The organism is Sphingomonas rosea, from assembly GCF_039538065.1.
GTDB classification, from domain to species: domain Bacteria; phylum Pseudomonadota; class Alphaproteobacteria; order Sphingomonadales; family Sphingomonadaceae; genus Sphingomicrobium; species Sphingomicrobium rosea.
Genome location: NZ_BAABBR010000001.1, coordinates 1,498,852 through 1,613,034, shown reverse-complemented (window position 1 = coordinate 1,613,034; position 114,183 = coordinate 1,498,852). Strand labels below are relative to the sequence as shown.

The 114,183-nt window shown below is 65.6% G+C and carries 105 protein-coding genes, 1 tRNA gene and 1 pseudogene (2 of these 107 cut by a window edge); 29 read left to right on the top strand and 78 right to left on the bottom strand.

The annotated features are described in order from the left end of the window. Positions 1–263, top strand: the 3' portion of a protein-coding gene (gene pufC / locus ABD693_RS08075; protein ID WP_344696517.1) for a photosynthetic reaction center cytochrome PufC. The gene continues 877 nt to the left of window position 1, outside the view; only the last 263 of its 1,140 coding nucleotides appear in the window; its start codon lies beyond the left edge, outside the window; it ends in the stop codon at positions 261–263. Between the two features lie 12 nt (positions 264–275). Here pufC and ABD693_RS08070 read toward each other — a convergent pair whose 3' ends face one another. From ABD693_RS08070 to bchF, 15 genes are all read right to left on the bottom strand, one after another. Further along, on the bottom strand, positions 276–479 hold the full coding sequence (locus tag ABD693_RS08070) for a hypothetical protein (protein ID WP_344696516.1): 204 nt from the start codon (positions 477–479) through the stop codon (positions 276–278). 108 nt (positions 480–587) lie between these two features. After that, a complete protein-coding gene (gene hemA / locus ABD693_RS08065; RefSeq protein WP_344696515.1) occupies positions 588–1,808 on the bottom strand; it encodes a 5-aminolevulinate synthase in 1,221 nt (406 codons plus the stop codon). 11 nt (positions 1,809–1,819) lie between these two features. Next, positions 1,820–2,605 (bottom strand): putative photosynthetic complex assembly protein PuhE, encoded by a 786-nt coding sequence (gene puhE / locus ABD693_RS08060; protein WP_344696514.1) that lies wholly within the window; start codon positions 2,603–2,605, stop codon positions 1,820–1,822. Next, entirely contained in the window at positions 2,602–3,642 is a 1,041-nt protein-coding gene (acsF, locus tag ABD693_RS08055; RefSeq protein WP_344696513.1) for a magnesium-protoporphyrin IX monomethyl ester (oxidative) cyclase, read from the bottom strand. Before acsF ends, puhE begins: the two co-directional genes overlap by 4 nt. Next, positions 3,639–3,935 (bottom strand): hypothetical protein, encoded by a 297-nt coding sequence (locus tag ABD693_RS08050; RefSeq protein WP_344696512.1) that lies wholly within the window; start codon positions 3,933–3,935, stop codon positions 3,639–3,641. The genes acsF and ABD693_RS08050 overlap by 4 nt, the downstream gene beginning before the upstream one ends. After that, positions 3,932–4,417 (bottom strand): photosynthetic complex assembly protein PuhC, encoded by a 486-nt coding sequence (gene puhC, locus ABD693_RS08045; protein ID WP_344696511.1) that lies wholly within the window; start codon positions 4,415–4,417, stop codon positions 3,932–3,934. The genes ABD693_RS08050 and puhC overlap by 4 nt, the downstream gene beginning before the upstream one ends. Beyond that, positions 4,414–5,037, bottom strand: coding sequence for a photosynthetic complex putative assembly protein PuhB (puhB, locus tag ABD693_RS08040; protein ID WP_344696510.1), 624 nt, complete (start codon positions 5,035–5,037; stop codon positions 4,414–4,416). The genes puhC and puhB overlap by 4 nt, the downstream gene beginning before the upstream one ends. Next, entirely contained in the window at positions 5,034–5,810 is a 777-nt protein-coding gene (gene puhA, locus ABD693_RS08035) for a photosynthetic reaction center subunit H (protein WP_344696509.1), read from the bottom strand. The genes puhB and puhA overlap by 4 nt, the downstream gene beginning before the upstream one ends. A gap of 20 nt (positions 5,811–5,830) precedes the next feature. Then, positions 5,831–7,252: a BCD family MFS transporter gene (locus ABD693_RS08030; RefSeq protein ID WP_344696508.1), complete on the bottom strand. Its 1,422-nt coding sequence runs from the start codon at positions 7,250–7,252 to the stop codon at positions 5,831–5,833. Then, positions 7,249–7,962: a magnesium protoporphyrin IX methyltransferase gene (bchM, locus tag ABD693_RS08025; RefSeq protein WP_344697598.1), complete on the bottom strand. Its 714-nt coding sequence runs from the start codon at positions 7,960–7,962 to the stop codon at positions 7,249–7,251. The genes ABD693_RS08030 and bchM overlap by 4 nt, the downstream gene beginning before the upstream one ends. Continuing rightward, on the bottom strand, positions 7,962–8,873 hold the full coding sequence (bchL, locus tag ABD693_RS08020; RefSeq protein WP_344696507.1) for a ferredoxin:protochlorophyllide reductase (ATP-dependent) iron-sulfur ATP-binding protein: 912 nt from the start codon (positions 8,871–8,873) through the stop codon (positions 7,962–7,964). The genes bchM and bchL overlap by 1 nt, the downstream gene beginning before the upstream one ends. Further along, a complete protein-coding gene (locus tag ABD693_RS08015) occupies positions 8,870–12,403 on the bottom strand; it encodes a magnesium chelatase subunit H (RefSeq protein WP_344696506.1) in 3,534 nt (1,177 codons plus the stop codon). The genes bchL and ABD693_RS08015 overlap by 4 nt, the downstream gene beginning before the upstream one ends. Then, on the bottom strand, positions 12,393–13,934 hold the full coding sequence (gene bchB, locus ABD693_RS08010; protein ID WP_344696505.1) for a ferredoxin:protochlorophyllide reductase (ATP-dependent) subunit B: 1,542 nt from the start codon (positions 13,932–13,934) through the stop codon (positions 12,393–12,395). Before bchB ends, ABD693_RS08015 begins: the two co-directional genes overlap by 11 nt. Before the next feature lie 5 nt (positions 13,935–13,939). Continuing rightward, positions 13,940–15,217: a ferredoxin:protochlorophyllide reductase (ATP-dependent) subunit N gene (locus ABD693_RS08005; protein ID WP_344696504.1), complete on the bottom strand. Its 1,278-nt coding sequence runs from the start codon at positions 15,215–15,217 to the stop codon at positions 13,940–13,942. Further along, positions 15,214–15,717, bottom strand: coding sequence for a 2-vinyl bacteriochlorophyllide hydratase (gene bchF, locus ABD693_RS08000; RefSeq protein ID WP_344696503.1), 504 nt, complete (start codon positions 15,715–15,717; stop codon positions 15,214–15,216). The genes ABD693_RS08005 and bchF overlap by 4 nt, the downstream gene beginning before the upstream one ends. A gap of 212 nt (positions 15,718–15,929) precedes the next feature. On the opposite strand from bchF, the gene ABD693_RS07995 reads away from it, so the two are divergent. The 6 genes from ABD693_RS07995 to ABD693_RS07970 are packed head-to-tail and all read left to right on the top strand — an operon-like array spanning position 15,930 to position 22,143. After that, positions 15,930–16,787: a cobalamin B12-binding domain-containing protein gene (locus tag ABD693_RS07995; protein WP_344696502.1), complete on the top strand. Its 858-nt coding sequence runs from the start codon at positions 15,930–15,932 to the stop codon at positions 16,785–16,787. A gap of 27 nt (positions 16,788–16,814) precedes the next feature. Next, complete coding sequence (gene ppsR / locus ABD693_RS07990) at positions 16,815–18,233, top strand: transcriptional regulator PpsR (protein WP_344696501.1); 1,419 nt, start codon at positions 16,815–16,817, stop codon at positions 18,231–18,233. Positions 18,234–18,282: 49 nt separating this feature from the next. Next, positions 18,283–19,185, top strand: a complete 903-nt coding sequence (gene chlG / locus ABD693_RS07985) for a chlorophyll synthase ChlG (protein WP_344696500.1) — start codon at positions 18,283–18,285, stop codon at positions 19,183–19,185. Beyond that, on the top strand, positions 19,182–20,486 hold the full coding sequence (locus ABD693_RS07980; RefSeq protein ID WP_344696499.1) for a BCD family MFS transporter: 1,305 nt from the start codon (positions 19,182–19,184) through the stop codon (positions 20,484–20,486). The genes chlG and ABD693_RS07980 overlap by 4 nt, the downstream gene beginning before the upstream one ends. Next, positions 20,459–21,646, top strand: a complete 1,188-nt coding sequence (locus ABD693_RS07975) for a geranylgeranyl diphosphate reductase (RefSeq protein ID WP_344696498.1) — start codon at positions 20,459–20,461, stop codon at positions 21,644–21,646. Before ABD693_RS07980 ends, ABD693_RS07975 begins: the two co-directional genes overlap by 28 nt. After that, positions 21,643–22,143: a TspO/MBR family protein gene (locus ABD693_RS07970; RefSeq protein ID WP_344696497.1), complete on the top strand. Its 501-nt coding sequence runs from the start codon at positions 21,643–21,645 to the stop codon at positions 22,141–22,143. The genes ABD693_RS07975 and ABD693_RS07970 overlap by 4 nt, the downstream gene beginning before the upstream one ends. 3 nt (positions 22,144–22,146) lie before the next feature. On the opposite strand, the gene ABD693_RS07965 is transcribed toward ABD693_RS07970, so the two are convergent. After that, positions 22,147–22,686, bottom strand: coding sequence for a c-type cytochrome (locus ABD693_RS07965; protein WP_344696496.1), 540 nt, complete (start codon positions 22,684–22,686; stop codon positions 22,147–22,149). A 127-nt stretch (positions 22,687–22,813) separates the two neighbouring features. On the opposite strand from ABD693_RS07965, the gene ABD693_RS07960 reads away from it, so the two are divergent. Further along, entirely contained in the window at positions 22,814–24,070 is a 1,257-nt protein-coding gene (locus ABD693_RS07960) for a DUF3422 family protein (protein ID WP_344696495.1), read from the top strand. Here ABD693_RS07960 and ABD693_RS07955 read toward each other — a convergent pair. The 7 genes from ABD693_RS07955 to cyoA are packed head-to-tail and all read right to left on the bottom strand — an operon-like array spanning position 24,067 to position 30,759. Continuing rightward, on the bottom strand, positions 24,067–24,600 hold the full coding sequence (locus tag ABD693_RS07955) for a response regulator transcription factor (RefSeq protein WP_344697597.1): 534 nt from the start codon (positions 24,598–24,600) through the stop codon (positions 24,067–24,069). The two genes, ABD693_RS07960 and ABD693_RS07955, sit on opposite strands and share 4 nt — an antisense overlap. Beyond that, a complete protein-coding gene (locus ABD693_RS07950; protein WP_344696494.1) occupies positions 24,594–25,895 on the bottom strand; it encodes an ATP-binding protein in 1,302 nt (433 codons plus the stop codon). The genes ABD693_RS07955 and ABD693_RS07950 overlap by 7 nt, the downstream gene beginning before the upstream one ends. Further along, on the bottom strand, positions 25,895–26,593 hold the full coding sequence (locus ABD693_RS07945) for an SURF1 family protein (RefSeq protein ID WP_344696493.1): 699 nt from the start codon (positions 26,591–26,593) through the stop codon (positions 25,895–25,897). The genes ABD693_RS07950 and ABD693_RS07945 overlap by 1 nt, the downstream gene beginning before the upstream one ends. Then, positions 26,590–26,973 (bottom strand): cytochrome o ubiquinol oxidase subunit IV, encoded by a 384-nt coding sequence (gene cyoD / locus ABD693_RS07940; RefSeq protein WP_344696492.1) that lies wholly within the window; start codon positions 26,971–26,973, stop codon positions 26,590–26,592. The genes ABD693_RS07945 and cyoD overlap by 4 nt, the downstream gene beginning before the upstream one ends. Next, positions 26,970–27,602: a cytochrome o ubiquinol oxidase subunit III gene (gene cyoC / locus ABD693_RS07935; RefSeq protein WP_344696491.1), complete on the bottom strand. Its 633-nt coding sequence runs from the start codon at positions 27,600–27,602 to the stop codon at positions 26,970–26,972. The genes cyoD and cyoC overlap by 4 nt, the downstream gene beginning before the upstream one ends. Next, complete coding sequence (gene cyoB / locus ABD693_RS07930; RefSeq protein ID WP_344696490.1) at positions 27,602–29,650, bottom strand: cytochrome o ubiquinol oxidase subunit I; 2,049 nt, start codon at positions 29,648–29,650, stop codon at positions 27,602–27,604. The genes cyoC and cyoB overlap by 1 nt, the downstream gene beginning before the upstream one ends. Before the next feature lie 8 nt (positions 29,651–29,658). After that, positions 29,659–30,759 (bottom strand): ubiquinol oxidase subunit II, encoded by a 1,101-nt coding sequence (cyoA, locus tag ABD693_RS07925; protein ID WP_344696489.1) that lies wholly within the window; start codon positions 30,757–30,759, stop codon positions 29,659–29,661. Between the two features lie 158 nt (positions 30,760–30,917). Here cyoA and ABD693_RS07920 point away from each other — a divergent pair, with 158 nt between their 5' ends. Continuing rightward, entirely contained in the window at positions 30,918–32,279 is a 1,362-nt protein-coding gene (locus tag ABD693_RS07920; RefSeq protein WP_344696488.1) for an MFS transporter, read from the top strand. Here the strand turns inward: ABD693_RS07920 and ABD693_RS07915 are convergent. Both ABD693_RS07915 and ABD693_RS07910 read right to left on the bottom strand, forming a co-directional pair. Next, a complete protein-coding gene (locus ABD693_RS07915) occupies positions 32,276–35,443 on the bottom strand; it encodes a helicase-related protein (protein WP_344696487.1) in 3,168 nt (1,055 codons plus the stop codon). The two genes, ABD693_RS07920 and ABD693_RS07915, sit on opposite strands and share 4 nt — an antisense overlap. 12 nt (positions 35,444–35,455) lie before the next feature. Then, on the bottom strand, positions 35,456–36,865 hold the full coding sequence (locus ABD693_RS07910) for an FAD-binding oxidoreductase (RefSeq protein WP_344696486.1): 1,410 nt from the start codon (positions 36,863–36,865) through the stop codon (positions 35,456–35,458). An 84-nt stretch (positions 36,866–36,949) separates the two neighbouring features. On the opposite strand from ABD693_RS07910, the gene ABD693_RS07905 reads away from it, so the two are divergent. Beyond that, a complete protein-coding gene (locus ABD693_RS07905; RefSeq protein ID WP_344696484.1) occupies positions 36,950–37,816 on the top strand; it encodes a class I SAM-dependent methyltransferase in 867 nt (288 codons plus the stop codon). After that, a complete protein-coding gene (locus ABD693_RS07900) occupies positions 37,813–38,295 on the top strand; it encodes a dihydrofolate reductase (protein WP_344696483.1) in 483 nt (160 codons plus the stop codon). The genes ABD693_RS07905 and ABD693_RS07900 overlap by 4 nt, the downstream gene beginning before the upstream one ends. 3 nt (positions 38,296–38,298) lie before the next feature. Here ABD693_RS07900 and ABD693_RS07895 read toward each other — a convergent pair whose 3' ends face one another. From ABD693_RS07895 to ABD693_RS07755, 29 genes are all read right to left on the bottom strand, one after another. After that, positions 38,299–38,943 carry an adenylate kinase gene (locus ABD693_RS07895; protein ID WP_344696482.1) on the bottom strand — a complete coding sequence of 215 codons (645 nt, stop codon included), beginning with the start codon at positions 38,941–38,943 and terminating at the stop codon, positions 38,299–38,301. Positions 38,944–39,000: 57 nt separating this feature from the next. Then, the gene (secY, locus tag ABD693_RS07890) at positions 39,001–40,371 is read right to left on the bottom strand and encodes a preprotein translocase subunit SecY (protein WP_344696481.1); all 1,371 of its coding nucleotides are present in this window, start codon (positions 40,369–40,371) and stop codon (positions 39,001–39,003) included. Positions 40,372–40,522: 151 nt separating this feature from the next. Beyond that, positions 40,523–41,068 carry a 50S ribosomal protein L15 gene (gene rplO / locus ABD693_RS07885; RefSeq protein WP_344697596.1) on the bottom strand — a complete coding sequence of 182 codons (546 nt, stop codon included), beginning with the start codon at positions 41,066–41,068 and terminating at the stop codon, positions 40,523–40,525. 121 nt (positions 41,069–41,189) lie between these two features. Further along, positions 41,190–41,366 carry a 50S ribosomal protein L30 gene (gene rpmD / locus ABD693_RS07880; RefSeq protein WP_344696480.1) on the bottom strand — a complete coding sequence of 59 codons (177 nt, stop codon included), beginning with the start codon at positions 41,364–41,366 and terminating at the stop codon, positions 41,190–41,192. Positions 41,367–41,371: 5 nt separating this feature from the next. Further along, entirely contained in the window at positions 41,372–42,124 is a 753-nt protein-coding gene (gene rpsE / locus ABD693_RS07875) for a 30S ribosomal protein S5 (RefSeq protein WP_344696479.1), read from the bottom strand. 2 nt (positions 42,125–42,126) lie between these two features. Next, positions 42,127–42,480 carry a 50S ribosomal protein L18 gene (gene rplR / locus ABD693_RS07870; RefSeq protein WP_344696478.1) on the bottom strand — a complete coding sequence of 118 codons (354 nt, stop codon included), beginning with the start codon at positions 42,478–42,480 and terminating at the stop codon, positions 42,127–42,129. Beyond that, a complete protein-coding gene (gene rplF, locus ABD693_RS07865; RefSeq protein WP_344696477.1) occupies positions 42,480–43,016 on the bottom strand; it encodes a 50S ribosomal protein L6 in 537 nt (178 codons plus the stop codon). The genes rplR and rplF overlap by 1 nt, the downstream gene beginning before the upstream one ends. 1 nt (position 43,017) lies before the next feature. Next, positions 43,018–43,413 (bottom strand): 30S ribosomal protein S8, encoded by a 396-nt coding sequence (rpsH, locus tag ABD693_RS07860; RefSeq protein WP_029941092.1) that lies wholly within the window; start codon positions 43,411–43,413, stop codon positions 43,018–43,020. A gap of 10 nt (positions 43,414–43,423) precedes the next feature. Further along, positions 43,424–43,729 (bottom strand): 30S ribosomal protein S14, encoded by a 306-nt coding sequence (gene rpsN, locus ABD693_RS07855; protein ID WP_344696475.1) that lies wholly within the window; start codon positions 43,727–43,729, stop codon positions 43,424–43,426. A gap of 21 nt (positions 43,730–43,750) precedes the next feature. Further along, positions 43,751–44,338, bottom strand: a complete 588-nt coding sequence (rplE, locus tag ABD693_RS07850; protein ID WP_344696474.1) for a 50S ribosomal protein L5 — start codon at positions 44,336–44,338, stop codon at positions 43,751–43,753. After that, positions 44,331–44,651 carry a 50S ribosomal protein L24 gene (gene rplX / locus ABD693_RS07845; protein WP_344696473.1) on the bottom strand — a complete coding sequence of 107 codons (321 nt, stop codon included), beginning with the start codon at positions 44,649–44,651 and terminating at the stop codon, positions 44,331–44,333. The genes rplE and rplX overlap by 8 nt, the downstream gene beginning before the upstream one ends. Next, positions 44,651–45,019 carry a 50S ribosomal protein L14 gene (rplN, locus tag ABD693_RS07840; RefSeq protein WP_344696472.1) on the bottom strand — a complete coding sequence of 123 codons (369 nt, stop codon included), beginning with the start codon at positions 45,017–45,019 and terminating at the stop codon, positions 44,651–44,653. Before rplN ends, rplX begins: the two co-directional genes overlap by 1 nt. 29 nt (positions 45,020–45,048) lie before the next feature. Next, positions 45,049–45,324, bottom strand: coding sequence for a 30S ribosomal protein S17 (gene rpsQ, locus ABD693_RS07835; protein ID WP_029941097.1), 276 nt, complete (start codon positions 45,322–45,324; stop codon positions 45,049–45,051). Positions 45,325–45,336: 12 nt separating this feature from the next. Then, complete coding sequence (rpmC, locus tag ABD693_RS07830; RefSeq protein ID WP_344696470.1) at positions 45,337–45,546, bottom strand: 50S ribosomal protein L29; 210 nt, start codon at positions 45,544–45,546, stop codon at positions 45,337–45,339. Positions 45,547–45,549: 3 nt separating this feature from the next. Further along, entirely contained in the window at positions 45,550–45,981 is a 432-nt protein-coding gene (rplP, locus tag ABD693_RS07825) for a 50S ribosomal protein L16 (RefSeq protein ID WP_344696469.1), read from the bottom strand. Between the two features lie 12 nt (positions 45,982–45,993). After that, positions 45,994–46,707, bottom strand: coding sequence for a 30S ribosomal protein S3 (gene rpsC / locus ABD693_RS07820; protein WP_344696468.1), 714 nt, complete (start codon positions 46,705–46,707; stop codon positions 45,994–45,996). After that, a complete protein-coding gene (gene rplV, locus ABD693_RS07815; protein WP_344696467.1) occupies positions 46,707–47,090 on the bottom strand; it encodes a 50S ribosomal protein L22 in 384 nt (127 codons plus the stop codon). Before rplV ends, rpsC begins: the two co-directional genes overlap by 1 nt. Next, a complete protein-coding gene (rpsS, locus tag ABD693_RS07810) occupies positions 47,090–47,365 on the bottom strand; it encodes a 30S ribosomal protein S19 (protein WP_168068184.1) in 276 nt (91 codons plus the stop codon). Before rpsS ends, rplV begins: the two co-directional genes overlap by 1 nt. Positions 47,366–47,368: 3 nt before the next feature. Further along, a complete protein-coding gene (gene rplB, locus ABD693_RS07805; RefSeq protein WP_344696466.1) occupies positions 47,369–48,211 on the bottom strand; it encodes a 50S ribosomal protein L2 in 843 nt (280 codons plus the stop codon). A 6-nt stretch (positions 48,212–48,217) separates the two neighbouring features. Beyond that, the gene (locus tag ABD693_RS07800) at positions 48,218–48,538 is read right to left on the bottom strand and encodes a 50S ribosomal protein L23 (protein WP_344696465.1); all 321 of its coding nucleotides are present in this window, start codon (positions 48,536–48,538) and stop codon (positions 48,218–48,220) included. Next, complete coding sequence (gene rplD, locus ABD693_RS07795) at positions 48,531–49,157, bottom strand: 50S ribosomal protein L4 (protein ID WP_344696464.1); 627 nt, start codon at positions 49,155–49,157, stop codon at positions 48,531–48,533. Before rplD ends, ABD693_RS07800 begins: the two co-directional genes overlap by 8 nt. A 3-nt stretch (positions 49,158–49,160) precedes the next feature. Further along, positions 49,161–49,910, bottom strand: a complete 750-nt coding sequence (gene rplC / locus ABD693_RS07790) for a 50S ribosomal protein L3 (protein ID WP_344696463.1) — start codon at positions 49,908–49,910, stop codon at positions 49,161–49,163. A 209-nt stretch (positions 49,911–50,119) separates the two neighbouring features. Continuing rightward, positions 50,120–50,431, bottom strand: a complete 312-nt coding sequence (rpsJ, locus tag ABD693_RS07785) for a 30S ribosomal protein S10 (RefSeq protein ID WP_028969184.1) — start codon at positions 50,429–50,431, stop codon at positions 50,120–50,122. A 250-nt stretch (positions 50,432–50,681) separates the two neighbouring features. Continuing rightward, a complete protein-coding gene (locus ABD693_RS07780) occupies positions 50,682–51,779 on the bottom strand; it encodes an AI-2E family transporter (RefSeq protein WP_344696462.1) in 1,098 nt (365 codons plus the stop codon). A 157-nt stretch (positions 51,780–51,936) separates the two neighbouring features. Continuing rightward, entirely contained in the window at positions 51,937–53,127 is a 1,191-nt protein-coding gene (tuf, locus tag ABD693_RS07775; RefSeq protein WP_344696461.1) for an elongation factor Tu, read from the bottom strand. 77 nt (positions 53,128–53,204) lie between these two features. Further along, the gene (fusA, locus tag ABD693_RS07770) at positions 53,205–55,298 is read right to left on the bottom strand and encodes an elongation factor G (protein WP_344696460.1); all 2,094 of its coding nucleotides are present in this window, start codon (positions 55,296–55,298) and stop codon (positions 53,205–53,207) included. 67 nt (positions 55,299–55,365) lie between these two features. Beyond that, a complete protein-coding gene (gene rpsG / locus ABD693_RS07765; protein ID WP_344696459.1) occupies positions 55,366–55,836 on the bottom strand; it encodes a 30S ribosomal protein S7 in 471 nt (156 codons plus the stop codon). Between the two features lie 62 nt (positions 55,837–55,898). Continuing rightward, positions 55,899–56,270: a 30S ribosomal protein S12 gene (gene rpsL, locus ABD693_RS07760; protein ID WP_028969180.1), complete on the bottom strand. Its 372-nt coding sequence runs from the start codon at positions 56,268–56,270 to the stop codon at positions 55,899–55,901. A 213-nt stretch (positions 56,271–56,483) separates the two neighbouring features. Continuing rightward, positions 56,484–57,194 carry a hypothetical protein gene (locus ABD693_RS07755; protein ID WP_344696455.1) on the bottom strand — a complete coding sequence of 237 codons (711 nt, stop codon included), beginning with the start codon at positions 57,192–57,194 and terminating at the stop codon, positions 56,484–56,486. A gap of 171 nt (positions 57,195–57,365) precedes the next feature. Between ABD693_RS07755 and ABD693_RS07750 the strand changes: the two genes are divergently transcribed. Next, positions 57,366–58,418: an acyltransferase family protein gene (locus ABD693_RS07750; RefSeq protein WP_344696454.1), complete on the top strand. Its 1,053-nt coding sequence runs from the start codon at positions 57,366–57,368 to the stop codon at positions 58,416–58,418. Positions 58,419–58,425: 7 nt separating this feature from the next. Here the strand turns inward: ABD693_RS07750 and ABD693_RS07745 are convergent, their stop codons facing one another. The 5 genes from ABD693_RS07745 to ABD693_RS07725 form a co-directional block, all read right to left on the bottom strand. After that, positions 58,426–58,848: a cupin domain-containing protein gene (locus ABD693_RS07745; RefSeq protein ID WP_344696453.1), complete on the bottom strand. Its 423-nt coding sequence runs from the start codon at positions 58,846–58,848 to the stop codon at positions 58,426–58,428. After that, positions 58,845–59,399, bottom strand: coding sequence for a DUF4142 domain-containing protein (locus tag ABD693_RS07740; RefSeq protein ID WP_344696452.1), 555 nt, complete (start codon positions 59,397–59,399; stop codon positions 58,845–58,847). The genes ABD693_RS07745 and ABD693_RS07740 overlap by 4 nt, the downstream gene beginning before the upstream one ends. A 66-nt stretch (positions 59,400–59,465) precedes the next feature. Then, positions 59,466–60,884, bottom strand: a complete 1,419-nt coding sequence (gene lpdA, locus ABD693_RS07735; protein WP_344696451.1) for a dihydrolipoyl dehydrogenase — start codon at positions 60,882–60,884, stop codon at positions 59,466–59,468. Further along, the gene (locus tag ABD693_RS07730) at positions 60,877–61,263 is read right to left on the bottom strand and encodes an acyl-CoA thioesterase (RefSeq protein ID WP_344696450.1); all 387 of its coding nucleotides are present in this window, start codon (positions 61,261–61,263) and stop codon (positions 60,877–60,879) included. The genes lpdA and ABD693_RS07730 overlap by 8 nt, the downstream gene beginning before the upstream one ends. A gap of 294 nt (positions 61,264–61,557) precedes the next feature. Beyond that, entirely contained in the window at positions 61,558–62,862 is a 1,305-nt protein-coding gene (locus ABD693_RS07725; protein WP_344696449.1) for a pyruvate dehydrogenase complex dihydrolipoamide acetyltransferase, read from the bottom strand. Between the two features lie 81 nt (positions 62,863–62,943). On the opposite strand from ABD693_RS07725, the gene ABD693_RS07720 reads away from it, so the two are divergent. Together ABD693_RS07720 and ABD693_RS07715 are read left to right on the top strand one after the other, a co-directional pair. Then, on the top strand, positions 62,944–63,423 hold the full coding sequence (locus ABD693_RS07720) for a universal stress protein (RefSeq protein WP_344696448.1): 480 nt from the start codon (positions 62,944–62,946) through the stop codon (positions 63,421–63,423). A 94-nt stretch (positions 63,424–63,517) separates the two neighbouring features. Next, the gene (locus ABD693_RS07715; protein WP_344696447.1) at positions 63,518–64,111 is read left to right on the top strand and encodes a hypothetical protein; all 594 of its coding nucleotides are present in this window, start codon (positions 63,518–63,520) and stop codon (positions 64,109–64,111) included. A 4-nt stretch (positions 64,112–64,115) separates the two neighbouring features. Here ABD693_RS07715 and ABD693_RS07710 read toward each other — a convergent pair whose 3' ends face one another. The 3 genes from ABD693_RS07710 to ABD693_RS07700 are packed head-to-tail and all read right to left on the bottom strand — an operon-like array spanning position 64,116 to position 66,581. Next, positions 64,116–64,595 (bottom strand): GAF domain-containing protein, encoded by a 480-nt coding sequence (locus ABD693_RS07710; protein WP_344696446.1) that lies wholly within the window; start codon positions 64,593–64,595, stop codon positions 64,116–64,118. A gap of 11 nt (positions 64,596–64,606) precedes the next feature. Continuing rightward, positions 64,607–65,041, bottom strand: coding sequence for a DUF4112 domain-containing protein (locus ABD693_RS07705; RefSeq protein WP_344696445.1), 435 nt, complete (start codon positions 65,039–65,041; stop codon positions 64,607–64,609). 4 nt (positions 65,042–65,045) lie between these two features. Then, entirely contained in the window at positions 65,046–66,581 is a 1,536-nt protein-coding gene (locus ABD693_RS07700; protein ID WP_344696444.1) for an ABC transporter substrate-binding protein, read from the bottom strand. A 112-nt stretch (positions 66,582–66,693) separates the two neighbouring features. Here ABD693_RS07700 and ABD693_RS07695 point away from each other — a divergent pair, with 112 nt between their 5' ends. The 6 genes from ABD693_RS07695 (at position 66,694) to ABD693_RS07670 (ending at position 71,323) form a co-directional block, all read left to right on the top strand. Further along, entirely contained in the window at positions 66,694–68,790 is a 2,097-nt protein-coding gene (locus ABD693_RS07695; protein ID WP_344696443.1) for a transglycosylase domain-containing protein, read from the top strand. 147 nt (positions 68,791–68,937) lie between these two features. Next, entirely contained in the window at positions 68,938–69,099 is a 162-nt protein-coding gene (locus ABD693_RS07690; protein ID WP_344696442.1) for a Flp family type IVb pilin, read from the top strand. 202 nt (positions 69,100–69,301) lie between these two features. Then, positions 69,302–69,463, top strand: coding sequence for a Flp family type IVb pilin (locus ABD693_RS07685; protein WP_344696441.1), 162 nt, complete (start codon positions 69,302–69,304; stop codon positions 69,461–69,463). Between the two features lie 137 nt (positions 69,464–69,600). Further along, a tRNA-Ala gene (locus ABD693_RS07680) sits at positions 69,601–69,676 on the top strand. A 93-nt stretch (positions 69,677–69,769) separates the two neighbouring features. Continuing rightward, complete coding sequence (locus ABD693_RS07675) at positions 69,770–70,414, top strand: DUF6538 domain-containing protein (RefSeq protein ID WP_344696440.1); 645 nt, start codon at positions 69,770–69,772, stop codon at positions 70,412–70,414. Positions 70,415–70,468: 54 nt separating this feature from the next. Beyond that, the gene (locus ABD693_RS07670) at positions 70,469–71,323 is read left to right on the top strand and encodes a site-specific integrase (protein ID WP_344696438.1); all 855 of its coding nucleotides are present in this window, start codon (positions 70,469–70,471) and stop codon (positions 71,321–71,323) included. A gap of 431 nt (positions 71,324–71,754) precedes the next feature. Here ABD693_RS07670 and ABD693_RS07665 read toward each other — a convergent pair whose 3' ends face one another. Next, positions 71,755–72,231: a hypothetical protein gene (locus tag ABD693_RS07665; protein WP_344696437.1), complete on the bottom strand. Its 477-nt coding sequence runs from the start codon at positions 72,229–72,231 to the stop codon at positions 71,755–71,757. 762 nt (positions 72,232–72,993) lie between these two features. Beyond that, positions 72,994–73,662 carry a recombinase family protein gene (locus ABD693_RS07660; RefSeq protein WP_344696436.1) on the bottom strand — a complete coding sequence of 223 codons (669 nt, stop codon included), beginning with the start codon at positions 73,660–73,662 and terminating at the stop codon, positions 72,994–72,996. Positions 73,663–73,908: 246 nt separating this feature from the next. Here ABD693_RS07660 and ABD693_RS07655 point away from each other — a divergent pair, with 246 nt between their 5' ends. The 4 genes from ABD693_RS07655 to ABD693_RS07640 all read left to right on the top strand — a co-directional run bounded on the left by ABD693_RS07655 (position 73,909) and on the right by ABD693_RS07640 (position 76,132). Continuing rightward, positions 73,909–74,172 (top strand): DUF1883 domain-containing protein, encoded by a 264-nt coding sequence (locus tag ABD693_RS07655; protein WP_344696435.1) that lies wholly within the window; start codon positions 73,909–73,911, stop codon positions 74,170–74,172. Between the two features lie 73 nt (positions 74,173–74,245). Continuing rightward, positions 74,246–74,725, top strand: a complete 480-nt coding sequence (locus tag ABD693_RS07650) for a toll/interleukin-1 receptor domain-containing protein (protein ID WP_344697595.1) — start codon at positions 74,246–74,248, stop codon at positions 74,723–74,725. A 65-nt stretch (positions 74,726–74,790) separates the two neighbouring features. Next, entirely contained in the window at positions 74,791–75,576 is a 786-nt protein-coding gene (locus ABD693_RS07645; protein ID WP_344696434.1) for a macro domain-containing protein, read from the top strand. Between the two features lies 1 nt (position 75,577). Further along, positions 75,578–76,132 (top strand): TIR domain-containing protein, encoded by a 555-nt coding sequence (locus tag ABD693_RS07640; RefSeq protein ID WP_344696433.1) that lies wholly within the window; start codon positions 75,578–75,580, stop codon positions 76,130–76,132. A gap of 514 nt (positions 76,133–76,646) precedes the next feature. Here the strand turns inward: ABD693_RS07640 and ABD693_RS07635 are convergent. The 4 genes from ABD693_RS07635 to ABD693_RS07620 form a co-directional block, all read right to left on the bottom strand. Further along, on the bottom strand, positions 76,647–77,063 hold the full coding sequence (locus ABD693_RS07635) for a very short patch repair endonuclease (protein ID WP_344696432.1): 417 nt from the start codon (positions 77,061–77,063) through the stop codon (positions 76,647–76,649). Beyond that, on the bottom strand, positions 77,064–78,143 hold the full coding sequence (locus ABD693_RS07630) for a DNA cytosine methyltransferase (RefSeq protein ID WP_344696431.1): 1,080 nt from the start codon (positions 78,141–78,143) through the stop codon (positions 77,064–77,066). It lies immediately after the preceding gene. A gap of 76 nt (positions 78,144–78,219) precedes the next feature. Next, positions 78,220–79,164 (bottom strand): O-methyltransferase, encoded by a 945-nt coding sequence (locus ABD693_RS07625; RefSeq protein ID WP_344696430.1) that lies wholly within the window; start codon positions 79,162–79,164, stop codon positions 78,220–78,222. After that, positions 79,164–80,468, bottom strand: coding sequence for an ATP-binding protein (locus tag ABD693_RS07620; protein WP_344696429.1), 1,305 nt, complete (start codon positions 80,466–80,468; stop codon positions 79,164–79,166). Before ABD693_RS07620 ends, ABD693_RS07625 begins: the two co-directional genes overlap by 1 nt. A gap of 525 nt (positions 80,469–80,993) precedes the next feature. Between ABD693_RS07620 and ABD693_RS07615 the strand changes: the two genes are divergently transcribed. The 3 genes from ABD693_RS07615 to ABD693_RS07605 are packed head-to-tail and all read left to right on the top strand — an operon-like array spanning position 80,994 to position 83,090. Further along, entirely contained in the window at positions 80,994–81,770 is a 777-nt protein-coding gene (locus ABD693_RS07615) for a dCTP deaminase domain-containing protein (protein WP_344696428.1), read from the top strand. Beyond that, positions 81,770–82,123: a hypothetical protein gene (locus ABD693_RS07610; protein ID WP_344696427.1), complete on the top strand. Its 354-nt coding sequence runs from the start codon at positions 81,770–81,772 to the stop codon at positions 82,121–82,123. The genes ABD693_RS07615 and ABD693_RS07610 overlap by 1 nt, the downstream gene beginning before the upstream one ends. After that, positions 82,095–83,090 (top strand): beta/alpha barrel domain-containing protein, encoded by a 996-nt coding sequence (locus tag ABD693_RS07605; RefSeq protein ID WP_344696426.1) that lies wholly within the window; start codon positions 82,095–82,097, stop codon positions 83,088–83,090. Before ABD693_RS07610 ends, ABD693_RS07605 begins: the two co-directional genes overlap by 29 nt. 169 nt (positions 83,091–83,259) lie before the next feature. On the opposite strand, the gene ABD693_RS07600 is transcribed toward ABD693_RS07605, so the two are convergent. Further along, entirely contained in the window at positions 83,260–83,544 is a 285-nt protein-coding gene (locus tag ABD693_RS07600) for a type II toxin-antitoxin system TacA family antitoxin (protein ID WP_344696425.1), read from the bottom strand. A gap of 221 nt (positions 83,545–83,765) precedes the next feature. Here ABD693_RS07600 and ABD693_RS07595 point away from each other — a divergent pair, with 221 nt between their 5' ends. Then, a complete protein-coding gene (locus ABD693_RS07595) occupies positions 83,766–84,398 on the top strand; it encodes a tyrosine-type recombinase/integrase (RefSeq protein WP_344696424.1) in 633 nt (210 codons plus the stop codon). A 165-nt stretch (positions 84,399–84,563) separates the two neighbouring features. Here the strand turns inward: ABD693_RS07595 and ABD693_RS07590 are convergent, their stop codons facing one another. Further along, entirely contained in the window at positions 84,564–98,567 is a 14,004-nt protein-coding gene (locus tag ABD693_RS07590; RefSeq protein WP_344696422.1) for an autotransporter outer membrane beta-barrel domain-containing protein, read from the bottom strand. A 482-nt stretch (positions 98,568–99,049) separates the two neighbouring features. On the opposite strand from ABD693_RS07590, the gene ABD693_RS07585 reads away from it, so the two are divergent. Further along, positions 99,050–100,012, top strand: coding sequence for an AraC family transcriptional regulator (locus ABD693_RS07585; protein WP_344696421.1), 963 nt, complete (start codon positions 99,050–99,052; stop codon positions 100,010–100,012). Positions 100,013–100,311: 299 nt separating this feature from the next. Here ABD693_RS07585 and ABD693_RS07580 read toward each other — a convergent pair whose 3' ends face one another. From ABD693_RS07580 to traA, 8 genes and pseudogenes are all read right to left on the bottom strand, one after another. Further along, positions 100,312–100,950: an NrsF family protein gene (locus ABD693_RS07580; protein WP_344697594.1), complete on the bottom strand. Its 639-nt coding sequence runs from the start codon at positions 100,948–100,950 to the stop codon at positions 100,312–100,314. Positions 100,951–100,952: 2 nt separating this feature from the next. After that, positions 100,953–101,468 carry a sigma-70 family RNA polymerase sigma factor gene (locus tag ABD693_RS07575; RefSeq protein WP_344696420.1) on the bottom strand — a complete coding sequence of 172 codons (516 nt, stop codon included), beginning with the start codon at positions 101,466–101,468 and terminating at the stop codon, positions 100,953–100,955. A 2-nt stretch (positions 101,469–101,470) separates the two neighbouring features. Continuing rightward, positions 101,471–101,944 (bottom strand): DoxX family protein, encoded by a 474-nt coding sequence (locus ABD693_RS07570; RefSeq protein ID WP_344696419.1) that lies wholly within the window; start codon positions 101,942–101,944, stop codon positions 101,471–101,473. Continuing rightward, positions 101,941–102,573 carry an HvfC/BufC family peptide modification chaperone gene (locus ABD693_RS07565; RefSeq protein ID WP_344696418.1) on the bottom strand — a complete coding sequence of 211 codons (633 nt, stop codon included), beginning with the start codon at positions 102,571–102,573 and terminating at the stop codon, positions 101,941–101,943. Before ABD693_RS07565 ends, ABD693_RS07570 begins: the two co-directional genes overlap by 4 nt. 13 nt (positions 102,574–102,586) lie before the next feature. Beyond that, positions 102,587–103,456, bottom strand: coding sequence for an MNIO family bufferin maturase (bufB, locus tag ABD693_RS07560; protein WP_344696417.1), 870 nt, complete (start codon positions 103,454–103,456; stop codon positions 102,587–102,589). A gap of 4 nt (positions 103,457–103,460) precedes the next feature. Continuing rightward, on the bottom strand, positions 103,461–103,760 hold the full coding sequence (locus ABD693_RS07555; protein WP_344696416.1) for a BufA1 family periplasmic bufferin-type metallophore: 300 nt from the start codon (positions 103,758–103,760) through the stop codon (positions 103,461–103,463). A gap of 477 nt (positions 103,761–104,237) precedes the next feature. Then, on the bottom strand, positions 104,238–110,918 hold the full coding sequence (locus ABD693_RS07550; RefSeq protein WP_344696415.1) for a calcium-binding protein: 6,681 nt from the start codon (positions 110,916–110,918) through the stop codon (positions 104,238–104,240). Between the two features lie 924 nt (positions 110,919–111,842). Then, positions 111,843–114,183, bottom strand: a pseudogene (gene traA / locus ABD693_RS07545) (Ti-type conjugative transfer relaxase TraA); it runs 506 nt beyond the window's last position.

Below are 114,183 nucleotides of genomic sequence, written 5' to 3'. Positions count from 1 at the left end.
CCAACCGGCTCGGGCCGACGGGACAGCCGCTGCAGGTCAATTGCCTGACCTGCCATCAGGGGCTGAACAAGCCGCTCGGCGGCAAGTCGATGATCCCGGATCATCCCTACCTGCGGCCGGCCGGCTACGTGCCCAATCCCCGTCCCGCGGCCGAGCAGGGCGTGGTCGCGGCACTTCGGCAGCCGCAGGCGATGGCGCCGCGGATCAGTCCGCCCAACGCCCCCAAGGACCAGCCGGCGCAGACCGCCGCGCCGGTGCGCTAGGGGCGCGGCCCGCTAGCGGCGGGTCGGCGGAACGTCGGTGGTGTCCTGCGCATTGCCGCGCGCCCGCTCCTCGTCGAGCTGGCGACCGCGCTCGCCTTCCATCGGGTGCCGGTTGCCGGGTTTGCGCAGGAACCACAGGAACGCGACCAGCACGACCAGGAAGCCGGCGATCAGGATGAACATGTTGTTGGCGGCGAGATAGTCGGACAGGTTCATGGCGAAGCGCCTTCGTTGAAGTGTCCCCGCCCCTTTTTTTCGTAATCCCCCAACGACTTGGGCGGCCGGAAGGTCCGACCGCCCACTAATGCTTCAGGCCATGGTCGCTCAGGCCGCGGCGGAAACCCGGCTCAGGGCACAACGCGACCAGATCTCGCTCAGCGCGTCGACCAGCCGGTCGATGTCCTCGGCCGAGTGGACCGGCGAGGGCGTGATGCGCAGCCGCTCGGTTCCGCGCGGCACGGTCGGGTAATTGATCGGCTGGACGTAGATCCGATATTCCTCGAGCAGCCAGTCACTGATCTGTTTGCAGTGGACCGGGTTGCCGACCATCACCGGGATGATGTGGCTGTCGTTGTCCATCATCGGGATGCCGACCGCCATCAGCCGCGCCCGGACTGTGGCGACGCGATCGCGCTGCCCCTGGCGCTCGGCCTCGCTCTCCTTGAGGTGGCGAATGCTGGCCGCCGCCCCGGCGGCGAGCGCCGGCGGAAGCGCGGTGGTGAAGATGAAGCCGCTGGCGAAGCTGCGGACGAAGTCGCACAGCGCGGTCGATGCGGCGATGTAGCCGCCGAGGACGCCATAGGCCTTGCCCAGCGTGCCTTCGATCACGGTGATCCGGTCCATCAGGCCTTCACGCTCGGCGACGCCGCCGCCGCGCGGGCCATAGAGGCCGACCGCATGGACCTCGTCGATGTAGCTCATCGCGCCATGCGCTTCGCAGACGTCGAGGATCTCGGCGATCGGCGCGATGTCGCCGTCCATCGAATAGACGCTCTCGAACGCAACCAGCTTGGGCCGGTCCTTGTCGAGCGCGGCGAGGCGGCGATCGAGGTCGCGCCAGTCGTTGTGCGCGAAGACCTGCCGCTCGGCGCGGCTATGGCGGATACCCTCGATCATCGAGGCATGGTTGCCGGCGTCCGAAAGGATGACGACATTCGGGATCTTCGCGCCGAGCGTGCCGAGCGCCGCCCAGTTCGAGACATAGCCCGAGGTGAAGAGCAGCGCCGATTCCTTGCCGTGAAGATCGGCGAGTTCGCGCTCGAGCTGCACATGCTGATGCGTCGTGCCGGCGATGTTGCGCGTGCCCCCGGCCCCCGCGCCGCAGCTGTCGAGCGTTTCGTGAATGGCATCGAGCACGACCGGATGCTGGCCCATCCCGAGATAGTCGTTCGAGCACCAGACAGTGACTTCGTCGGCACCGTCGTCCTTGTGCCACTTGGCCTTGGGATAATTGCCCGCGCGCCGCTCGAGCTCGGCGAAGATGCGATAGCGCCCCTCCCCGCGAAGATCGTCCAGCGACTGGTTGAAAAAGGCCTCATAATCCATGGCCGGTCCCCCTAGGCTTGTCCCGCAATGCGTGTGGCGCCCGGCCGCATCGCCCAGTGCCACAAGACACCGTCACGAACCGGAAGGGCAAGAAAGAAAAGTTCGAGCGCGCCGAGCCCGGCGAGCGCGAAGACGAGGCTCGGCGCGATCGCGGCGCTGCCCGCGCCGGCCGACAGCGCACGGTCGGCGAGAAGGGTCGCGAGCAGCAGGCTCGATCCGAGCGCGATCACGAGGGTGGCGCTAAGCCGACGCGGCCCGAAATAGCTGTGCAGGTAGCGAAGATGCGCCGGAATCAGCTCGTCGCTGAAATTGGGCACGCCGCTGAAGATGCTGAGCTTGGCGCCGAGGCGGAGGACGAACAGCAGCCCGAAGATCGACGCGGCGACCTGATTGGCGGCGCCCCATCCGATCATCACCAACAGGGCCAGCAGGCCGGCCAGTGCCAGTTCGTGCCACAGCAGTGCCTCGGTGGCCTGGCGGAAGCGAAGGAAGCCTGCCGCTCCGACCGACTTGGGAAGCCGGCGGGGACCCGCCGCGGCGCCGGTCAGGAAGGCGAGCTCCTGCCACGCCCAGATGACGAGCGCCCCGGCCGCCGAGGCATAGGTCGCAGCGATGCCGTCGTCGTGCCGCGTCGCGACGATCACCGCCATGCCCGCGATCGCCGCCACCGACGTTGCCATCATGGCCGAGCGATAGGTCGCGCGGGGCCGGTGGACGAGCCAGACCACCAGCGCCGTGCTGGCGAACCAGCTGAGCAGCACCGCCAGCGCGGGAACGAGATGGCCCGACAGGCTCACCAGGCCGGCTGCATGCGGACGGTGGCGGGCAGCGGGCTCTTTTCCGGCCGAAGGAAATACATGCGGGCGAAGGCGAAGGCCGCGCCGGCGAGATGCGGCAGCTTGGCGATGCCACGGTTGCGCGCAATGCCATCGCCGGCGACGCGCAGCCTTTCCATCGCCGCACGGAAGCGGGGGTCGTCGGTCGGAAGCACCACCGGGAACACCTGCCGGCTGATCGCCGAGCAGATGTCGAACACCTTGTAGCCATAGTCGGCGGGGCTGATGCCGAGCGCCTTGAAGAATTCCGGCCGGCCGGCGTCGCGCACGTACATCGTCGCGTAGACCGACAGCAGGAAGAAGCGGATCCAGAGCTTGTTGAGGCCGGTGAGCAGCTTCGGCTCCGACCGCATCAGCATGGCGAAGGCCTCGCCGTGCCGGAACTCGTCCTGGCACCACCGCTCGAACCAGGCGAAGATCGGATGGAAGCGGAGCTCGGGATGCTTTTCGAGTTGCCGGTAGATGGTGATGTAGCGGGCGTAGCCAATCTTCTCCGACAGATAGACCGCGTAAAAGATGAACTTGGGTTTGAAATAGGTGTATTTCTTGGTCTTGGTCAGGAAGCCGAGATCGACGCCGAGGCCAGCGTCCTTGAGCGTTTCGTTGATGAAGCCGGCATGGCGGCTTTCGTCGCGGGCGAGGACCTTGAACAGCTTCTTCACGTCGGGATTGGTGACGCGCTTGGCGATTTCGGCGTAGAGGATGCAGCCCGAGAATTCGCTGGTCATCGAGCTGACGAGGAAGTCGATGAACTCGGCCCGGAGCGCCGGCGTCATTCGGTCAAGGATGCCGTCGAAGCTTTCCTCGCTGCGGAAATGGCGCTTGTTCTCGTCGCGGTCGAAGTCGGCGATCAGCGCGTCCCATTCGGCGCGGACCGGAGTGACGTCGATCTTGTCGAGCGCCTTGAAGTCGGTCGTGTAGAAGCGCGGCGACAGGATCGTTTCCTGCCGTGCGATCGCGAGCGTGTCCGCCGGGGTCACCGGCGTATGGGCGTTCATGCGAGCCTCCCGGGGGTGAAGCTGACTTCGTAGAGTTCGCTCATGTCGAAATAAGCGGTGAAGCGCGTCCAGGCGCGGCGCAGCGGTCCAGCGATCTCGACCGTCGCCGTGCGATCGAGGACGAGGCTGGTCCCGAACGGCACGACGACCGGCGCGCCATGCACCTGCACCCGGTCGCCCGGTCCGATCGCAATGTCGTCGGGAAGTTCGACATGCGCGTGGAGGGAATCTGGGCTGTGCTCGACGCTGATGCGGCACGAGGTTTCGAAGCGGGCGGCGCAGAGCAGGCTCACGAGCGGGTCTCCGGAGCGAGGAAGGCGGCGAAGGAGGCACGATTGGTCGGGCCGAAGCTGCCGAGTTCGATCACGCGACCGGTGGCGGTGTCGGTGAGCGTCAGCGCGCCGTCGGGCCAGCTGGCCAGCGCGAAGGGCGCGGCCGGGCCTTGGCGATTGAGGTGCCGTTCGCGCGCCAGGCCGCGCATCACCCCACGGATGAAACCGCTCCCCTCGGTGCCGATCGCAGCGACCTGACGACCGTTGCCGGCATCGCTCACCAGCACCTTGCCGCCGGCACCATCGTCGAAGCGGAGAAGGCGTTGGGCCACCGGCTGTTCGTGGGCGGCGAGGCGCGCTTCGGCCGGGCTCGGTCCGACGTCGACCAAGCCGAAGCGGACCGCCGAGACGAGGACCAGCACGCAGATGATCAGGGCGCAGGCGGCCTTGAGCGCACCGGGCGGGATCATGTTCTCGTGGCTGTGATGCTCGAGCTCGTTCATGCCATGGCCTCGACGGGTTCGGGGGCGGGCCGTGCGGGACGGGGCGCGGGTTTGGCGGCAGGCTCGACGTGCGCGACGTCGATCACCTCGGCGCAGCAATGATAGAGCTTGATCGCGAGGTCTTCAGCACCGGGCACCGAGCGCAGCATCGGCTGCGGCTGGCGGAGGTGACGCGGCCGGACATGCGGCCAGAGTAGCGCCCAACCGATCCGCTCGCGGCCCTTGAGCTTGAGCGCGATGTCGCCGCAGCCGTTGCCGAGCATCCGAAGGTCCGCGGAATCGATCTGCCGCAGCGGAAGATTGAAGCTCATCGGCAGCGCGATTCCGATCTTGAGCACGATGCGCCGGTCGGTGAGGGTATAGACGGTGCTGGTGGCATAGGCCTTGGCGAGGACCGCCATGACGCCGAGCCCGAGCAATCCCGCTCCCAGCGTGATCGCGGCGCCCGTCGGGCTCCCCGCGAGCAAACCCGCCACCGCGAGGATCGCGAAGTAGACGGCGACGGCGCGGGCGTGAAACAGCGAGCGCAGCAGTTGGCGCCAGTCGGGCGCACCCTGCCAGACGATGGTCTCGCCCGGCGGGAGCTTGCCCGGAAGGCCGTTCAGGCGGTCAGCGCTCACAGCAAGGGCTCCGCACGGCCGGGCATGCCGTAGAGATAGCCGCCGCCGAAATAGCCCATCAGCCGGTCTTCCTCGCGGCGGGTGATCTGGCCGGCGGTCGCGACCTTGGGGGCATTGGCGAACTGCGACGCGGCGATGGCGTCGACATGGTAGACGCGCTTGCGGCCGTGGACGGTGCCCATGAGGAACGGGACTATGACGCTGCCGCTCGCCGTGGCGACATCGACGTAGCGGACGAGATGATCGGAACGGTCGATCCAGACGTCGCTGATCTCGCCGACCACGACTCCATCGGCCGCCACGACCTTCATCCCCATGAGGTTGGCATCCTCGCGCGCGATCGACCATTCATGCTCGCTCGACATGGGGACGATCCGCGGGCGCCCTTCCATGTCCTGGTCGGGCCAGTCGGCGCGATTGACCCAGCTGGCCGGGCCGACGCCATCGACGAGTGGATCGCCGGTCGGTACCAGCGGCGCGCCGGGGAAGCGGTCGTAAGGCCGGGTGCCGGGAATCTCGACGGGTTCGCGGCCCTGCGCCGGCGTGGTCGCATAGCCGCGATCGAACGGCAGCTTGAAGCGCTTATAGGACGACGCGGTGAGCGGACCCCAGGCGCTGTCGACGCGGCCGGTCACCGCATCCTCGAGCGGATAGCCTTCTCGCCGATCTTCGCGCCGGAGGTAGAAGACGAGGGCGACGAAGAAGAGCACGAACGCGTAAAAGACGAGCTCCGCCACATCGAGCCGTCCAACGATGATTTCGTGATGCGACATGTTCCCGTTTTCCTCTTCGTTCAGCTCGGGAATTGCGCCAGGCCGAAGCGTGGCGGATTGGCGGAGGGTGCAAGCTGCGCCCGCACCAGGGGGCCCATGACCAGGATGGTCACGAGAAGCAGGACGATTTCGGCGGCGTAGACCACGCCGTAGCCGGTTGCGCGCACCGCGAGGGTCTCGCCGAGCCGGCCGCCCGTCGCGAGGATCGAGATGCCGTCGCGAACGAGGCCGCCAAGAAGAATGGCGGCTCCGGCAGCGGATGCCTGGACCGCACCCCAGGCGCCGAGCGCGAGGCCCGCTTCCGAGGTGCGGGCAAGGGTCATTGCGGCCACCAGCGTGCCCACCATGAACAGACCACCACCGAAGCCGATCATCGCTGCGCCGACCATCAGCAGGAGGGGAGTGGCGGTCGGCGCAGCGAAGATGACGAGGAGCAGGGCGAACATGCCGACCACACAGCCGAAGCCGGCGAGGCGGTTGGGTTCGCTCCCGCGGGCAAGGCGGCTGCCGGCGAGCGCGAAGCCGAGCAGTGCGCCGAGCGCCCAGAGCGAGGTCAGCGTCGTGGTCGCCCCAACCGACATGCCGAGGATCTCGCCGCCATAGGGCTCGAGGAGGACGTCCTGCATGCCGAAGGCGAGCGCACCGAAGCCGACGCCCAAGAGGAGGCGGCGGCTGTGGGGCTCGGCCACGAGCCGGGTCCAGACTTCGGCAAAGCCGAGCTTCTCGGATGCTTCGGTGCGCAGCGGCGCACGGCGCGGCTCCTGCTTCCAGCTGGCGACGATGTTGAGGACGAGGGTGAGAAGCGCGGCCGCCTGGATCACCTGGACGAGGCGGGTGGGCGTGAAGTCGATCAGCAGCTCGCCGATCACGAGCGCGCTGATCATCGTGCCGGTGAGCAGCATGACGTAGAGCAAGGCGACCGCGCGGGGGCGGGCGTGCTCGGGCGCGAGGTCGGTGGCGAGAGCAAGCCCGGCGGTCTGCGCGATGTGCAGCCCCGCGCCCGTGAGGAGGAAGGCGACCGCGCAGCCGAACAGGCCGACACCCTGCCCGTCGGGGACCGAGATGATCAGCAGCGCGAAGGGCATGATCGCCAGCCCGCCGAACTGCAGCAATGTCCCCATCCACAGATAGGGCACGCGCCGCCAGCCGAGCACCGAGCGATGCGCGTCCGACTTGTGTCCGATCAATGCGCGAAACGGCGCGGCGAGGAGCGGGATGGCGATCAGGGCGGCAACCAGGCCGGCCGGAATGCCCAATTCGACGATCATCACCCGGTTGAGCGTGCCGTTGTACAGCGCCCAGACGAGCCCGGCGGAAACCTGGAACAGCGACAGCCGCAGCAGGCGGCCAAGGGGGAGCTCGGTCGTCGCGGCATCGGCAAACGGCAGCCACGCGGTTGCGACGCGGGTCCAGATGCCGGGGCCGAGCGACCGGGCGCTCATGCGAGGCGCACCAGTTCGAGCGCGTGGCTCTTGTAGAAGCCGCTCGCGATGCGCTGGCTGCGGCCGATGGTCCAGCCGTCGATGGCCGCCAGCCGACGGCGAAGCTCGGACTCGCGGACGGGCACGATGGCGGGCGAGCGGTTGGCGCGCGGGAACAGCCGGCCGATCATCAACATGGCGGCGAGCGCCGGGCTGTAGGGCGCGAAGGTGAAGACGATCGAGTGCCGCGTCCGGGCCGACAAGGCGGCCAGCGCGCTGACGAGATCGTCGGCCGAATAGTGGATCAGGCTGTCCATCGCCGCGACATGGTCGAAGTCGCCAAGCGCAGGATCGAGCATGTCGCCGGTCCGCCAGTCGATCCGCGCGTCCTCGCTTGCGCCTCGAGCCCGGGCGACATCGACCAGGCCGCCGGCGACATCGATGGCGGTGACGTGCGCGCCGCGCGCTGCCGCGTCGAAACTGAGTGCCCCGGTCCCGCAGCCAGCGTCGAGCAGGCACCGACCGTCAAGCTCTTGCGGGAGCCACGACAGCAGGGTTGCGCGCATCGCGTCGCGTCCGGCGCGCACCGTCTGCCGGATGCGGCTGACCGAGGTGTCGGAGGTGAGGTCGATCCACGCCCGTCGCGCGGTCGAATCGAAATAGGTCCGCAGCCGCTCGCGCTGGCGGCCGTAACCTTGGCCAAGTTCGGTCGAGGGCGCGGCGCTGGCCATCATTCGAAGCCCAGGAAGTCGAAGATGTCGCGGTCCTTCATCGCCTTGGCCGCATTGGGCTCGACGCCGTCCCACAGCATCTTCGCAAGCCGCAGATATTCCTCGCGCGCGACCTGCACCTCGGGGCTGTCGTCCATCTCGAACAGGGTGCACTTCTTGAGCCGCGAGCGGCGGATCGCGTCGACGTCGCGGAAGTGGGCAAGGCGATTAAGGCCGGTCGCGGCGGCGAAGCGATCGATCTCGTCGGTCTCGGCCGAACGGTTGGCGATGACTCCCGCCAGCCGGACGTCGTAATTCTTGGCCTTGGCGGCGATGGCGGCGATGATCCGGTTCATCGCGAAAATGCTGTCGAAGTCGTTGGCGGCGACCACCACCGCGCGCTCGGCATGCTGGAGCGGTGCCGCGAAGCCGCCGCACACGACGTCGCCGAGCACGTCGAAGATGACGACGTCCGTATCCTCGAGGAGGTGGTGCTGCTTGAGGAGCTTGACGGTCTGGCCAACGACATAGCCGCCGCAGCCGGTGCCGGCCGGGGGGCCGCCCGCCTCGACGCACATCACGCCGTTGAAGCCCTCGAACATATAGTCTTCGGGGCGCAGTTCCTCGTGGTGGAAGTCGACGCTTTCGAGCACGTCGATGACGGTCGGCATCAGCTTCTTGGTCAGCGTGAAGGTGCTGTCGTGCTTGGGGTCGCAGCCGATCTGGAGCACGCGATGGCCGAGCAGCGAGAAGGCGGCCGACAGGTTGGACGAGGTCGTCGACTTGCCGATCCCGCCCTTCCCGTAGACTGCGAACACCTTGGCGCCCTTGATCCGGACATTGGGGTCGAGCTCGACCTGGACCGAGCCTTCGCCGTCACCCGGCGAAAGGGTGGATGCGCCACTGAGCGAGAAGGGGGAATCGAGCGTCATTCGGCGGCCATCAGGCCTTCCAGCCTGTCCTCTATCTCGTCACTGGCGGCGTGGAGGGCAGCGAGGGTCGCTGCATCCGGCTGCCAGTATTGACGGTCGTGGGCTTCAAGGAGGCGATCGGCCATGCGGGCCGATGCCTTCGGATTGAGTGTGGCGAGGCGTTCGCGCATCGCGGGATCGAGCACGAAGGTCTCGCTGATCTGCTGATAGATCCAAGGAGAAACCGCGCCGGTCGTCGCCGACCAGCCGAGCGTGGTCGCGACATGCGCCTCGATGTTGCGGACGCCCTCGCCGCCGTGGCGGAGCATGCCCTCGTACCAGATCGGATTGAGAGTGCGGGTGCGGCTTTCGAGCTCGACCTGTTCGGCGAGCGTCCGGACCTTGGGGGCACCGCGGGTCGCGTCGACGATGTAGATGGGCGGCGCCTTGCCCCGCGCGCGGGCCACCGAACGGGTAATGCCGCCGAGGCTGTCCATATACTGGTCGACGTCGGTGACCCCGAGCTCGACCGATTCGAGATTCTGGTAGGTCAGCTCGACCGTGCCGAGCGCGCTCTTGAGGATCGCCCGCTGCGCGACCGGCGCACCCTTGCGGCCGTAGGCGAAGCCCTTGCGCCGCTCGAACACCTCGGCGAGCTCGTCGGGATCGGTCCACGCACCGGCATCGACCAGCTGGTTGACGTTGGCGCCGTAAGCACCCTCGGCGTTGGAGAAGACCCGCAGCGCCGCGGTTTCCATGTCGCAGTCGTGCGCTGCCATGTGCGCGAGGCTGTGCTTGCGGACGAAATTCATCTCCTCGGGCTCATCGGCGACCGAGGCGAGCCAGGCGGCTTCGGCGAGCATCCGGGTCTGCAGCGGCAGAAGATCGCGGAAGATGCCTGACAGCGTGACCACCACGTCGATCCGCGGTCGGCCGAGGTCGGCGAGCGGGATGAGTTCGGCGCCGGCCAGGCGACCATAGCCGTCAAGCCGCGGACGCGCGCCGAGCAGTGCCAGCGCCTGCGCGATCTGCGCGCCTTCGCTCTTGAGGTTGTCGGTGCCCCACAGGACCATGGCGAGGCTTTCGGGCAGCCCCTCCCCGCTGGCCTTGTGCCGCTCGATGAGCTGACGTGCGGCAAGCTCGCCTTCGGTGACCGCAAGCATGCTCGGCAGGCGGAAGGGATCGATCCCGTGCACATTGCGACCGGTGGGAAGCACGGCGGGATTGCGAATGACGTCGCCGCCGGGCGCCGGGCGGACGTAACCGCCGTCGAGCGCATGAACGAGCGCGGCGAGTTCGTCGGTGGCGTCGAGCCCGGTCGCGACGGCCGCGCGATCCTCCTGGGGTAGCGACGCGAGGAAGCGGTCGCGGGTCTCGCCTTCCGGCATGGCGCCGAGGACGTGGAGACCGTCGGGAATCAGCGTCGTCTCATATTCGTAAAGGCGCTGCGCAATTCCCGAAGGGCCACCGGCGGGATCGAGATCGATCTCTTCGCACTTGTCGGCGATCAGGCTTTGGAGATCGGCGGCTTCGGGCGCGCCGACGTCGGTCAGGCGCCAGCGCTCGACCAGCGCCTTCAGTTCGGCGAGTCCCTTGTAGAGCCCCGCATTTGCGAGCGGCGGGGTCAGGTAGCTGACGAGCGTCGCTCCGCTGCGGCGCTTGGCGAGTAGTCCTTCCGAGGGATTGTTGGCGGCATAAAGATAGAAGTTCGGAAGATCGCCGATCAGCCGCTCGGGCCAGCAGTCGCCCGACATGCCGGCCTGCTTGCCCGGCATGAATTCGAGCGCGCCATGCGTGCCGAAGTGCAGCACCGCATGCGCACCGAAGTCCTCGCGCAAATAACGGTAGAAGGCGCTGAAGGCGTGGGTCGGCGCGAAACTCTTCTCGAACAACAGCCGCATCGGATCGCCCTCGAACCCGAAGGCGGGCTGGATGCCGACAAGGACGTTGCCGAAGCGCGCGCCGAGCACATGGATCGACGCGCCATCGGCCTGCTGGCGGCCGGGCGCCGGACCCCATTGCTGCTCGATCGCGGCAAGGTGCGGCTCGCGTCGGACATGTTCGTCGGCGCCGATGCGATGGACGACATTGGCATCGCTTCCGAATCGTTCGCGGTTGCCGTCGAGCACCGCAGTACGGAGCGCGTCGACACTTTCCGGCACGTCGACGTCATAGCCCTCGGCGGCGAGCCGCTGGAGTGTCGCGTGGAGTGATTCCCAGACCGCGAGGAAGGCGGCGGTTCCGGTCGCGCCGGCGTTGGGCGGGAAGTTGAACAGAACGATCGCGAGCTTGCGCGCAGCCCGTTCGCTCCGGCGCAAGGCAACGATCCGCGCGACCTTGGCGGCGAGCGCGCCGGCACGCTCGGGGTCGCCGGTCATGGCCTTGAGCGGCGATCCGGCGACGCCGCTGCGACCGCCGAACACGCTCGTGCAGGTCGCGCCGTCGAGCTCGGGAATGGCGACCATCATCATCGCCTCGAGCGGGAGTAGCCCTTGCGCGCCCTCGCGCCATTGCTCGAGCGACTGGAATTCGAGCGCCTGCGCCGCGACGTAGGGCAGGTCGAGGCCCGCAAGCGTCGCGACCGCACCGTCGGCATCGTTGTAGGCCGGGCCACCAACCAGGCTAAAGCCGGTCAGGCTGACGATCGCGTCGACCGTCGGCTTGCCGTCCGCGACAAAATAGCGCTCGATCGCGGGACGGCTGTCGAGGCCGCTGGCGAAGGCCGGCACGACCTTGAGGCCCTTCGCCTCCATCGCCGCGATGACACCGTCATAATGGCCCGCATCGCGGCCCAAGAGGTAGGAGCGAAGCAGGAGCAGGCCGACCGTTCCGGCCTCGCCACTGGCCGCCGGCAATTTCTCGACCTTGTCGACGATCCGCTGGCGCAGCTTCGGGTGGTAGAGCCCGACCTCGGGATAATCGCGCGGGGCGGCGGCCTTGAGCGTGCCACGAAGGTGCCGCCGCTCGCCATCGGCGTAGCGGTCGACGAGCGCGCGAACCATCGCCACGACGTTGTCGTCCGATCCGGCGAGCCAATATTGCAGCGTCAAGAAGTAAGCACGGACGTCCTGCGCCGTACCCGGCATGAAGCGCAGCAGCTTGGGCAGGCGACGAAGCATCTTCATCTGCCCGGCGCCCGAGCTTGCCCCGGGCTTCTTCGATCCGCGCAGGCGCTTAAGCAGTGCCATGGGCCCGCGCGCCGGAACGTCCATGCGATAGCCGCCAAGGCGGGTCAGCTGGACGACCTCGGAGCCGCTCATCAGGCCCAGCATCGCGTCACATTCCTCGCGCCGGGCCTCGAGCGCGGGAAGCACCGCGCGGATGTGATCGTCGAGGAAGAGCATGGTCGCGACGACGATGTCGGCCCGAGCGATGTCGGCCTTGGTGTCCTCGAGCGCGGCGGGATCGCGATCCCATTCGGATGCGGCGTGGAAGGCGATGCTGATGCCGTCGGCGGCGAGCTGCAGGTTGGCGCGGTCGACGGCACCGGCGAGGTGCTTGTCGAGGGTGACGATCGTCACCCGCACCGGTGCTGGCACCCTATCGGCCATAATGCGCCTTGGCGTCGTAGAGCGTGGCGAGTTCGATGGTCGCAAGGCCGCGCTCGGCGGCGAAGGCCTCGGTGTTGCGACGCGCCTTGCCGCGAACGAAGAAGGGGATCTTGCGCAATTCGGCTTCGGCGTCGGCCGACCAGCGCCCGTTGGCCTCGGCATCGATTGGCGTGGGATGGCTTACCGTATCGTTCGCCGGAACGGTGCCGTGCCCGCCAAGATGACTCGCCCCTGCCCCGTCGTGGAATTCGGGATCGTCGCGGAACATGGTGAGGAGATGCTCCTCGAGCCCCATGACGAGCGGATGGACCCAGCTGTCGAACAGCACGTTCGCACCCTCGATCCCCATTTGCGGGCTGTGGCGCGCGGGGAAATCCTGGACGTGCACTGGTGCCGAAATGACGGCGCAGGGAATGCCGAGCCGCTTGGCGATGTGGCGTTCCATCTGGCTTCCGAGGACCAGTTCGGGCTGCGCTGCGACGATCGCGTCCTCGACCGCAAGATGGTCGTCGGTGATCAGCGGCTCGAGCCCGAGTTCGGCGGCGACAGTGCGGACCTCGCGGGCGAATTCGCGATTGTAGCAACCGATGCCGCAGACGCTGAAGCCGAGTTCGTCGCGGGCAACGCGGGCGGCGGCGGCGGCGTGGGTCGCGTCACCGAAGATGAAGACGCGTTTTCCGGTCAGGTAGGTGCTGTCGACCGACCGGCTCCACCACGGCATCCGCATGTCGGGATCGTCGAGCGCCAGGGCGGGATCGACCCCGGCCAGCGCGGCGACTTCCTCGATGAAGCGGCGGGTCGCCGCGGCCCCGATCGGGATGGTCTTCGTGAAGGGCTGGCCGTGCGTGCGTTCGAGCCAGCGCGTCGTCTCGTCGCCGATTTCGGGATAAAGGCAGATGTTGAAGCGGGCGTCCGGGATCCGCGCGACATCGGCGGGCGCGGCGCCCAGCGGGGCGACCACGTTGACCTCGATGCCGAGCATTTCGAGCAGCCGCGTAATTTCGCGGACGTCGTCGCGATGACGGAAACCGAGCGCGCAAGGGCCCAGGATATTCGCGCTGATCCGGCTCCGATCAGGCGTCCCCACGCCTGCCGGGCAGAGCGCACGGACGATCTGATAGAAGGTCTCCGACGCGCCCCAATGCTCCTTGCGGCTGTAGCTCGGCAGTTCGAGCGGGACGACCGGGCATGGCAGGCCGAGCGTCGAGGCGAGGCCGCCGGGATCGTCCTGGATGAGCTCGGCCGTGCAGGAGGCGCCGACGATCATCAGCTCGGGCTTGAAGCGATCATAGGCGTCGCGCGCGGCGGTCTTGAACAGCTCCGCCGTGTCCTTGCCGAGGTCGCGCGCCTGGAAGGTGGTGTAGGTGACCGGCGGGCGCTTCCCGCGCCGCTCGATCATCGTGAACAGGAGGTCGGCGTAGGTGTCGCCCTGCGGCGCGTGGAGGACGTAGTGAACGCCGCGCATCGCCGTCGCCACCCGCATCGCTCCGACGTGGGGCGGTCCTTCGTAGGTCCAGACGGCGAGCTTCATGGCGCCTAGACCTTCAACACGTCGCGGCGCCGAAGCGGCCGCGCAAAGAGTTCGGCGAGGTCTCCGGCCTGCTCGAACCCGTGGATGGGCGAGAAGACCAGTTCGATCGCCCACTTGGTTGTCAGCCCCTCGGCCTCGAGCGGGTTGGCGAGGCCGAGGCCGCAGACCGTGAGGTCCGGCCGGCTCGCGCGGACCCGATCGAGCTGGCGGTCGACGTCCTGCCCTTCGCTGATCGCGGTGTCGGCCGGGAGCAGCGCCAGTTCGGGCGCGAGGTGGCGTGCATGGAGATAGGGCGTACCGACCTCGATCAAGTCCATGCCAAGCTCGGTCGACAGGAAGCGCGCCAGCGGAATCTCGAGCTGCGAATCGGGCATGAAAAAGATGCTTTTCCCTGCCAGGCGCTCGCGATGACGTTCGAGCGCGCGTTTTGCCCGCTCCCGCGCCGGGGCGATCGTCCGGCGGAAGGCGAGCGGATCGACCCCGAAGGCATTGGCGGCCGCCTCGAGCCAGGCGGCAGTGCCATCCGCGCCGAACGGGAATGGCGCCGGCAGGCGGATCGCCCCACGGCCGTCGAGGACCGAGGCGGTCTCGCCAAGAAAGGGCTGGGCGAGGAGGTAGCGTGTGTGCGCTCCGATCGGCGGAAGATCGACCGACGAGCGACCGGGGAAGAATCGGGCGGAGATCCCAAGCTCGGCGAAGAGGCGGGCGAACTGGTCCTCGACAATGTCGGGGAGGGCGCCGACCACCAGCAGTTCCTGCTCCAGCGCACCCGGTGCCCCCTCTGGGGTTGGGGGCAGCGAGCGGGCGAGCGCTGCAAGGCAGGCGTCCTCCCCTTCCGTGAAGGTGGTTTCGATGCCGCTCCCCGAATAGCTGAGGATTCGGACTCCCGGTCGACGTTCGGCGAGGCGCTGCGCGGCGCGCGGCAGGTCGAGCTTGATGACTTCGCTTGGGCAGCTGCCGACGAGGAACAGGGTCTTGATGTCGGGCCGCCGCTCGAGCAGCCGTCCGACTTCGCGATCGAGCTCCTCGTTCATGTCGGCGAGGCCGGCGAGATCCTTTTCCTCCATGATCGCGGTGGCGAAGCGCGGTTCGGCGAAGATCATCACGCCGGCGGCCGACTGGAGCAGGTGGGCGCAGGTGCGCGAGCCGACGACGAGGAAGAAGGCGTCGGGCATCTTGCGGTGAAGCCAGACGATCCCGGTCAGCCCGCAAAACACTTCCCGCTGTCCACGCTCGCGAAGGATGACGCGGTCCGTCGTCGGGAGTGGCGCGGCGAGGCTCATGCGGCGGAGGCCTGAAGCCGCGGTTCCGATCCCAGCCGCGCAAGACGCAGCTTCCACAGGAACTGACCCGCATTGACGAGGTAAGTCGCATAGGCCGCGAGTGCGACGAGCATCCGCTCCGACGTGGACCCGAGGCCCGCGAAGAGCATCACGACATAGGCCGTGTGCAACGCGATCACGAGCATGCTGAACACGTCCTCCCAGAAGAAGGCGGGCGCGAACAGCCACTGGCCGAAGACGACCTTCTCCCAGAAGGCGCCGGTGACCATGATCGTGAAGAGGGTCGCGGTCTTGACGAGGATCGAGGCGTCCGCCGCCGCCGCGCCCTGGCCCGTCGCAAGGTAGCGCAGGACCAGCGCCAGGCTGACGAGGAACACCAGAAATTGCAGCGGGGCGAGGATGCCCTGGACGAGGGTCCAGCGGGTCGAGTCGCGGCGCCGGCGCTGCTCAATCGTGTAGAGCGGCTCCCGTCCGTGAACTCCTGCGCCTGGCTCCTGCATGATGAGCAACCCTTCCCGGACGGAGGTTACGCCCACGCGTGTCAAAGTGTCAATCTTGCTAGACGTAAACTCTTTTTGACAGTCTTTCGGACGGGTGATTGCGGACGGGACATGATTTCGATACGTTTCGAGTCGAAGCGATCGGGGGCTTGGGAAAACCTTCGCCGTTTTGGCCGACGCAATCGCGCCGACTACACTGAAGGAGACCGCTTGTGGCCTCAGTGATCGGTGTCGGCCCCTGGGGTCCGGGGGAAGACAGGAAGAGGACGGGACATCGCGGCTCGAAACGTCGAGGCGCCCGCAGCGACTCGACCGCCGACCACCTTCTCCAGGTAGACATCATCCCCAGCCTGTTGGTCGCGCATCGCGGACCGCCGGCGGCGACGCCGGTCAGCGGCATCATCTCGGCGGACGACCTAGCGGCCTTCGCCCCACTCGCGGTGACGCTGGAGGCGCACGACCTGCTGCGCGAGGTCGAGGCATTCATGGATCGCGGCCTGAGCGTCGAGGGCGTCTTCGTCGAACTGCTCGCCCCGACCGCCCGCTTGCTGGGCGAAGACTGGACGGCGGACAGGCTCGATTTCCTCGACGTGACCATGGCCCTCTGGCGCCTGCAAGAAGTGCTGCGGGAGATTGCCGCCGCCAATCCCGCCCCCTTGCGCTTCGGGCCTTCGCGATCAGCGTTGTTCTCGACCGTTCCCGGCGACCAGCATGGTTTCGGCGCGGCGATGATCGAGGAAACCTTCGCCCGGGCAGGTTGGGACACGGCGCTGCTGATCGGAGTCGATCGTTCGGAGTTATTGTCCAGCGTTGCTGACAAATCTTATGATATCATCGGATTGACGCTCAGTTGTGACTGCCATATCGGGCCACTCTCTTCGCTCATCACGGCGGTCCGGAACGTGTCCAAGAACCCCAATCTTCGCGTCATGCTGGGTGGCCGTGTCCTGATCGAGGATCCGACGATCGTCACCCGCGTCGGTGCCGATGCCACCGCCGCCTGCGCCCTCGAGGCACTTGAACTCGCCGATCGCCTGGTGGCGGACGGCATCGCTGCCCTGACCGCCTGATTGCGCCGCCGAGGCGCTGGAGCAAGGATGAAACAAGCGTCACCCAGTGGCGACGAGATGCGACGCTTCGAGCAAGCGGGCGAGTGGCTTGGCTCGCTCGACCTCGAAGCCGCGTCGGCGCTCGCCTCGGCTGGCGGTGACCTCGCGTTGCTCCTCGATCAGGAAGGCGTGGTGCGCGACCTTGCCGGTGACACGCGTGACTTTCCCGACGTCGAGCAGTGGCTGGGCCGGCGCTGGATCGACACCGTCACCCAGGAAAGCCGCATCAAGATCGAGGAGATGCTGGCGCACCCTCCGGCCGCGGTCCCCAACTGGCGTCAGGTCAATCATTCCGGGACGAGCGAACTCCCGCTGCGCTACCGCGCGATCCGCCTCGCCAATGGCGCGACCGTGGCCATCGCCCGCGACGAGCGCGCGACGGCGCGGCTCCAGCAGCGCCTGCTCCAGGTCCAGCAATCTCTCGAGCGTGACTATCTTCGGCTGCGGCAGGCGGAATCGCGTTATCGCCTACTGTTCGAAATGACCGCCGAGCCGATGCTGATCATCGACTCCGCGACGCTGCGGGTTCGCGAGATCAACCCCGCCGCAAGCCAGCTGATCGGCGCTCACAACAGCCTGGCCGGCCAGCCACTCGTCGCGCAGGTCTCGGCCGACTATCGCGACCGACTGATCGCATTTCTCGGCGCGGCCGCGACCGGTGCCAACGTCGCCCCGGTCCACCTCGTGCTGGCCCGGTCCGATCGCGGCATCAGCCTTTCGGCTCGCCTCTTCCGGCAACAGGGCGACGGCTATTTCCTCGTCCAGCTCGCCCCGACCGAACATCGCCAGATCGATGCAAAGGAGCATCTGATCCTCGATTTGGTCGAGCGGCTGCCCGATGCCTTCGTCCTGACCGACAATGCGCTGACCATCGTCACCGCCAATTCAGCCTTCGTCGAGCTGATCCAGGAAGCGACCGTCGAGCCGCTGGCCGGCCGCCCGCTCGGTGACTTCCTCGGGCGACCGGGCATCGATCTCGACCTCATCCGCGCGCAGGTCGGCGAGCACGGGGTGGCGCGCAACGTCGCGACCGTGCTTCGCGGAAGTCTCGGCGGGATCGAGGAAGTCGAGGTTTCGGCCGTGCGCACCGGCGAAGCGCAGGCACATTATGCCTTCACCATGCGAATGGTCGCCCGCCGGCTCCGCGACCTGCCGCCGGTCACCCGTGACCTGCCGCGCTCGGTCGAGCAGCTGACCGACCTCGTCGGGCGCATGCCCCTCAAGGACATCGTGCGCGAGAGCACCGACCTGATCGAACGGCTCTGCATCGAGGCGGCACTCAACTACACCTCAAACAATCGCGCGTCGGCGGCCGAGATCCTCGGGCTCAGCCGCCAGAGCCTTTATTCCAAGCTCCACCGTCACGGCATGGCCAAGGCCGACGACACCGAGGCCGCTGCCGAATAAGCTGTCCAATTTGTTTGACGGTTGAGGGTGTCTAGCATAGCCTCCTGATATGACTCGGCTCGCCCGTCAGCCCGCGCTTGCGGCGCTTCCTGCCGCAGCCGACGTGCTCGAGCTTTCAAAACCGATCACCTGGTTTCCGCCGATGTGGGCGTTCGGTTGTGGCGTCCTTGCCTCGGGCCAGCCGGTCGCCGGGAAGGTGCTGCTACTGGTCGCGGGGGTCGCGCTGACCGGGCCGCTCGTCTGCGGGACGAGCCAGATGGTCAACGACTGGTTCGACCGCCATGTCGATGCGATCAATGAGCCCGCACGTCCCATCCCTTCAGGCCGGATTGCCGGGCAATGGGGGCTGGCGCTGGCCTGTCTCGGCACCCTGTTCTCGCTTGCGCTGGCCGCGACCATGGGAAGCATCGTGCTGGTCGCGACCGCCGCGGCACTGCTCAGCGCCTGGGCCTATAGCGCGCCGCCCATGCGGCTGAAGCGAAGCGGGCTGTGGGGGCCTCTGGCGGTGGGCCTCAGTTACGAGTCGCTGAGCTGGCTGACCGGCTCTGCCGTGCTGCTCGGCCACCTCCCCTCGCTGCCAAACCTGCAGGTGCTGCTCTTCTATGGCCTCGGCGCCTGGGGCATCATGACCCTGAACGATTTCAAGGCGGTCGAGGGCGACCGTGCGACCGGCATCCGCTCGCTTCCCGCCGAGGTGGGCGTGCGGCCAGCGGTACTTCTGGCCTGCAGCGCCATGGCGGCCGCGCAGGTCGCGGTCATCCTCGTCCTTCTCGGCCAGGGCCTGACCAAGACCGCGCTGGTGATCGGCGGGTCGCTCCTCCTGCAGCTCGCCTGCATGAACCGGCTGAGTCGCGATCCCAAGGCGCTGGCGCCCTGGTACAACGGGACCGGCGTCACGCTTTACGTTCTCGGCATGGTCGCGGCGGCGATCGGGCTCGGATCGCTGTCATGAGCGGGTGGGTCGTCATCCTCCGGCTCGGCGCGGTGCAGGCGGCGATCGGGGCGATGGTGATGCTCGCGACCTCGCTGCTCAATCGCGTGATGGTGGTGGAACTCGGGCTGTCGGCCTCGATCCCGGCCGCGCTGGTCGCCTGGCATTATGCGGTCCAGTTCACCCGGCCGCTCACTGGCCATGCCTCCGACCGGAGCGGCCGGCGAACCCCGTGGATCCTGAACGGCATGGCACTGCTTTCGCTCGGCTCGCTTGCCGCCGTCGATGCCGTGGCGTCGCTCGCGCCCGGAAGCGCCGCGGCCTTGGCGACGCTGGTGGCTGCCTTTGCCATGATCGGCCTTGGCGTCGGCATGGCAGGGACCGCCCTTCTTGCGCTCCTCGCCGCCAGCGTGCCCCCCGAGCGCCGCGCCGCGGCCGCCGCGACGACCTGGATCCTGATGGTCGCGGGCATCGCGATCTCGGCGGGCGTCGCGGGCGCGATGCTCCAGCCCTTCTCGCTTCCGCGCCTCGCGAGCGTTTCCGGCGGGCTGGTCCTGATCGCCTTCACCCTGTCGCTGGTCGCGGTGCTCGGCGTCGAGCACGGCGTTCCGCGACCGGTCGACGCGCGCGAGCAGATCCCGTTCGGCGCCGCCCTTCGCGCGGTGAAGCGCGACCCCGAGGCGGTTCGCTTCACGCTGTTCGTCTTCCTCTCGATGCTCGCCTACAGCATGCAGGACCTGATCCTCGAGCCCTTCGCCGGGCTGATCTTCGGCGCCGCTCCCGGCCAGTCCACGCAATATGCCGGGGTGCAGCACGGCGGCGTGCTGGTTGGCATGGTCATCGCCGGCGCGGGCGCGGGCTGGCTGCGGAAGCGCGGCGGGCCCTCGTTGCAATGGTGGACCGCGCTCGGCTGTCTCGGATCGGCCGCGGCGCTCTCAGGGCTGACCGGCGCCGCGATGGTCGGCCCGCCGTGGCCGCTGGTGCCCAATATCTTCCTTCTCGGCCTCGCCAACGGCGTGTTCGCCGCCGCCGCGATCGGGGCGATGATGGAGCTCGCCGGCAAGGACGGGTCGCATCGTGCCGGGGTCCGGATGGGCGTCTGGGGCGCGGCGCAGGCCTTCGCTTTCGGGCTTGGCGGGTTGACCGGCGCGATCGCGACCGACGCTGCCCGCTCGCTACTCGGGCGCGATGGCCCCGCCTTTGCCCTCACCTTCGCGGTCGAGGCCACGCTGTTCCTCGTCGCCGCCGTCTTTGCTGTCCGCCTGCCCGCGACCGGGCCCAAGGGAGATTATCAATGGAGCGCTTCGACGCCGTCGTCATAGGCGGAGGACCGTGCGGCGCGACCGCGGCCGACGATCTCGCCATGGCCGGTCGCAAGGTCCTGCTGCTCGACCGTGCGGGCCGGATCAAGCCATGCGGCGGCGCCGTCCCGCCGCGCCTGCTCGAGGATTTCGCGATTCCGCTGTCCCTCCTCGTCGCCCGCGCGACGGAGGCCCGGATGATCGCGCCGTCGAACAAGGCGGTGCGGATGCCGGTGGGCGACGGTTTCGTCGGCATGGTCGACCGCGACCAGTTCGACGAATGGCTGCGCGACCGCGCCATGGGTCATGGCGCGCACCGGCGCACCGGCACATTCGAGCGGATCGAGCGAAGCGCCGAGGGCATGGCGATCGTCTGTTTTCGTGAAAGCCGCGGCGGCGAATTGCAGCGGATCGAGACGCGTTCGGTGATCGGGGCCGATGGCGCCCGCTCGGGAGTCGCGCGCGAGGAATTGCCCGGCGCTGAGCGCGTCCCCTGCGTCTTCGCCTATCACGAGGTGATACGCGCGCCCCGACACGACAGCGACGTCTACCAGAAGCAGCGCTGCGACGTATTTTACCAGGGCGACCTGTCCCCCGACTTCTATGGCTGGATCTTTCCCCACGGCGACACCGCGAGCATCGGGGTCGGAAGCGCCAACAAGGGCTTTGCGCTTCGTGATGCGGTGAAGGTCATGCGCGACCGCAACGGCCTCGAGGGGTGCGAGACCATCCGCTGCGAAGGCGCGCCGATTCCGCTCAAACCCCTCGCGCGCTGGGACAATGGCCGCGACGTGGTCGTCGCCGGCGATGCGGCCGGCGTGGTGGCGCCGGCCTCGGGCGAGGGCATCTATTATGCCATGACCTGCGGGCGGATGGCCGCCGGCGCGGTCGGCGAGTTTCTCGACACCGGCGATCCGCGCCGCCTTCGCCTTGCCCGCAAGCGCTTCATGAAGGAGCATGGCCGCGTCTTCTGGGTCCTGCGGATGATGCAATATTTCTGGTATTCGTCCGACAAGCGCCGCGAGCGCTTCGTCACCATGTGCGAGGACCCCGACGTCCAGCGGCTGACGTGGCAGGCCTATATGAACAAGAAGCTGGTCCGCGCCGATCCGCTCGCCCACCTCAGGATCTTCCTCAAGGACACGGCCCACCTGCTCGGGCTTGCCCCGGTGCGCGCATGACCCGCGACGAGGATCTGGGCCAGACCTGGCACCTGCCCGCCGCGCTGGCCGCCGCGGCCGCGCTCGCGGTCGCGATCGTCGGCATGACGCTGACCGACCTCGGCCCCTGGTACCAGTCGCTGCGCCAGCCCGACTGGGCGCCGCCGGCGGTGTTCTACGGGATCGCCTGGACGACGATCTACGCCTTGGCGGCGCTTGCAGCGGTCAGTGCATGGCTCGGCACCCGCAATCGCCGCGAGTCGGACACCGTTATCGCCGCCTTCGCGCTCAACGGCTTCCTCAACATGTTGTGGAGCCTGCTCTTCTTCAACGCGCGCCGTCCCGACTGGGCGTTCACCGAAGGGCTGCTGTTGTGGCTGTCGGTCGCATCGCTGATCGTCATCAGCCTGCGCCATTCGAGAACGGCCGCGCTCCTCCTCATGCCCTATCTGGCGTGGGTGAGCGCGGCCGGTCTGCTGAACTACGAAGTGGTCCGCCTGAACGGACCCTTCGGCTAGAGCTTACTTCTGGGTCCCGAGCCAGGCGATCAGGTCGGCCCGCTTCTGCGGATCCTGGATGCCGGCGAAGGCCATCTTGGTGCCCGGGACGACCCGCTGCGGATTCTCGAGGTACTGGAACAGCTTCTCGGCCGTCCAGGTGATCCCGCTATTCTTGTTGGCGGCCGAATAGGCGTAACCGGCGATCTCACCCGAGTGACGGCCTACGATGCCGTGGAGGCTCGGCCCGATGCGGTTCACGCCGGCGTCGGTGACGTGGCAGGTCTTGCACTGAATGAAGACCGCCTCGCCCTTCGCGGCATCGCCGGTGAAGTCGGCAAGCTTGGCGCCGCTGACGGTCGCGGTGTCATCCGGCGCGGGCGCTGCAGCGGCGGTCGCGGCGGGCGCGGCGGTGTTGGCCGGAGCCGCCGGAGAAGCGGCGGGCGTGTTGGCGGTGCTGGCTGTGGTCGAGCTGTCCTCGGACTTGGACCCACCTCCCCCGCAGGCCGAGGCCGTGGCAACGACGAACAGGGCGGAAGCAACGAGACGCGTCTTACGAACCATAAGTGAGTCCTCCTCGTAACGGCAGCGAAGTAAGCAGAATTGTTGTCGCCCGGCAATGAATACAAAGGCCAGTTGCGAACGCACGAATTCTGCGCTTTTCTCCATCAAACGGCAGAAGGGTCAGCCTGTGGAGTTCCACCCGTCGCGCGACTCGCTGCTGGCCGAGGTTCACGCCCGGCCATCCACGCCGATCGAAGCCCCGATGCTGGTCACGCGAATCGCCGCGCTGTCAGGCCAGGAGGGGGTGGCGGCCGACCGCCGGCACATTGCCGACCTCTGCACCCGCATGGGCAAGACCCGCCCCGCCGACGACAGCGTCTGGTGCGCGATCGACGGGGGCGACTGGCAATTGCGCTGGGAACGGCACGGCGAATTCTCCAGCTGGACCTTCTTTGCCAAGCCGAGCTGGACCGCCGGCGAGAGCGCGATCGACCGCGTTCCCAAGGCTTGGCTCGACTCCCTCCCCGGTCCGGTGCTGGTGCTCACCACCCTGATCATCGACCGGATGGACGAAGCGCAGTCGCTCGACCCGGCGCGATCCGAAGCGATTGGGTCGCGGGTCATGGGCGGCGCGGCGACGGTGCTCACCGACCTTCGCGCCGACGCCGACGGAATGACCCGGTTCCTCCTCACGATGCACCGCGACGATCCGGTGCTGACCGGCCGCATCGCGCTGATCCTGCTCGAGATCGAAAGCTACCGGCTGATGGCGCTGCTCGCCTTTCCGGTCGCCCAGCAGACCGCCGCCAAGCTGTTCGACATCGAAGCCGAGGCGCGCGAATTGACCGAGAAGATCGCGACCCACATGGGGGTCGACGACGACCGCGACCTCCTCGCCAAGCTGGTCGCGCTGTCGGGCCGGATGGAAGCGATGGGCGCGAGCACGAGCTTCCGCTTCGGCGCCGCACGCGCCTATTTCGACATCGTGCAGACCCGCATCGGCTGGCTCGGCGAAGAGCCCCTCCCCGGCCGCCAGACGATGCGCGAATTCATGGACCGCCGGCTGGTCCCGGCGATCCGGACCTGTGTCAGCGTCGCCGACCGCGAAGCCGGGATGATCGCCCGGATCGCCCGCGCCGGGCAGATGCTCAGCACCCGGGTCGAGCTCGTCACGCAAAAGATCAACGCCGATCTCCTGCGCTCGATGAACCGCCGCGCCTCGATGCAGCTTCGACTCCAGCGCACCGTCGAAGGGCTGTCGGTCGCCGCCGTCTCCTACTACGTCGTGTCGCTGCTGCTGATCCCGGTGAAGGCGCTTGGCGAACATGGCGTTCGAGGCCTTCGCACCGACCTCATCACTTTCGCCCTCGTCCCGCTCGTGGTGCTCGGCGTGTGGCTCGGGCTTCGGCGGGCCGGTCGCCACATCGGCGACGACGAGCACTAGCGGACGGGCCGCTTCTCCAGCTTCCGGGCGAGCGTCCGGCGATGCATGCCGAGGCGCCGCGCAGTCTCCGAAATGTTGAACCCTGTCTCGATCAGCGTCTCGTTGATCCGCTCCCATTCGAGCGTCTTGAGCGAGGTTGCCTGCCCCTTGAGCGGCACGTCCGCATCCCCCACCGTCCGGCCGAACGCCGCCTCGATGTCGTCGGTGTTGCTCGGCTTTGGGAGATAGTGCGACGCGCCGAGCTTGATCGCCTCGACCGCGGTGGCGATGCTCGCGAAGCCTGTCAGCACCACGATCCGCGTGTCGGGATTGGCGGATGCGATGGCGGCGACGCAGGGAAGGCCCGATTGCGTGCCGAGCTTGAGATCGACCACGGCGAAGTCGAACATCGCGTTCTTTAGCAACGCTTCGACTTCGTTCGGTCCGATTGCCGTCGTGACGGCGTAGCCTCGGCGTTCGAACGACCGGGCAAGGGTCCGTGCGAAATCCTCGTCATCCTCGACGATCAGCAGCCGCCGGTCGCTCACGATGCTGCCCCCACCAGTGGCAAGGCAAGTCGGACCTGCGCGCCGCCATTGGCCCGGTTGCGGGCGCTGAGCTCGCCGCCGAGCCGGCGCGCGACGCTCGCCGCGAGGAACAGGCCGAGCCCGTGGCCCGGCCCCTTGGGCGACTGGCCGGCCTGACCGAGCCGCGCGATCTGCTCGGACGTGAAGCCGGGACCGAAGTCGAGGATATCGACCAGCAGCCGCTCCCCCGCCACCTCGGTGCGCATCACCACTCCATGCGGCGAAGCTTCACCTGCATTCTCGAGCAGGCTCCACAGGGCTTGGCGGAGCGCCGGTTCGGCCGGGATCCGGGCGCTTCGGGCGGCCTCGATCTCGGCGCCGAGCGGCACGTCCTCATGCAAGAGGGTCCAGTCGGCGATGAGCCCTTCGAGGAGCTCGCTCGCCTTGACCAGCCCCATGGCCTCGCCGCGCGTGTGTCCGCTGCTGTCGAGGATATCGCTGACGATTTCACGGCACCGTTCGACCGCGCGCCGGGCGTCGCTCAATTCTTCCTGCAACCTGGGGTCGGCGGCGAAGGTCGGGTCGTGCTCCCAATCCCCGACCAGCACCGAGAGCGACGACAACGGCGTGCCGAGTTCGTGCGCCGCGCCACTCGCGAACAGCCCCATGCGGACGATCGAATCCTCTTCGGCGGCACGCTGCCGAAGCTCGGCGACCGAGCGGTCGGCGCGGCGCAGATTGTCGATGATGCGGACCATGAAGAGGACCAGCAGCACCGCCACCATGACGAAGGCGATCTCCTCGCCGAGCAGCCGCAGGTCGACGCCGCCCGGGCCAGGCACGGTGAGGTCGAGCGGCAGGTGACGGAAGGTCAGGAAGATGAACGCGCCGATCGAGACGAGCAGCAGGAAGGAAGCGAAGGCGGGCGGGAGCAGGATCGCACCAAGCACGATCTGCAGCAGGTAGAGCGCCACGAACGGATTGTTGGTCCCGCCCGAAAGATAGAGCTGCGCGGTCAGCGCCGCCATGTCGAGCAGCAGCGCGAGCAGCAATTCGCCCGGCACGATCCAGGTCTGGCGCTGGGTGGTGACGAACAGCAGGTTGCCAAGGCCAAGGAGCGCCGCGACCGCGAGCATCGGCACCAGCGGCAATTGCACCTCGAGCACGAAAGCGGCGAAGAGAATGGCGGCGATCTGGCCCGCGACCGCGATCCAGCGCAGCTGGTTGAGAAGCCGCATGTTCTCGGCCACGACCTGCTGCTTGCTACGGCTCGCGGGGCGCGACAGCGGCGAGGTTGCGGCGAGCACCGGGCGATCCATCACGTCACTCTATCGCGGCTTCGCCAGACGAGGACCAGCCCCGCGATCGCCAGCGCCGCCAGCCCGAACCAGGTGAGCGCGTAGACGAGATGCGCGTTGCGGAAGCGCACGACGGTCATCCCGCCGCGCGGCCAGCCGCTCCCCTCTCCGCGCGCCGCATCGACGAAGAAGGGCGCGACCGGCCCGATCCCGCGGCTGGCGGCGATCGCTTCCACGTCGCGCGAATACCAGCGCTCCTCGGCGGGGCGATTGGCGCGCAGGAAGCGACCGCCGAGTTCGCTCGCGCGCATCAGGCCGGTGATGGTCACCGTGGCCGCGCCCGCCGGCGCGACGACCGCCTCCTTGGGCGCGAAGCCGCGGTTGACGAGGATCGTGCCGTCTTTCGTTCGGAACGGGGTGAGGATCCACCAGCCGGGGCCGAGTTCGGTCAGTGCATCGACTTGGGTGGCCGCCCGGTCGTCGAAGCGGCCCGTCATGCGGACGCGGCGATATTCGTCGTCCTTCGCGTCGAGGTTGGGCCAGCGGCTCGAAGGCGGGACCGCGACCGGGGCGGCGGCCAGGCGGGCATCGACCCGGGCGATGAGGTCGAGCTTCCAGCGGAGCCGCTCGACCTGCCAGACGCCGAGACCGGCGAACAACAGCGCGAGCAGCCCGCACAAGGTCAGCAAGGCGAGGCGCTTGGGCGCCCGCCCGCTCACGGGGTGGTGCTGGCCTGCCCGGTGTCCATCATCCCGGGCATCATGTTCGTGTTGAGGTGGTACATGATCCACAGCGAGCCCGCGATCGTGATCACCAGCAGCACGCCGGTGAAGACATAGGCGAGCAGCGTCCAGCCGCCCTCGCTCGTCGTGTTGACGTGGAGGAAGCAGATGGTGTGGACGAGGATCTGCGCGACGGCGAAGACGATGACGATCGCCGCGGTCACGTTCGCATCGGCCACCGGCCGCGCCATCACCAGCCAGAAGGGAATTATCGTCAGGATCGCCGACAGCGCAAAGCCGATCAGATAGCTCTTGCGGGTGCCATGGGTCTGCCCGTCGTCATGCGCGTGGAGATCGGTGTCGGCAGGCGAGCTCATCGCAGCATTCCCAGCAGGTAGACGAAGGTGAAGACGCCGATCCAGATGACGTCGAGGAAGTGCCAGAACATGCTGAGGCACATCAGCCGGCGCTTGTTGATCGTGTTGAGGCCGAAACGGCCGACCTGCACCAGCATGATCCCGATCCACAGGATACCGACGCTGACGTGGAGGCCGTGCGTCCCGACGAGCGTGAAGAAGCCCGACAGGAAGCCCGAACGCTGCGGCGTCGCGCCCTCGTGGATCAGCTTGCCGAACTCGTAGAGCTCGACCGACACGAAGCTGATGCCGAGCAGCGCGGTGACGGCCAGCCACGCCTGCACGGTGCGGACCCGGCCCTTGTCCATCGCGAGCATCGCGAAGCCGTAGGTGATCGACGAGACCAGCAGGATCGCGGTGTTGAGCGCGACCAGCGGAAGCTCGAAGATCTCGCGCTGGCTGGGGCCACCGGCGAAGCTCGAGGAGAGCACGCCATAGGTCGCGAACAGCGAGGCGAAGATGAGCGCGTCGCTCATCAGGTAGATCCAGAACCCCAGCAGGACCGGGCTCGAGTGGCTGCCGTGACCGTCCGCCTCATCGAGGTGGAAGACGTCGCGGTCGACGGGGGCGGCGGGTGTGGGCTTGAGCATCAGTGCGCTCCTGCCGGCGCGGGGTCGAGCTTGTCGATGGCCTGCGCCGCCTTGGGCGGAAGGTAGCCTGGCGTGGCGAAGCCGATCTTCTCGCGCTCGGTCTTCGCGACCTCGTCGGCCGGAATATCGTAGTCGCGGTTGTAGTCGAAGCTGTGCCAGATGGTCACCGCCACAAGCGCGAGCGCCGCGACGATCGCCAGCCACCAGATATACCACACCATCGCGAAGCCGAGCGCGGCGGCGAGGCCGGCCTGGATCACCGGCGTTCCGGTGTTCCGCGGCATGTGGATCGGGCGATAGCCGTCACGCGGATGGTCGTAGCCACGGCTCTTCATGTCGTACCAGGCATCGAGGTCGTGGATCACCGGTGTGAAGGCGAAATTATAGGCCGGCGGCGGCGACGTGGTCGACCATTCGAGCGTGCGGGCATCCCACGGATCATTGCCGACCTTGAGCTTCTCGCGGTCGCGGATCGAGACCACGATGCTGACCAGGAAGCCGATGATCCCGACGAGGATGATCGCGGCACCGATGGCGGCAATGATGAAGTAGGGCTGCAGCGTCGGATCGTCGAAGTGGCGGACCCGGCGCGTCGTGCCCATCAGGCCGACGATGTACATCGGCGTCCAGGCGACCCAGTAGCCGATCACCCAGCCCCAGAAGTGGACCTTGCCCCACTTCTCGTCGAGCTTGAAGCCGAATGCCTTGGGCCACCAATATTCGATGCCCGCGAACAGGCCGAACACCACGCCGCCGATGATCACGTTGTGGAAGTGGGCGACGAGGAACAGGCTGTTGTGGAGCACGAAGTCGGCCGGCGGCACCGCGAGGAGCACGCCCGTCATCCCGCCCACCGTGAAGGTGATGAGGAAGGCGACGACCCACATCATCGGCAGCTCGAACCGGATCGAGCCACGATACATGGTGAAGAGCCAATTGAAGATCTTCGCTCCCGTGGGGATCGAGATCACCATCGTGGCAATGCCGAAGAAGCTGTTGACGCTGGCGCCCGAGCCCATGGTGAAGAAGTGGTGGAGCCAGACGAGGAAGCTCAGGATCGTGATGACCACGCTCGCATAGACCATCGACGAATAGCCGAAGAGCCGCTTGCCGGTGAACGTGCTGGTCACTTCCGAGAAGATGCCGAACACCGGCAGGACCAGGACGTAGACCTCCGGGTGACCCCAGATCCACACGAGGTTCCAGTACATCATCGGGTTCCCACCAAGGTCGTTGGTGAAGAAGTTGGTGCCGATGTAGCGGTCGAGCATCAGCATGCCGAGCGCGCCGGTGAGGATCGGGAAGATGGCGATGGCGAGCGTCTGGCTGCACAGGGTCGTCCAGCAGAACACCGGCATCTTCATCATGCCCATGCCGGGCGCGCGCATCTTGATGATCGTGGTGACCATGTTGATTGCGCTGAGCGTCGTCCCGACACCCGCGATCTGCAGGGCCCAGAGATAATAGTCCGGCCCGACCCCCGGACTGTTCTGGAGGTTCGCCACCGGCACGTAGTTGAGCCAGCCGGCAGTCGAGAACTCACCGATGAACAGCGAGGCCATCACCAGCCCCGCGCCCGCCGCGGTCAGCCAGAAGCTCAAGGAATTGAGATAGGGGAAGGCGACGTCGCGCGCGCCGATCTGGAGCGGCATGACGAAGTTGATGACGCCCGAGATGAGCGGGATCACCACGAAGAAGATCATGATCGTCCCGTGGGCGGTAAAGATCTGATCGTAGTGGTGGGCGTTGAGGTATCCCTCGTTGGCGCCGAAGGCCATCGCCTGCTGCGCGCGCATCATGATCGCGTCGGAGAAGCCGCGCAGCAGCATCACGACGCCGAGGATCATGTACATGATCCCGATCTTCTTGTGATCGACGGTGGTGAACCACTCGCGCCACAGATAGCCCCACAGCTTGAACTTGGTGATCGCGCCAAGGACTCCGAGGCCGCCGATCGCGACCACGATGAAGGTCACGATGAGGATCGGCTCGTGGATCGGAAAGCTGTCGAGGCCGAGGCGGCCGAAGATGATCTTGGGATCGAACACTTTGGGGCCTAGCTCATGTTACGGTTGGCAGGATCGCCGGGCTTGGTGACGCCAGGCGCCTTGCTCGGGTCGATCGGCTTGCCGACGTTGGTTCCGGTGCCCTTTTCGTCGGGCGATTTCATCAGCGCGCCCTCGGGCTTCTGGCCGGCGATGGGCTGCGAGCTGCGGCCGGGGGGCATGGCCATGCCGTGGCCTATGTCCTTGGCCATGACATCGCTCATGCACGGCTGGCCGGGCATCAGGCAGCGCTCGAGGATGCGCTTGTAGATGTCCTTCTCGGTCGCGGCGAAGTGCATCGCGGGGACCTTCTCGCTCGGCTTCAGGAGGGCGATGGCGGCGGCCCGATCGAGGGTCCGGCCGCTCCCCTTGGCGCCGTTCACCCAGCCGTCGAACTGCGCCTCGCTTACGCCGCGGATGCGGAAGCGCATGTCTGAGAAGCCCGCGCCGCTATAATTGCCCGAGTAGCCCGTGTCGTCGACCGGCCGGTCGAGCACCGCGTGAAGCGTGCTCTGCATCCCCGGCATGGTGTAGATCATCCCCGCCATGGTCGGCGCGTAGAAGGTGTTCATCATGTTCGACGACGTCAGGTCGAAGCGGACCGGGCGACCGACCGGCAACACGAGGTCGTTGACCGTCGCGATGCCCTGGTCGGGGTAAATGAACAGCCACTTCCAATCGAGCGAGACGACCTGGACACGGAGCGGTGGAAGCGCCTTGTCGGCCTGCGCCTCGAGCGCGGTGGCCTTGGTGTCGATCGGCCGGAAGGGGTCGAGAAGGTGGGTGCTCGACCAGGTCAAGGCGCCTAGCGCGATGATGATCAGCAGCGGGGCCGACCAAATGACGAGCTCGAGGCTGGTCGAGTGATCGAACTTGGGATCGTAGGTCCCCCCCTTGCCCTTCCGATAGCGCCACGCGAACACGACGATCAGGATCAGCACGGGCACGATGATGAGCAGCATCAGCGCGGTCGAGATGAAGATGAGGTCGCGCTGCTGGCGAGCGATCTCGCCGGCGGGATTGAGGACACCGCGGTCGCATGCGCCGAGCAGCAGCACGGCAGCGCTGAGGGCGGCGCACTTCCAACGGTGGCGGAGGGTCTGCTGCAGCATGAAGCCCCTTTAAGCTCGCTTTTCCGGGCGCGACATTGGACAAAATGTCCAATCCCATCATGGTTCCTGCTGCGCCATAGGGATTTCGTGCGTTATTGTGGCGCACGCTCCTGGCGTCTCGTGCAGGAAGCGCTTCAAGTGGAAAGAATGACGAGGCCATGACCGCTCCAGCCACTGCCCCAAGCTCCGATTCGCTGGAGCGCGACGCGCGCCTTCTTCACAAGGACGGCAAGGACATCCGCCCGGGCGAGATCGCCATCGGCGTGATCATCGGCCGGACGACCGAATTCTTCGACTTCTTCGTCTACGCCATCGCCTCGGTGCTGGTGTTTCCGAGCTACGTCTTCCCGTATGTCGATCCGCTGACCGGCACGCTCTACAGCTTCGCGCTGTTCAGCCTGGCCTTCTTCGGCCGGCCGCTCGGCACCTTCCTCTTCACCTACATCGACCAGCACCATGGCCGCGGGGTCAAGCTGACCATCGCGCTCTTCCTGCTCGGCGGGTCGACGATGGCGATCGCGGTCCTTCCGAGCTACGCGCAGGTCGGTGCGACCAGTGCCTGGCTGCTCGGCCTGTTCCGACTGCTCCAGGGCGTGGCGCTCGGCGGTGCCTGGGACGGCTTGCCCTCCCTCCTCGCGCTCAATTCGCCGAACGACCGGCGCGGCTGGTATTCGATGATCCCGCAGATCGGCGCGCCGCTTGGCCTCGCGCTTGCCTGCGGCCTGTTCGCCTATTTCCTCGCCTTGCTCGAGCCGGGGGATTTCCTCAGCTGGGGCTGGCGCTATCCCTTCTTCGTGGCGCTCGCGCTCAACATCGTCGCGCTGTTCGCACGGCTCCGGCTAGTCGCGACACCCGAGTTCAAGCGCCTGTTCGAAAGCCGCGAACTCCAGCCATCGCCGCCGTTCGAGACCCTGTTCGCCGAGTGGCGGACGATCGTGCTCGGCGCCTTCGCGCCACTGGCGAGCTTCGCCCTGTTCCACCTCGTCGCGGTGTTCCCGCTCTCGTACAACCAGCTCTTCACCGACACCGATCCCGTCCGCTTCCTCATCATCGAGGGCGTCGGCGCGCTGATCTGCGTGATGGCGATCGTCGCTTCGGGCCTGCTCGCCGACCGGGTCGGCCGCCGCGCGGTGCTCGGGGTGTCGGCGGTGCTGATCGGCGCCTACAGCGGCTTTGCCCCCCAGCTCCTGAGCGCCGGCCAGATCGGAGAGGCCATCTACCTCCTCGGCGGGTTCATCCTGCTCGGCCTGTCCTTCGGCCAGTCGTCGGGGACGGTGAACAGCAGCTTTGCCCAGAATTACCGCTACACCGGGGCAGCCATCGTCTCGAACTCGGCCTGGTTCATCGGAGCAGGCTTTGCGCCGCTGGTCGCGCTGTGGCTTGCCGCGCATGTCGGGCTGTGGGCCGTCGGCCTCTACCTCCTGTCGGGCGTCATCTGCACGCTCGGGGCGCTGCTCATCAACCGCGAGTGGGGCAAGCGCGAAGCCGAGCAGGCGCGCGAGGCCGAAGCCGCCGTCTAGTCGGCGAGCCCGACCAGCATTTCCTCGAGCGCGTCGATCCGGGCGCTGCTCTCCTCGGCCTCGGGCCGCAGCAGCCAGCGTCCGCCCTTCGCTTCTGTGCCCTCGGGAGCCGGCGCCTTGGCGTCGCGGGGCGTGATGGCGATGGCCGCCGGCCCCGCATCGACCCGCGCGACGGCCGCATCACGCGCCAGAAGCGCCAGCCGCTTGAGCGTCACGAGCGCCAGCGCTTCCTCGGGCAATTCGCCGAACCGGTCGGTGAGTTCGGCCTCGAAGCTGTCCAGCGAGGCCGCTTCCTCGATCCGGGCCAGCCGGAGGTAGAGCGCCAGGCGCACTTCCTCTTCCGGGATCCAATCGGCTGGCAGCCGCCCGGTGAGGCCGAGGCGAAGGTCGGGCGGCGCGATGTCGGTTTCCTCGCCGCGCGCCCGCTTGAGCGCCAGCCCGAGGAGATGCTGGTACAGGTCGATCCCGATCAGCTTGAGGTGGCCCGACTGCTCCTCGCCGAGGAGATCGCCGGCCCCGCGCAGGTCGAGATCGCGGGCGCTGATCGCAAAGCCCGCGCCCAGCCGGTCGAAGGCCGAGAGCGTGTTCAGCCGTTCGAGCGTCCGCGGCGCGATCGCCGCATCCTTGTCGGTCATGAGGAGAATGACGCCGCGCCGCGCGCCGCGCCCGACCCGCCCGCGCAGCTGGTGCAGCTGGGCAAGGCCGAAGCGGTCGGCATGCATCACCACCATCGTGTTCGCCCGCGGCACGTCGAGCCCGGCCTCGATGATACTGGTCGCGAGAAGGATGTCCCCCTCCCCGCCCGCGAAGCCGACCATGGCGGCATCGATGTCGGCGGCCGCCATCTTGCCATGCGCCTCGACGATCGAAAGTTCGGGAACGAGCTTGTCGAGTTCCTCGCGAAGCGCGGGCATGGCCTCGATCCGCGGCACGACGACGAAGCTCTGCCCGCCCCGCGCACGCTCCCGCATCAGTGCGGCGCGAAGCTTGACCGGGTCGAAGGGCCCGACCTCGGTGCGGATCGGCTGGCGGCGCGCGGGCGGAGTCGCGAGCACGCTCATCGGCTGAAGCCCGACCAGCGCCGACTGGAGCGTGCGCGGGATCGGCGTGGCGGTAAGGCTCAGCGCATGCGGCGCACCGAGCCCGCGCAGCTTTTCCTTGTCCTTGGCGCCGAACCTTTGCTCCTCGTCGATCACGACCAGCGCGAGGTCCTGGTAGACGACGCCCTTGCCGGCGACCGCACCGGTGCCGACCACGATCCCGATGCTGCCGTCGGCGATACCGGCAAGCGTCTTCTTGCGCTCGGCCGCGGTGACGAGGCGCGACAGCATCCCGACTTCGACCCCGAGATCGGCGAAGCGCGCGCGGAAGGTCTCGAGATGCTGGCGGGCGAGCACCGTGGTCGGTGCGGCGAGCGCGACCTGCTTGCCCGCGAACACCGCCATCGCCGCCGCCCGGAGCGCCACTTCGGTCTTGCCGTAGCCGACGTCACCGACGACCAGCCGGTCCATCGGCCGGCCGCTCGCAAGGTCGGTGCGGATGGCGCTGATCGCCTTGAGCTGGTCGGCGGTCTCGCTGAAGGGGAAGCCGCCCGACAATTGTTCGTAGCGGCTGGCGTCGGGCTCGATCGCCGGCGCGCTGATTGTGTCGCGCTGCGCGGCCAGTTCGATCAGCCCGCGGGCAGTCGCGGCGATCGCGCCGAGCACCTCGCCCCGCCGTTTCTCCCACGACGAGCCGTCGAGCTTGTCAAGGGTGACCGCATTCTCGTCCGAGCCGTAGCGCCAGATCTTGCCCGCATCCGACACCGGCACCAGCCGCCGCGCGTCATTGGCGTGGCGAAGGACGATCGCATCACCGCCGTTATCGGGAAGTTCCGCAAGGCCGGCTACGACCCCGAGGCCATGGTCTTCGTGAATGACCACGTCACCGGGCCGGATATCCGGCGCCGCGAAGACTTCGGTCGCCGAGGTCGGGCCATGGGGATCGAGCGCGGCGCGCGACCCGATGAGGTCCGCGGCGGCCACGGCGACAATGTCGCCGCGGGTGAAGCCGCGCCCCACCGCCATCGGCAGGGTCATGAGCTCACCGCCCTTCGCCTTGGCGACCTCGGTCCAACTCTGCGCCTCGCTCACGTCAAGCTTGAGCGCCTTTGCCACGCGGCCCGTCAGGAACCGTAGGTCGCGCGGGGAGCCGAGCAGCACGAGCTTTCGCTTGGCATCGAGGACCTCCTTCGCGAACCGACGGAAGGCTCGGTCGGGATTCTTCTGCTCGACGAAGCGCGGCGGTGCCTCGCCAGCTTCCGCGCCGAGGTCGATCCGTTCGAGCGGCGCGATCGCCTCCTGCCAGCGCTCGTTCGGGCAGATGTCGGCCAGCGCCCGCCGCGGGAGCCGCTTGGCGGTATCGGCCGCGAGCGCGAGAAACTGCGTTCGGCGCCGGTCGGCGCCCGGCTCAATCGTCAGCACGGCGTCGTCCAGATGAGCAGTGATCGGGACTCCGCCGGCGCCCTTGGGCTCGGCCACCGTCCCGATCTCGAGGACGTCGAGTTCCTCGGTGGTGAGCTGCGTCAGCGCATCGTAGCGCCGAAGCGTCGTGATCATGCCGTCGACCACGTCGATCCGGACCGGCTCGAGCGCGTCGCCCGGGAAGATGTCGACGACGCTTCCGCGCACCGCCACTTCGCCGGGCTCGTCGACCCGTTCGTCCTCGATGTAGCCGAGGGCGACGGCATCCTCGCGAAACTTCTCGAGGTCGAGCGCCTGGCCGGCGCGCAAACATGGGGGCACCGCGGCGAAACTGTCGGGTGGCGCGACCAGGCGGCCTGCGGCCTCGCCCGGCGCTACCAGAAGCACCGGACGCCGGTTTGAGACGGCCTCACCCAAATGGCGAAGCGCCGCAGTGCGCTGCCCGGCAACCCCGGGGGATGCCGGTGCCTCGTCACCCGGCAAGGCGTCGCTGGCGGGAAGATAGAGCACAGTGCGCTCGCCTGCCGCTTCCTCCGCCGCCCGTGCGATCGCAGCGGCGCGAAGTTCGTCGCGGGCGATGAAGATGATCGAAGGGGCGTCGACGGCCAGCAGCGCTGCCGCCGCCTCGCCGATCTCGAGTAGCCGTTCCGGATTTCGCTGTTCGTCGCCCCGTGCCATGCCACCCGAACGGGTCGTCGGCATTGACGTTCCGACCTAGTCCAAGAGCTTACCCGGATTGAAGATTCCGTGCGGATCCATCGCGCGCTTGATGGCTCGGAGCGCCTGCATTCGCGCGGGCGGGGCGAGCCGGGCCAGCTCGTCCTTCTTCATCTGCCCGATGCCATGCTCGGCCGAGATCGACCCGCCCGCCGAAGTGACGAGGTCGTGGACCATCCGGCTCACCGCCTTGCCCTCATCGCCATCGGCCCAGCCGCGGTCCGCTCCCCCGGGCGCGCGGACGTGGAAGTGGACGTTGCCGTCGCCGAGATGGCCATAGCCGTTCGCCTCGGTGCCCGGGAACGCCGCCTCGATCGCGCGCGCGTCCCCGGTCAGGAAGGCGGGCACGCGTTCGACCGGCAGCGAGATGTCGTGCTGCGCCGCCGGGCCATCGGTCCGCTCGGCCTCCGAGATGGAGTGACGCAGCCGCCAGAATTGCTCGGTCTGCTCGCCCGACTGGGCGATCACGGCATCGGCGAGCAGCCCAGCCTCCGACGCCTCCGACAAGAGGCGTTCCAGCACCTGCCCCCCCACTTCGCCTTCACCGGTTGCAACCGCCTCGATCAGCACGTTCCAGGCATGCGGCGGCGACAGCGGCGCACGGGTCTGGGGAATGTGGCGAAGCACCCGGGCAAGGCTTGCGGCGGGAATGAGTTCGAATGCCTCGACCCGGTCTGTCCGTGCCTCGACGAAGCGCAGCAGCGCGAGCGCCTGCTCGGGCCCCGCGACCCCGACCCACGCCGCGGTACGCTCAACCCGCCCCGGCACCAGCCGCAAGCGCAAGGCGGTGATGATCCCGAGCGTCCCCTCGGCCCCGATCAGCAGATGGTCGAGCGAGGGGCCGCGATTGTCCTTCTTGAGCCCGCCGAGGCTGTCGTGGACGAGCCCGCCCGACAGCACCGCCTCCATCCCCAGCACCTGTGCCCGCATCGTCCCGAAGCGCAGCACCTGCACCCCGCCGGCATTGGTCGCCGCTAGGCCGCCGACGGTCGCCGACCCGCGCGCGCCGAGGTCCAGGGGAAAGCGTGCGCCCACGTCCTCGGCAGCGGCGTGCAGATGCTCGAGGATCACGCCGGCCTCTACGATCGCATGGTCGGGCGCGATGTGGCGGATGCCGTTCATCCGCCGGAGCGACAGGATCGCCGCCGATCCGTCGTCAGGCGGGGTCGCCCCTCCGACCATCGAGCTGTTGCCCCCTTGCGGCACGAGCGCGACGCCATGCGCCTCGGCGGCTGCGACGATTGCCGCGACCTCCGCCGTGGTGGAAGGCTCGAGCAGCACCGAGGCCTTGCCATGCCAGCGGCCGCGCCAGTCGGTCAGCCACGGCGCGATCCGCTCGGGATCGGTGACGATTGCACGCGGCGCGAGCTGGTTCTGGAGCTGATCGAGAAAGGCCTGCTGCGACATCGGCCCATCCCTAGCGCAACAGCCGCTTGGCAGGCGAGAGGGAGCGAGCGAAGATGACGCCGGGCATGAGGGGAGAAGAGGCGTGTGAGCTCCTGGCTTTGGGCGGGGTTCGTATCGAGCGTGGCAGCACTGTCGCTCGCCATCGGCGGTGTCGCGGTGAAGCGGCGGCTGCGGCGCCTGCGCGACGACCATAGGCTTCGCCCCGCGCTCTGGAACCGCTTCTACGCGGTCGACTGGGGCGACACCGCCACCAACAATTACGGTTTCGCGCCCGCCGATCCTGCCGACACCGCGCCCGACCGCTTCCAGCGCCAGCTCTATCGCGAGATGCTCGCCTTGCTCTCCCGCACCAACCCCCGCCTTCCCGACGGCGCCCGCCTGCTCGAGGTGAGCTGCGGCCGCGGGGGCGGGCTCGACTCCTTCCTTGCCGCCGCCGGCCCCGACCGCTTCCGGGCCACCGGGCTCGATGTCGCCGAAAGCGCGGTTCGCTTCTGCGCCGAGCGATGGGCCGACCGCGAATTCGTCTGCGGCTGCGCCATGGCCCTGCCCTTTGCCGACAGGAGCTTCGACGTCGTCCTCAACGTCGAGGCGTCGAACGACTATCCCGACCGGCGACGCTTCTTCGCCGAGGTCCGCCGGGTCCTGAGGCCCGGCGGCATATTCCTCTATGCCGATACCGAAAAAGCCGCCAACCAAGGCCGCATGGCCCGAGATCTTTCCGACGCCGGCTTCGCCTTCGACCTTGCCGACATCACCGGCCATGTCGTCGAGGCCTGCCGGCTCGATACCCCGCGGCGACGCGCCGTTATTGCCGCCCGTGCGCCCCTGCCCGCCCGCCTGCTCCTTCGCCGCGAACTCGCCAATTATGCGGCGGTCGAAGGAAGCGCAAAGTTTGAGCGCTTCCGCACCCGCGAGCGCCGTTACCTGATGGCCGCGGCGGTGCCGGCATGATCCAGCTGGTCGTCGCCCGTGCCGAGAACGGCGTCATCGGCCGCAATGGCGACCTGCCGTGGCGCCTGCCCGCGGACCTCCGGCGTTTCAAGCAGCTGACGCTCGGCACCGCCATGGTCATGGGCCGCAAGACCTTCGAGAGCCTGCCCGGTCTCCTCCCCGGTCGCCGCCACATCGTCATCACGCGCAACCCCGACTGGTCGGCACCGGGCGCCGAAATCGTTCACTCGCTTCCCGAGGCGTTCGCGCTGGCCGAGCCCGACGATGTCAGCATCATCGGCGGCGCCGAGATCTTCCGCCTCGCCATCGCCTTTGCCGACAAGGTCGAATTGACAGAAGTGAAGGGCGAGATCGCCGGGGATACCGTTATGCCCGACCCGCGCGACAGCGGGCTGTGGCGCGAAACTTTCCGCGAGGAGCATGGCAGCGAGGACGGTCGCCCCGCCTTCGCCTTCGTGACGCTGGAGCGCCTTGCCTAGGCCTTAGCGGTCGAGGACCGCATCGATCTGCGCGGCGACGTCCTCGACCGAAGCCATGCCGTCGACCCGCGTGACCAGTCCGCGCTCCTGATAATAAGGCAGGATCGGGGCGGTCTTGGCGCGATACTCGGCCATGCGCGTGCGCACCGTCTGCTCATTGTCGTCGGGACGGCGCTTGAACTCGTGCCCGCCGCAGACGTCGCACGTGTCCTGGATCTGGGTCGGCTTGAACCGGTCGTGATAGGGTGCGCCGCAGGTCCCACAGGTGAAGCGGCCGGTGATGCGTTCGACCAGCGCTTCCTCGTCGACCCCAAGCTCGATCACATGCGCCAGCGAACGGCCGCGCTCGCCGAGCAGCATGTCGAGCGCCTCGGCCTGGTGCTGGGTGCGCGGGAAGCCGTCGAAGATCGCGCCCTTGCCGTCGCTCTGGTCCAGATGCTCGCCGATCAGCGCCGAGACGATCGCGTCGCTGACGAGCTCGCCCGCTTCCATCACGGCCTTGGCCTTGAGCCCGACCGGCGTGCCCGCCTTCACCGCCGCGCGGAGCATGTCACCGGTCGACAGCTGGACCATGCCGCGCGTCTCGACCAGTCGCTGCGCCTGCGTGCCCTTGCCGGCGCCCGGGGGCCCCAAGAGGATGATGTCCACGCTACGCTCCCTGTTAGTTCGGCCGACAGTCACGGGCTTGTCCGAGCCCGTCAAGCATCAGCGACGTGCCGGACGGCCGCCCTTGAGCTTCGCCTTCTTGATGAGGTCGCCGTAGCTGTGGGCGATGAGATGGCCCTGGATCTGGCTGACCGTGTCCATCGTGACGTTGACCACGATGAGGAGGCTGGTGCCGCCGAGATAGAAGGGAATGCCGGCCTGCGTCACCGCGAATTCGGGCAGGAGGCAGATCACCGCCAGATAGGCCGCGCCGATCACCGTCAGGCGGGTCAGCAGGTGATCGAAATAGACTTCGGTCGCCTTGCCCGGACGGACGCCCGGAATGAAGCCGCCATGCTTCTTGAGGTTGTCCGCCGTCTCTTCCGAGTTGAACTGGACGCTCGTGTAAAAGAAGCTGAAGAAGACGATCCCGAGCCCGTAGAGGGTCATGAAGACCGGGCTGCCATGCTGCAGGTAGGTCGACAGCGTGATCAGCCACTCCGAGCCGCCTTCCGCGCCCGGGGTCGCGCCGGCCATCTGGATGACCGTCAGCGGCATCAGCAGGAGCGAGCTGGCGAAGATCGGCGGGATGACGCCGGCGGTGTTGATCTTGATCGGCAGGTGCGAGCGCTCCTGCGCCATCATGCCGCGCGCCGTCGCGCGCTTGGGATACTGGATCAGCACCCGGCGCTGCGCGCGCTCCATGAAGCAGATGAAGAGGATCAGGCCGACAACCAGCACGATCACCAGGATGATGATCAGCGGATCGATCGTGTTGCTGCGGCCGCCCTCGAGCAGCTGCGCGAGCGTTCGCGGCAGCGAGGCGACGATGCCGGCCATGATGATCAGCGACACGCCGTTGCCGATGCCGCGGCTGGTAATCTGCTCACCGATCCACATCAGGAACAAGGTACCGCCGACGAGGCTGACCGTCGCGGCGACGCGGAACAGGATGCCGGGATCGACGACCGCCGGAATGCCCTGGTTGGCGCCGAGGCCCTCGAGCCCGACCGCGATGAAATAGCCCTGCACGGTGGTCAGGAGCACCGTCAGGTAGCGGGTGTACTGGTTGAGCCGCTTGCGGCCCGCCTCACCCTCCTTCTTGAGGGTCATCCACGGGCCGTACATGGTCGCGCCGAGCTGCACGACGATCGAGGCGGTGATGTAGGGCATGACGCCGAGCGCGATGATGCTCATCCGCGCCAGGCTGCCGCCCGAGAAGGTGTTGAAGAAGTCGAGGACGCCGCCGCGCTGCGTGTTGAACAGCTCGGCCATGGCCCGCGGGTCGATGCCCGGCATCGGCACGTGGCTGAGGAGCCGGAAGAGGATCAGCGCACCAATGGTGAACCAGATACGCTTCTTGAGCTCGGTCGCCTTGCCGAAGTTGGCGAGGCTGATGTTCGAAGCCAGTTGTTCGGCCTGCGATGCCATGTGTGTTTTTCGTCCCTACCCCGTCAGCGCTCCATATAGGGGTCCGCTGCGGCGATGAAAGCCGTTACCCGGCGACAAGCCAGGAGCCCAGAGCCTTCATCACCACGCGGGCGCGGGAGGACCGGGCTCCGGCTCGTCGCCGGGGAAGGTTTTACTTGGCCTGCTTGGCAGCCTTGTTGGCGATGCGCGCCTCGCGGGCGACGCCCTTCTTGGCCTTGGCCAGCTCGGCCTTGTCCTTGCGCTCGATGACTTCGACGCTGCCGCCGGCCTTTTCGATCGCTTCACGGGCGCCCTTGCTGACACCGGCGACGCGGAAGTTCAGCTTGGCCGAGAAATCGCCCTTGCCGAGGATGCGGACGCCGTCCTTGCCGCCGCGGCCGACACCGGCGGCCTTGAGCGCCGCATGGTCGATGGTGCCGTCGGTCTTGAGCGTGCCCGCGTCGACCAGATTCTGGATCGCGCCGAGGTTCACCTCGGCATGGTCCTTGGCGAAGATGTTGTTGAAGCCGCGCTTCGGGATCCGCATGTGGAGCGGCATCTGGCCGCCCTCGAAACCGAAGATCGAGACGCCCGAGCGGCTGGTCTGGCCCTTCTGGCCGCGGCCCGAGGTCTTGCCCTTGCCGGAGCCGATGCCGCGGCCGACCCGCATGCGGGACTTGCGGGCGCCATCGTTGTCGCGGAGGTCGTTGAGCTTGATCGTCATGTTGTGCACTCGCTTTCGCTTTGGTCGCGCATCTGGCCCCCTGCCGGGGCAGGAGGCCAGTCACTTGGTTTGAAATGGAAACGAGCCCCTGCACGAACAGGGGCTCGAAGCCAACTTACTTTTCGACGTTCACCAGATGCTGCACCTTGCGGATCTGGCCGAGCACCTCGGGGGTGTCCTCCACTTCCACGGTGCGATGCATCTTGTTCAGGCCGAGACCGACCAGCGTCGCGCGCTGGGTCTTGTCGCGGCGGATCGGCGAACCCGTCTGGGTGATCTTGATGGTCGCCACGTCTGTTACTCCGTGATGCTGTCAGCGGTGGCCTCGGCCTCCGCCTGGCTCACGCCACCGCGGCCGAGCAGGTCGGCGACCTTTTTGCCGCGACGCTGCGCCACCGAACGGGGGCTGGTCTGATCCTTGAGCGCCTCGAAGGTGGCGCGGATCATGTTGTACGGGTTCGAGGTGCCGACCGACTTGGTCACCACGTCGGCCACGCCGAGGCTCTCGAAGATGGCACGCATCGGGCCACCCGCGATGATCCCGGTACCGGCCGGAGCCGCGCGCAGGTTCACCTTGCCGGCGCCGAAGTGGCCCTTGCCGTCATGGTGCAGCGTGCGACCATCGCGCAGCGGAACGCGGATCATGGCCTTCTTGGCCGCCGCGGTCGCCTTGCTGATGGCTTCCGGAACCTCACGGGCCTTGCCGTGGCCGAAGCCCGCACGACCCTTGCCGTCACCGACCACGACCAGCGCCGCGAAGCCGAAGCGCTTGCCGCCCTTCACCGTCTTCGAGACGCGGTTGATGTGAACCAGCTTCTCGATCAGCTCTTCGCCGCCATCGTCTTCCTGGCCACGACCGCCGCGGCGATCGTCACGACGGCCACGGTTGCCGCCGCCGCGATTGTCGCGACCGCCGCCACCGCCACGGCCGCCACGGGCGCCGCGCGGACCGCGATTGTCCTGGCTCGGCTGACCGGCATCCGCCGTCTCGGCCGCGACCGGCGCGTCCGGGGTGACCGCCGGGGTCTGGGTTTCAGTCTCGTCAGCCATCATTAGAACTCCAGACCGCCCTCACGGGCGGCATCGGCCAGGGCCTTGACCCGGCCATGGAACAGGAAGCCACCGCGGTCGAACACGACCCGGTCCACACCGGCAGCCTTGGCGCGCTCGGCCAGCGTCTTGCCGACGAGCTTGGCGCCCTCGGTCGTGGCGTTGGTCTTGCCGCGCAGGTCCTTGTCGAGCGTCGAGGCCGAGACGACGGTCCGGCCAGCGGCGTCGTCGATGACCTGGGCGTAGATGTGACGACCCGAGCGGTGCACCGAAAGCCGCGGCTTGCCCGAGGCGCGGGCCTTGAGCGCCGTGCGCACGCGGCGCCGGCGGCGATCGAAGAGGGAGAGCTTGGCCATTACTTCTTCTTCCCTTCCTTGCGGAAGATGAACTCGCCGCGGTACTTGATGCCCTTGCCCTTGTACGGCTCGGGCTTGCGCCAGCGACGGATCTCGGCGGCCACCTGGCCGACCTTCTGCTTGTCGATGCCCGAGATCTCGACCGTGTTGGGGTCGGGAGTCTTGACGTCGATGCCTTCCGGGATCGCGTAGTTGACGTCGTGGCTGTAGCCGAGCTGCAGCTTCAGGTTCTTGCCCTGGGCCGCGGCGCGATAGCCAACGCCGGTGATCTCGAGCACCTTGGTGAAGCCCTCGGTCACGCCGGTGACGAGGTTCAGCACGTTGGTGCGCTGCATGCCCCACGCCGCGCGCGAACGCTGGCTGTCATTGACCGGCTGCACGCTGATCTGGCCGTCCTCGATCGAGGTGCGGACCAGCTCGTCGAGCACGGTCATCGAAAGGGTGCCCTTGGGGCCTTTGACGCTGAGGGTCTGGCCCTCGAGCGAGGCCGTGACCCCGGCCGGAACCGGGACCGGCTTCTTGCCGATACGGGACATCTTAGAACACCTCCGCCAGCACTTCGCCGCCGACGTTCTGCTCACGCGCTTCCGCATCCGAAAGCACGCCGCGCGGCGTCGAGACGATGGTCATGCCAAGGCCGTTGCGGACCCGCGGCAGCTCGCGAGCACCCGAATAGACCCGGCGACCGGGCTTCGAGACGCGCGCCAGATGCTGGATCGCCGGCTGGCCTTCGAAATACTTCAGTTCAATCCGCAGGCCCTTCTGGCCCGCCAGCTCCTCTTCCGAGTAGCCGCGGATGTAGCCTTCGCGCTGGAGCACGTCGAGGACGTGGGCACGCAGCTTGGAAGCCGGCGTCAGGACGCTGTCCTTCTTCGCCTGCTGGCCGTTGCGGATGCGGGTGAGCATATCACCCAGGGGATCGGTCATCGCCATCTTGTGACCCTTACCAGCTCGACTTGGTGAGACCCGGAATCAGGCCCTTGTTGCCCAATTCGCGAAGCATCACGCGCGAGAGACGGAACTTGCGGTAATAAGCGCGGGACCGGCCCGTCAGCTCGCACCGATTGCGGATACGGGTCGGATTGCCGTTACGGGGCAGCTCCGCCATCTTCAGACGTGCGATCAAACGCTCGGTCTCGTCGAGGCTCTCGTCGTTCGCGATAGCCTTGAGCTTGGCGTACTTGGCCGCCTGCTTCTCGACGAGCTTCTTGCGACGCTCGTTCTTGTTGATGGAACTCAGTTTCGCCATGACTTAAGTTCTCCTAACCGCTTACGCGGCAGCCTTTTGCTGTTCAGCGTCTGCGGGGAACGGGAAGTTGAAGAGGCGCAGCAGCTCGCGCGCTTCCTCGTCGGTCTTCGCCGTGGTGGTGACGATGATGTCCATGCCGCGGACCTTTTCGATCCGGTCATATTCGATCTCGGGGAACACGATCTGTTCTTTGAGACCCATCGCGTAATTGCCGCGACCATCGAAGCTCTTCGGGTTGAGGCCGCGGAAGTCGCGGACGCGGGGAAGGGCGATGGTCACGAGACGGTCGAGGAACTCGTACATGCGCTCACGGCGAAGGGTGACCTTGCAACCGATCGGCATGCCCTCACGCAGCTTGAACTGCGCGATCGAGGTCTTGGCCTTGGTGATCACCGGCTTCTGACCGGCGATCAGCTGCATTTCGGCAGCGGCCGCTTCGACCTTTTTCTTGTCCTGGGTGGCTTCGCCGACGCCCATGTTGATGACGATCTTGTCCAGGCGCGGAACTTCCATCGAGTTCTTGTACCCGAACTTCTCGGTCATCGCCTTGGCGATGCGATTGTCGTAATCCGCCTTGAGACGCGGCGTGTAGCTGGCCTGCTCAGCCATTGATCAGCTCCCCGGACTTCACGGCCACGCGCACCTTCTTGCCGTCACGCTCCTCGAAGCGGACGCGGGTGGCCGCGCCGGTCTTCGGATCCGCGATCGCGACCTTGCTGATGTGCAGCGGCGCTTCCTTGCGCTCCAGGCCGCCCTGCGGGGCTGCCTGGGTCGGCTTCTTGTGGCGGGTGGCGACATTGACGCCGCTCACCACGACCTTCTGTTCCTTGGGCATGGAGCGGACGACCTCACCGGTCTTCCCCTTGTCCTTGCCCGACAGGACGACGACCTTGTCGCCCTTCTTGATCTTCGCGGCGGCCATTACAGCACCTCCGGCGCAAGGCTGATGATCTTCATGTGCTTCTTGGCGCGCAGTTCGCGCACCACCGGCCCGAAGATACGGGTGCCGATCGGCTCCTCGTTCTTGTTGACCAGCACGGCGGCATTGCTGTCGAAGCGGATCACCGAACCGTCGGGACGGCGGATGTCCTTGGCGGTGCGAACGATGACGGCGCGGTGCACGTCACCCTTCTTCACGCGGCCCTTCGGCGCAGCTTCCTTGACGGAAACGACGATGATGTCGCCGACGCCGGCGACACGGCGCTTGGACCCGCCGAGCACCTTGATGCACATGACGCGCTTGGCACCGCTGTTGTCGGCGACGTCGAGGTTGGACTGCATCTGGATCATGGTTCTATCCTATCCTTGACCAGAGCCGCTCAGACGTTGGCCGCTTCGGCCAGGTCGGAGGCCTTCGCCTCACCAACCAGTCCGGCAACGGTCCAGGTCTTGAGCTTCGAAACCGGCGCGCATTCTTCAATGCGAACCTGCTGACCCACCGAATAGGCATTTGCCTCGTCGTGGGCATGGTACTTCTTCGACAGCTTGATGATCTTGCCGTACAGCGGGTGCTTAACCCGCCGCTCGACACGGACCACCACGGTCTTGTCACCCTTGTCGGACACCACGGTGCCGGTGAGGACGCGCTTAGGCATCTGTTACTCTCCTCAGCCCTGCGCCGGCGCGCTCTTGGAGCGCTGGCCTTGCAGGGTCTTGATGCGGGCGATGGTCCGGCGGACTTCACGCACGCGGCTCGGCTTCTCCAGCTGGTTCGTCGCCGCCTGGAAGCGCAGGTTGAACTGCTCGCGCTTCAGCTCGGAGAGCTGCGTCGCCAGCTGGTCGTCGGTCTTCACCGACATGTCTTCTCGCTTCGCCATGGCTTAGTCGGCCTCGATCAGGGTTTCGCCAAGGCGGGCAACCACCTTGACCTTGATGGGGAGCTTTTCCGCCGCCCGCTCGAAAGCGGTCTTGGCGATCGGGCCCGGAACACCGTCCAGCTCGAACAGGATGCGGCCGGGCTTGACGCGGGCGACCCAGAATTCGGGCGAACCCTTACCCGAGCCCATGCGGACTTCGGCAGGCTTGCTCGACACGGGCACGTCCGGGAAGATCCGGATCCACAAGCGCCCCTGGCGCTTGATGTGACGGGTGATCGCGCGGCGAGCCGCTTCGATCTGGCGGGCGGTGATCCGCTCCGGCTCCATGGCCTTGAGGCCGAAGGCGCCGAAGTTGAGTTCGGTGCCACCCTTGGCATTGCCATGGATGCGGCCCTTGAAGGCCTTGCGGAACTTGGTGCGCTTGGGCTGCAACATTGTTTCTGTTCCTTACCGGCGCCGGTCGTCGTCACGCGCGGGGCGGACGCCGGAAGTCTGCGCTTCCATCATCAGGCGGTCCTGCGCGAGCGGGTCGTGACCGAGGATCTCGCCCTTGAACACCCAGACCTTCACGCCGCACACGCCGTAAGCGGTGTGCGCCTGGGCCTCGGCGTAATCGACGTTGCCGCGCAGCGTATGGAGCGGCACGCGCCCTTCACGATAACGCTCCGAGCGGGCGATTTCGGCACCGCCGAGACGACCGCCGCACTCGATACGAATGCCTTCCGCGCCGAGGCGAAGCGCCGACTGCACCGCGCGCTTCATGGCGCGACGGAAAGCGATACGACGCTCGAGCTGGTCGGCGATGCCCTGCGCCACGAGACGCGCATCGACTTCCGGCTTGCGGATTTCGACAATGTTCAGGCTGACTTCCGAACCCGTCATCTTCGACAGGGTCTTCTTCAGCTTGTCGATGTCGGTGCCCTTCTTGCCGATGATCACGCCGGGGCGCGCAGCATAGATGGACACGCGGCACAGCTTGGCCGGACGCTCGATCACCACCTTGGAGATCGCGGCCTGCGGCAGCGTCTTCATAATGAAGTTGCGGATCTTGAGATCCTCGAGCAGCAGACGGCCATAGTCCTGGCCCTCGGCGAACCAGCGGCTGTCCCAAGTGCGGTTGATCTGAAGCCGAAGCCCGATCGGATTGCTCTTCTGACCCATTAGGCTTCTTCCTGCTCACGCTCGCGCACGACGACGCGGATGCGGCTGAACGGCTTGACGATGCGGCTCGAGCGGCCGCGGGCGCGGGTCGCGAAACGCTTCATCGAGATCGACTTGCCGACACTGGCCTCGTGAACGACGAGCGCGTCGACATCGAGGTTGTGGTTGTTTTCGGCATTGGCGACGGCCGAAGCCAGGACCTTGTAGACGTCCTCGCTCATGCCCTTCGTGCTGAACTTCAGGATGTTCAGCGCTTCCTCGACCTTGCGGCCACGGATGAGCTGCGCCACCAGGTTCAGCTTGCGCGCCGAGCCACGGATCGTGTTGCCGACGGCGAGCGCTTCCTTGTCGCCCACCTTGCGGGGTGCTGCAACCTTGCCCATTAGCGCTTGCCCTTCTTGTCGGCCGCGTGACCCGGGAAGTACCGGGTCGGAGCGAACTCGCCGAGCTTCATGCCGACCATGTCCTCGTTGACCGACACCGGCACGAACTTGCGGCCGTTGTAGACATTGAAGGTCAGGCCGACGAACTGCGGCAGGATGGTGGAGCGGCGCGACCAGGTCTTAATCGGCGCGCGGGCGCCGGCGTCCTGAGCGGTTTCGGCCTTCTTCAGGAGCGACAGCTCCACGAAGGGACCCTTCCAGACGGAACGAGCCATCTCTTAGCCCTTCTTCTTGGCGTGACGGCTACGGATGATGAACTTGTCCGTTGCCTTGTTGTGACGGGTGCGGGCACCCTTGGTCGGCTTGCCCCACGGGGTGACCGGGTGACGGCCGCCCGAGGTACGGCCCTCACCACCGCCGTGCGGGTGGTCGACCGGGTTCTTGGCGACGCCGCGGGTCAGCGGACGCTTGCCGAGCCAGCGGGTACGACCCGCCTTGGCCAGCGTCTGGTTGCCGTTGTCGGGGTTCGACACCGCGCCAACGGTCGCCATGCAGTCCGAGCGGACATAGCGCTGCTCGCCCGAGTTGAGGCGAACGATGACCATGCCCTTGTCGCGGCCCACGACCTGCACATAGGTGCCGGCGGCGCGGGCGATCTGGCCACCCTTGCCGGGCTTGAGCTCGACATTGTGGACGATGGTGCCGACCGGCATCTGGCCGATCTCCATCGCATTGCCCGGCTTCACGTCGACCTTCTTGCCGGCGACGACCTTGTCGCCCGGCGCGAGGCGCTGCGGCGCGAGGATGTACGCCTGCTCGCCGCCTTCACCCTCGTAGGTGATGAGCGCGATGAACGCCGACCGGTTGGGGTCGTACTCGAGCCGCTCGACGGTAGCCGAGACGTCCCAGTTGCGACGCTTGAAGTCGATGATCCGGTACTTCTGCTTGTGGCCACCCGCGATGCCGCGGCTGGTCACATGGCCCTTGTTGTTGCGGCCACCGGTCTTGCGCTTGCCTTCGGTCAGCGCCTTGACGGGCTTACCCTTCCAGAGCGCGCTCTTGTCGACGAGGATCAGGCCACGGCGGGCCGGGCTCGTCGGCTTATATGCTTTGAGTGCCATCGGTCCTTAGATCCCGCTCGTGACGTCGATCGGGTCCTGGCCCGGGGCCAGGGTCACGATCGCCTTCTTCTCGTCCGAACGCTGGTAGGCTTGGCCCTTCCAGCGCTTGGTCTTGCCCTTGGTGACCAGCGTGTTGACGCTCGCAACCTTGCGGTTGAACAGCGCTTCCACCGCAGCCTTGATCTCCGGCTTGCTGGCGTCGCCGGCAACCTTGAAGACAACCGCATTATGCTCGGAGAGCAGGGTCGACTTCTCGGTGATGTGCGGCGCACGGATCACGTCGTAATGGCGGATATCGACCGCCTCGGTGGTCGGCTTCTTAGCCATTGAACCGGGCCTCCAGCTTCTCGACCGCGGCCTTGGTCAGGACCAGGGTCTCGTGGCGCATGATGTCGTAGACGTTGGCGCCGACGGCCGGCAGCAGGTTGACACCGACGAGGTTCGACGACGCGTGGGCGAAGCTCACGTTCAGCGCGTCACCGTCGATCACCAGCGCGGTCTTGCCGAAGCCGAGCTTGCCCAGCTTCTCGACCAGCGCCTTGGTCTTGCCTTCGGCGACGTCGAGGTTGTCGAGAACGATCAGCTGACCGCCCTGCGCCTTGCTCGACAGCGCCATCTTGAGACCGAGCGCACGGACCTTCTTGTTCAGCGACAGCGTGAACAGGCGGGCACGCGGGCCGTGGGCCTTGCCGCCGCCGATGAAGATCGGGGCGCGGCGATCGCCGTGACGGGCGGTACCGCCGCCCTTCTGGCGACCGAACTTCTTGCCGGTGCGGGCAACGTCCGACCGCTCGCGGGCGGCGCGAGCCATCCCGCGACGATTGGCAAGCTGCCAGGTGACGACGCGGTGCAGGATGTCGGCACGCGGCTCGACACCGAACACGGCGTCATTGAGCTCGACATTGCCACTTCCAGCGGCGTCGAGGGTCTTGACTTCGACCTTCATCGCTTAGCCTTCCGTGCTCTCGTCGGCGGCCGGCGCATTGTCCGTCACCTGAGCGTCGTTGTTCTGGGGAGCCGCAGCGGCGGTGCGAAGACCGGCCGGATACGGCGCATTCTCGTTGCGGGCGAGCTTGACCGCGTCCTTGACGGTCAGCCAGCTGCCCTTGTGACCGGGCACCGAGCCCTTCACGAACAGCAGGCCGCGCTCGACGTCCGTGCGGACGATCTCGAGGTTCTGCTGCGTGCGGTTGCGGGCGCCCATGTGGCCGGCCATCTTCTTGTTCTTGAAGACGCGACCCGGATCCTGGCGGTTACCCGTCGAGCCGTGCGAGCGGTGCGAGACCGAGACGCCGTGGGTGGCGCGAAGACCACCGAAGCCCCAGCGCTTCATGGCGCCGGCGAAGCCCTTACCCTGGGTGACACCCGAGATATCGACCATCTGGCCTTCGACGAAGTGATCCGCCGAGATTTCCGAACCGACGTCGAGGAGCGCGTCCTCGGCGACCCGGAACTCGACGACCTTCGCCTTGAGCTCCACTTCGGCCTTGCCGAAGGCGCCGCGCTGCGGCTTGTTGACATTCTTGGCCTTGGCCTTGCCGGCGCCGAGCTGGACGGCGATATAGCCATCCGTCTCGCCGTCGCGGCGGCCGACCACCTGGACGCCTTCGAGCTGGAGAACCGTCACGGGGACGTGACGTCCGTCCGCCTGAAACAGGCGGGTCATTCCAACCTTCTTGGCGATCACGCCAGTGCGCATGATCTAGCACTCCTCACAGAGGCTCCGCCGGTTACCCGAGGGAGCATGCAGCCCGTGAATGAAATGCGTCGGCCCCGCCTGGGCTATTCCTGCCGAAACAGGAAGCGGGGGACGCAGGCCGGGCAACCTCTTTCGAGGCCTCCCGCGGTATCCCTAACTCGTTGGCGCAGCAGGATCGCTAGAGCGATTCAACCGCCACGCCGTGGCCCTTAGGCCAGTTTGATCTCCACGTCTACACCCGCGGCGAGGTCGAGCTTCATCAGCGCATCGACGGTCTGCGGGGTCGGCTGCACGATGTCGAGCAGACGCTTGTAGGTGCGCACCTCGAACTGCTCGCGCGACTTCTTGTCGACGTGCGGCGAACGGTTGACGGTGAACTTCTCGATGCGGGTCGGAAGCGGAATCGGACCACGGATCAGGGCACCGGTGCGACGGGCGGTATCGGCGATGTCGCCGGTCGCCTGATCGAGCACGCGGTGATCGAAGGCTTTCAGACGAATCCGGATATTCTGAGTTTCCATGGGTTCCACTACCGATTGCAAAGAGCCGCACGAACTGTTGCCAGTCCGCAAAAACAATGAGGCCGCAGCCGACTGGCCCCGGTTACCCGGGTCGGCGAGACCCCAACGCTGAAACTTGTTGGCCGGGACGAATCCCCGCCGGTGGAGCGCCTCTACAGTGGGGCCGGGTCGAGATCAACCCCCGTGTCGGCTGCGCGACCCGCGAAAACACGACGCCAACGGTTTGACCGTCACGCGAATCGGACGGAGGTCAGCCGAGGCGGAGCTCGCCCTCCCCTTCCGCCTTCTCGCGCAGCCGCTCCTCGCGGTAGATGGACCAGCCGGCGAGGAACAGGCCGCCGACCACCGGGCCGACCACGACTCCGCTCAGCCCGAAGGCGGCGATTCCGCCAAGCGTGGTGACGAGCACCAGCCAGTCGGGAATGCCGGTGTCACGGCCGACGAGGATCGGGCGCAAGACGTTGTCGGCCATGCCGATCACCAGCGCACCCGAGACGATCACCACGATCCCCTGCCAGATCGAGCCCGTCAACAGGAGGTAGCCGGCGATCGGCGCCCAGACGAGCGCGGGGCCCACCGCGGGGAGGAGCGAGACGATCGCCATCAGGACCCCGAGCAGCACCGCCGAGGGGAAACCGACGATCCAGAAGGTGATGGTGCCGAGCATCCCCTGCACCAGCCCCACAACCACCGATCCCTTGATCGTCGCGCGGATGATCGAGACGAAGCTGCTCGACAGCTCGTCGGCCGAGCGCGCGTCGAGCGGCAGCGTCTCCTTGACCCTGGCGCCGATGCGCTCGCCGTCGCGGAGCAGGAAATAGGTGACGTAGAGCCCGACCGCGAACACCAGCAGCGAGGTGAAGGCGTTGCCGCCGATCTGCAGCGCTTGCTTGGCGATCACCGTCAGGCTGTCGCGGACGATGGCGGTCACCCGTTCCTGGATGACCGAGAAGTTGCCGTAGCCCGAACCTTCGATGATCTGCTGCAGGCGGGCCGGCAGACGCCCCTGGACCTGCTCGAAATAGCGCGCGGCATCGAATTGCCCCGCCTTCACCACCTCATAGATTTGCAGTGCCTGGCCGATGATGACGTTGCCGATGGCGATGGCGGGAACGATGACCGCCACCAGGATCACGAAGAGGGTCGCGAAGGCGGCGCGATTGGCGCCTCCGTTCAGCCGCGCCAGCATCCAGCGGTTCAGAGGCTGGAACATGATCGCGGCGAGCACCGCCCACAGCAGCGCAGAGGCAAAGGGCCAGGCGACGAAGCCCAGCGCGACCGTAATGAGGACGAGGAACAGGGTGAAGCCGCTGCGCTCACCGGCCGTCGGTACCCTCGAACGCTGCATTCCAATACTCTCCCACGCACCTGGCTGCCGGCGTGATAGCGCAAATGCCCGCCGACGGAAGACGGGCCCCCGCCCCGCCGCACATGCAAAAAGCCCGGAGCCTCTTTCGAGACCCCGGGCCTTTCGCGTCAGGACCAGCGCCCGAAGGCGCCGATGCTTACTTGGTGATGGTGCCCACCACGCCGGCGCCGACGGTGCGGCCGCCTTCGCGGATGGCGAAACGCAGACCCTGGTCCATCGCGATCGGAGCGATCAGCTTGACACCGAGGGTGACGTTGTCGCCCGGCATGACCATCTCGGTGCCCTCGGGGAGGGTCACTTCGCCGGTCACGTCGGTGGTGCGGAAGTAGAACTGCGGACGATAGTTGGCGAAGAACGGCGTGTGACGGCCACCCTCGTCCTTCGACAGCACGTACACTTCGGCCGAGAAGTCGGTGTGCGGAGTGATCGAACCCGGCTTGCAGAGAACCTGACCACGCTCGACTTCGTCACGAGCGACGCCGCGGATCAGCGCACCGATGTTGTCGCCGGCCTGGCCCTGATCGAGCAGCTTGCGGAACATTTCGACGCCGGTGACGACGGTCTTCTTGGTGTCCTTGATGCCGACGATCTCGACTTCCTCGCCAACCTTGACGATGCCGGTCTCGACGCGGCCGGTCACGACGGTGCCGCGGCCCGAGATCGAGAACACGTCTTCGATCGGCATCAGGAACGGCTTGTCGAGCGGACGCTCCGGCTGCGGGATCCAGTCGTCGACGGCCTGCATCAGCTTGAGGATCGCCTCGTCGCCGATGTTGGCATCGCGGTCCTCGAGGGTGGCAAGCGCCGAACCCGCGACGATCGGAATGTTGTCGCCGTCGAAGCCGCGCTTCGAGAGCTCTTCACGGATCTCGAGCTCGACGAGCTCGAGAAGCTCGGGATCGTCAACCTGGTCGACCTTGTTGAGGAAGACGACCATGGTCGGAACGCCGACCTGCGCCGCGAGCAGGATGTGCTCCTTGGTCTGCGGCATCGGACCGTCAGCAGCCGACACGACGAGGATCGCGCCGTCCATCTGCGCGGCGCCGGTGATCATGTTCTTCACATAATCGGCGTGGCCCGGGCAGTCGACGTGGGCATAGTGACGGTTGGCCGTCTCATACTCGACGTGCGCGGTCGAGATGGTGATGCCGCGCTCACGCTCTTCCGGCGCCTTGTCGATGTTGGCGAAGTCGACGGCGACGCCGCCGCCCTGCTTAGCCAGCACCTTGGTGATCGCCGCGGTGAGCGAGGTCTTGCCATGGTCGACGTGACCGATGGTGCCGATGTTCACGTGCGGCTTGTTCCGCTCGAATTTCGCCTTCGCCATTTTACGCCTCTTCTTGGGATATGTTGCTCAGGCCCGCTCGCCCGATTGCGAGCGCGCCCTTAGCGTCAAAAAACAGGTTACGCCAGCTTCGCCTTGACCTCGTCCGCAACGTTCTGCGGAACTTCGTCATAGTGCGAGAACTGCATCGAGTACTGCGCCCGGCCCTGGGTGAACGAGCGCAGCTGGTTCACGTAGCCGAACATGTTCGCCAGCGGGACCATCGCCTCGACGACCTGGGCATTGCCCCGGCTGTCGGTGCCCTGGATCTGGCCACGGCGGCTGTTGATGTCGCCGATCACGTCGCCGAGGTAATCCTCGGGAGTCACGACCTCGACCTTCATCACCGGCTCGAGCAGCGTGATGCCGGCCTTCTGGGCCCCTTCACGCATCGCACCGCGCGCGGTGATTTCGAACGCCAGCGCCGACGAGTCGACGTCATGGTAGGCACCGTCATACAGCAGGATCTCGAAGTCGATGATCGGGAACCCGACCAGCGAACCCGTCGCCGCCGTCTCACGGAAGCCCTTTTCGATCGCCGGGATATATTCCTTGGGAATATTACCGCCCTTGATCTCGTCCTTGAAGATGATGCCCGCGCCGCGCTCGCCCGGAGTGAGCTTGACCTTCACGCGACCGAACTGACCGGTGCCGCCCGACTGCTTCTTGTGGGTGTAGTCGAGGTCGACCGGCTTCTTGAGGTATTCGCGATATGCCACCTGCGGCGCGCCGACATTGGCCTCGACCTTGAACTCGCGCTTCATGCGATCGACCAGGATCTCGAGGTGGAGTTCGCCCATCCCCTTGATGATGGTCTGGCCGCTCTCGTGATCGGTGGTGACGCGGAACGAGGGATCCTCGGCGGCCAGGCGGTTGAGGGCGATGCCCATCTTCTCCTGGTCGGCCTTGGTCTTCGGCTCCACCGCGACCTCGATGACGGGCTCGGGGAACTCCATGCGCTCGAGCACGATCGGCTTGGCCGGATCACACAGCGTGTCGCCGGTGGTGGTCTCCTTGAGGCCCGCGATCGCGACGATGTCGCCCGCACGCGCTTCTTCGATGTCCTCACGCGAGTTGGCGTGCATGAGGAGCATGCGGCCGATCTTTTCCTTCTTGTCCTTGACCGAGTTCAGGTAGCTGCCCTTGGTCAGCGTGCCCGAATAGATGCGGGTGAAGGTGAGCGAGCCGACGAACGGGTCGTTCATGATCTTGAACGCGAGCGCCGAGAAGGGCGCGTCGTCCGAGGCCGGACGGCTGTCGGCTTCCTCGGTGCCCGGCTTGACGCCTTCGACCGGCGGAATGTCGAGCGGGCTCGGCAGATAGTCGACCACGGCGTCGAGCAGGGGCTGGACGCCCTTGTTCTTGAACGCCGAGCCGCACAGCACCGGCACGAAGTCCATCGCCAGCGTACCCTTGCGGATCAGCTTCTTGAGCGTGGCCGTGTCCGGCTCGTTGCCCTCGAGATAGGCTTCCATCGCCTCGTCGTCCTGCTCGACGGCGATCTCGATGAGGTCGCTGCGATACTTGGCAGCCTTCTCCTTCAGGTCATCGGGGATGTCCTGATATTCGAACTTCGCGCCCAGCGACTCCTCGAGCCAGATGATCGCGCGGTTGTTGACCAGGTCGACAAGGCCCTTGAAGCCACCTTCCATGCCGATCGGGAGATACAGCACGGCCGGACGCGCGCCGAGGCGCTCGACGATCGTGTCGACGCAATAGTAGAAATCGGCACCGGTGCGGTCGAGCTTGTTGACGAAGCACATCCGCGGAACCTTGTACTTGTCCGCCTGGCGCCACACGGTTTCCGACTGCGGCTCGACGCCGGCAACGCCGTCGAAGCAGGCAACCGCGCCGTCGAGCACGCGCAGCGAACGCTCGACTTCAATGGTGAAGTCGACGTGGCCGGGGGTGTCGATGATGTTGATCAGGTGCTCGGGACCCTCACCGTCCTCGGCCTTCCACTTGCAGGTGGTGGCAGCCGACGTGATCGTGATCCCGCGCTCCTGCTCCTGCTCCATCCAGTCCATGGTCGCGGTGCCCTCATGGACCTCGCCGATCTTGTAGGACTTGCCGGTGTAATAGAGGATGCGCTCGGTCGTCGTCGTCTTGCCGGCGTCGATGTGCGCCATGATGCCGATATTACGGTAACGCTCGAGCGGATGGCTGCGGGCCATGATCGTCAGTTCCTTAGCAATGTGGGGAAAGGCCGGACGGCCCTCCCCCACGATATAGGTGTTTGTTTTACCAGCGGTAGTGGCTGAAGGCGCGGTTCGCTTCGGCCATGCGGTGCGTGTCTTCGCGCTTCTTGACCGCGTTGCCACGGTTCTGCGCCGCGTCCATCAGCTCACCCGACAGGCGGGCGGCCATGGTCTTCTCCGAGCGCGCACGGGCGGCCGAAATGAGCCAGCGGATCGCCAGCGCCTGGGCGCGAACGTCGCGAACTTCGACCGGGACCTGGTAGGTCGCACCGCCGACGCGGCGGCTGCGGACCTCGATGCCCGGCTTCACGTTGTTGAGGGCGTCGTGGAAGACACCGATCGGCTCGCGCTTGAGGCGGGTCTCGACGACTTCGAGAGCACCGTAGACGATGCTCTCGGCGACCGACTTCTTACCGTCGAGCATGATGTTGTTCATGAACTTCGACAGGGTGATGTCACCGAACTTCGGGTCCGGCAGGATCTCGCGCTTTTCTGGGCGACGACGACGTGACATGGAATTCTTCCTTCTTGAGCAGCGCGCCTGCGGTTCTCACGCGGCGCGGCCAACACACCAGCTTACTTCGGGCGCTTGGCGCCGTACTTCGAGCGCGACTGACGGCGGTCCTTGACACCCTGGGTGTCGAGCACGCCGCGAAGCACGTGGTAGCGGACACCCGGAAGGTCGCGCACACGGCCGCCACGGATCAGGACCACCGAGTGCTCCTGGAGATTGTGGCCCTCGCCCGGAATGTAGCTGATGACTTCGCGCTGGTTGGTCAGGCGAACCTTGGCCACCTTGCGGAGCGCCGAGTTCGGCTTCTTCGGGGTCGTCGTGTAGACGCGGGTGCAAACGCCGCGCTTCTGCGGGTTCTGTTCCATCGCAGGGACCTTGCTCTTGGCCTTCTGCGGTTCGCGACCCTTGCGGATCAGCTGGTTGATCGTTGGCATGAAGCCTCTTCACCTTGTTGATGCCGGAAGACCCGGCGGTTACTTTGCCCGCTTCAAGCGCGAAGGCCGGCCGACCCGAAGGCCGCCGGCCATATCGCTCTGAAGAAACGCAATGTTCAGCTCTGCCCGGTGCTGGACTGACCGGCGCCGGACGAGCGGCCCCTTAGCCTTGCCCGCGTCGCTCGTCAACGCCGCCGGGAGGAAGCGAGCCGCTCATGCGGCGCTCGACTTGCGCCCGAACACGGGCCGGGCCGGAGTCGCCGGCGCTGCCACCGGCGCCGCAGCTGCGAGCGGTGCCACGGCCTCGGTCGCGCTGTCCTTGCGGGCAAGATAGCGGGCGAGCGCCGCCTCCGCATCGAATTCGGTCCCCCCGCCGGCTTCGACCAGGGACGCCGCCGAGGGTCGCGGCTGGACGCCCCAACCGTTCGGACCCGCCTCCTTCAGATAGACCCCGGCCCCGCCGACCGCGGCCAAATGCGCCGCGTTGAGCGCCGCGCACAATTGGTGCACGCCGCCCGGCGGCAGCTGGATGAGCTTCGCCGCCAGCGTCAGCCGCCGCCCGCCCAGTAACCCGCCATCGCATTTCACCACCAGATGCTCGTGCTTGGCGACGGGAATGACCCCGTAATAGCGGATGGTAATCGATTCGACCTTGATCCAGTGGACCTCGTCCCAGCGGAGCGCGGCGACCTGTCCCCAGGTTCGACGGATCCGCAGCCCTTCACGATCGAAGGCCAGGGCCGGCGTGCTGCTGAACGAATCCATCACCAGCTTGACCGCCCCTGCGGCGAACACCAACGTCATCGCCGTGTTGAAGACGTCGGCCTCGCCCGTGACGACATCCCAGCCGAAGAAGACCGCCAGCATCCCAAGCATGAGCCCGAAGAAGGCCGACTTGCCCGCCCGATAATGAAATGTGTGCATCGCCCGCCCCTCTCGTCGGAGGTCGAGCCTACGCGATCCTGGTCGCCAGAAACTTAACGGCTCCGCTTATCCACCTTTAACTAAGAAGTGAGCGCTACAGGGTTCCTGCTCGAGTGAGGGCGTCCACGGATCCGGACAGCGGTTGACCGGACGCAGCGTATGGGGTGGGTCGTGTTGCATATTCCGACGGTCAGCAGCCGAATGGCGGTCACCTCTCCGGCGGCCGAAGGCCGGCGCATCCTCTCGCTTCAGGTCTTGCGCGGCATTGCTGCGAGCATGGTCGTCATCCTGCATGTCTCGCACCTCGCGCAATCGGCTCGGGTCTCGGACTGGCGCTTTCACCTCGGCGCGGCCGGGGTCGACCTGTTCTTCGCGCTGAGCGGAGTCATCATCACGATCATCCCGAAGCGCTCGCCCGGCGATTTCCTCCGCCGGCGCCTGATCCGGGTCGTTCCGCTCTACTTCCTCATGACCATGCTGGCCTGGCCGTTCGCCAAGGGGGTCACCGCGGCCAATGCATTCACAAGCCTGACCCTTTGGCCGGCGTGGGGAGCGATGACCCAGCCCATTCTCGGCGTCGGCTGGACCCTGAGCTTCGAGCTCCTCTTCTATGTCGCGGCGTGCGCATCGATCGCCAGCCGGCGCAACGCGCTAGTGCTGGCTGGCACCTATTTGTCCGCGATGGCCCTGATTCCGAGCGGACTCGTCGCTGCCCAGTTTCTCGGCAACCCGATCATTCTCGAGTTTCTCGCCGGGGTCGCCATCGGCGCTCTGTGGAAGCGCGGCCATCGGGTGTCGCCGCCGATCGCGGCCATCGTCGTCGTCGCCGCGCTCGCCCTGTGGCTGCTCAATCCGGCGGTCGAAACACTCACCAGCGTCGTGGGCACGATGAACGCTCAGAATTCGCTGTGGCGCGCGGTCGAGATCGGCGTCCCGGCGGCGATGCTCGTCTTCGGCTTTCTCCACCTCGACTTCGCTTGGCCGTCATCAGCCATTGCGGTCGGCGACGCCTCTTATTCCATCTACCTCGCGCATGCCGCGATCCTGACTCCGCTGTCGAGCCTGGTCCTTCCGCCGATCCTTCAGCCGTTCAGTCTCGCCATCTACCTCTTGCTCTCGGCCATCGCGTCCTTCGCGGTCTACAATCTGTTCGAAAAACCGATCCTGGCCTTGCTTCGGCAGCGCGGGAAGGCCGGGACGGGCATCGCGCTCGCCCCGGCCTGACCCGACCTCACTCGGTCGTCTTGCCGTCCCACTCGTCATTGTCGTGGTCGGCCTCGGCCTGCGCCTTGGTCTTGTGCACGACCTTGTCCTTGTGCTCGGGCGGTCCGTAGAGCGTGTAGAACTGGAGCGGCTCCTCGCCGGTGTTCTTCACATTGTGGCGCGCGCCCGCCGGCACGATCACCGCGAAATCGTCCTCGACCTTGTTGTCGACCCCGTCGATCACGACCACGCCCTCGCCTTCCTCGAAGCGGAAGAACTGGTCGCGGTCCTCGTGCGTCTCCTCGCCGATCTCCTCGCCCGGCGCGAGGCTCATCAGGACGAGCTGCAGATGCTCGCCGGTGTAGAGCACGCGGCGGAAATCGTTGTTGGCGATCGTCGCTTCCTCGATGTCGGCGCAATAGCCCTTCTTGGCGGTCGTCGTGTCGATCACTTGATCTTCTCCAGCGTGTCGAGATGCTTCTGGACCACCGGGGCGGTGGCGTTGGCGAAGTCCTTGAGCCCGCCCGCAGGCGCGCTCGCGCCATAGTCCTTGAGCTTGGCCAGCGTCGCCACGTGGCCCGCCTTCTGGTCGGCCAGATACTGCTTGTCGAAGGCCGCACCCGACAGCTTGCCGAGCGCGTCGAGCTTGGTCTGCTGGTCGGCGGGAAGCGCGGTCGGGACCGTCGCCCCGGCGCCGGCGGCCGCGGCGGCGAGGTCCGTGCTCGCCTTGCCATGGTCGTCGATCATCATCTGCGCATAGGTCCTGATCGACGGCAGGGTCGCCTTGGTCAGCGCAAGCTTGCTGCTCTCGATCTCGACCATGTTGCTCGCCGCCGCGGCCTCGACGAAGGCCTGGTCAGCAGCGCTGGCGGTGGTCGCCGCCGCCGCGCCATTGTCGATGAGGACGTTGCGCTCAACCGTGGTGGTGTCGCTGTTCTTCGACTTGTTGCAGGCGCTGAGCGCGAGCGCGCCCAGTGCGACCCCGACAATCAAACGATTCATGGCACGCATTCCTATCCTGTTCGTCCTGAAGCGGACCAACGGGACAGGAGCGCAGCGCGTTCCCGCCTAGATGTGGATCACCCGGCCCTGCGCCGACAGGATGCTCTCGTGCATCATCTCCGACAGCGTCGGATGCGGGAAGATGGTCTGCGCGAAATCCTCGTCGAGGAGTTCGGCGGTCTTGCCCACCGTATAGCCCTGGATGAGCTCGGTCACTTCCGCCCCGATCATGTGCGCGCCGAGCAGTTCGCCGGTCTTGGCGTCGACCACGGTCTTGATGAAGCCCTCGGTCTCGCCGAGCGCGATCGCCTTGCCGTTGCCGATGAAGGGGAACTTGCCGACCCGGACTTCATGGCCCGCTTCCTTGGCCTTGGCCTCGGTCAGCCCGACGCTCGCCACCTGCGGGTGGCAATAAGTGCAGCCCGGAATGTTCGAGCGGTCGAGGGCATGCGGGTGCACGTCCTTGTTGCCGAGCTCCTGCGCGATCGCCTCGGCGGCGGTGACACCCTCGTGGCTCGCCTTGTGCGCCAGCCACGGCCCCGGCGTGCAGTCGCCGATCGCCCACAGGCCCTTCGACTTCGTCCGGCCATAGGGGTCGATCTGGATGAACCCGCGGTCCATCTCGACCAGCTTCTCGATCCCGACATTCTCGGTGTTGGGGACGATCCCGACCGCGACGATGCAGTGGCTGAAATCCTGGTCGGCGACCTTGCCGTCCTTGCCCTTGCCCTTGATCTTGGCCTTCACGCCCGAGGCCGAGGCGGCGATCGATTCGACCCCCGCGCCGGTCATGATCGTGATGCCCTGCTTGGTCAGGCTCTTCTCGAGCTGGGCCGAGATCTCGGCATCCTCCACCGGCACGATCCGGTCGAGCATCTCGACCACGGTCACCTCGGCGCCCATGTCGTTGTAGAAGCTCGCGAACTCGATCCCGATCGCGCCCGACCCGATGACCAGCAGCTTGGTCGGCATCTCGGTCGGGGTCATGGCATGGCGATAGGTCCAGATGCGCTTGCCGTCGGCGGGCGCGAACGGCAGGTCGCGCGCCCGCGCGCCCACCGCCAGGATGACGTGCTTGGCGCTGAGCTGCTCCTCGCCCTTGTCGCCCTTCACCGTCATGCTGGTCGGGCCGGTCATCGTCCCCGTCCCCAGATGCAACGTGATCTTGTTCTTCTTCATCAGGTGCGTGACGCCCTGATTGAGCTGCTTGGCGACGCCGCGGCTGCGCTTCACCACCGCTGCGAGATCGGCCTCGATCTTGCCCGCGAGCTTGAGGCCATAGCTGTCGGCATGCTGCGCATAATGGAGGATCTCGGCGGAGCGCAGCAGAGCCTTGGTCGGAATGCACCCCCAGTTGAGGCAGATGCCGCCCAAGAGCTCGCGCTCGACGATGGCGACCTTGAGCCCGAGCTGCGCCGCGCGGATCGCCGCGACATAGCCGCCGGGGCCCGAGCCCAGCACGATGAGGTCGTAATTCTCAGCCATTCGTCTCTTCCTTCGCCGCGATCGGCCGCGGTCGGTTTTCTGAATCGAGCGCGACGAAGGTGAACTCGCCCTCCGCCACCAGTGTTTCAAGTTCGCCGTCGCGCTCGCGCGCCACGCCCTCGGCGCGCACAAGCAGCGAGGTCCGGCCCTCGCGCAGGCACTCGACATAGACGCTGAGCTCGTCGCCCACCGCCATCGCGCCCGGAAAACGCAACTTCTCCGCCGCCACGAGAATCGCCTTCCCCCCCGTCCGCCGCGACGCGAATGACCCGCAAGCGAGCCCCATCTGCCCCATCAGCCACCCGCCGAACACGCCGCCATAAGGGTTGGTGTCGGTCGGCATCGCGGTGGTGCGGATAAGGGGGACCCGATCAGCCATTGGCTATCCGAAACCAAGTCGCAGCGACGATCCCCACGCTCAGCCATGCCGCTCCTAGCGCCACTGTCGCTCGTGCGACGCGAGGTTGCCGGAGCTGCCAGGCAAGCAGAACAGCACCCACCGCCCAGAAGGTGGGTGGCACGATCCAGTCCAGAGGAAATCCCTTGGGACCGCCGACAAGACCTTGCGCTGCCAAAACGGCGCTGACGAAAAGCGTGGCCGCGCCAAACCAAAATAGCGCAAGCGAGAGTGCGAAATGGCGCCCCCGGTCGACATTCATAGTCTGAGTGCTCGTCAAGCCACCAGACCCAGCGGGCTTTCGATCAGCTCCTTGAGCGTCTTCATCAGGCGCGCGCCGTCGGCGCCGTCGATCGCGCGGTGGTCGAAGCTGCCGGTGATGCTCATTACCGTCGCCACCGTCACCGCGTCGCCATCGACCCACGGACGCTTCTCGCCCGCGCCGACCGCGAGGATCATCGCCTGGGGCGGATTGATCACCGCGTCGAACTGCTTGATCCCGAACATACCCATGTTGGAGATGCTCGCCGTGCCGCCCTGATATTCGTGCGGCTGGAGTTTGCCCTCCTTCGCCCGGCCCGCGAGCTCGTGCATCTCGGTCGAGATCTTGCTCATCGACTTGGCCGCCGCGTCGGTGATGATCGGCGTGATCAGCCCGCCCGGGATGCTGACGGCGACCGCGATGTCGCTGCGCTTGTACTGGATGAGGCTGTCGGGGGTGAAGCTGACGTTGCACTCCGGCACCGCCTCGAGCCCGAGCGCCAGCGCCTTGATCAGCAGGTCGTTGACGCTGAGCTTGACGCCCCGGCCCGCAAGGCCGGCATTCAGCTCGCCGCGCAGTTTCAGCAGCGCGTCGAGCCGGACGTCGACCGTCAGGTAGATGTGCGGGATCGTCTGCTTCGCCTCGGTCAGGCGGCGCGCGATCGTCTTGCGCATGTTGCTGAGCTTGACCGCCTCGTGCGGAATGTCGGTCGAGAACGGCTGGGCCGGAGCAGAAGCAGCCGGGGCGGCAGCGGCTGGCGTCGGCGCGGTCTGCGGCTGCGCGGCGGCAGCGCCACCGGCGGCTTGGCCGAGATCGGCGCGGACGATTCGCCCGCCCGGACCCGAGCCGGTCAGCGTCGACAGGTCGATCCCCTGCGCCTGCGCGAGCTTGCGGGCCAGCGGACTCGCCTTGACGCGGTCGCCTTCGGCTTTGGGCGCGGCGGCAGGCTGGGCCGGTGCGGCCGGGGTCTCGACCGGCGCGGGTGCGGGCGCCTCGGCCTTCGGGGCGGAGGCTTCCGGCGCCTTGGGCGCTTCGGCAGGCTTCGCGGCCGGAGCAGCAGCCGGCGCCGCTTCCTCGCCCTCGCCGCCGATCAGCGCGATCGGCGTTCCGACCTTCACCCCGTCGGTCCCTTCGGCGACGAGGATCTTGGTCACGACCCCCTCGTCGACCGCCTCGAATTCCATCGTCGCCTTGTCGGTCTCGATCTCGGCGAGGATGTCGCCGCTCGCGACGGTATCGCCTTCCTTCACCAGCCATTTGGCCAGCGTCCCTTCCTCCATGGTCGGGGACAGAGCGGGCATCTTCAGTTCGATCGCCATGACAAGCCTTCGTGCGAAATCCTTCTTCGGGACCTCCCAAAGACCATGCCCCCTTGCCCGTCAAGCAGTCGCGGGGCACTGATGGGCGCCATGGCCACCGGCAAGCGCACCTATCTCGTCGTGATCGACGACAGCCAGGAGGCCCGGCAGGCGCTCCGCTTCGCCGCTCGCCGCGCGGCCAAGACCGGGGGCGCGATCGAGGTGCTGGCGATCACCGAAGCGCAGGATTTCGTCCAGTGGGGCGGGGTCGAGGCCGCGATCAAGGAAGAACAGCAGCTTCGGATCGAGGCCCGCGTCGCCGCCGCTTTGGGCGAGCTTCCGGGCGTCGAAGGCCTCAAGCCCGACGCGATCCTGCTCCAGCCGGGCGAACCCGTCGCGGTCGTGCGCGAGATCGTCCGCAGCCGCGAGGACATCGCCGCCCTCGTGCTCGGCGCCGCCCCCACCGGCGACCCCGGCGCACTCGTCACCGCCTTCACCGGCAGCGACGCCGGCAAGCTCCCCTGCCCCGTGATGATCATCCCGGGCGGGCTCAGCGACGAGCGGCTCGAAGCGCTGAGCTGAGCACCGACGACCGTTAACTAAAGCCGGTCATTGCTCTTTCATAACGCGTCGCTAACAATCCCTTCCGCTCGGTTCCGAGTTAATGGGGGTTTTCATGACTATTCTGCTTCGCGCCGCGTTCGGCGCCGCCGTCGTGTGCGCTTCGGGCGCCGCTTTCGCGCAGGCTGCACCCGCGCCGGCCGTCCTCGCCACGCCCGCGGCCCCGGCCGTTCCGGCCGTCCCCGTGATGGCGGTCAAGCCGGCCGAGGTCATCAATGGCACCATGTTGCCCAGCAACACCGACGTCTGGGTCAGCCTCGACAGCGAACTGTCCTCGAAGAAGGCCAAGGTCGGTGACGCGGTCGCTTTCCGCGTCTCGCGCGACGTGATGATGGGGCAATATGTGGTCATTCCGCGCGGCACGCCGGCCAGGGGCCGCGTCTCCTACCGCACCGGCAAGGGCGCGTTCGGCAAGTCGGCCAAGATGGAGTTCGACATCGACAGCATCGACCTCAACGGCCGCATTATCCCGGTCAGCGGTCACTATCGCATCGAGGGTCAGGGCAACACCGGCGCTGCGGTCGGCGCGGTGGTCGCGGTCGGCGTGTTCGGCGCCTTCGTCACCGGCCGCAGCGCGACCGCCGCGCAGGGCTCGGAATGGAAGGTCATGACCAAGGAGCCGCTCGCGATCCAGCTCGCGGCCAACTAAACCGTCAGAGCCGCTCCGCGAGGAGCGCGCATAGCTTCTTACAGCCCGCTTCGTCCGCCGCGTCGAAGCGGGCTTTTTGCGGGCTGTCGAGGTCGAGCACGCCGAGCAGCTCGCCATTCCGAACGATCGGCACCACCAGCTCCGACTGGCTCGCCGCGTCGCAGGCGATATGCCCGGGGAAGGCGTGGACGTCCTCGACGCGCTGGACCTGCAGCGTCTCCGCCGCCGCGCCGCACACGCCGCGACCGAACGGGATGCGGATACAGGCTGCGCGGCCCTGGAACGGCCCGAGCACCAGTTCGCCCCCGACATTGCGGTAGAAGCCCGCCCAGTTGAGATCGGGTAGCGTCTCCCAGATGAGCGCCGCGGCATTGGCCATGTTGGCGATCCCGTCGCTCTCGCCCGCGGTCAGCCCGTCGAGCGCCTGCAGGAGGTCGGCATACAGCGTCGGCTTGTCGGCCGCTTCGATCTTAAAGTCGTACATGGCTCTTTCTTTTAGCGAAGGGTGCCGCGGAGCGGATCGACCTCGACCGTCCGGCTGCCCGGATGATGCTTGTCGAGGTGGCGCTTGATCATCCGAAGGTTGCGGGTGTTCGAGCGGAAGAAGAAGTCGGGAACGGCGCCGACGAACGGGATCATGCCGAGCAGCCAGTCGACCCCGATGTTGCTCCCCATCCGCGTGATCTGCCACTTGCTCATGCCCAGGTTGCGCGCTTCCCAGGCAAGATAGGCGCCGAGCCCCGCCGCCACCGTCGGGCCGATGCCCGGTACGAAATCGAGGATCACGTCGAGCCCGACCTTGCGGTTGAGCCCGGGCACTTTCACCAGTCCCTCGAGCATGTGCTCGAGCGCTTCCACCCGCTGGCGGACATGCGCGGGCTCGCGGCCGAGCGGCAGGTCGGGGCGGAAGGTCTGGGGGCGGACGCTCATGCCCCTAATCTTGGGTGTTCGCGCGCTCGCGCAAGCCCATCAGCGTGTGAACCGCGAACCGGTTCTCGGCAAAGCCGTCGATGCTCCGGTCGGTCAGCGACCAGCGGATCGGTGCGGTGACCGGGATGAACAGCACCGCATCGCGCATCATCCGCTCGGCATCGGCGAAGAAGGCGTTGCGCTGCGGGGCGAAGCCGGTGAGCCGCGCGGCATCGAGCAGCTGGTCGGCTTCCTCCGAGCAGACGGGCACGAATTCGCACCGGAAACTGCGCAGGAACCAGGCCGGCGAGGTCGAGGGCGCGACCTGGTCGACCCAGCGGAAATCGGCCGGCTTGCCGGGCCCGGCCGCCTCGACCGTGAGGCCGAGCGGCTGCCAGTCAGTCTGCAACCGGCTGAGGATGATCGCCCCGCCCGGCCCCTCGGGAAGCGCGATCCGGATCACCGGTCGCGGCGCCGGCTCAGCCTCGGCAGGCGCCGCTCCCTTCGCCGGCGTCACCGCGGGCTCTGCAAAAAGCGTCCGGGCCCGCTCGAGCAGCGCCGCGGAACGATCCGCCGGTGCAAGCCCCGTCCAGGCCGGCTGATAGGGATTGGTGACCCCGTCGAGCCCGGCCTGGAGCAGGCTCGCGCGCGGCTGGAGGTCGGGCACGCCGAGCGCGCCCACCAGCGCCGCGCGGTCGATCGCCTCGTCGAGCAGCGCCCGCACGCGAAGGTCCGCCCCCGGCCCGTCCTTGCGCGCCGGCACCAGCCCCGCCAGCCCCGCCACCGGGTCGATCCGCAGCGAATTGCGCGGCAGCTTGGCGCCAAGCGCGAACGACAGGTCGCCGACCGTCCCGCCCAGCACGAGGTCGGTCTTCCCCGCGACGAACGCCGCCACCGCCTTTTCCGCCGGCGCCGATTCCACCCGAACCTGCTCGCGCTGCCCCTCGTCGCCATCGAGGCCGGGCGTGACCCGGCTGAGCAGGAGACCATTGTTCTCGGTCGCGACCGCGAACGGCCCCGTTCCCTTCGAGTCGCGCACCAGCGCGAAGGCCGGCTGCGCGAGCAGTTGCAGCAGGTGCGGACGCGGCGAACTCAGCTCGATCGCGATCACCCGGTCGGTCATCGCAACCACCTGTGCAATCGCCCCGACCGTGTCGCGCGTCGCATCGCCATTTTTGCGCTGCAGCTGCCGCTCGATCAGCCGAACCACGTCGCGCGCCCGGACCCGGCGCCCGTCGCTCCAGTTCGCTTTCTCGAGCCGGAAGATATAGCTCAGCCCGTCGTCGCTCACCGCCCAGCGCTCGGCCAACCCCGGCGCGATGTTGCCGGCCGGATCGAACCGGACCAGCCCCTGCGCCGCGTTGCTGAGAAGGATGGCGTCGCCCGTCGTCGGCGCCTTGGTCACCGGATCGACGATCTGCGGCAGCCGCTCGCCGATCACCGTCGCCGTGATCTCGCCGCCGTTGCGCTCGCGGCACCCGCCGAGCGCCGCGAGACCCGCGAGCGCGAGGACCGCAAGCCCGCCCGGGCCCCGCCGCCTTGGTGCACCTCGATCGATCACGAGACCGGCCTAGCCGATCACCCGGCCGGAAACCAAGGGTTCAGCCAATCTCCCCTAGCCACGCTCTCGATGCTGTATTAGGGCATTAGGGCACCTCAATTCTCGAGACCGAATGGCGGATCGCGACTCACCCTGGCAGCGCAGCGGGCGCAACATCGAGGACTTGCCCGATCCCTTCGCCGCGCCCGTGTTCGGCGCGCCGCCGACGGTCAGGCGCCTCAACTGGTGGCAGCGCCGCGAGCAGCGCCTTGCCGAGGCCGCGCGCGAGAAGCCTGTCTTCCCTGCCAGTCCGACGGATCCGCTCCCGCCCTCGCCACCGCCGCCGGCCGTACCGTCGAATCGCCGCCGTTATTGGCGCTGGGGCCTGACCGGTTTTGGCGCGCTCCTTCTCGTCACCTTGCTGTGGCTGGTTATCACTGCTCCGCTCGGCCGCGCCCTCGAGCCCCTGCCCGACCCGGCAATGCTGATCGTCTCGAGCGAGGGCCGCGCCATTGCCCGCCGCGGCGCAATCAAGGAAGCGCCGGTCGAGGTCGCCAAGCTCAATCCGCTGACCCCCGCCGCCTTTGTCGCGATCGAGGACCGCCGCTTCTACCGCCACTGGGGGATCGACCCGCGCGCGATCGGCCGCGCCATGGTCGCCAACTTCCACGCCGGCGGGGTCAAGCAGGGCGGCTCCACGCTCACCCAGCAGCTCGCCAAGACCAGCTTCTTGAACGGCGACCGGAGCCTCAAGCGCAAGGCGCAGGAAGTGATCATCGCCTTCTGGCTCGAAGGCTGGCTGACCAAGGAGGAGATCCTCTCGCGTTACCTATCGTCGGTCTATTTCGGCGACGGCGTCTATGGCCTGCGCGCCGCCTCGCACCATTATTTCGGCCGCGAGCCCGAGAAACTAAACCTCGCCCAGTCGGCCATGCTCGCCGGGCTGGTCCAGGCGCCGAGCCGGCTCGCCCCCACCCGCAACCTCGCCGGTGCCCAGAAGCGCTCGCGACTGGTCCTCGCGGCCATGGCCGACACCAATGTCATTCCGCTCGCGCGCGCCCGCGCGACGGTCAGCGCCCGACCGATCCGCCAGGTCGAGAAGGTCCCCACCGGGACCTATTTCGCCGACTGGGTCGCGCCCCAAGCCGCGCAGGCCTTCGAAAGCGACTTCGGCGAGGTCAAGGTCAAGACGACGCTCGACGCCGACCTCCAGCGCCTCGCCAACCGGGCGGTCGCCAATGCCGCGCTCGGCCCCGGCATGCAGGCCGCGCTGGTCGCGATGCGGCCCGACGGCCGGGTCGTGGCGATGGTCGGCGGCCGCTCTTACAAGGAATCGACCTTCAACCGCGCGACCCAGGCCCGGCGCCAGCCCGGCTCGGCCTTCAAGCTGTTCGTCTATCTCGCCGCGATGCGCGCCGGCTATCGGCCCGACACGATCATCCAGGACAAGCCGATCACCATCGACGGCTGGAGTCCGGCCAACAGCGACGGCATCTACCGTGGGCCCGTCACCCTCCAGCAGGCCTTCGCCCGCTCGAGCAACGCCGCCACCGTGCGCCTGTCCGAAGCGGTCGGCCGGAGCAACGTCCTGCGCACTGCGCGCGAGCTCGGGATCAGCACCCCGCTACCCGATTCGCCGAGCGTCGCCCTAGGCACTGCCGGGGTTAGCCTGCTCGAACTCACCGGCGCCTATGCCGCGGTGGCTAGCGGGCGCTATCCGGTCGGCGCGGTGGGGCTCCCGCCCCAGCCGCAGGTCGACGACAGTGGCTCGATCACCGACAGCCTGTTCGGCCGCAACGGCCGGCTCGACGAACGACGCGACTGGCGGCCGATGCTCGACCTCCTCTGGGCCGCCGCCAACGAAGGCACCGGCAAGCGCGCCGCGCTTCCGACCGCCACCTTCGGCAAGACCGGCACCACCCAGGAGAATCGCGACGCCCTGTTCGTCGGCTTCGCGGGCGACCTCGTCGTCGGCGTGTGGGTCGGCCGCGACGATAACAAGTCGCTGGGCAAGAATGTCTCGGGCGGCACCCTGCCCGCGCAGATCTGGCGCGCGTTCATGGCTCCGGCGCTGTCGGTCGACGGGCGCGGGGCCACCTATCTTCCGGCGGGTTACCAGGTGCCGCGCCGCGCGCCCGCCACCCCGTCCCAGGCGTCCGAAGGCGATCTCGACCAGTGGATCGGCGGCCTCGTCAAGGCCGCCACCGACCTCCTCGGCGAGCGCCGCTGAAGCAATTAACAAGGTAAAGATGCATTTACCGACCGGTATAGGAAGTTCTTAACCCCTTCCTCCTAGAAACACTTTTGACCGACGGGCCAAGGTTCGACGGTGCGGGGGCAAGCCCCCCGGGGACAAAGTGGAACTAGGAGACCGGACATGACCAATTTCATCAAGATGCTGAACAACGAAGACGGCGCCACCGCGATCGAATACGGCCTGATCGCCGCCCTCATCGCCGTCGCCGCGATCACCGCGCTCGGCAACATCGGCACCAACCTCAACAAGACCTTCTCGAACGTCAGCGACAAGCTGAAGTAAGCTTCGAGATAGCTTGACCGGAGGCCCCGCCGGCACCCTCTTCGGACGGTGTCGGCGGGGTCTTCTCGTTTGCGCCGCCCGCGCGCAGCACACGGGGCGCATTAAGGAAGTTTTTAGGGTGGCAAACTACAACTGAACCGGAAGCCGAGCACCGGTAGGGGTTCAGTACGGCGCATCGCTTCTTCTCAGGAGAGCAAAGACGATGACCAACTTCCGCAAGATGCTGTCGAACGACGACGGCGCCACCGCCATCGAATATGGCCTGATCGCCGCCCTCATCGCCGTCGCCGCGATCACCGCGCTCAGCAACATCGGCACCAACCTCAATTCGACCTTCTCGAACGTCAGCGACAAGCTGAAGTAAGCGGGGAACCAGGGCCGGCACCAGCCGACCGACGACGGCGCCGGGCCTCCCGGCGCCGTTTTTGTTTCGCACCGAGCCTTCGAACCGCAACAAAGGGGTTGGCAGGCCGCGGACTAGCCCTTAAAGGCGCTCGCATTGGGGCCGTAGCTCAGCTGGGAGAGCGTCGCGATGGCATTGCGAAGGTCTGGGGTTCGATCCCCCACGGCTCCACCATTTCCTCCTAAGCCTCTGTAGGCTCGGGGAAAGTCCGAGAAAACAAGCACTTCTTCCAAGCGGGTATTACATCTGTAATAGGGTGTAGGATCCATGTGCACGTATCTCGACCAAGTTCGCTCGACCTATTATTTCCGGCGAGCCGTTCCCGATGAACTCCAGCGATACCTGCTGACCGAGCGCGGCAATCCGCGAAGCGAGTTCAAGATTTCACTCCGAACCAAGGTGAGAGAGGACGCTAAGCGTCTCCTCCCTGACTACGTCCGTATGACTGACCGGCTGTTCGATGAAGCACGGGCACAACTCATGGCCACGGTCCCCTCCAGCGACGCCAGCGTGTCCGCTCCCCTTGATGGAGAGTGGCTTGGAGAGTTCGCCACGGAAGAGGCCGAGTTTATCGCCCGGAGGACGGCAGAGCGGGAAGCACGCCGCTTAGCCCGACGCGAGCTGCGCCTTCAGCTCCGCGAAAAGCTGGCAGGTACCACTGCTGAGATAGACCCCCGCGATGCGGTGATTGCCGATCTGGTGCGGGAACAACGCGAGCGAGCTGACGCCGCAGAAGCCCGTTTAAAGGCCGTGGAGGCCGTACGAGGGGCCTCAGATGTCCCAGGACCCCCGCCGCTTGCGAAACGCTCGACGGTGGCTCTGTGGCTCGATGGCGAGATTGTGGACGGATGGGCCGCAGAGCGGAAGCCGAGCCAGAAGGGCATCGACACACATCGCTCCACCGCCCGCTAGTTTTACGACCGCATTGGCCGGAGGCCCGTTCGGGAACTCACCGAGGACGACTTCTTGGCCTTCAAGGCGAAGCTGCTTGCGGAGGGGAAGACACCCGCGAACATCAAACAGAAGCTGTCGCACCTTCGGACCCTCATGAGCTGGGCCAAAGCCAACAGGCACATCGAGGCCAATGTCGCTGCCGACGTAACTATACGTGATGGACGAGCAGCGAAGAAGAAGCGCTTGCCCTTCGATCTGCCTTCTCTGAACGCGATTTTCAACAGCCCGGTCTACTTGCGGGGAGCAAGGCCCGCATCCCTGCGGGGAGAAGCCGGCTACTGGCTTCCTCTCCTTGGCTTATTCACGGGCGCGAGGTTGGAGGAACTCGGACAGCTACGGCCGAAGGATGTGAACGAAGGTCGCTATATCGACAGTGAGGGAAGCGAGCAGGCAGCTTGGATTATACAGATCCGTGAAGACAACGATGGCAACCTTAAGCTCAAGAACGCAGCCAGTGAGCGCCGCGTCCCAGTTCACGTCGAGCTACTCAAGCGGGGGTTCTTAGAGTTCGTGGCGGCAGCCAAGGATGCTAAGCAGGAACGCTTGTTCCCCTTGCTCAAGCCAAACATTTACGGGCGCCTCACTGCCAAGTGGGGAGAGCATTGGAGTAAGTACCGGCGCGAGGTTTGTGGGGTTACAGACCCGCGCATGGTTTTCCATTCATTCCGGCACACATTCAAAGATTACTGCCGACTGGCCGACATTGAAGAAGCGCTACAGCGTGCCCTTATGGGTCACAGTTCAGGAGACGTGGCTGATGATTATGGCTCCGGTGCTTGGGACCACCAGCTCGTTGAAGCCATGAAGCGATACAAGGTGCCAGGGCTTGAGATTGCAAGTCAGACGCCGGGGAAGGCAGCGGCATAGGTCACGCAGACGAGACAGATGGTGCTTGCGTTCGGGCTTTCCTCTGGAAGCTGCTGGGGCTCACTGCTGTTTCATGTGGTTCATGAACCCGAGGGTCCTAGCGGGGTGAAGCTGTCCGGCTCTCCCCCCTGCTCTTCTTGGATGGGCACCATCAGGGTTCCCCCCGGGATACTCACAAATAGATACAGAGGAAGGCCGGAAGCCATGAACCGTCGGGTCGCTGAGCGGTCGTGAGGGCAGCCGGTGACGCTAACCGCAAGCGGTCTCTCCCAAGCGTCATAGAGCTAAGAGGCCGAGGCCAAGTGCTCCCTTGTGCATGACGGTATCAGTTCTCTTGTACCTTTCCGTGTGCGGGACGGTATCAAATGCGCGATTTCGAGCCCCGTGCTCAGCTTAGGCCGTAGACTGGCAATGCGTCGGAGCTGGGTTCGCTAGAACTTCTTGGGGGCCTGCGGGTCGACCGCTTGGCATTGACCAGTGAAATCTCCGGCTTTCCCTGAGATCGTGATCGTGCCCGTCAATCTATCTATGTAGACCTTGGGGTTATTCATGAAGTTCACACCGGCGCTCGCTCGTATCGATCGGTCATCGGCGGTCACGTTCTTGAGCTTGAACCACCCATCTGAACCGCCGTGAAGCGGAGGCAGCATGGTTCGTGGCAGGCGGATCCGATCATCCCCAGCGAACAGCCGAATATCGACCTGGTCCGCAAAGCTCTGCTGACGGGTGGTCGTGACGGTGGATGCGGAGTTGCCAGATGTCCCGAAGGGTGTGGTACCCACGGAGCCGTGAGCGCTTCCGTACGAGTTGACGGTGGCGACCGCCGCCTTGTTGGCAGTGCCACCACCTCCACAGGTTAGGTTCAACGGCAGCTGCGCGACAGCGGCTTGCAGGATCAGAAGCAACATACTGGCCCCCTCGTGGCTTACCCGAGCTAAGCTAGGATGCGTTCCCTCTTCGACAAAGGCAACTGGCGGCCTCTTATGTCCGCTATGGGTGGGAAGCGGACATTCCCGCCTATGACATATCGACAAGGCACGAGTTCTGCGTCCGCAGCACGAACTGTGCATTCCCGCTTGTTAGCCGCTCATCAAGTGCGACCCGATACTGCGCGTTGAGTATCAGAGACCGGGCACCGGTTCTCTTTTCGATACGCGCATACCGACAGTCCTTGTAAGTCAGTCCGGAAGCGTGAGGGTCCGTTTCCCGTATCTCGACCACGTATGCGTCCGCCTGTTCGGCTATGGCACTAACATGCTGGAAGACGATACGACTTTCGCCGTCAACTATCGAGACATCGCTGCTCCAGTCCTCTCTCGTCTCGTATCCGCAGCATAGCTGCCGCGCGCCCAACTCGCACGAAGCGAGGAACAGCGCCGACGCAATGAGAAAACTGGCACGGGCACTCGCCCTCTTACGTTGGATCAGGCCCACCCCCTTCGCTCTGCACTTCCACGCCTACTTGGCTGCCACTGGCAAGCAACGTCATGAGGAGAATGTGAGCTTTAGATGATTATCCCGATGTCCGCTTTGGGTCGAAAGCGGACATTCGCCGATTGCCGATTTTCTGGCCGTGCAGTGCCTCGGCAACGTCTCTGCTATCCTGGCACCAAAATCACCTGAGACGCGCTTCAGCGAGGCCCCAGAAGCTCATGAGAGGCGGCTATCCGTCAGGGTGCGACCCGCAGCAGATCGCTAACCGATTGTGGCCCCCATTTGCCGCCTCGCGCCGTGACAATGCCCCTGTCATTCAGCTCTTTGGCAATAGCTCGAAGGCTGGTGTGGCCTTCCACCCTTACCGCTTCGATGATAGGCATGACGTCCGCAGCGAAGGCTCTGGTCTTCGCTTTGATCGCGGCCACTGCTTCCCCGTTGCCCTTGTAGGCGCCGAAAGCCTTTGCCCCCATCGGGTTGCCGAGCTTGGTACCCCTCGCCTTTGCCACAGCGAGAGCTTCCTTGGTCCGCTTGCTGATCGCTTTCCGCTCGGCCTGAGCCATTGCAGCCATGATGTGGATGGTCAGCTCATTAGCCTCCGGCATGTCGGCTGCGACGAACTTTGTCCCGGCGTCTTGAAGCGTAGCGAGGAAGGCCAGATTGCGGCTTAGCCTGTCGAGCTTGGCGATGACGAGAGTTGCCCCTGTTACCTTCGCATGATGGAGCGCTCTGGCCAGCTCCGGCCTATCATCGCGCTTGCCGCTCTCTTGCTCAGTGTACTCACCCAATGGCTCGTATCCTCGGCTAGCGCAGAAGTTCGCGATCGCTGCCTGCTGTGCCTCTAGCCCTAGGCCGCTGCGACCCTGCTTAGCTGTCGAGACACGATAGTAGTTGATTGTACGCATCACTCACGCCTGCAGCTGTTCGCGGCCTGATAGTCGCACCGTCCACGACTGTCAAACGAACGTTTGGCTATATTGGACATGCGTCCGCTGAAAGCTCCGGCCCCATGGGGGTAAGCCTTCGCTCGTTTAGTCAGAGGGACGTTTTCAGGTAAGCGCCGCATGTACAGGTCGTAGACTGCGGCGTTTACTTGCAGAGCTAACGACCACCGGGGTCTCGTCGTTGACATTGCTCATGCCACTCTGAAGATGGGGCATGGAGTTAGTGGTATGAGTTTCACGCATTATCGGCTTGGACACCTTGAGCGAGGCAGCGTCGTAGAAGTCACTTTAAGTGGTAGTGCTGCGAACGTACGCTTGATGGATAGCTCCAATCTTTCCAGTTACCAGAGTGGCCGGCAGCATCGATACTACGGCGGGCTAATCAATCGCTCCCCTGCTCGGATCACGGTGCCAAGTTCGGGGGACATGGCATGTCGCCGTCGATATGCAGGGGCTCAGGGGCACGACTAGGAGTAGCGTACGGGTGATACCGCCCTCGGCGATGCGTCCGCTGCCAGCCTTAAATGAGGCGCCCTTGTCGACGGTGCCCTCTCTCGTCCGGCCGGCTGCTGACAACACGCCGCCAAGTCTTGATGAGCCCAGCAGCGCTACTCATGACGTCTTCATATCGCACGCTTCCGAAGACAAAGATGAGGTTGCGCGCCCTCTCGCAGAGGCGCTGCGAGCCGGTGGCCTCGACGTTTGGTACGATGAGTTCACGCTGAAGATTGGCGACAGCCTACGTCGCAAAATCGATGAGGGTCTGCGAAGCAGCCGATTTGGCGTTGTCGTGCTGTCTCAAGCCTTCTTTGGCAAGGGCTGGCCCGAGTATGAACTGGACGGCTTGGTCTCTCGATCGGTTTCAGGCGAGCAGGTGCTTCTGCCTGTCTGGCACAACGTGTCCAAGAGAGAGGTAATGCAATACTCGTCGTCGCTTGCAGACAAGCTTGCCCGTAGCACTTCCACTCATACGGTTGAAGAGATAGCTGCCGAGATTATCGAGGTCATCGGGGACCAAGGTTGATGTGGAAGTCCATACGCCTCGGCGCCTCTCGGCGGTGGCAAGAAGGCGTTGCGTTCGGCCTAGCAGTGCTGGGAGCGATCTGGCTCCTCACGGAGGTCGGCACCCGCTCAAGTGCTGGGCTTGACCATTGGCTGGACGAGCACGGCACGCCTTATCTTGGATTTGCGATTTTCTGCGCTTTGGTCGGATTCCTGTGGGCGATCTACGAACCCCGCAAGGTAGCCTTCGACATCCCGCTAACGAGTACTCGGCTGACCCTGAAGTATGGCAATCTGTTCAAGGAGGATGCCGATTGGCTCATTGGCGTGAACGAGTTCTTCGACAGCCGCATCGGCGACGTTGTCGCGAAGGGCTCCATTCATGGCCAGGTTATCTGCGACTACTTCGGCGGCGATGAAGCTAAGTTCAGGACGCAGGTCACACCAGCGCTGCAGCCGTTTACCGGCACCACCATTCCAAGGACCGTAGGGGAGACGACACGTTACGAGATTGGCACCACCGCAGTTTTGGACCGTGGTGACAAGCACATCTACCTCGTCGCTTTGTCTCGCACCGACGTCAGTACGAACAAGGCTCAGTCTAGCATCCCCGAGCTTTGGACAGCCCTTTCTGCTGCTCTTTGCAAGGTTCATGAGCGGGGCAATGGCCAGCCCTTAGCGCTGCCTCTTCTGGGCAACGGTCGCGCCAGCATCAACCTGCCGCCTCAGCATCTCCTCAGGCTAGTGGTACTGGCAATCGTTGATTACGCTAAGACCGCACAGCTCCCGAACAGCGTTAGCATCTTGCTGCACGAAGATTGCTTCTCGGTTCTTGATCTGACGGAGATACGAAGAGACTGGAGTACTAAGTAGTATGGCCTATCGTAACGGAACTTACATCGCCTTCCACGCTGAAGGTAAGACAGACCCCACCGCGTCTGACATCAGATACTATCGCATGATGAAGGCCTGGCATGAGAACGACGATATCGACTTCAAGTTTATCAATAGCCATGACAAGGTGGAAGCGGTCAAAGACAGCGCTAGCAAGTCTAAGATAAAGCAGAGTCTGGAGGATCGTCTCGATAACTCTAAGAACATGGTGCTAATAGTTGGTCCGAAGACCCACCTTGACACTGACTTCGTCCCACATGAGATAGAGTACGCAGTAGACGTATGCGGCATCCCGGTGATCGTCGTTTATACTGGCTACACTTCCATTCTGAACCCGGCGTCACATCGGCATGAATGGCCAGCTGCACTAACAAAGCGCATCGACGACAAGTCTGTCTGCGCTATCCACATCCCCTTCAAGCAGAAGGTGATCGACACAGCGATCCGCCGGTTCGATCTCTCCACGCAGCCGAATGGACCGCTATCTTACTACACCAAGGAGGCGCAGCAGAAGATGGGCGTGGAGTTCAAGTAGCGCATTGCCTAGCGCAAGGACGGCTGTTACATTTGGGTGTTCCAATCGTAGCACCCGCGTCTCGAAGAAGCATGTGTTTTCAGGAACTTAGGAGTCTGGGGTTCGATCCCCCACGGCTCCACCATTCAAGAGTAAAATTCTTCAATATCTCAGCTAGTTGGCTGTTTGCTGTCTAAGCAGTCCCACATTCCAGTTCCACATCACCTTAGGCTGCACTAATAACCAGTGAGTTGACCTGGCACGTAACTCCTGGATTTCGATCCGCATTTTAAACTGCGGGGCGCGATGAAGAATGCATCGGCCAGGAGGTCAAACCGAGGCGGAGCTTAGGTCAGAAAAGACCCACTAACGGACCTTCAAGACGCCGCAGCGCAAACTCGTAAACGGACGCTCATTCGGGGCAGGGCCGGTTAGCTAAGCGCCCGTCGCGGACGTTCCGGTGCATGGCCTTGATACCCCCTAAGCCGCCTGAGATCCGAGACAGGTTGAACGTGAGGGGGCCAGCAGGCTAGCCCTAAAAAACTCCTAGGCCGAATATACGCACTAGCCGTTCCCGTAAGGTTTGCTCGTCCTTGGTTTCGCACTCCCAGAGCTTACAAACGCGCCACCCTCGAGCGCTCAACTGCGCATCCACGTGCCGGTCGCGCTCGACATTCCGGGCGAACTTGGCTTCCCAAAACTCTTGCCGCGTCTTCGGGACCGATGCCTTGGGGCAGCCTGGATGACGATGCCAAAAGCAGCCGTGCACGAATATGGCGACCTTGTACTTAGGGAATACGAGGTCCGGCGTGCCCGGCAGATTCCGGCGGTGGATACGAAACCGCAGTCCCAACGCGTGTGCCGCTCGTCGCACCCGCAACTCGGGCGAGGTGTTCTTTTGTGGCACACGGGACATCAGCCTCGAGCGGCGCTCGGGGGTAAGCCGATCCATTCACTCGGCCGCTAGCGTGACACGCGGGTCGAAGGTGAGCTTCTTGGCGATCGCTACAAACAGCTCCCTGGCGATTACCGGGGACACGCTGTTCCCGATCATCCGGAAGCTGTGCCAGAGAGTAGGATGAAAGCGGTGAGCGTCGGGAAAGCCCTGTAGGCGGGCTGCTTCCCTCACCGTGATCACTCGTGGCTCGCCGGGATGGATTGGCCTTACGGCCTGATAGGAGCCCCGATCGGCGCCGGTCCCGGCGCGGAGCGTGGGGCATTGCCCCTCCCAGGCGAGTTTCGGGTGACGACCAACGGGATCGATGGCGCCGGGGTCGAGCTTGGCAAAGCGCTCGGCGATGACTGGCGCGTGGACTGTGAGCCGATTGCCCGTGAAGCGGCGATCAATGCTGCGCATCGCCTGTGCATATGCGCTCGGCCGACCACGACGACCGAAGCGCCAAACGTCGTAACCTTCTTCGTCGCCGACCCGAACGGCTCCGATCAGATCGGTCAGCGCGTCCCGCACCGTCGCGGCGCGCCGTCTTCCGGCGAGTACGTCGTCCGCCTGCAGCGGGTCCGAGCGGTCCTTATGCAAGCCGATGACGAACAGGCGGCGGCGCTTAGTAGGAGCACCGAAGTCGGCTGCGTCCAAGACCATCGGGCCGAGGAGTTGATATCGATCCCGCACCAACTTGAGCGCGTCCTCGAGAACTTGGCGAGCGCCGGACTGAGCGAGGCCGCGGACGTTCTCCATTATAAAGAATGTCGGACGCACCTCGGCTACCAGGCGGAAGAAGTGTCCCAGAAGCTGGCGGCGGGGATCGTCGACCGCCCGTCGCCCGATGTCGCTGAAGCCCTGACAAGGTGGACCACCGAAGATACCGTCGATCTGCCCACCGGCGGAGAGCAGCAGTTGCGCCCCCGTCAGCCGTGACACGTCTTTAAGATGGAGCCGCGTGTTGGGGAAGTTCCGCTCGAAGGAGTGAGTCAGATTCGGGTCAATGTCGTAGGCCGAGACGACTTCGAACCCCGCTTGATGCGCACCAAGCGAGAATCCGCCACATCCGCAGAACAAATCGACAAGCTTCATGGCAGAGCTGCTACGGCCAGACGTCGATATGTCGACCGTGGTTCGGCTCCGAACTCGACGGTGAGCTTCGGTCGCCTCATGCCACAATCTGTGCATAGGCCGGGTAATGCCGGTAGTAGGCCTGAAAAGCTTCTAGCTGGTCGTCTTCCAAGTCGAAGCCGAGTGCCTGCACGTCCGCACGCTCCAGGCGGCCGACACAAGGCAATCTGCTCTGAAGCGAAGCCGCCTCCCGCACCGTGAGATGCGGCGCCACGATGGGTTTTTGGGGCCGGCAAGGCCAATCGGCAGCCCGGACGACCTCGGAAGCGATCCGGGCCGCCCCTCTTGCCGGAAGGACGCCTCCCACGGTGACCATCGGAGCGACATCGCGATAAATAAGACGGAATGCGGGCACGAAGCCGCCAGGCCTGGCGAGATCCGCGGCGACAGACTGCATCATCTGAAGCGAGAAGTCGGCTAGCGTTTCCTGCATCCGATCGTCTTTGCATGCCCTGGTCGGCAGGTCGTCCGGGACCACGGAGCCGAAGAGCCGCTTAAGATGCTCGGGGCGTTCGGGAGCCTTGTCGTACTTCATCTCGTTTCCATTGAAGGTCACGAGAAGGATGCTGTTGGTCGGTGCGTTCTCGACCAGGGCGACGACGTCCTCCTTCAGGTCGGCGTTGAACTCCTTATCGTAGTCCAGCCACACCAGCCAAGGTCGCCCACGGACGATTTCGTCCTCGTAGAGGGACGGCAGGACCGCCGACGAGAAACCGTGCCGGACACGAACAGTCGCATAAGGCGAGTTGAAGACGGCGCGCCGATAGCCGACTTCGTTGCTTTCAATTGAAACCATGTCGTCGACGCCCAGCAGCTTGTGCGCGAGAACGAAGTCGGTGAACCAGATCGAGCCGAACCCGACGTACACCAAGCGGTCGAGATCTAGCTGCGCCTGGAGCTTCTTCACACCTTCGAAGACGAGCTGCCGCTGGATGCTTTTGCTCGGGCGCAGACTATAATTGACCACATCGAAGGACGCCATCAATCGTCTCCAACGAGGTCGTCGTAGGCGTAGTCGAACGTCTTCAGCCCGACCTCACGATACGGCATGTTGATGCTGCCGAGCGCTTTGGCCATCTTCTTCATGCGGGTTACCGGTACCGAGTAATTGATGTTGGCCGGCTTCTCGACCGGCTTTGGAACAAGCGTCGGGAGAGTGACAGCGCTGCGGGAGGCGACCGCGGCGAGCGGAACGGCGACCGCGGCGTTCTCTTTTCGCCTGGCTTCTTCGAGGGCCTGCTTGCGCTGGTTCGTATACGAGATCCAGGACTTGGATACTTCGCGCATCCTGGGTCGAGCGCGGCGGTACACCTCCGACGAAGTGTCTACGCTCCTCTTTGTGGTGGTGAGCGGGAGGGCAGACGCCTTGGCGGCAGTGAAGAAGATAATACCGATAAAGCCAGCGTACTGGTAATGCCACTGAGGCCACCCCTCGGTTCCCCAGCCCGTGATTTGCGACTTGTCGGCGGCCAGTACAATGCGGCCGTTGCAGACGACGTACCATCCGTAGCGACGGTCGCCTTCCTCACTCTCGTCCGGATCGATGCTCTCTGGCGGTGGCGCGGCCATGCCGCCGATGATCTCGATCGAGACCGGCTGGCCCTCCACTTCGTCCTCGTATTCCATGCGGACCGGTACGAACTCGTCGCTTTGCCGCAGTTCGATGGCCCACCCCGTAACGGGTTCGCCATTGAGAAAGATGCGGAGACCCCGCAGTAGATGGAAGGAATAGTCCCGTGCGATCGTACGCTTCAGGTTCTGCAGGAAAGCCGGGCTGGAGAAGGAGGTGGACGAGCCTTGAGTTAACGACCTCACGACGATCTCGACTCCGTCGGCATCGAGCGGATCGTCGTCCACGATATCGAAGTCCCACGGCGGGGCGTCGCTCCCGAGCCAGTCGATGACGTTGATCGGGACCGCGAACGACATTCGGTTGCCGTCCTCACTGGTGAAGGTGCTGCGCACCCGAATTTCCGAGCCCAACTTGAACACGGCGCGCTTCATGCCGATGCCATAGACCCCGATGCTGTACTCGTCGTGCTCTGAGAGCGAGCTGCGACCGAAGCTGAAGGCGTGATCGGCGGCGGCGTCCAGCGTCATGCCACCGCAGTTGTCCCTGATGACGAATGCTTCCGGTCCCGCCTCGATCTCGATCCTGTAGCTGGACAGATCGGCGCCGTCGGCCAACCCCATTGGCCGACTGCCTTCCTGGCTCCAGGCGCCGTCGACGCTGTTGTCGATCAAGTCCAAAATGCAGTCCTCGAGACTGATGTCGCGGGTGATCATGCGCACGAAGAAGGCCTTAGTCGGATACGCAACAGCCTTTTCCTTACCCGGCACCGTCATACTGCCCGCCTCATCTAGCACTCGCCGCCTTAACCGTGATCGTTATGGTCAGCAGAGGTTGGCGACAAGAAGTTTAGCCTTAGTTGCACCTCGGCGGCGGCGGGGAAGATCGAGAACCTACAGCCCTGTGCTTAAGCGGCAACTGCTTCGGCTCTCATAAGAATGCCGAATTTCGTCCAGCTCGGCGGTAAGTGTCGATGCAGATTTTTCGAGCGCAAGTGTCTTCACACCCTAGTCTCGAGCAGTGCGATCCGCATTGCGGTAGCACTGCTGTGTCCGCAGTCGATCTTACGGCTGCAGCTTCGCCTTCGGCACTTGCCACCGGTGAGCGAACAAGGTCACAAGCTCGTGTCTATTCGGTGCAATCTCGCCTGACGTAGCATTGCAAACGGCGCCACCAGCAACACGCAGAGGCGACGGGGTTTGCGCGGCGAACGAGGTTGCCGCTGAAATTCGAGGGGCAACATGGCAGTTCTGAACGACAATGACATCGAAGCTGAGATCGTAGCGGGGCGATTGGTCAGAAACGCTGACCTAAATCGCTTGAATGGTGCGTGCTACGAGCTCCGCCTTGGCGACGTTTATTATGATCTTACGGAAGATGGTGCGCGCATTGAGCTTCAGCCCGGTCAGCACGCGTTGATTAAGCCAGGGCACCGAGTTGTGCTAATTACTGCTGAAGAGCTCGAGACACCGTCCAACGTATCGGTGAAAGTTGTTAGTAAGGGTTCCCTATTCAGTGTAGGTCTAAGCGCGGTTGCAACCTATGCTGACCCCGGGTTCAGCGGCAATCTTGGGATTGTCACCCAGAACATCAGCGACAAATATATTGAGCTGCCGCAAGGAGAGCCTATCGCTAAAGCCGAATTCTGCCGACTTAGCGGCGCAGCAACCCGGCTCTATGCTGGGCAGCACGGCTTTCAGATGGGCATTTGGCCAATCAAGACACATCTGCAGAAAACCCATGCGCAGGTCACCGATGATCCACGCGTGCAGTCCGAGAAACAGGAAAGCCTGGCGCTGCTGCCAAAGGCAACCCGATCCGTGATCCGGCGCCTTGAGATCAATCAGCAATGGACCAACATTGGTCTCGTGATCGCCATCATTATCAACTCGCTGGCGATCTTTCTGGTGCAAAACAAGCTGATCGAGGGTCTGACTGGTGTCGCGACCAGTCTCGTGGCCGCAGCCATCATCGCGGTCGGGTCGTTGCTTCTGAATTTCGTGCGGAGGAATGGCTAGTGGACTTTTCTTCCATCGTGAGACGCCAGATTGCCGCCGACGAGCGTCGAGGCTTCAGCGTAACCTTTTCATCCGACGCTGAGCGCCATGATCAGCTGTCGCGGGAACTGGTTGGCTTAGTTGGCGAGATCGGCGAGTTCGCCAATCAGCTGAAGAAGGTGGGGCTGAGTTTTACCAATCCGCGCTATCACGGCCCTAGGCTGGACGAGGTGGCTGCCCATCTACGCGAGGAAGTGGCCGACGCTGCCATCTATCTTTTCCGGATTTCGACCATTCTTGGTGGGGACCTTGAGCAGGACATCCTCACCAAAATGGCCCAGAATGATGATCGCTATGGCGGGCTTGAGCGATAGGCGGGTCTTCTTCCTGGGAGTGAACACCGGCTTCGTCACGGAAGGCGACCCCGATTGCCGCTACGTCGATTTCTACCGGGAGCGAAGTTCGTCCAACCTGTACTGCGCCATCGTCGGCAACGTCGTTGTGCCCGGCGGGTATGGTAGCAATCGATCCACGCCAACTATCGGCAGCAGTCCAGTCTGGGGGCGCGTGGCCGCTGCCATCTCGGATGCCGGTTCGAATCCCGGCGTGCAGCTCGCGACCGCCTGGAAGGGATATCAGGGAGCCCGCAAGTTCCTGACCACCAATGGAGACCAGGTTCTCGATCAGGCCCGATCTTTGGTCCACCAGCATAGTCGTGCCGACCTTGCCCGTCTCACGGAGGCGTTCCGCACAGGTGGAACCTTGGCGATCGGACATGGCTTCCGCCATGTTCAGATACATGCCGCTCACGGCTATCTGCTTAGCTTGTTAGTCGATGATCGGCTCAATCCGCACGCGGCATACGTGCGTGACGAGCTAGCTAGCTTGGCTGACTGGTTGCGATCTCAGGGCATTGAAAGTTCCCTGCGGATATCGCTGCGCACCGGCCACAGCGCGTTCGATGAGGAGGGCGCCGAGCGTGCGCAGGATCTTCTCTGCGGACTGCCGTTCGACTTCATCGACCTTTCCTCCGGCTTCTATAACATCGACAAGCGCCTCATATATCCGGCCAGACCCGAGATCCTTCTCGCGCGGCACCTTGAGAGCGTTGCAGTCGCAGTTCGGCATCCGAAGCGGTCATTCATCGTCTCGGGACGGGCTAGCGCCAATGCCGCCGCCCTTCCCACTAACGCTCATTTGGGCATCTGCCGCGACCTTATCGCCAACCCCGCCTTTTTGGCTGAGCCGCATGACGGCTGCCGCAATGCCAACAAGTGTCACTATTACTCACGGGGCGAAGATCACATCTCCTGCGTCAGGTGGTCAGGTACGACGAGCTGATGCAAGCCATCTCAACGCTGGACGGGCGTATGCCTCAGGGGTCTGCCCAGTGGCTTCGGTGAGCAGCAGCCTCTTGCTCCGGCGAATGTCGGCTATGCGCCTCCCTGGACACGGAAGCCGCCGTTCCGCTATCCACCAGCTGCGGCGCATCCGAGGGCAAAGCCAATACTCAATCCCAAATAGGCCGCTTGTGCATCAGAGCTTTGAGTGCCTGGTTAGCTTTCGGGGGGGTCGTCATGACATCTAGGAAGTGAGCTGTCTGCACTTCATCAAGCTCGAACACGCGTTGGTCGAGAACTGCGTCGATCGACCGGGGTCGCACGCTATCGAGAATAAACTCGGAGCGTGACTTGCCCAGCGCTGCTGCGGCCTGGTCGATGAGAGCTAACGTGTCGGTTGGCAGACGAAGTGCGATTCGAACCTCGGAGGGTGTCTTGCCCGTATGCTTTCTCATGACCAGTTTCCTCTTACGCATAGTCTACAAGTCAGTTGAGGCCTGAGCGAGGTATCTCTTCAAAGGTAAGCCGTCGCTGATCATCCATGGCGTCGTACTTCTCACTGGCGAATGTCTGCTGTCTGCCTTCGAGCGCCTAGAGCCCGCCATCCCACTTCGCACCATGCACAGCCTCTTAGTTCGTTTTCTCCTCGGCCGCTGTTGGCCTGAGGAGATGAAGCATGGGACATGCAATCTACGATCCCGGTCAGGAAGACCGTCCCGCGTGGAATGTTGGCCGAAAGCTCGGTGCGAAGCGCCCGCTTCTACCCAAGCAGGTCTGGGCCGTGCGCTTTTTCCTGGAGCAGGAACACCGCCTTCGCGATCGCGCCCTCTTCGACCTAGCGATCGACAGCAAGCTTCGCGGATGCGACCTCGTTAAGATCAAGATCGATGAGCTGGTAAGCGGAGCCCGCATCCGCCAGCGAGCAATAATCGTCCAGCAGAAGACCGGCCGTCCGGTGCAGTTCGAACTTCTGGAGCCCGCTCGCACGAGCCTGCTCCAGTGGCTTGAGCGGCGCGGTGGCTCGCTCGACGAGTATGTCTTTCCCAGCCGTGTTGACCGGCTTTCACATATGAGCACTCGGCAATACGCTCGTCTGGTCGACGAGTGGGTGACGGCGATTGGACTTCGTCGAGAGGACTACGGCACTCATTCACTCCGGCGAACGAAGGCAGCCCTGATCTACAAGCAGACAGGTAACCTGCGCGCAGTGCAGATCTTGCTCGGGCATACCAAGATCGAGACGACGGTTCGATACCTTGGCGTAGAAGTCGAAGACGCTTTGGCGCTTTCCGAAGCGACTGAGATTTGAGTGATATGGTGGGCTGGCTCGCCAGCCCACCATATTGTTCCCCGAGCATCCGCAACTGGCCGAAAGCGGACGGCTCGGAATGCGACACGAGGTCAGCAGTCCGGACCCTCCCCCCAGGACGAGCGGGCCAAGTCGTTTGGCTTGCCCCACGCGCAACCTACCCCGTCAGAAGCGGGCGCGGAAGGTCAGCCGGCCCTCCTGGCTCTGCACCGACTTGCCCGCTTCGATCCGGTAGCCGAAGTCGAGCGAAGTGGCGCCCGATCCGGTGACCCGAAGCTCGGCGCCGCCCATCCAGCTGCTCTTGTCGAACAGGCTGCGGATCATCGCCGGATCGGCGCCCGCATTCTCTCCGACCAGCCGCAGCGGGGCGGTGATTGCGCCCTCGTTGTGGAACACGCCACCGCCCTTGAGCGACAGGGTGATCGTCGGCGACAAATGCGCGCCGACGCTGAGGAGCGGCGAGGCCGTGCCGATCCACTCGTGGTGCTTGAGACCGGTGATCCCGAGCCCTTCGAGGCCCTGCTCGGCGAAGCGCTGCTGGCCGAGGCGGAACATCGAGGCTTCAAGTTCGGGCCGCGCAAACAGCGTCCCCATGTCGAAGGTGTAGGACAGGCGCGCCGTGCCGCCGAGATAATCGGTCTTGTAGTGGCTGACGCCCGTGCGGCTGACGAAGATCGACTGCCGGCGGGTGAGGTCGACCGTCTGGATCCCCCCGCTCAGCGCCACGCTGGCGAGGGCGGCGTCGTTCTTGCCGAACCGCCGCGACGCCGCGACGCCGAGGTGGAAGCCCTCGGCCGAGCCTTCGGCGCGATCACCGGCATAGTTGAACCTGCCGCTATCGTCGAAGCCGAGCGAGATGCCTGCGGTCCAGCCATTGCCGAGGCCATGCTGGTAGCCCATCCGGAGGCGTGCGCCCGCATCCTGGTCGAAGCGATATTCGCCGCGCTCGGTGCCGCGCCGGTAGCGCGTGCCGTCGACTTCGCCCCACACGCACGACTTGCCCGTGTCGACTGCCTCGCGGCAGCCGAGCACGCCCGCACCGAACCGGCGCGCGCTGTCGAACTGGAGGAGCTGCGGCGCGGCGAACATCGACGGGTCGAGCTCGGCAAAGATCGCCTTGTAGGTCGACTCCTGCCCGTTTTCGAGGTTGCCGAGCAGCGCGAGCAGACGACCGATGGTCGGGGAGTCGCCCGCGTTGAGCGCGGAGTCGAGCGAGCGGCCCAGCGCGCGCTCGTTCGCGGTCAGGAACTGCTGCCCGAAGTTGCTCGTGAAGGCGAGGTTGATCGCATTGCCTGTGGTCTGGACCCGGTAATCCATCGCCAGCGTGTCCTTGACCTTGAGCCCGTTGTCGGCGGCGGTGCCGCCGGTCGTGACCAGGGCCACCGGCTTGTTGTTCTGGAGCCAGGTCAGGGTGATGTCGGCCGTCCCGTTCACCGCCGCATTGCCCGTGACGTTGATCTGGTCGGACGCATAAGGCCCGAAGGCGACGTCCCAGAACGACTTGCTCGACGCAGTGAGGAGGAGATTGCCGTCGAGCGCCACCTTGCTGATGACGTTGGTGCCGAGCAGCACGTCGGTCGTGGGATCGTTCGTGCGCAGCGGCACGAAGCGGTCGCCGGCCGCGAGATCGAGCGGATAGCGGCTCGCCGACTGGCCGAGGAGCAGGGTTCCGGCATTGGTGAAGGTGCCATCGCTGCCGGGCCCGTCGCGCAGGTCGATGCTATCGATGGTGACGAGCGTCGCCCCGAACGTGTTGAGGAGCGCGTTGGTCCCGCCGCCAAGGCTGAAGTTGCCGACCGCGAGCCCATTGTTGACGACGGTATCGTTTCCGCTGGTGCCGCGCGCCGCGAGACCCGAGACCGCCGAGAGCGACTGGTTGCTGGTGAGGAGATTGTCCTTGCCGCCGTCGAGGAGGACGCCCGCCCCGGTGCCGGTGCCGCTGCCGCCGCGAACGGCGCCATTGGCGGTGATGGTGATGTTGCCGCCACCGAGCGAGCCCAGGCTCTGCGCCGCGACCGCGGTCGAACCGGTGCCGGGCGTGAAGACCTGCCCGTCGATTTTGAGATCGATGAGCCCGCCCCGGCCGACCCCGCCGGCCGTCCCTGCGAAGAGGCCATCGACGAGGCCGCCGCCGCCGCCGATGCTCTGCGCGAGGATGCCGTAGCTGTTGCCACCGCCAAGGACGGCGATGTCGCCGGTCTGGGTCAGGCGGACCGCGCCCGCATTGCCGCTGTTGGCGTTCGACAAGGTGAGGCTCAACTGCGGGCCGCTGCCGAACAGTGCCCCGCCGCCGCCGCCGATCGACTGCAGCACGATGCCGTTGGCGCCGGTGCCGCGGGTGACCACGACGCCGTTGTTGGCGACCGTCACGTCGCCTCCCGAGCCGCTCGCTCCGGCTTGGCCGCCGAGGATGATCGAACGCGCGGTCAGGCCGTCGAGGACGACCTCGCCCCCGCCCCCGCCGATCGACTGGACGATCAGGCCGTTGGCGCGCGCGCCTTCGGTCGAGAAGCCGCCGGTGAAGGAGACGCTGACCGCGCCGCCGTCATTGCCGCTGCCGCCCGTGGCGCCGAGCGACACGACCGCCGGAGCGGTGGCCGACGACGCCTGCGGAAGCGCCGCTTCGGTCCAGCCCTGCGTGGTGCGGACGCCCGCAGCGCCGGCGGCCGGAACGGCATGGACCGAGGCGATGGCGGTGCCGCCGCCGCCGCCGATCGACTGGATCACCGCGCCATGGGCATATTGGTTGGTGGTGAACACCGCCCCCGCCTGAGTCCGCGATACCGCGCCGCCGTCCGAGTTCGACGTCCCGACCGCGCCGAGGCCGAGCCGGACGCTTTCGATGACCGACAGGTCCTCGACGGCGAGATTGACCAGCGCCTGGCCGCCGCCGCCGCCGATCGACTGGAGGACGACACCGGTCGAGCCCTTGCCGGTGGTGACGATCTCGCCATTATGGCTCGAGACGATGGCCGCGCCGCCGCTGTCGCTGCTGTTCTTGGCGCCGAGGCCGACGACATAGGTCGCCTGCGCGCTGACGGTTCCGGTCGCCGCGGCGCCGATGCCCGCCGTGGTGGTAGGAACGGTCGGCTTCACGATGAGGCCGCTCAAGGTGACGGTGCCGCCACCGCCGCCAATCGAACGGATGGTGGTGCCGCTGCCAAAGTCGCCGCCCGCACCCATGGTGCCCGAGATGCTGACGTTGACGTTACCCGCCGCCATCGAGGTCGCCTCGTTCGCGCCGACCCGCGCCGCGACGATCACCGGATCGACCGGGCGATTGGTGGGCTCGCCCTTGACGAGGTTGGGGATGCCGTCGAGCTCGCCGAGATCGGGCGTCGGGATCGCGACGTCGGGCAGCGCGCTCGACAGCGACGGCATGGCGATGCCGCTCAGGTCGAAGTTGGCGTGGCCACCGCCGCCGTTGATGCTCTCCGCGACGATCGCCTGGGAGCCCGCGCCGGTGACGGTGATGTCGCCAGAGTGGACGACGTCGACCTGCCCGCCGACCCCTGCACTGCCGCCGCCGAGCGCGCCGACCGCAAGCGCCATCAGGTTTGAGGCGACCAGCGTCTTGACGTCGCCGGTGAGCGCGACGCCCATCCCGGCATTGCCGCCGCCGCCGCCGATCGACTGCGCGACGATGCCGTCGGCATTCTTGCCCTTGGTGAAGATCCGGCCGCTGTTGATGACCGAGACATGGCCGCCGTCATTGCCGGCGCCGCCGATGCCGCCGATCGAGATGAGCGGCGACTTATCCTTGGCCTTGAGGAGGATGTTGGTGGACAGGACCAGCCCGCCGTTGCCGCCGCTTCCGCCGATCGACTGCGCAAGGATGCCGTAGCTCCCCTCGCCCTCGGTCTGGATGCTGCCGCTGTTCTCGACGATCACCTCGCCGCCGACGTTGCCGTCACCGCCAGCGCCGCCGATGTTGATGCCGAGCGATATGCTGTCCTTGTTGCCCGAGCTCTTGGCGATCGAAGCGATCGACGAACCGTTGCCGCCGCCACCGCCGAGCGACTGGGCGAAGATGCCATGCGCGTCCTTGCCAGTGGTGAAGATCGTGCCCGAATTGGCCTGGCCCGCGACCGCCGCGTTGACGACCTTGACCGTGCCGCCCTTGCTGCCCGAGCCGCCACCGCCGCCGATCGCCACCTGGATCGCATTCGAATCGCCGTCGTTCTGCGTCGACAGGACGGTCAGGTTCGACACCGAGCCGGCATCGCCGCCGCCGCCGCCGATCGAATTGGCGCTGATGCCCGAGGCACCCTCGCCTGTGGTCATGATCAACCCGCGGTTGATGACGTCTACCCGGCCGGCGAGATTGCCGTCGCCGCCGCCGCCGCCCACCAGCACGTTGAACGTGTTGACCGTCTGCGCCTTCTGCTGCTCGACGTTGTAGACTGCGCCGCCGACACCGCCGCCGCCGCCGATCGACTGGGCGCGGATGCCGTAGGACTTCTGCCCGATCGTCGAGATGATGCCGTCGTTGGTGACCGCGACGTCGGCCGCGATCGAGCCCGATCCGCCGCTGCCGCCGACCGCCACGCCGATCGTGGTCGCGGTCTTCTTCTCGAGATTGTCCGCGGCCTTCTTGATGGTCGAGGCAGAGCCGCCGACACCGCCGCTGCCACCGATCGACTGCGCAAGGATGCCGTCGCTCGACGCGCCCTTGGTGACGATGAGGCCGCTGTTGCCGACGGTAACCTTGGCCGACACGGCGCTGTCGCCGCCCCCGCCGCCGATCGCTACCGCGATGCTGTCCTTCTGGTCGGTGGTGAGCACGCGAGCCGAGCCGGCGATGCCGCCGTCGCCGCCGATCGACTGCGCGATGATCCCGCGCGCGCTTTCGCCGTCGGTCTGGATGTCGGCGCTGTTGGCGACCGTCACGGTGCCGCTGTGGCCGCCCGCGCCGCCCTCGAGCCCGACCGACAGGCCGAAGCCACTCGCGGTCCGGTCCTTGCCCGAGCCGCCCGAGGCTTGCCCCTCGATCGAGGTCGTGCCGCTCATGCCGCCGGCCCCGCCGGTCGACTGGGCAACGATGCCGTTCGAATGGTCGCCGCTGGTGACGATGAGGCCGCGCGCGGTGACGTCGACGTCGCCGGCGGTGCCGCCCTTGCCGCCCTCGCGGCCGATCGAGGCCTTGAGGTTGTTGTCGGTGCCGGTGAGCAGCCCGAGGTTCATCGCGACGTTGCCGCCGCCGCCCGCGAAGGACTGGGCGACGAGGCCGCTCGAGGCGGCCTGGTGCGTGAGGATGGTGCCGTCATGGACGACCGTCACGTCATCGGCCGAGCCCGCGTCACCGGCCGCGCCGCCGATGGCGATCGAGAAACCGGTGATGTTCGACTTCTTGGTCGACTTGCCCTCGTCGGTCCAGAATTTGAGCGAGGCGGTCTTCTCGCCGAGCTTGGTGAAGCCGACGTTGACCGCGGCATTGCCGCCGCCCTTGCCGATCGACTGGGCGAGGATGCCCTCGCTGCCGTAGCCGTCGGTCTGGATGGTGCCGAAATGCTCGACCGAGACGGCCTTGCCGTTGCCCGACGAGGCGCCGTCGCCGCCGACCACGATCTGTCCGCCGAAGCCGGTCGCATTGGCCTTGGTCGAGCCGGTCGCGAAGGCGAGGTTGGTCGCCGCGCTGCCGCCGCCGCCGCCGATCGACTGCGCGACGAGCCCGGCCGAGCCGGCGCCGAAGGTGTTGATCAGCGAGCGCGAGACGCTGCCGTCCTCGAGCTTGCCGCGGATGACGCTGACGATGCCGGCGTCGCCGCCGACCCCGCCGCTCCCGCCGACCGCGACCGAGAGCGGATTGCCGTTCGACGTGTAGACGCCGACGAGGTTGAACCCGCCCGAGCCGCCGCCGCCGCCGATCGACTGCACGGTGACGCCCGGCGAGAAGCCCTCCTGGCTGCTCGCCTTGAGGCTCGTCGAGCCGTCGGCATTGGTGGTGACCACCGTATTGACGAGGATGTTGCCGGTGCTGCGCAGGCTTGCGCTGCCGGCGATCCCGCCCTTGCCGCCGGTGCCGCCGATGCCGATGCCCGCCGCGAAACCGTCGAGCTTGCTGTCGCCGTTCGAGCGATTGACGTTGGCGACGAAGTCCATGCCGCCGTCACCGCCGCCGCCGGCAATCGACTGAACCAGCACGCCGCGCGAGCTGTAGCCCTCGACGATGACGTTGCCGTCCTGCTCGGCCACCACATTGCCCGACGAATTGCCGACGCCGCCGTCGCCACCCATGCCGAAGACAATGACCGGCTCGGTGCCCTCAAGCGGCTTGAACCCGCCCGAGAAATTGAACCCGCCATTGCCGCCGCCGCCGCCGACCGACTGGACCGTGAGGCCGGTCGCCTTGTAGCCGCTGGCAAAAAGGTCGGCGCTGACCTTGGCCGTGACGTCGGCGCCCTTGCCGCCGCCGCCGCCCGCGCCGCCGATCCCGGCCGTGACCGACCCGTCGGAGGTGATCGAGGCCGAGACGTTCATCGCGCCGTCGCCGCCGCCGCCGCCGACCGAGCCGACATAGACCGCCGACTTGACGTCACCGGTACCCTGGACCTGGATTCGCGGACCCGAGACGGCGCCGATGGTCGCATCGACGATGCCCGCGTCCCCGCCCGAGCCGCCGAATCCGCCCAGCCCGAAGACCAGCGCGCTCGCGGTCGAATCCTTGTCCGCCTTGGCAAACGAGATCGCGCCCGCGACGTCCATGCCGCCAGCGCCGCCCCCGCCGCCCTGCGACTGAACGAGGATGCCGTGCGAGCCATGCAGGAGATGGGTCTTGGCGCCGACCTCGATCACCTTGCCGTCGGCAAAGGTGAAGTCGTCGGGATAGAAGCTCGTCGCGGCATCGCTGCCGGTGGCAAAGACGCTGTCGACGATCGTCGCGGTGACGTTGCCGGCCTTGCCGCCGCCGCCGCCGAAGCCGCCGATGCCGAGCACGACCGAGCCCGCGTCGCCGGTATTGGTCGCACTGATGCCCGCCGACACGTTGAGCGCGCCGAGACCGCCGCCGCCGCCGACCGACTGGGCGACCACGCCGTTCGAACTGCTCTGGCGGGTGACCGTCTGGCCGACGCGTGTCAGCGTGACGTCCCCGCTCTTGCCGCCGTCGCCGCCGAAGCCGCCGAGGCCGAAGGCGAAGCCCGCCGCCGTGCCCTGGGTCGAAACGTTGATGGTACCCGAGACGTTGACGCCGCCATTGCCGCCGCCGCCGCCCACCGACTGCGCGACCACGCCGTTCGAACGGGCGCCATCGGTATCATAGGAACCACGCACGTCGGCGGTGACCGTCGTGGCATCGCCGCCGCCGCCGCCGAAGCCGCCGATCCCGATCGAGACACCGCCCGAGGTCGAATCGCCCTTGGTGACGGTGATCCCGCCGGTGACGTTGAGCGCGCCGTTGCCGCCCGCGCCTCCGAGGCTCTGGAACAGCGCGCCATAGCTGCCGACGCCGCGCGTCGAGACATCGCCATAGGCCTTCCCGTCGACGGTGCCGGCATTGCCGCCGTCGCCGCCGAAGCCGCCCAGCCCGAAGCCGATGCTGCCCGTCAGGCCCTTGCTGACCGCAATTCCGCCGGTGACGTTCATGCTGCCGTTGCCACCGCCGCCGCCGACCGACTGCATCAGGATGCCGTGCGATTCGAGCCCTGACGTGGTGACGTTGCCGATGAGTTCGCCGATCACCGCCTTGGCATCGCCGCCGCCGCCACCGAAGCCGCCAATGCCGACCCCGAGGTTGCCGGTGGCCTTCGAGCCGAGGCCGATGTTGAGTCCGGCCGTGACGTTGAAGGCGCCGTTGCCGCCGCCGCCGCCCAGGGACTGGAAGGTCGCGCCGAAGCTCTTGTCGGCCCGCGTGACGATGTTGCCCGTGTAGCTCGCGGTGACCTTGTTGCCGTCGCCGCCGTCGCCGCCGAAGCCGCCGACACCGATCCCGATGTTGCCACTGGCACCCTTGGTGACCGAGAAATTGCCGGTGACGTTGAAGCCGCCGTTGCCGCCGCCGCCGCCGGCCGACTGGACCAAGACGCCGTAGCTTCCGACGCCGCTCGTCTGCGTGTTGCCGGTGAGCGTCGCCTCGACCTCGCCCGAGCCGCCGCCACCGCCCGCGAAGCCGCCGACGCCAATCCCGAGATTGCCGTTTGCCGATTGACCGAGGCCGATGCTGACCCCGCCGGTGACGTTGAAGCCGCCGTTGCCGCCGCCGCCGCCGAGCGACTGGATGGTTGCGCCGTTGCTGTTCGCGCCGCCGGTCTGGATGTCGCTCTCGATCGTCGCGAAGACCGCCTTGCCGTCGCCGCCGTCGCCGCCGAAGCCGCCGATCCCGATCCCGAGATTGCCGTTGGCGCCCTTCGAGGCCGACAGGCCGCCAGTCACGTTGAAGCCGCCATTGCCGCCGCCGCCGCCCATCGACTGGACGAGCAAAGCGCTCGAATCCTTGCCCGCCGTGACGAGGTCGCCGCGGATGCTGGCGCGCGCGATCCCGGCGTCGCCGCCGTCGCCGCCGAAGCCGCCGACACCGACGCCGATGTTCCCCGCCGCGCCCTTGGCGAGGCTCACGCCGGCCGTGACGTTGAACCCGCCATTGCCGCCGCCGCCGCCGAGCGACTGGACGATGATGCCCGCCGAATCGTCCTTCGCGGTGGTGACCGCCGCCAGCGTGTTGGCGCTGTCGCTGGTGCGCTGATTGAGGAGCAATGTCGCTTCACCGCCATTGCCCGCGTCGCCGCCGAAGCCGCCCACGCCGACGCCGATCGCGCCGGCATTCTTGGCGATGGAGAGGGTCGCCGAGACGTTGAACCCGCCGTTGCCGCCGCCGCCACCGATCGATTGCACGAGGAGGCCGGTGGAGGACTTGCCCGCCGTGGCGATCCCGCCGGTAATGTCGGCGCTGGCCTTGCCCGCGAGCGCGCCCGAGCCGCCCATGCCGCCGATGCCGATGTTGGCCGCGCCCGTCCCGGTGCCGCCGATGTTGAGGCTGCCGGTGACGTTGAAGCCGCCATTGCCGCCGCCCCCGCCGATCGACTGGACGACCACGCCGTCCGACTCGTCGCCCCCGGTGACCGCCGCCACGAGGGTGGTGGTCGGGTTCGCAATCTGGTTGTTGATGCGCAGGGTCGCGTCGCCGGCGTAGCTTCCGGTCCCGCCCGAGCCGCCGATGCCGACGTTGATCATGCCCGAGCCGGTGCCGCCGATGGTCAGCCCGCCCGCGACGTTGAACCCGCCGTTGCCGCCACCGCCGCCGATCGACTGCGCAAGCACGCCGACGCTCTGCTTGCCGCTGGTCGCGGTATAGCCGCTGACGTCCGCGACGACGCTTCCGGCATGACCGCCGGTGCCGCCCGAGCCGCCGATCCCGACATTGACGCCGCCCGCGCCGGTCCCGGCGAAGCTCGCGCCGCCGGTGACGTTGAAGCCGCCGTTGCCGCCACCGCCGCCGAGCGACTGGGCGATGATGCCCGCGCTCAGGTCCTTGCGGGTGACTGCGGCGATCCGCAGCGGGTCGCTGGTGGTGACGCCGTGATTGACGTTGAGCGTGACGAGCTCGGCGCTTCCGCCGCCGCCGCCGCGACCACCGATGCCGACGCCGATCTGGCCGGCCCCGGTCCCGCCGGCCGCGATGCCGCCCGAGATGTTGAAGCCGCCATTGCCGCCGCCGCCGCCGATCGACTGCGCGACGATGCCGTCCGATTGCACGCCATTGGTCGAGGCATAGCCGACGACGTCGAGCTTGACCTCGCCGCCATTGCCGGCCGTGCCGCCGCTGCCGCCGAGCCCGATGTTAAGCGTGCCCGAGCCGGTACCGCCGAAGGTGATCCCGCCGGTGACGTTAAATGCCCCCGAGCCGCCGCCGCCGCCAACCGATTGCGCCAGGATCGCGCCCGAGCGGTCGTTACCGGTGGTCGCCGCGCCGGTGAGGCCCGCGGTGACCTTCATCGCCGAGCCGCCGCCGCCGCCGCTACCGCCGAGGCCGACCCCGATGGTGCCGCCAGCGGTGCCGCCGAAGCCCATCGTGCCTGTGACATTGAAGCCGCCGGTGCCGCCGCCGCCGCCGATCGACTGGGCGATGAAGCCCGCCGAATCCTTGCCGGTGGTGCTTACCGACCTGGCCGAGGCGATAACCTCATTGGCGCCGCCGCCATCGCCCCCGGTTCCGCCAAGGCCCACGCCGAGCGAGCCGCCGAAGGTGCCGCCGGCCGCAAGCCCGCCGGTGACGTTGAACGCGCCCGCGCCGCCGCCGCCGCCGACCGACTGGACGATCACGCCGCGCGACTGCTCGCCGGTTGTATAGACCGCGTCGTTGACGGTGCCGGTGACCTTGCCGCCCGCGCCCGCGCCGCCGCCGCTACCGCCGAGGCCGACCCCGATCGACACGCCGGCCGTGCCGCCGAAATTCATGTTGCCGCTGACGTTGAAGCCGCCGCTGCCGCCGCCGCCGCCGACCGACTGGATGACCACGCCGTCCGATTGCTTGCCCGCCGTGACCACCGTGCCGTTGACGGTGCCGGTGACCTTGCCGCCCGCGCCCGCGCCGCCGCCGGTGCCGCCGATGCCGACCGACACGCCGCCCGCGACCGCACCGCCGAAGCCGATGTTGCCGGTGACGTTGAAGCCGCCGCTGCCGCCGCCGCCACCGACCGACTGAACAAGGACGCCCGTGGAGCGCGCGCCGCTGGTCTGAACATTGCCGCCGACCGTTCCGGTCACGGTGCCGCCGACGCCGCCCGAGCCGCCCGCGCCGCCGAGCCCGACCGAGGCGCCGAGTGCCGTGCCGCCGGCGAGCGAGACCGTCGCGCTAACGTTGAAGCCGCCAACGCCGCCGCCGCCACCGACCGACTGGATCAGGGCGCCCGCCGAATCGCTTCCAAGGCCTGCAAGGCCGCCGGTCGAGATGTCGCCGTTGAAGATTCCGGTGACGGTACCGCCGGTGCCGCCGCTACCGCCCGTGCCACCGATCCCGAGCGCGCCCGTGATGGCGATCCCGTCGCTCGCGGCGCCGGCGACGCTGACCGAGAAGCCGCCCTTGCCGCCGCCGCCGCCAACGCTCTGCGCGACGAAGCCGGTCGAATATTGGCCGGTGGTGGTGATGGTGCCGCCGCTCTGCGCGTCGACGGTACCGCCCGCGCCGCCCCCGCCGCCCTTGCCGCCGATCCCGACCGACAGCGCCGCGCTGACGCCCTCGCCGACCGACGCCGCGACGCTGACCGCCGCGCCGCCGTTGCCGCCGCCGCCACCCACGCTCTGCGCAAAATAGCCTTCGGAGAAATTGCCAGTCGTGCGGATCGAGACGTCGCCGCGCGACTGGACGAGACCGCCGGTGCTGCCGCTCGCCGCCGAGCCACCGATGGCGAAGCTCGCCGCGCCGAACAGGCCGGCCGAGACCTGCACCGCCATGCCGCCGCTGCCGCCGCCGCCGCCGACCGATTGCAGGAACACACCGCGCGAGCGATCGCCGGCCGTGATGATCAGCGGATCGACCAGCAATGAACTGCCAGCGACCGTGACGCTGCGCTGCGAGAAGGTCGAGATGACGTTGCCGCCCGCCCCGCCGGCTGCGCCATCGCCGCCGAGCGCAAGCCCCGCGAACAGGCTCCCCGAACTTGCCGAGCCGCCATTGCCGCCGCCCCCGCCAACGCTTTGCGCGAATAGGCCGTGCGAATCGTTGCCGCCGGTCTGGAGGCTGCCCGAAAGGTTGGTCGTGACGAGGCCGCCCGCGCCGCCGCCCGCGCCCTTGCCGCCGATGACGAGCAGCGCGCCGCCGCTCGATCCGCCGTCACCACCGCCGCCGCCGATCGACTGCGCCTGCATCGCGGTCGACTTGTTGCCGGTGGTCGAGATCGTCCCGCTGTTGCCGATGGTGACGTTGCCGCCCTTGCTTGCGATGTCGCCGCTGCCACCGATGGCGGCGAGGCCGTAGCTGTCACCGCCGCTCCCGCCACCGCCGCCGACCGACTGGGCGAACAAGCCGCGCGAGGTTGCGCCGCCGGTGGTGATCGCGCCCGCGTTGGTAAGCGATACCGTGCCGCCCTCTCCGCCGACCGACCCCTTGCCGCCGAGGGCCACGAGGCCACTCGAGGTCGCGCCGGTGCCGCCGCCGCCGCCGATCGACTGCGCGAAGGCACCATCGGCGCCGGCTCCCGACGTGCGCACGACGCTGCTGCCGCCAAGGCTCACGGTGACCGCGCCGCCAGTCGCGCCCGAGCCGCCGCTGCCGCCGAGCGAGACGAGACCGCCCGAGGCATTGGCATTGCCGCCGCCGCCGCCGACCGACTGGGCGAAGATCCCGCGGGCATCGGCCTCGTGCGTGATGACGCTGCCGTTGTTGGAGATCGACACCGCGCCGCCGGTGTTCCCTGAGCCCCCGCTGCCGCCCATCGTGAAGACGCCGCCGGTGCCTTCGGCCGTGCCGCCGTTGCCGCCGACCGACTCGGCGAACATGCCGTATGCGCCGACGCCGAACGTCTCGATGCGCGAACCCGCGGCCGCGCTGATGCTGGCGGTGCCGCCGGTCCCGCCCGAGCCCGCCGATCCGCCGAAGCTGACCGCGCCGCCCGTCCAGCCGGTCGAGCCGCCGCCGCCGCCGATACTTTGCGCGAAGACCCCGTGCGCATTGGCGCCGGTGGTCGTAATGCTGCTGGTGCCGGCAAGGCTGATCGACGAATTGCCGCCGGTGCCCGCACCGCCGGCGGTGCCGCCGAAGGCGACGATCGCGCCGCTGTTGCCGCTGCTACCGCCATTGCCGCCCACCGACTGGGCCTGGACGCCATAAGCGAGCTTGCCGCCGGTCAGGATGGTGCCGGCGTTGTAGGCAGTGACGTTCCCGCCATTGCCGCCGATGCTGCCCGAACCCGCCGTGCCGACGATGCCGTAGCTCGATCCGCCCGAGCCGCCCGCGCCGCCGAGGCTCTGCACGAGAAGGCCGACCGCGCCGTCGCCCTGCGTGGTCAGCGAGCCATAATTGTTGCCGGTGGCCGACCCGCCCGAAGCGGAACCGCCGCCGAGCCCGCCGTTGACGAGCAGGATGCCGTCGCCGCCCTGCCCGCCCGCGCCCGCCTGCGAGAAGACCCACATGCCGTGGCTTCGGTCGCCGCTGGTCGAGACGGTGACGTAATTGTTGGCGGTGACGTTGCCGCCGACGCCGGCCGCGCCGCCGGCCTGCCCATCATAGCCGCCGAGCGAGTAGGAATCGCCGCCGGTGCCGCCATTGCCGCCGATGCTCGCGACCTTGATCCCCGCAAGGTCGTTGGCGGTGCTGCTGATTAGCCCGCCCGAATAGTCCGCCGGGATCGTCGCGGTGAAGGTCGGGCCGTTGGCGCCCGCCCCGCCGCGGGTCGGAGGCACGCCCACGAAGGCGCAGATATCGGTAAAGGGAACGCACAGGTTAATGCCGCCGCCGTCGCGGCCATCGCCGCCGCTCGCGCCAACGCGGATGTCCTGGAATTGCTCGTTGCCGGTCGGGACCGGGAAGGTGGGCGTGACCGTACCCGTGCCCACGCCGCCGCCGGCCGAGGGAATGGTGTAGGTCACCGCCGACACGGTCGGAATGGTGGTACTGACCTTGTCCGCGTCTTCGACCGTGACCCCGGTGACATAGCTGACGGCGGTGTTGCCCGTCCCGTAGGTCGTCTTGGTGACGGCGGTGACCTTGTAGGTCTTACTCGTGACCACGCCCGTGCTCGAGGTGGTGGTGACGGTATAGGTGTCACCCACTGCGTCGGGCAGGAAGATGATGTTGTTGGCGCCCGTCCGAACGGCGTAGTTACCGACGACTTCGACCACCGTCTCGTTCAGCCGCGTGACCGGATTGAACACCGTGCCGCCCACCGCCGGGACGGTATAGGCGAAGGCGGGCGTCGCGCCCATCGTCCCGGCAGTCGCGCCCGCCATCGCCAGCGGCACCAGCCAGCGCAGGATCCGCTTCAGGCGCTTCGCTTCACGGCCGTTGGTCGCCAAGGCTTGTGCGCGCCGCGGTGCGGTGGCGAGTCGACGCTCGAGCTTGGCGAGCGCCTGCGCGAGGCCGGAGTGCGGTGCAGCAATTAGCGGGGTCAGCGCCGACAGCTCGGCCATGGCATCGCGGCGTTGGCCATCGGACAATTTCGCAAAGTCGAACTGGTCGACGAAGCGGTTCAGAACGAGTGCGAGAACGACCGCTTGGCCATGGCTGATCTTCGACATTGACTTCCCCTCGGTGGCCGCCGCGACGCAGCGCCAAATCTCGCAACACACCGCGCGAGCCGGTCGGTGTTCGAAACCGAGGAAAGCAATTCCAATGACGAATGAGATACCAGGACTGGCTGATCAGGGCGCTCCCACCATGCCTTGAACAACGTTACTCGTACCGTTCGACGCATTCCCCCCGGGAGCGCCACACCACGCTCGCCCCCGCACATCGCGATAGCCTAACCTTTGTTATACAACAATATAACACGGCGGCTCAGATGCTTACCATCGGTCGATTGGGACGCAGAGCCTGCTCTTCCGGGATTCCGGCTAATTTGCGTGGCGCTTCGAAACGGGACCTGCCGCCGATCCTCCACGTTCTCGCCCCCAATGGGAATTTTACGAAACGAAAGATCCCGCTTACGTCCCATTATTCCATTCGAGTTGCGAGGTACGCGATGGAGGCCGCTCCGCCCGAGTCGATCCCGAGGGTGATCATGGACACCACCCTGGTCCCCGAGTCCGAGCAATTCGCTTATTGGGCGGCGCATACGCGCGGCGCGCGATTGTCGCAGCCGAACCCGGGCCCCTTCTACAACCGCGGCGACATGTGGAACCTGGGCGCGCTGCAGATGTGCCTGACCGAAGTGGATCCCTTCGTCGCCGTGCGGGACCGCGAGCTCGTGAATGCGGTGGATGCCGATTACATCCAGTATGTGCAGATTCTCGACGGATCGATGACGTTCGAAGCGGACGACGGGAAGAGCGTGTTGCACCCGCCCGCCTGCTTCCTGCGCGATGCCGCACAGCCGAGCGTCGTCACCTCCACCCGGGTCCGGCTGTTGATGCTCTATTTCTCCCGCGACTTCCTCGAGGAGCGGGCCGGACCGATCGATTACCAGGGGCCGCTGAAGGCCTGCCCCGAACTGGACCTTCTGCAGGAAATTGCCTGCGACATGATCGCGTTCTTTCCTTTCGGTAAGGAAAAAAGCGCGCCGCTCTACGCCGAAATCTTGCGGGACCTGACCGCGGCGGCGCTTCGGGCTTCCGGAGCGGCGCACCGGTCGACGCAGTCACCCCTGCTTGTCGCCGCCAAGGATTACATCGCGTCTCAGCCGCCCGGCACCCTGTCGGTCGAAGGGATCACGAACGCGCTGAAGGTGTCGCGTTCGGTGGTGTACCGTCTCTTCGAACGTGAGGGCGGATTGCTCGCCTACGACCGCATGCGCCGGCTGCGTGCGTTGCACCGGGCAATGCGCAATCCGCTCAACAACAGCACGCTCGCCGAGCTTTCCGCCCGCTACGGTTTTCGCGACCAGACATCCCTGCTTCGCAATTTTCGCAAGGCTTTCGGTTATTCGCCGAGCGAACTCCGCCGGCGCAACCTTGGAAGGGCGAAGACACACGCCGATGCTTCGGCGCCTGATCGGATCCGTGAAGCCTTCGACAGCATCGATTAGCGCTATCGCAAACAGCGCAGTTCGATATCGTCTGGGCAGTCGGAAGCGAGTCAGACGGAGCCGAGACAGGCATAGCCCCCGGAACTTTTCTGACAGGCTAGCTCGCAGCTTACTTAACGATTGACCGTTTCCGAGGCTTTTAGACAACCAACACTGCGTCTGGATTGGGCGCTAAGCCGTCGAACCGGCTTCGCACGAGCGAACGTCTGCTTTCTCCTGTGTGGACCTGAAAGCCGCCGTTCCGCTTCCCACCCTTCCTTGCTCTTCACGCGCTACCACGTTGGACTGCATTCGCCTGATCACCAACGGAGCAGGCGTGGTAGGCTCAACCGTCCAACTACAGCCGTCGCTCCAACCACTGCAGCATGCCAGATGCCAATATGGGTAAGAGCATCGTCAGGGCAGGTCAGCGCCACCGCAATTGCGCCCACGGCCCCGGCCACCAGACCGATCAGCCACGCCGACACATTGATCCGCATGGGCGCACCTCGACGAAGCCAGAACGTCAGTCCGACCGCGACCAGCAGGCTCGCGCCGAGGCCACGAAGAAGACAGCCGATGCCGCCCTCCCAAGTCATAAAGACGCGATCGACTGGACTTTGGATTGCTAGGAAAAGTGCGATCGAAGGCAGGACCGCGACTGCGGCGACCGCCCAGCGCCAACCGTTGTTGCTCATTCCCACGCGCGGCTGAGCCATGCGGGTCAGGCTCCACCCGCCGGCCACCGCGAGCAAGAAGAACAATCCAATGGAAAGTGCGGTGATCGGCGCCGGCGTGGCGGCAAGCACATCGTCGCGCATGCCCCACCAGGCTCCCGTCGCGATTAGAGTGGACAGCGCCAGCACGCCGACCAAAATTTGCCCGCCCATAGGCGAGATCGGCCGAACGGGCTGCAGTCCTTGGCTAAGGTCAACGATCAGATCGTCAAGGGTCGGCATGGTCACTCACTCTCAATCAGGCTGGCAAGCTTCCTCAGCCCGCGATGAACATTCACTTTAACCAGCGTCTCCGACTGGCCGCAGATCTGCGCGGCCTCAGCGACGCTTTTCCCTTCGATCCGCGTCAGGACGATGGCGTTCGACTGCGCCGGCGACAGGCTGTTCAGCAGGCGAGCAAGGCTGAGCCTGGCAAGCACCTCGTCCTCCTCACCGGCGACGACCGCACTGTCCTCCTCCAGCTCCTCGAACGCTCGCGTCCGGCGAAGAGCGTCGATCCAGCGATAGCGCGCGATTGCCGACAGCCACGGCAAGAACGACCGCTCGGAATCGAACGTCGCCCGCTTGGCATGCATCGACAAGAGGGTCTCCTGGACCAGGTCGTCGACCATCGCCGGTGCGATCCGCCTCGCGAAGAAACGGGTCAACCAGGTCCGCGATGCGTCCAGAACCAAACGATACGCCGCTTTGTCCCCGCCCTGTGCCAACGCCATGGAGCGTCGAAGCAGGTCCTCGTCCATCCTCAAGCAAGGACCGGCTGAACACGGGACCGAACCGTCGCGCCTCGGACGACCAGGCTGTCAAGGGAGAACAAGCCCGGGCCGCGGACCACGATCACCAGTGCCAGTGCGACCCAGATGATGTGCACCGTCCACCAGGCTTCAGGATAGACGAAGAACTGGATGACCAAAGTCATGCCTAGCAATGCCAATGCCGAAGGCCTGCTGGCCAGGCCGATCATCAGCAGCACCGGAAAGATATGCTCTGCCAATGTGGCAATCATCGCAGCCAGATGCGGCGGCAGTGGCACGCCAGCATATTCCGTCTCGAACAGCCCATAGGTGCCCTCGCTAATGCGCCAGGTACCGTCTTCAAGCTTGGCCTGACCAGAGCGCCAAAAGATGCCGGCAAAGGCCAGCCGGACGAACAGCAGCATGATTGCCTCGGGCACGACGCCCGACAGCGACCGGTAGAGGCGCGTGATGTTGGTAATCAAGACACGTCTCCAGGCATGGTCAGGGCGCCGGCCGAAATGAGGTGAAGGACAGCGGCCGGTGCAAACTCGTTGAGGAGTTCGCCCATCGCGACCGCTTGGTTACAGCGGTCGAGCAGTTTTTCGCTGGCAGGCGTGAGATCGGTGGTCTGGACCTCCGCATCCGGCCGCGCCAGCAACGTCTGCCGGTCGTCGCCTTCGTGAACCACGATCTGAGTCGCGGGATGACGAATAACGCGCAGCGCGATCAGCGCCTCGGGATCGAGCGCGGTCACCGTGCCAAGGTCGAGCGACGTTGCATCCGCCGCATGATAAACCAGCAACCACGCCCATTCGAGCCGCGCAAGGTCGCGTGCGCCGGCATGGTCGAGATGGCGATGAAGCCCTTCTCCCAGCGTGTCGAGCGAGCGGGCGAGCACCTCGTCCCCTGCGAGATGCTGTTCGGCCGCCCGGTGGAATGCTTCGGCGCCGATCGCTTCCCGGAGCTTGGGATAGGTTTGCTCAAGCGCGACATGACGTGCGTGCGCGATGGTGTTGGCGTGGACTCTGAGGCCGCGCACGATGGCCGCCACCGACCCGGTGAACAGGTCGGGGGGACAGAAATCCGGCCCACGCCGGAGCGCGGTCTGCAAGGCGAGCTGCGGATCAGGCCGCATTTGCCAGCCCTCGCGTCAGCAGGGCGTCGGCCCTCGCCACTTCCGCCACCAGCTCGGCGTATGGGGGAACTGCATTGTCGCGTTCTACCAGTACTGGCCGTGGCCCTGCGCTATCCAGGAAGAAGGCAAGGAGGGACCAGCATTGCTCGCTGACGGGCGATCCATGATCGTCGATGGCGATCCTTGCGCCGTCTTCGTGTACTTCCACCGTATGGCCGGCGACATGCAATTCACCGACCTTACCCGCATCGACCTTTGCAATATAGCGGACGGGATCGAACCCGAGGTTGGTGGCGCCAACGATGACATTGTTGATGTCCAGCAGCAGGCCGCATCCGGTACGATGCGCAAGCGCATTCAGAAAATCCGGTTCGTCATACGCATCGCCAGCAAAGGCGAGAACGCGCGAGGGATTTTCGATCAGGATCGTGCGCCCAAGCCGCTCCTGGACCCGGTCGACCTGCACCGCGAAGTGCGCCAGGCTTTCGTCGGTCATCGGGAACGGCAGAAGGTCGGGAAATCGTTCGTTGCCGATTTCGGACCAGCTGAGGTGGTCGGACACCATGGCCGGGCGGTACCGGTCGACCAGTGGGGCAAGCTGGTCGAGCTCGCGCTCGTTCAAACCGGTCGGACTGCCAAGGGATAATCCGACCGAGTGAAAGCTCAGCGGTAACCGCTCGGCCATGGCGCTCAGCCACCGGTGGGGGGGACCACCGGCGCCGAAGTAATTCTGGGGGTGAACCTCGGCCCAGGCGACGCCCGTCCCCCGGTCCAGCGCTGCCAGCACGTCGGCAAAATGCTCCGGCTTGAGACCGATGCCACCGCGTGCCGGCAGACCGTAAGCGGGGGACGTGGTCATCGACTCAGCTACGGGCCGGCTGAGGTTTGGTGTTGCCCTGACGCTCGGTCAGCGAACCACCGAGCGCCTTGCAGGTGCCCGCCTTCACCGCCTTGAAGGCATTGCCCTGGTAATCCACGGTCGACGTACCGGCGCAACTGGTGCCTGGGCCCGCCTTGCAGTCGTTTTTGCCGGCGAGAGCGATGCCGTAACAATGTTCGACACTCGCCGTCTTGGCGGGGGCGGCCTGCGCGCCGTTGGCGCCGGCAAGTGCGGCGAGCGTCAGGAAAGCGGACGCCGAAGCGATCGAGATGGCGGTCTTCATAGAGCCAGTCCTTGTCAGATCAAACGGCCCTCATTGGCCGTCCCTCACTCCTTCGGATGCGGACCTCCAAAGGTTACAAGTATTGCCTCGACCATCCGCATTCAGGGCGGGGCCGTCGGCCTGTTCCCTACAGGCGGGCGGCGCCCCTCTGACGGCTTTGGCCATGAGCGGCGATTCTGCTTTCCGCCATAAACTGCCAACCGGCGTTCCCTTGCTTGAGCATCAGGAAGTGGCTCACGGCAGGGGCTGTACGCGCTCTGGGTGTGATGTCGACGTTGTAACCTGGCAATATCCCTTCTCTCGCGAGCGCCCCACAGTGCTAAGCTGTCGACCGGAGCTTTTCGCCGGCGAACGTCTGCTTTCTAGCGGTGAGGCCCGAAAGCGGCCATTCCGCATTCCACCAACTCTCGCAGACGTCGTAAGGATGTTCTCTGGCCTGAGTACAGGAGCCTCAGCCCAGAGAACACCTTTGGCCTGTCAGATGACTAACCAGTCATTCGCAAACGTAGGCTGCTGCACAAAGGTAGAAGGTCCTTCGTCAAACAACTGGGTCTCGGACGTCGCACTCTGGGATTGGACGGGCGAGGTAGAGCGCGGCGCGCTCGCGAAGGTGATCATGTCAGAGTGCGTCCACGACTGGCCGTTCGCAAACTTCACGTTTTCAATCCGGTAGCCATCGTCAACGACCGTCTGATCGATGATGATTTCATCATTCGTTCCGATCAGCTTCAGAACCAAATCGCGCCCGCCGTCCGTCAGAGACACAGAGACATTCTCTGGAAGAATGCCAGCGCCAAACTGGATACTATCAAGGCCGCCCCAACTCGAGCCGCTGTAGTCTCTTATGATGTCCTGACCATCTCCGACGTTGAAGAAGTAAGTGTCGTTGCCACCATCGCCTGAGAGAATGTCCTGACCTGTCCCACCCCGAAGATTGTCATTACCCTCACGCCCGTAAAGAACGTCATCACCGCCTCCGCCCGTGATGTCGTCGGCACCCGTGTCGCCGCTCAAGATATCGCTTCCAGGCGTTCCTGCCAGAGACATTCTCAGCAAGTCGGCATGACTCCAGATCGTGCCATTCGCGAACTGGACACCCTCGATGCGGTAACCGCCACCATCGACAACGGTCTCGTCGAGGACAATTCGATCATCGGTGCCACTCAACTGAAGAAGGAAGTCGCGGCCGTTCCCTGTCTGCGTGACGATAACGTCTGCTGGGTTGATGCCGGCACCGAAGAGGATGCGGTCATTGCCGCCCCAGCTATCTCCGCCGTAATCACGAACGATATCTTGGCCGTCTCCACGACTGAAAAGGTAGGTATCGTCGCCGCCCTCTCCATAGAGGATGTCGTTTCCGGTACCTCCAGTGAGCGTGTCATGGCCTTGGCGGCCATACAGCGTGTCATTGCCAGCGCCACCGAGCAGCGTATCGTTGCCCTCGCGGGCATCCAGCATGTCGTTACCGGCACCCCCGTCGAGGAGCTCGTTGCCACCGCTACCATAAAGGCGATCAGCACCGGCGGTGGTCACCAGCGATTTGCTCACCAAGTCGGCGTGGCTCCAGATCGTTCCGTCGGCAAACTGGACGCTTTCAACTCGATAGCCGCCGCCGTCTGCGATCGACTCATCGATCAGAACGCTGTCGGTGGTTCCGCGGATACTCAGCAGGAAATCACGGCCATTCCCTGCCTGTGTGACAATCACATCCGCTGGGCTGATACCGGCACCAAAGAGGACCCGGTCGTTACCGCCCCAGCTGCCCCCCGCATATTCCCTGACAATGTCCTGCCCATCTCCAAGATTGAAAATGTATGTATCGTCGCCCCCCTCACCGGACAGCACGTCATTGCCAAGTCCGCCGGTCAGCGTGTCATGACCTTCGCGCCCGTTAAGAGTGTCGTTTCCAGCACCGCCGAACAGGCTGTCATTGCCCTCCCGGCCGTCCAAGGCATCGCTTCCAGCACCGCCTTCCAGCAGCTCACCCCCTCCGCTGCCATAAAGACGGTCCGTTCCAACAGTAGCCACGAGCGATCGGCTCACTAGGTCGGCATGGCTCCACACCGTCCCGTCGGCAAATTGAACACTCTCGACCCGGTAGCCGCCGCCATCGGCAATTGTTTCATCGATCAGGATGCTATCGTTCGTTCCACGGATGCTGAGCAGGAAGTCGCGGCCGTTACCAGCCTGCGTGACGATGACGTCTGCTGGGTTGATGCCGGCACCAAAGAGGATCCGGTCATTACCGCCCCAGCTGCCGCCCGCATAATCCCTGACGATGTCCTGCCCGTCGCCAAGATTGAAGACGTAAGTATCGTCACCACCTTCGCCGTACAGAATATCGTTTCCGGTTCCCCCCGTCAGCGTGTCATGGCCCTCACGTCCATATAATGTGTCGATGCCGGCTCCACCGAGCAGCGTGTCGTTGCCTTCGCGGGCGTCCAGAATGTCGTTACCGGCACCCCCGTCGAGGAGCTCGTTGCCACCACTACCATAAAGGCGATCAGCACCGGCGGTGGTCACCAGCGATTTGCTCACCAGGTCGGCATGGCTCCAGATCGTTCCGTCGGCAAACTGGACGCTTTCAACTCGATAGCCGCCGCCGTCTGCGATCGACTCATCGATCAGAACGCTGTCGGTGGTTCCGCGGATACTCAGCAGGAAATCACGGCCATTCCCTGCCTGTGTGACAATCACATCCGCTGGGCTGATACCGGCACCAAAGAGGACCCGGTCGTTACCGCCCCAGCTGCCCCCCGCATATTCCCTGAGAATGTCCTGCCCATCTCCAAGATTGAAAATGTATGTATCGTCGCCCCCCTCACCGTACAGGGTGTCATTGCCAAGTCCGCCAGTCAGCGTGTCATGACCCTCGCGGCCGTAGAAAGTGTCGTTAGCAGCACTGCCTGCAAGATTGTTCGCAGAGCTGTCGCCAAGGATTGGAGTTGAGTTGGTCGATGGAGCTTGGCTCAATTGCATCAACTGAGAGTGGCTCCAGCTCGTCCCATCCGCGAAACGCACCCATTCTATTCGATTCCCGCCGCCCACTACCGTATCTACCAAGCGGACCTGATCGTCACTTCCAGCGATCTTGAGGATTAAGTCTCGACCGTCTGTCGATTGAAAGATCGAGATGTCCGAGGGTGCAATGCCGGCCCCGAACTCCAGTGCATCAGTGCCACTGTGACCGTCGGTGATGATATCCTGGCCATCACCGCGGGAGAAACGGTACGTGTCGTCACCTTGCCACCCAACAAGGGTGTCATTGCCACTCCCACCAATCAGAATGTCACTTCCGTCACCCGCATTGATCTCGTCATTACCCACACCACCTGCGATTAGTTCGCCATCGTAACTACCAGAGAAAATATTGTTCTCTGTGTTATCGAGGTATGACCGTTGCAGCAGTTGCGCGTGGCTCCAGGCAGTTCCGTCAGCAAAACGCACACTCTCGATCCGATTACCGCCGTCGGTGAGAGTTCGAATGAGAGTGATCTGATCGTTGGTTCCAACGATGCTGAGGATCAAGTCGCGACCATCGTTAGACTGAGTGACGATGATATCTGACGGAGCGACCCCCGCACCAAACTCAAGTGTGTCGTTGCCACTATGACTGTCGGAGATAAGGTCCTGACCATCCCCTCGCGCAAAGCGGTATGTATCATCGCCGTGCCATCCGACGAGAGTGTCGTTGCCGGCTCCTCCGATGAGGATATCGTTCCCGTCGCCGGCGTTGATGTCATCATTGCCCGCGCCGCCTGCAATGGTGTCAGCATCGTAGCTTCCGAAGAACGAGTTACTCCCCGCATTATCGAGGTAAGCTCTCTGGAGCAGCTGAGCGTGGCTCCAAACCGTGCCGTCAGCAAAGCGAACGTTCTCAATCCTGTTGCCGCCATCGCTGACAGTTCGAGACAGTTGAACCTGATCATCACTTCCGATGATGCTAAGGATCAGGTCGCGGCCATCGATCGACTGTGAAACCGCGATGTCAGCGGGCGAAATGCCGGCGCCAAACTCCAGAGTGTCGTTACCACTGTGGTTGTCGGAGATGACGTCTTGCCCGTCACCCCGATTGAAGCGGTAAGTGTCGTCGCCGTGCCATCCGATCAGGACATCATTACCGGTCCCGCCGATCAGATAATCATTTCCATCGCTGGCCATGATCTCATCATTGCCACCCCCTGCATCGATCACCTCAGCATTGTAACTACCCCAAAGAACACTCGCCTTGTCACTCGGCGTGAGGGCCAGCTGAAGTAACTGCGCGTGGTTCAGAACAGTGCCATCGGCAAAGCGAAACTCCTCAATCCGGTTGGCGCCATCAACCAGGGTGCGAGAGAGGCGGATCTGATCGCTGGTTCCGACAAAATTTATGATCAGATCTGCACCATCGGCAGATTGGGAAACGACCAAGTCCGAAGCAAGGATGTTGGGCCCAAACTCAACCTTGTCGAAGCCGCTATGACTATCAGAGATGATGTCTTGGCCATCGCCCCGATCGAAACGATAGATGTCGTCACCGTGCCAACCTACAAGCGTATCATCTCCGGTCCCGCCGACTAGGACGTCCTCATTGTCACTTCCGAAAAGGTAGTCGTTCCCGGCTCCCCCGTAGAGCTGGTCGCGCCCGGTGTAACCGTCGAGGGAATCGTCTCCATTTCCGCCAGAGAGGATGTCGTTGCCCTCCATGCCGGACACTCGGTCATCGCCGTCGCCGGAGTAGATGATCTCGTCTGCCCAAGAGCCGGTGATTTGATCATTTGCACTGGTCACCAACGACTGAAGATAGCGACTCGCGATATCGGCTGTGGTAAGCGTTACCTCTCCAACGAAGTTAAAGCTTTCGATTGCGGACGATGGTGTTCCCCATTGTCCGGTCAAAACGATTGAGTCACCTGGAGAGCCGAACTGCAACAATAGATCCCCGGTCTTTCCTACACGCGTGATGGTTAGATCGGATGACTTTAGATCAGTTGAGAAAAAGAGAGCATCGGCGCTTCCACTTGCATCGACGATGCGGTCAGCTCCGTCGCCCTTGGAGTAGATGTACATGTCACTTCCCGAGCCACCCTCGAGATGATCATTGCCAGTTCCACCAATCAGACGGTCAACGCCGTCATTCCCTCTAAGAACATCATCACCCCCCAAGCCAAACATGCGTTGGTCGCGCGTTTCCACCGGAACACGTGTGATTGCCTCAGAAGTAGCAATGGTTACGTAGTAGGTAGTCACTGTTTTATCGATGACGTCGTTCCCGGACGTGCCATCGTGATCAGTCGCTTGCCCTGCTAGCCACCTCCACCCCGTGATGTTCAGAACATACTCTTCGCTTAGTCCCATCTGCTGAGCTATCTGGAAGAGCAACGAGCCCTGGTCCTCGTACCAAGCCGTCCACGGATGGCGGCTCTCTCCCGAGTCTTCACCCAAGCTCATGGAAGGGCGCGCTGACCCTCCACCTCCGCCTGCAAAGCCAAAGGTCCCGAAGCTCGGTTGCTCAGCAAGGAATTCTCGCGCGATCTGCGCGAAGTCACCAATCAGTGCACCGGTGATACGATCGAAAGCTAAGCCGCTGAAGCGGCTAACATAACCATCATCGGACAATCTGCTTTCAAGGCTAGGGACTGTCGCTCGTGCGGCCTCAAGTTCAGTTTCAAAGTTTTCGGAATTTGGATCGAGAGATTTGAATAATTCGGCCGCTTCAATGAGGGGTCGCAAACCATCGATCTGAGACACTTGCACTAGGAAGGATACGCCAAGCTGCTTGATCAGCGACTCCCAAGCCACTTCCACTCGTTCAATCTGCTGCTCAGATAGTTCCAGCAGTGGTCTTCCGGTGAATTTAGCCAAAGCTTGCAGCCAGATGGGGGCTTCGCTGACAACGTTCGCAGAAGAGACGTCTAGGCCGGCCCACTTATAAATTACATCGAGAAATCCACCGTCACGGAAATCAGCAAAGGTTTCAAAAGTACTTTCCTCTGCAATCAGGTCCACTACCTTCTGCTTCAGTGACGAGTCAAAGTACATTGCTGTACGCAAGTCTTGTAGGCCATCTTGACCATTTAGGTTTGGCAACGTGATAAGATCGGACATGTCTGCGTCAGCAGGCAAAGTGGCTTTTACCTCCTGCACAGCAAAATCAATGCTAGCAATCTTTCGCAGAGATCCATCTATGCGGGTGTAATTTGCGTAGCTCTTTACATCATTCCCAGCGATCTCCGAAGCTGCATTTGTAATGCTCAGACTGATACTTGCGATACCCGCTTGAGCTAAGGTCTGGAGCTCGCCCTGCTCGGAAACACCGTTAGAGTTTAAATCACGCCAGATCCGCAATTCAGCGAATTTTTCGTCCGCACCATCCACTTTGCCATCTTTGTTTGTGTCGAATTGAGCGAGCTCAGCAAAGCCATCCACTTTCGAGTTGCCGAAAAGCTCGTCTACACCATCGACAACCCCATTGAGGTTCTGATCATGTACGAGGAGACCATCATCGGGAGCTGCCCAGCCAGTACGCTCGAGCACGCCATCTCCGTCAATGTCGAACTGGGTGACACCGTTGTTTAAGGAAAGCAGCTCGATGCCGTCACCATCAAGATCTAAAACAAGTGGATCAGATAGCAGACGGGATAAAAGATCGCTGATACCGCGCAGTAAGTCTGCTGTTTCACTTTGCGCATCTGGATCAAAATAGAACTCAATAAGACCCAATACGAAAGCTCCAACTGCCCCACCAATCTCGTTGCCGGCATACGACATCGTTGCAATAACAAGAAGCGCAGCGACTGATGCTGTGACCGGATTTGCAAGGGCTAGGGCTGCGACTGCAGGGTTACCCAAAATGGAGCCGATCACAGCTATAGATGCGTCTGCAAGAGCGAGACTGCCTAGAGCACCTCCTCCTATCTCACCGATCATCTCCATTATCGTTGCGTCGGGATCCAACCCTTGCGCAACACCGTCCCCCTCGGCACTGATGGCATTGCCAAGGCGAGAGACAAGAAGAGACGCCGCTTTTATGTTCGCATTTGGCGTCTGATGCATCAGCTCACCAATTGCCTGCACAGTGGTGCCCAGAGTTTTCAGAAACATCTCTAATTGTTCAGCTGTGGCCTTATCGTCCCAAGGAAAAACGCCAGCTTGCTGCTGCTGTTCTGAACCCACTTGCAACCTCCCTCTTAGAGATGTTCGAAACTAAGCCGGACTACTCCGCGTCGCTCTGAACATATGGAAGAATGCAAGTCCGGCAATAGCAATTGTCACCAATCCGAAGTTTCCATCTACAAGATACTCGAAGCTGCTCCTGCGTGTTTCAAGGCCAGTTACTAAGGCTATAGACAGAAGAATTAATGATATATTTACACTCCAATGTGCTCGCCTGCTTATCTGGCTCTTAAAGGGTAGCTCGTATTTTCTGTAAGCTACCTGGAACCCAAGCAATATCGCTATGATTATACCGAAATAAAATAGCGTAATATCACTCGCGATCTTTGGAAGATTGCAATACACACTTCGGTTAGTGAAAATATAAGGAACAACTGAGTGCAAGTCTTCTGGGCATGAATATGCGGTTTTGACTTTAGGTAAGGACCGTTGAATCATCAGGTGTGATGTAAGAGCGCATGACCATATAGCGATTGCTTCACAGATGGCCAAATATACTGGAGCCTTTGCTTGTCCCAACATATTCGTGTCTTCCCTTCTTTTTTATGTCAGCAAACTAGGCTGCGTCGTGCTCTCGCAGGCCCTGCGGTGTTCGGCTAAAGAACATTAAGGAAGCCTCAAGTTACGGTTGAGAGACTCCAGAATCCAGCATTCAGCGAAGGCAGGTAGCTGAAGCGTAGGCGGCAATCACCAAGGCGGTCGGCAATATTTCGGTCGGAGTATCTTTGCTTCAACGCCCGAAAGTTTTTGGTCTCTGGTCCGAACCGGAGCGATGCTGTTCCATTTCCCGCCGTTGCAAACTAGGTCGGCGTCACCACCTTTCTGAGAAATCGACATCGAGCATTTGCTTCTAAACGGGTTGAACGCCTGCTTACTTTATGGCCATTGACGTCAGTAACTACCCTGCAAAGACGCTCTCAAGTCCTAACGTTCCATTCCCCGTCCCCTGCCCCACCCGATCCAGTCCGGCAGCGTCTGCGACAGCGGCCGATCGATGTGCGCCGGCAGCCCGAGCTCCTTTCCTCTGGTCCGCAGCAGTGACTCCAGCTGCGGATCCCGCTCGAGCGTTTTCGCGAGCGCGGTCATCTGCGCCCGCACCCGGCCGGCTGCACTCTCGTCGCCACGCCGCTCGAACCACTCGTGGCGATCACCCAGCTGCCGCCAGGACCGCACGAAGTGGTCGGCGCGAAGCTGCGGGTCGGTCCAGTAGCGCCGTTCGAAATCCATGCTCCTGATCGCGCCAGCTGTTCTCCCTTCCGTCGCATCAGCCAACATCCCCATGTCGCGGACGAACGCTGCCCTCAGGTCACGCGCCCCATTAGGCCGCTGCTGATTCAGCTCAGCAGCCGCGGCGCGAAGCTCGGCGGCCTGCTTCGGGGTTTCGAGCCCACCACTTTTCCGTGCACGAACGATCCCGTCGACGGCCTTTGCGACCCGCACCACTGAGTCGTGGAGCCTGCGCTGGCAATCTGTTGGCTGTCGCTCAGGCCGGCGAGCAGGCGTTAGCCCCTCGAACATATCCAGCTGCTTCGCCGGCACCGATACCGCTGGCAGTATGATCGAACGCCGGTCAGCGAAGTCACGCGTGTAGTCCGAGGCCATGTCCTTGGCACGATCGCGTGATAGAGTGCTGACGAGCTTGTCCCGGCTCGCGAAGTCGTCCTCGCCATAGTGCAGCTGCACCGCCTCGCGATGCCGGGAGAGCGCGACATAGGCGGCATGCCGGTCCAGGCCTTGCGTGGCGAGCACGTAGGTCCGGTCGACGGTGACGCCTTGCGCCTTGTGGATGGTCGCGGCGTAGCCATGGTCGACCTGCGCATAGTTCTTGAGGTCGAAGGCGATGGCCCGGCCGTCGTCGAGCAGCACGGCCATGTGGGCGGAGCCAACGCTCTCCACCCGGCCAAGGCTGCCATTCTTGACGCCGAGGCTGCGTTCGTTGTGGAGGAACAGGATCCTGTCCCCGGCAGCGAAGATACGCTCACCACGCTCGGTCCGCACCTTCACCTCTTCGCCCAGCTCTCCGGCCTGGCGCAGCCGCTCGCGGGCAAGCTGGTTGAGCTGCTGGACCTCGTCGCGGGTGTGGCTCAGGATCAGGCTTGAGCGGCTTGGGCTCGCCTGGCGGTCACTATCTCAGCGCTCGATCAGCTCGGCCCGCGCCGCCTCGCGGCTGGGCGCGGCATGGACCATCGCGTTCCGGTCGTAGGTGTCCAGCGCTTCGACCGTGCGACCGGTGGCGAGCTGACGGGTGGCGTCGCGCTGCCACTCTTCCTGCTGGCGCCTGATCTCGGTCACCTCCACGGCGCCATGGCGCTCGGCGATCGCGCGGAAAGCAGCCCCGGCCTCGATTGCCTGCAGCTGCTCGGGATCGCCCACTAGTACCAGCTTGGCGCCGCGTTTCTCCGCCTCGCTGACGATCCGCTCCATCTGCCTCGAACCGATCATCCCGGCCTCGTCGATCACCAGCACGTCCTTGGAGGTGAGTCGGTTCGTCCCCTGCGCCCACCGATGTTCCAGGCTGGCGATGGTGCGCGAGGCGATGCCGGAGCCGCTCTCGAGGTTCTCGGCGGCGATACCGGAGAGCGCCAGTCCCTGCACCCGGTAACCGGCTTCTTCCCAGGCCTCGCGGACGATGCCGAGCAGGGCGGATTTGCCGGTGCCGGCATAGCCGACAATGCTGGCGAGATCCCGGCCGGAGGTGATATTCCGAAGCGCTGCCTGCTGCTCCCTCCCAGGCACGAGGCCGCGCCTCCGGGCGGCGGACAAGGCGTCATTCAGAGCTGCGGCCGGGACGGCATGGCCGACGCGGCTCGCCAGCATGTCCGTCGCGCGCTCCAGCCGCTGCTCGGTCCGCTGCATGTCGCGGGACGTGAAGCGCTCCTCCCCTCGCCCGTCGCGGCCCAGCTTCACCAGCGATGGCGAGGCCCGCACCCTCGCCATCGCGCGGTCGAATTGCTCCTGGTCAGCGCTATGGCGGTGAATGAACTTCGCGAGCTCCCGCGTGGTGAATGTGGCCTGCTGATGCGTGATCGCCTCCAGTGCGATTTCCGGCCGGGCGATAATCCTGTCACCATTGGCGCGGGCAATCTGCTGGTGGTCGGCGAGACGCTCGGAGGCGAGCCCATCCGCCACCATGCGCAATGCGGCGGGCCCAAGCTTGTTCTGGGGCTCCAGCGCGATGCCCTGCGCTTCCAGCGAGCGATGATCGATCCGCGCTTCGATGTCGAGCTCGGCCAAGCGCTGATTGACGTGGCTGGCCCAGCGCTCT

What these genes read in the sequence shown, in the direction of transcription:
- ABD693_RS07715 (WP_344696447.1), top strand. Translation starts at nt 63,518, where the DNA reads ATGACTATTCTGCTTCGCGCCGCGTTCGGCGCCGCCGTCGTGTGCGCT.
- ABD693_RS07615 (WP_344696428.1), top strand. Translation starts at nt 80,994, where the DNA reads ATGGCAGTTCTGAACGACAATGACATCGAAGCTGAGATCGTAGCGGGG.
- ABD693_RS07780 (WP_344696462.1), bottom strand. Translation starts at nt 51,779, where the DNA reads ATGCAGCGTTCGAGGGTACCGACGGCCGGTGAGCGCAGCGGCTTCACC.
- ABD693_RS07705 (WP_344696445.1), bottom strand. Translation starts at nt 65,041, where the DNA reads ATGAGCGTCCGCCCCCAGACCTTCCGCCCCGACCTGCCGCTCGGCCGC.
- rplX (WP_344696473.1), bottom strand. Translation starts at nt 44,651, where the DNA reads ATGGCCGCCGCGAAGATCAAGAAGGGCGACAAGGTCGTCGTCCTGTCG.
- rpsC (WP_344696468.1), bottom strand. Translation starts at nt 46,707, where the DNA reads ATGGGTCAGAAGAGCAATCCGATCGGGCTTCGGCTTCAGATCAACCGC.
- cyoC (WP_344696491.1), bottom strand. Translation starts at nt 27,602, where the DNA reads ATGCTCAAGCCCACACCCGCCGCCCCCGTCGACCGCGACGTCTTCCAC.
- ABD693_RS07655 (WP_344696435.1), top strand. Translation starts at nt 73,909, where the DNA reads ATGGGGCATGGAGTTAGTGGTATGAGTTTCACGCATTATCGGCTTGGA.
- rpsS (WP_168068184.1), bottom strand. Translation starts at nt 47,365, where the DNA reads ATGGCTCGTTCCGTCTGGAAGGGTCCCTTCGTGGAGCTGTCGCTCCTG.
- ABD693_RS07690 (WP_344696442.1), top strand. Translation starts at nt 68,938, where the DNA reads ATGACCAATTTCATCAAGATGCTGAACAACGAAGACGGCGCCACCGCG.
- rplR (WP_344696478.1), bottom strand. Translation starts at nt 42,480, where the DNA reads ATGGCCAAGCTCTCCCTCTTCGATCGCCGCCGGCGCCGCGTGCGCACG.
- rpsE (WP_344696479.1), bottom strand. Translation starts at nt 42,124, where the DNA reads ATGGCTGACGAGACTGAAACCCAGACCCCGGCGGTCACCCCGGACGCG.
- ABD693_RS07625 (WP_344696430.1), bottom strand. Translation starts at nt 79,164, where the DNA reads ATGGCGTCCTTCGATGTGGTCAATTATAGTCTGCGCCCGAGCAAAAGC.
- cyoD (WP_344696492.1), bottom strand. Translation starts at nt 26,973, where the DNA reads ATGAGCTCGCCTGCCGACACCGATCTCCACGCGCATGACGACGGGCAG.
- ABD693_RS07575 (WP_344696420.1), bottom strand. Translation starts at nt 101,468, where the DNA reads ATGGACGAGGACCTGCTTCGACGCTCCATGGCGTTGGCACAGGGCGGG.
- ABD693_RS07920 (WP_344696488.1), top strand. Translation starts at nt 30,918, where the DNA reads ATGACCGCTCCAGCCACTGCCCCAAGCTCCGATTCGCTGGAGCGCGAC.
- ABD693_RS07900 (WP_344696483.1), top strand. Translation starts at nt 37,813, where the DNA reads ATGATCCAGCTGGTCGTCGCCCGTGCCGAGAACGGCGTCATCGGCCGC.
- ABD693_RS07555 (WP_344696416.1), bottom strand. Translation starts at nt 103,760, where the DNA reads ATGAAGACCGCCATCTCGATCGCTTCGGCGTCCGCTTTCCTGACGCTC.
- ABD693_RS07710 (WP_344696446.1), bottom strand. Translation starts at nt 64,595, where the DNA reads ATGTACGACTTTAAGATCGAAGCGGCCGACAAGCCGACGCTGTATGCC.
- ABD693_RS07915 (WP_344696487.1), bottom strand. Translation starts at nt 35,443, where the DNA reads ATGCCGACGACCCGTTCGGGTGGCATGGCACGGGGCGACGAACAGCGA.
- ABD693_RS08005 (WP_344696504.1), bottom strand. Translation starts at nt 15,217, where the DNA reads ATGAGCCTCGCCGCGCCACTCCCGACGACGGACCGCGTCATCCTTCGC.
- ABD693_RS08015 (WP_344696506.1), bottom strand. Translation starts at nt 12,403, where the DNA reads ATGGCCGATAGGGTGCCAGCACCGGTGCGGGTGACGATCGTCACCCTC.
- ABD693_RS07660 (WP_344696436.1), bottom strand. Translation starts at nt 73,662, where the DNA reads ATGCGTACAATCAACTACTATCGTGTCTCGACAGCTAAGCAGGGTCGC.
- ABD693_RS07595 (WP_344696424.1), top strand. Translation starts at nt 83,766, where the DNA reads ATGGGACATGCAATCTACGATCCCGGTCAGGAAGACCGTCCCGCGTGG.
- bchL (WP_344696507.1), bottom strand. Translation starts at nt 8,873, where the DNA reads ATGACGCTCGATTCCCCCTTCTCGCTCAGTGGCGCATCCACCCTTTCG.
- rpmC (WP_344696470.1), bottom strand. Translation starts at nt 45,546, where the DNA reads ATGGCGAAGCGAGAAGACATGTCGGTGAAGACCGACGACCAGCTGGCG.
- ABD693_RS07970 (WP_344696497.1), top strand. Translation starts at nt 21,643, where the DNA reads ATGACCCGCGACGAGGATCTGGGCCAGACCTGGCACCTGCCCGCCGCG.
- ppsR (WP_344696501.1), top strand. Translation starts at nt 16,815, where the DNA reads ATGAAACAAGCGTCACCCAGTGGCGACGAGATGCGACGCTTCGAGCAA.
- ABD693_RS07965 (WP_344696496.1), bottom strand. Translation starts at nt 22,686, where the DNA reads ATGGTTCGTAAGACGCGTCTCGTTGCTTCCGCCCTGTTCGTCGTTGCC.
- chlG (WP_344696500.1), top strand. Translation starts at nt 18,283, where the DNA reads ATGACTCGGCTCGCCCGTCAGCCCGCGCTTGCGGCGCTTCCTGCCGCA.
- ABD693_RS07635 (WP_344696432.1), bottom strand. Translation starts at nt 77,063, where the DNA reads ATGGATCGGCTTACCCCCGAGCGCCGCTCGAGGCTGATGTCCCGTGTG.
- ABD693_RS07910 (WP_344696486.1), bottom strand. Translation starts at nt 36,865, where the DNA reads ATGTCGCAGCAGGCCTTTCTCGATCAGCTCCAGAACCAGCTCGCGCCG.
- rplE (WP_344696474.1), bottom strand. Translation starts at nt 44,338, where the DNA reads ATGGCTGAGCAGGCCAGCTACACGCCGCGTCTCAAGGCGGATTACGAC.
- lpdA (WP_344696451.1), bottom strand. Translation starts at nt 60,884, where the DNA reads ATGGCTGAGAATTACGACCTCATCGTGCTGGGCTCGGGCCCCGGCGGC.
- secY (WP_344696481.1), bottom strand. Translation starts at nt 40,371, where the DNA reads ATGGCATCGCAGGCCGAACAACTGGCTTCGAACATCAGCCTCGCCAAC.
- rplP (WP_344696469.1), bottom strand. Translation starts at nt 45,981, where the DNA reads ATGTTGCAGCCCAAGCGCACCAAGTTCCGCAAGGCCTTCAAGGGCCGC.
- cyoA (WP_344696489.1), bottom strand. Translation starts at nt 30,759, where the DNA reads ATGCTGCAGCAGACCCTCCGCCACCGTTGGAAGTGCGCCGCCCTCAGC.
- ABD693_RS08070 (WP_344696516.1), bottom strand. Translation starts at nt 479, where the DNA reads ATGAACCTGTCCGACTATCTCGCCGCCAACAACATGTTCATCCTGATC.
- rplD (WP_344696464.1), bottom strand. Translation starts at nt 49,157, where the DNA reads ATGAAGGTCGAAGTCAAGACCCTCGACGCCGCTGGAAGTGGCAATGTC.
- ABD693_RS07620 (WP_344696429.1), bottom strand. Translation starts at nt 80,468, where the DNA reads ATGATCACCCGCGACATCAGTCTCGAGGACTGCATTTTGGACTTGATC.
- bchF (WP_344696503.1), bottom strand. Translation starts at nt 15,717, where the DNA reads ATGCAGGAGCCAGGCGCAGGAGTTCACGGACGGGAGCCGCTCTACACG.
- ABD693_RS07605 (WP_344696426.1), top strand. Translation starts at nt 82,095, where the DNA reads ATGATCGCTATGGCGGGCTTGAGCGATAGGCGGGTCTTCTTCCTGGGA.
- ABD693_RS07950 (WP_344696494.1), bottom strand. Translation starts at nt 25,895, where the DNA reads ATGGATCGCCCGGTGCTCGCCGCAACCTCGCCGCTGTCGCGCCCCGCG.
- bchB (WP_344696505.1), bottom strand. Translation starts at nt 13,934, where the DNA reads ATGAAGCTCGCCGTCTGGACCTACGAAGGACCGCCCCACGTCGGAGCG.
- rpsH (WP_029941092.1), bottom strand. Translation starts at nt 43,413, where the DNA reads ATGGCGATGACCGATCCCCTGGGTGATATGCTCACCCGCATCCGCAAC.
- rpsQ (WP_029941097.1), bottom strand. Translation starts at nt 45,324, where the DNA reads ATGCCTAAGCGCGTCCTCACCGGCACCGTGGTGTCCGACAAGGGTGAC.
- ABD693_RS07600 (WP_344696425.1), bottom strand. Translation starts at nt 83,544, where the DNA reads ATGAGAAAGCATACGGGCAAGACACCCTCCGAGGTTCGAATCGCACTT.
- ABD693_RS07730 (WP_344696450.1), bottom strand. Translation starts at nt 61,263, where the DNA reads ATGGCTGATCGGGTCCCCCTTATCCGCACCACCGCGATGCCGACCGAC.
- rpsL (WP_028969180.1), bottom strand. Translation starts at nt 56,270, where the DNA reads ATGCCAACGATCAACCAGCTGATCCGCAAGGGTCGCGAACCGCAGAAG.
- ABD693_RS07720 (WP_344696448.1), top strand. Translation starts at nt 62,944, where the DNA reads ATGGGCGCCATGGCCACCGGCAAGCGCACCTATCTCGTCGTGATCGAC.
- ABD693_RS07580 (WP_344697594.1), bottom strand. Translation starts at nt 100,950, where the DNA reads ATGCCGACCCTTGACGATCTGATCGTTGACCTTAGCCAAGGACTGCAG.
- rpsG (WP_344696459.1), bottom strand. Translation starts at nt 55,836, where the DNA reads ATGTCACGTCGTCGTCGCCCAGAAAAGCGCGAGATCCTGCCGGACCCG.
- rpsN (WP_344696475.1), bottom strand. Translation starts at nt 43,729, where the DNA reads ATGGCGAAACTGAGTTCCATCAACAAGAACGAGCGTCGCAAGAAGCTC.
- fusA (WP_344696460.1), bottom strand. Translation starts at nt 55,298, where the DNA reads ATGGCCCGCAGCCATCCGCTCGAGCGTTACCGTAATATCGGCATCATG.
- ABD693_RS07975 (WP_344696498.1), top strand. Translation starts at nt 20,459, where the DNA reads ATGGAGCGCTTCGACGCCGTCGTCATAGGCGGAGGACCGTGCGGCGCG.
- bchM (WP_344697598.1), bottom strand. Translation starts at nt 7,962, where the DNA reads ATGGCCAGCGCCGCGCCCTCGACCGAACTTGGCCAAGGTTACGGCCGC.
- puhC (WP_344696511.1), bottom strand. Translation starts at nt 4,417, where the DNA reads ATGAACGAGCTCGAGCATCACAGCCACGAGAACATGATCCCGCCCGGT.
- rplF (WP_344696477.1), bottom strand. Translation starts at nt 43,016, where the DNA reads ATGTCCCGTATCGGCAAGAAGCCGGTCCCGGTTCCGGCCGGGGTCACG.
- puhA (WP_344696509.1), bottom strand. Translation starts at nt 5,810, where the DNA reads ATGTCGCATCACGAAATCATCGTTGGACGGCTCGATGTGGCGGAGCTC.
- hemA (WP_344696515.1), bottom strand. Translation starts at nt 1,808, where the DNA reads ATGGATTATGAGGCCTTTTTCAACCAGTCGCTGGACGATCTTCGCGGG.
- ABD693_RS07980 (WP_344696499.1), top strand. Translation starts at nt 19,182, where the DNA reads ATGAGCGGGTGGGTCGTCATCCTCCGGCTCGGCGCGGTGCAGGCGGCG.
- ABD693_RS08030 (WP_344696508.1), bottom strand. Translation starts at nt 7,252, where the DNA reads ATGAGCGCCCGGTCGCTCGGCCCCGGCATCTGGACCCGCGTCGCAACC.
- ABD693_RS07800 (WP_344696465.1), bottom strand. Translation starts at nt 48,538, where the DNA reads ATGGCTAAGAAGCCGACCACCGAGGCGGTCGATATCCGCCATTACGAC.
- ABD693_RS07685 (WP_344696441.1), top strand. Translation starts at nt 69,302, where the DNA reads ATGACCAACTTCCGCAAGATGCTGTCGAACGACGACGGCGCCACCGCC.
- ABD693_RS07740 (WP_344696452.1), bottom strand. Translation starts at nt 59,399, where the DNA reads ATGAATCGTTTGATTGTCGGGGTCGCACTGGGCGCGCTCGCGCTCAGC.
- ABD693_RS07665 (WP_344696437.1), bottom strand. Translation starts at nt 72,231, where the DNA reads ATGTTGCTTCTGATCCTGCAAGCCGCTGTCGCGCAGCTGCCGTTGAAC.
- rplC (WP_344696463.1), bottom strand. Translation starts at nt 49,910, where the DNA reads ATGCGCACTGGCGTGATCGCCAAGAAGGTTGGAATGACCCGCCTGTTT.
- ABD693_RS07630 (WP_344696431.1), bottom strand. Translation starts at nt 78,143, where the DNA reads ATGAAGCTTGTCGATTTGTTCTGCGGATGTGGCGGATTCTCGCTTGGT.
- rplB (WP_344696466.1), bottom strand. Translation starts at nt 48,211, where the DNA reads ATGGCACTCAAAGCATATAAGCCGACGAGCCCGGCCCGCCGTGGCCTG.
- ABD693_RS07755 (WP_344696455.1), bottom strand. Translation starts at nt 57,194, where the DNA reads ATGCACACATTTCATTATCGGGCGGGCAAGTCGGCCTTCTTCGGGCTC.
- ABD693_RS07585 (WP_344696421.1), top strand. Translation starts at nt 99,050, where the DNA reads ATGGACACCACCCTGGTCCCCGAGTCCGAGCAATTCGCTTATTGGGCG.
- acsF (WP_344696513.1), bottom strand. Translation starts at nt 3,642, where the DNA reads ATGAACGCCCATACGCCGGTGACCCCGGCGGACACGCTCGCGATCGCA.
- ABD693_RS07640 (WP_344696433.1), top strand. Translation starts at nt 75,578, where the DNA reads ATGGCCTATCGTAACGGAACTTACATCGCCTTCCACGCTGAAGGTAAG.
- rplV (WP_344696467.1), bottom strand. Translation starts at nt 47,090, where the DNA reads ATGGGCAAGGTTGCAGCACCCCGCAAGGTGGGCGACAAGGAAGCGCTC.
- ABD693_RS07590 (WP_344696422.1), bottom strand. Translation starts at nt 98,567, where the DNA reads ATGTCGAAGATCAGCCATGGCCAAGCGGTCGTTCTCGCACTCGTTCTG.
- tuf (WP_344696461.1), bottom strand. Translation starts at nt 53,127, where the DNA reads ATGGCGAAGGCGAAATTCGAGCGGAACAAGCCGCACGTGAACATCGGC.
- ABD693_RS07675 (WP_344696440.1), top strand. Translation starts at nt 69,770, where the DNA reads ATGTGCACGTATCTCGACCAAGTTCGCTCGACCTATTATTTCCGGCGA.
- bufB (WP_344696417.1), bottom strand. Translation starts at nt 103,456, where the DNA reads ATGACCACGTCCCCCGCTTACGGTCTGCCGGCACGCGGTGGCATCGGT.
- ABD693_RS07695 (WP_344696443.1), top strand. Translation starts at nt 66,694, where the DNA reads ATGGCGGATCGCGACTCACCCTGGCAGCGCAGCGGGCGCAACATCGAG.
- rpsJ (WP_028969184.1), bottom strand. Translation starts at nt 50,431, where the DNA reads ATGGAAACTCAGAATATCCGGATTCGTCTGAAAGCCTTCGATCACCGC.
- rplN (WP_344696472.1), bottom strand. Translation starts at nt 45,019, where the DNA reads ATGATCCAGATGCAGTCCAACCTCGACGTCGCCGACAACAGCGGTGCC.
- ABD693_RS07725 (WP_344696449.1), bottom strand. Translation starts at nt 62,862, where the DNA reads ATGGCGATCGAACTGAAGATGCCCGCTCTGTCCCCGACCATGGAGGAA.